107 protein-coding genes, 1 tRNA gene and 1 pseudogene (2 of these 109 cut by a window edge) are annotated in these 115343 nt (G+C 39.4%); 92 read left to right on the forward strand and 17 right to left on the reverse strand.

The window, feature by feature from the left end; all coding sequences use genetic code 11:
* From ltrA to J1899_RS10080, 46 genes and pseudogenes are all read left to right on the forward strand, one after another.
* Nucleotides 1-1488 carry the 3' portion of a group II intron reverse transcriptase/maturase gene (ltrA, locus tag J1899_RS09855; RefSeq protein ID WP_214478526.1) on the forward strand. 339 nt of this gene lie to the left of the window's left edge, so 1488 of the gene's 1827 nt are visible here — the last part of the coding sequence; its start codon lies off the left edge, out of view; the stop codon is at nt 1486-1488.
* Between the two features lie 112 nt (nt 1489-1600).
* Nucleotides 1601-3004, forward strand: a pseudogene (locus tag J1899_RS09860) (PolC-type DNA polymerase III); the annotation flags it as partial.
* A 170-nt stretch (nt 3005-3174) separates the two neighbouring features.
* Nucleotides 3175-3987: a hypothetical protein gene (locus J1899_RS09865; RefSeq protein ID WP_214478527.1), complete on the forward strand. Its 813-nt coding sequence runs from the start codon at nt 3175-3177 to the stop codon at nt 3985-3987.
* Between the two features lie 522 nt (nt 3988-4509).
* Nucleotides 4510-4980, forward strand: a complete 471-nt coding sequence (rimP, locus tag J1899_RS09870) for a ribosome maturation factor RimP (protein WP_151572096.1) — start codon at nt 4510-4512, stop codon at nt 4978-4980.
* A 65-nt stretch (nt 4981-5045) separates the two neighbouring features.
* Nucleotides 5046-6176, forward strand: coding sequence for a transcription termination factor NusA (gene nusA / locus J1899_RS09875; RefSeq protein ID WP_066446513.1), 1131 nt, complete (start codon nt 5046-5048; stop codon nt 6174-6176).
* Between the two features lie 16 nt (nt 6177-6192).
* Nucleotides 6193-6474, forward strand: coding sequence for an RNase P modulator RnpM (rnpM, locus tag J1899_RS09880; protein WP_066446509.1), 282 nt, complete (start codon nt 6193-6195; stop codon nt 6472-6474).
* Nucleotides 6474-6776 (forward strand): YlxQ family RNA-binding protein, encoded by a 303-nt coding sequence (locus tag J1899_RS09885; protein WP_066446506.1) that lies wholly within the window; start codon nt 6474-6476, stop codon nt 6774-6776. Before rnpM ends, J1899_RS09885 begins: the two co-directional genes overlap by 1 nt.
* 19 nt (nt 6777-6795) lie before the next feature.
* Entirely contained in the window at nt 6796-8970 is a 2175-nt protein-coding gene (infB, locus tag J1899_RS09890) for a translation initiation factor IF-2 (RefSeq protein WP_214478528.1), read from the forward strand.
* Complete coding sequence (locus J1899_RS09895; RefSeq protein WP_066446500.1) at nt 8967-9248, forward strand: DUF503 domain-containing protein; 282 nt, start codon at nt 8967-8969, stop codon at nt 9246-9248. The genes infB and J1899_RS09895 overlap by 4 nt, the downstream gene beginning before the upstream one ends.
* Nucleotides 9249-9360: 112 nt before the next feature.
* Nucleotides 9361-9723, forward strand: a complete 363-nt coding sequence (rbfA, locus tag J1899_RS09900; RefSeq protein WP_066446496.1) for a 30S ribosome-binding factor RbfA — start codon at nt 9361-9363, stop codon at nt 9721-9723.
* Between the two features lie 77 nt (nt 9724-9800).
* Nucleotides 9801-10715 carry a tRNA pseudouridine(55) synthase TruB gene (truB, locus tag J1899_RS09905; RefSeq protein ID WP_214478529.1) on the forward strand — a complete coding sequence of 305 codons (915 nt, stop codon included), beginning with the start codon at nt 9801-9803 and terminating at the stop codon, nt 10713-10715.
* A 35-nt stretch (nt 10716-10750) separates the two neighbouring features.
* On the forward strand, nt 10751-11698 hold the full coding sequence (gene ribF, locus J1899_RS09910) for a bifunctional riboflavin kinase/FAD synthetase (protein WP_214478530.1): 948 nt from the start codon (nt 10751-10753) through the stop codon (nt 11696-11698).
* 195 nt (nt 11699-11893) lie between these two features.
* Nucleotides 11894-12163 (forward strand): 30S ribosomal protein S15, encoded by a 270-nt coding sequence (gene rpsO, locus J1899_RS09915; RefSeq protein WP_066446488.1) that lies wholly within the window; start codon nt 11894-11896, stop codon nt 12161-12163.
* Between the two features lie 430 nt (nt 12164-12593).
* A complete protein-coding gene (pnp, locus tag J1899_RS09920) occupies nt 12594-14714 on the forward strand; it encodes a polyribonucleotide nucleotidyltransferase (RefSeq protein WP_214478531.1) in 2121 nt (706 codons plus the stop codon).
* 286 nt (nt 14715-15000) lie between these two features.
* Nucleotides 15001-15966 carry a polysaccharide deacetylase family protein gene (locus J1899_RS09925; protein WP_214478532.1) on the forward strand — a complete coding sequence of 322 codons (966 nt, stop codon included), beginning with the start codon at nt 15001-15003 and terminating at the stop codon, nt 15964-15966.
* 223 nt (nt 15967-16189) lie between these two features.
* Nucleotides 16190-17425, forward strand: a complete 1236-nt coding sequence (locus J1899_RS09930; RefSeq protein WP_066446482.1) for a M16 family metallopeptidase — start codon at nt 16190-16192, stop codon at nt 17423-17425.
* A gap of 910 nt (nt 17426-18335) precedes the next feature.
* Nucleotides 18336-18581, forward strand: a complete 246-nt coding sequence (locus J1899_RS09935; RefSeq protein ID WP_066446474.1) for a YlmC/YmxH family sporulation protein — start codon at nt 18336-18338, stop codon at nt 18579-18581.
* 140 nt (nt 18582-18721) lie between these two features.
* Nucleotides 18722-19624, forward strand: coding sequence for a dipicolinic acid synthetase subunit A (gene dpaA, locus J1899_RS09940; RefSeq protein WP_066446471.1), 903 nt, complete (start codon nt 18722-18724; stop codon nt 19622-19624).
* Complete coding sequence (gene dpaB / locus J1899_RS09945; RefSeq protein WP_214478533.1) at nt 19621-20214, forward strand: dipicolinate synthase subunit B; 594 nt, start codon at nt 19621-19623, stop codon at nt 20212-20214. The genes dpaA and dpaB overlap by 4 nt, the downstream gene beginning before the upstream one ends.
* Before the next feature lie 387 nt (nt 20215-20601).
* Nucleotides 20602-21651, forward strand: coding sequence for an aspartate-semialdehyde dehydrogenase (gene asd / locus J1899_RS09950; RefSeq protein WP_066446463.1), 1050 nt, complete (start codon nt 20602-20604; stop codon nt 21649-21651).
* Nucleotides 21652-21688: 37 nt separating this feature from the next.
* Nucleotides 21689-22933 (forward strand): aspartate kinase, encoded by a 1245-nt coding sequence (gene dapG, locus J1899_RS09955; RefSeq protein ID WP_214478534.1) that lies wholly within the window; start codon nt 21689-21691, stop codon nt 22931-22933.
* A gap of 24 nt (nt 22934-22957) precedes the next feature.
* Nucleotides 22958-23821, forward strand: a complete 864-nt coding sequence (gene dapA / locus J1899_RS09960; RefSeq protein WP_214478535.1) for a 4-hydroxy-tetrahydrodipicolinate synthase — start codon at nt 22958-22960, stop codon at nt 23819-23821.
* A 382-nt stretch (nt 23822-24203) separates the two neighbouring features.
* Nucleotides 24204-25868: a ribonuclease J gene (locus J1899_RS09965; protein WP_214478536.1), complete on the forward strand. Its 1665-nt coding sequence runs from the start codon at nt 24204-24206 to the stop codon at nt 25866-25868.
* Between the two features lie 172 nt (nt 25869-26040).
* A complete protein-coding gene (locus tag J1899_RS09970) occupies nt 26041-26778 on the forward strand; it encodes a ClpP family protease (protein ID WP_151572110.1) in 738 nt (245 codons plus the stop codon).
* On the forward strand, nt 26775-26987 hold the full coding sequence (locus tag J1899_RS09975) for a YlzJ-like family protein (protein WP_066446447.1): 213 nt from the start codon (nt 26775-26777) through the stop codon (nt 26985-26987). Before J1899_RS09970 ends, J1899_RS09975 begins: the two co-directional genes overlap by 4 nt.
* A gap of 175 nt (nt 26988-27162) precedes the next feature.
* Entirely contained in the window at nt 27163-29502 is a 2340-nt protein-coding gene (locus J1899_RS09980) for a DNA translocase FtsK (RefSeq protein ID WP_214478537.1), read from the forward strand.
* A 578-nt stretch (nt 29503-30080) separates the two neighbouring features.
* Nucleotides 30081-30806, forward strand: coding sequence for a GntR family transcriptional regulator (locus J1899_RS09985; protein ID WP_214478538.1), 726 nt, complete (start codon nt 30081-30083; stop codon nt 30804-30806).
* 80 nt (nt 30807-30886) lie between these two features.
* Nucleotides 30887-32002 (forward strand): BMP family lipoprotein, encoded by a 1116-nt coding sequence (locus tag J1899_RS09990; RefSeq protein ID WP_214478539.1) that lies wholly within the window; start codon nt 30887-30889, stop codon nt 32000-32002.
* A 261-nt stretch (nt 32003-32263) separates the two neighbouring features.
* Nucleotides 32264-33802, forward strand: coding sequence for an ABC transporter ATP-binding protein (locus J1899_RS09995; RefSeq protein ID WP_214478540.1), 1539 nt, complete (start codon nt 32264-32266; stop codon nt 33800-33802).
* Entirely contained in the window at nt 33795-34841 is a 1047-nt protein-coding gene (locus tag J1899_RS10000; RefSeq protein WP_214478804.1) for an ABC transporter permease, read from the forward strand. Before J1899_RS09995 ends, J1899_RS10000 begins: the two co-directional genes overlap by 8 nt.
* A 9-nt stretch (nt 34842-34850) precedes the next feature.
* Nucleotides 34851-35801, forward strand: a complete 951-nt coding sequence (locus J1899_RS10005; RefSeq protein ID WP_425515010.1) for an ABC transporter permease — start codon at nt 34851-34853, stop codon at nt 35799-35801.
* Between the two features lie 769 nt (nt 35802-36570).
* Nucleotides 36571-37854, forward strand: a complete 1284-nt coding sequence (gene yfmF / locus J1899_RS10010; protein WP_214478542.1) for an EF-P 5-aminopentanol modification-associated protein YfmF — start codon at nt 36571-36573, stop codon at nt 37852-37854.
* Nucleotides 37854-39143, forward strand: coding sequence for an EF-P 5-aminopentanol modification-associated protein YfmH (yfmH, locus tag J1899_RS10015; RefSeq protein ID WP_214478543.1), 1290 nt, complete (start codon nt 37854-37856; stop codon nt 39141-39143). The genes yfmF and yfmH overlap by 1 nt, the downstream gene beginning before the upstream one ends.
* A 207-nt stretch (nt 39144-39350) precedes the next feature.
* Complete coding sequence (gene ymfI, locus J1899_RS10020) at nt 39351-40073, forward strand: elongation factor P 5-aminopentanone reductase (protein WP_066446421.1); 723 nt, start codon at nt 39351-39353, stop codon at nt 40071-40073.
* 115 nt (nt 40074-40188) lie between these two features.
* Nucleotides 40189-40446, forward strand: a complete 258-nt coding sequence (locus J1899_RS10025; protein ID WP_214478544.1) for a DUF3243 domain-containing protein — start codon at nt 40189-40191, stop codon at nt 40444-40446.
* A 221-nt stretch (nt 40447-40667) separates the two neighbouring features.
* Nucleotides 40668-41459: a DUF3388 domain-containing protein gene (locus tag J1899_RS10030; protein ID WP_066446417.1), complete on the forward strand. Its 792-nt coding sequence runs from the start codon at nt 40668-40670 to the stop codon at nt 41457-41459.
* 20 nt (nt 41460-41479) lie between these two features.
* The gene (locus tag J1899_RS10035; protein WP_214478545.1) at nt 41480-42400 is read left to right on the forward strand and encodes a helix-turn-helix domain-containing protein; all 921 of its coding nucleotides are present in this window, start codon (nt 41480-41482) and stop codon (nt 42398-42400) included.
* Nucleotides 42401-42466: 66 nt separating this feature from the next.
* Nucleotides 42467-43048, forward strand: coding sequence for a CDP-diacylglycerol--glycerol-3-phosphate 3-phosphatidyltransferase (gene pgsA, locus J1899_RS10040; RefSeq protein ID WP_066446413.1), 582 nt, complete (start codon nt 42467-42469; stop codon nt 43046-43048).
* Nucleotides 43049-43069: 21 nt separating this feature from the next.
* Nucleotides 43070-44308, forward strand: coding sequence for a competence/damage-inducible protein A (locus tag J1899_RS10045; protein WP_066446411.1), 1239 nt, complete (start codon nt 43070-43072; stop codon nt 44306-44308).
* A 309-nt stretch (nt 44309-44617) separates the two neighbouring features.
* Nucleotides 44618-45655, forward strand: coding sequence for a recombinase RecA (recA, locus tag J1899_RS10050; protein WP_066446409.1), 1038 nt, complete (start codon nt 44618-44620; stop codon nt 45653-45655).
* A gap of 388 nt (nt 45656-46043) precedes the next feature.
* Nucleotides 46044-47603: a ribonuclease Y gene (gene rny, locus J1899_RS10055; RefSeq protein ID WP_066446406.1), complete on the forward strand. Its 1560-nt coding sequence runs from the start codon at nt 46044-46046 to the stop codon at nt 47601-47603.
* Nucleotides 47604-47799: 196 nt separating this feature from the next.
* The gene (locus tag J1899_RS10060) at nt 47800-48597 is read left to right on the forward strand and encodes a TIGR00282 family metallophosphoesterase (RefSeq protein ID WP_066446404.1); all 798 of its coding nucleotides are present in this window, start codon (nt 47800-47802) and stop codon (nt 48595-48597) included.
* A 234-nt stretch (nt 48598-48831) separates the two neighbouring features.
* Nucleotides 48832-49092 (forward strand): stage V sporulation protein SpoVS, encoded by a 261-nt coding sequence (gene spoVS, locus J1899_RS10065; RefSeq protein WP_066446403.1) that lies wholly within the window; start codon nt 48832-48834, stop codon nt 49090-49092.
* Nucleotides 49093-49257: 165 nt separating this feature from the next.
* Complete coding sequence (locus J1899_RS10070) at nt 49258-50181, forward strand: dipeptidase (RefSeq protein WP_214478546.1); 924 nt, start codon at nt 49258-49260, stop codon at nt 50179-50181.
* A 287-nt stretch (nt 50182-50468) separates the two neighbouring features.
* Entirely contained in the window at nt 50469-52205 is a 1737-nt protein-coding gene (locus tag J1899_RS10075; protein ID WP_214478547.1) for a 2-oxoacid:acceptor oxidoreductase subunit alpha, read from the forward strand.
* Nucleotides 52206-53072 carry a 2-oxoacid:ferredoxin oxidoreductase subunit beta gene (locus J1899_RS10080; RefSeq protein ID WP_066446391.1) on the forward strand — a complete coding sequence of 289 codons (867 nt, stop codon included), beginning with the start codon at nt 52206-52208 and terminating at the stop codon, nt 53070-53072.
* A gap of 37 nt (nt 53073-53109) precedes the next feature.
* On the opposite strand, the gene J1899_RS10085 is transcribed toward J1899_RS10080, so the two are convergent.
* The gene (locus tag J1899_RS10085; RefSeq protein ID WP_066446389.1) at nt 53110-54237 is read right to left on the reverse strand and encodes an MFS transporter; all 1128 of its coding nucleotides are present in this window, start codon (nt 54235-54237) and stop codon (nt 53110-53112) included.
* A 403-nt stretch (nt 54238-54640) separates the two neighbouring features.
* Between J1899_RS10085 and miaB the strand changes: the two genes are divergently transcribed.
* Both miaB and J1899_RS10095 read left to right on the forward strand, forming a co-directional pair.
* Nucleotides 54641-56185, forward strand: a complete 1545-nt coding sequence (miaB, locus tag J1899_RS10090; protein WP_214478548.1) for a tRNA (N6-isopentenyl adenosine(37)-C2)-methylthiotransferase MiaB — start codon at nt 54641-54643, stop codon at nt 56183-56185.
* Nucleotide 56186: 1 nt separating this feature from the next.
* Entirely contained in the window at nt 56187-56615 is a 429-nt protein-coding gene (locus tag J1899_RS10095; RefSeq protein WP_066446379.1) for a YlbF/YmcA family competence regulator, read from the forward strand.
* A 591-nt stretch (nt 56616-57206) separates the two neighbouring features.
* Here the strand turns inward: J1899_RS10095 and J1899_RS10100 are convergent.
* Genes J1899_RS10100 through J1899_RS10110 form a run of 3 tightly spaced genes read right to left on the reverse strand, consistent with a single transcriptional unit; the run spans nt 57207 to nt 58377 of the window.
* Nucleotides 57207-57584 carry a hypothetical protein gene (locus J1899_RS10100; protein ID WP_066446371.1) on the reverse strand — a complete coding sequence of 126 codons (378 nt, stop codon included), beginning with the start codon at nt 57582-57584 and terminating at the stop codon, nt 57207-57209.
* 47 nt (nt 57585-57631) lie between these two features.
* Nucleotides 57632-57940 carry a hypothetical protein gene (locus J1899_RS10105; RefSeq protein WP_066446370.1) on the reverse strand — a complete coding sequence of 103 codons (309 nt, stop codon included), beginning with the start codon at nt 57938-57940 and terminating at the stop codon, nt 57632-57634.
* 23 nt (nt 57941-57963) lie between these two features.
* Nucleotides 57964-58377 carry a hypothetical protein gene (locus J1899_RS10110; RefSeq protein WP_066446364.1) on the reverse strand — a complete coding sequence of 138 codons (414 nt, stop codon included), beginning with the start codon at nt 58375-58377 and terminating at the stop codon, nt 57964-57966.
* Nucleotides 58378-58652: 275 nt separating this feature from the next.
* On the opposite strand from J1899_RS10110, the gene J1899_RS10115 reads away from it, so the two are divergent.
* The 3 genes from J1899_RS10115 to J1899_RS10125 all read left to right on the forward strand — a co-directional run bounded on the left by J1899_RS10115 (nt 58653) and on the right by J1899_RS10125 (nt 61088).
* The gene (locus J1899_RS10115; protein WP_214478805.1) at nt 58653-59198 is read left to right on the forward strand and encodes an outer spore coat protein CotE; all 546 of its coding nucleotides are present in this window, start codon (nt 58653-58655) and stop codon (nt 59196-59198) included.
* A gap of 120 nt (nt 59199-59318) precedes the next feature.
* A complete protein-coding gene (locus J1899_RS22810) occupies nt 59319-60395 on the forward strand; it encodes a VOC family protein (RefSeq protein WP_343216743.1) in 1077 nt (358 codons plus the stop codon).
* Nucleotides 60396-60470: 75 nt separating this feature from the next.
* The gene (locus tag J1899_RS10125; RefSeq protein WP_066446362.1) at nt 60471-61088 is read left to right on the forward strand and encodes a PH domain-containing protein; all 618 of its coding nucleotides are present in this window, start codon (nt 60471-60473) and stop codon (nt 61086-61088) included.
* 181 nt (nt 61089-61269) lie between these two features.
* Here J1899_RS10125 and J1899_RS10130 read toward each other — a convergent pair whose 3' ends face one another.
* The gene (locus J1899_RS10130) at nt 61270-62628 is read right to left on the reverse strand and encodes an IS1182 family transposase (RefSeq protein ID WP_214475360.1); all 1359 of its coding nucleotides are present in this window, start codon (nt 62626-62628) and stop codon (nt 61270-61272) included.
* Between the two features lie 636 nt (nt 62629-63264).
* Here J1899_RS10130 and mutS point away from each other — a divergent pair.
* A complete protein-coding gene (gene mutS / locus J1899_RS10135; protein WP_214478549.1) occupies nt 63265-65883 on the forward strand; it encodes a DNA mismatch repair protein MutS in 2619 nt (872 codons plus the stop codon).
* Nucleotides 65884-65896: 13 nt separating this feature from the next.
* On the forward strand, nt 65897-67786 hold the full coding sequence (gene mutL, locus J1899_RS10140) for a DNA mismatch repair endonuclease MutL (RefSeq protein ID WP_214478550.1): 1890 nt from the start codon (nt 65897-65899) through the stop codon (nt 67784-67786).
* Nucleotides 67787-68286: 500 nt separating this feature from the next.
* Here mutL and mreBH read toward each other — a convergent pair whose 3' ends face one another.
* The gene (gene mreBH, locus J1899_RS10145) at nt 68287-69294 is read right to left on the reverse strand and encodes a rod-share determining protein MreBH (RefSeq protein WP_066446356.1); all 1008 of its coding nucleotides are present in this window, start codon (nt 69292-69294) and stop codon (nt 68287-68289) included.
* Nucleotides 69295-69597: 303 nt separating this feature from the next.
* On the opposite strand from mreBH, the gene miaA reads away from it, so the two are divergent.
* From miaA to spoVK, 3 genes are all read left to right on the forward strand, one after another.
* Nucleotides 69598-70566, forward strand: a complete 969-nt coding sequence (gene miaA / locus J1899_RS10150; protein WP_214478551.1) for a tRNA (adenosine(37)-N6)-dimethylallyltransferase MiaA — start codon at nt 69598-69600, stop codon at nt 70564-70566.
* A 22-nt stretch (nt 70567-70588) separates the two neighbouring features.
* The gene (gene hfq / locus J1899_RS10155; RefSeq protein WP_066446348.1) at nt 70589-70822 is read left to right on the forward strand and encodes an RNA chaperone Hfq; all 234 of its coding nucleotides are present in this window, start codon (nt 70589-70591) and stop codon (nt 70820-70822) included.
* A 352-nt stretch (nt 70823-71174) separates the two neighbouring features.
* Nucleotides 71175-72125: a stage V sporulation protein K gene (gene spoVK / locus J1899_RS10160; RefSeq protein WP_214478552.1), complete on the forward strand. Its 951-nt coding sequence runs from the start codon at nt 71175-71177 to the stop codon at nt 72123-72125.
* Between the two features lie 109 nt (nt 72126-72234).
* Here the strand turns inward: spoVK and J1899_RS10165 are convergent, their stop codons facing one another.
* The gene (locus J1899_RS10165; RefSeq protein WP_066446344.1) at nt 72235-72837 is read right to left on the reverse strand and encodes a trimeric intracellular cation channel family protein; all 603 of its coding nucleotides are present in this window, start codon (nt 72835-72837) and stop codon (nt 72235-72237) included.
* 243 nt (nt 72838-73080) lie between these two features.
* On the opposite strand from J1899_RS10165, the gene hflX reads away from it, so the two are divergent.
* The 6 genes from hflX (at nt 73081) to J1899_RS10195 (ending at nt 79788) form a co-directional block, all read left to right on the forward strand.
* Entirely contained in the window at nt 73081-74337 is a 1257-nt protein-coding gene (gene hflX / locus J1899_RS10170) for a GTPase HflX (RefSeq protein WP_214478553.1), read from the forward strand.
* Between the two features lie 11 nt (nt 74338-74348).
* The gene (locus J1899_RS10175) at nt 74349-75617 is read left to right on the forward strand and encodes a methionine gamma-lyase family protein (RefSeq protein WP_214478554.1); all 1269 of its coding nucleotides are present in this window, start codon (nt 74349-74351) and stop codon (nt 75615-75617) included.
* A gap of 640 nt (nt 75618-76257) precedes the next feature.
* Complete coding sequence (locus tag J1899_RS10180; RefSeq protein WP_066446328.1) at nt 76258-76665, forward strand: MerR family transcriptional regulator; 408 nt, start codon at nt 76258-76260, stop codon at nt 76663-76665.
* 38 nt (nt 76666-76703) lie between these two features.
* Nucleotides 76704-78038, forward strand: a complete 1335-nt coding sequence (gene glnA, locus J1899_RS10185) for a type I glutamate--ammonia ligase (protein WP_066446325.1) — start codon at nt 76704-76706, stop codon at nt 78036-78038.
* Nucleotides 78039-78578: 540 nt separating this feature from the next.
* Complete coding sequence (locus tag J1899_RS10190) at nt 78579-78917, forward strand: hypothetical protein (RefSeq protein WP_156495797.1); 339 nt, start codon at nt 78579-78581, stop codon at nt 78915-78917.
* Nucleotides 78918-79428: 511 nt separating this feature from the next.
* Complete coding sequence (locus J1899_RS10195) at nt 79429-79788, forward strand: DUF3139 domain-containing protein (RefSeq protein WP_214478555.1); 360 nt, start codon at nt 79429-79431, stop codon at nt 79786-79788.
* A gap of 87 nt (nt 79789-79875) precedes the next feature.
* On the opposite strand, the gene J1899_RS10200 is transcribed toward J1899_RS10195, so the two are convergent.
* From J1899_RS10200 to ytvA, 3 genes are all read right to left on the reverse strand, one after another.
* On the reverse strand, nt 79876-80346 hold the full coding sequence (locus J1899_RS10200) for a hypothetical protein (protein ID WP_066446317.1): 471 nt from the start codon (nt 80344-80346) through the stop codon (nt 79876-79878).
* A gap of 131 nt (nt 80347-80477) precedes the next feature.
* Entirely contained in the window at nt 80478-80711 is a 234-nt protein-coding gene (locus J1899_RS10205; protein ID WP_214478556.1) for a DUF378 domain-containing protein, read from the reverse strand.
* A 77-nt stretch (nt 80712-80788) separates the two neighbouring features.
* Nucleotides 80789-81571 carry a YtvA family blue-light photoreceptor gene (gene ytvA / locus J1899_RS10210; RefSeq protein ID WP_214478557.1) on the reverse strand — a complete coding sequence of 261 codons (783 nt, stop codon included), beginning with the start codon at nt 81569-81571 and terminating at the stop codon, nt 80789-80791.
* Nucleotides 81572-81795: 224 nt separating this feature from the next.
* Here ytvA and J1899_RS10215 point away from each other — a divergent pair, with 224 nt between their 5' ends.
* Together J1899_RS10215 and J1899_RS10220 are read left to right on the forward strand one after the other, a co-directional pair.
* Entirely contained in the window at nt 81796-82380 is a 585-nt protein-coding gene (locus J1899_RS10215) for a histidine phosphatase family protein (RefSeq protein WP_214478558.1), read from the forward strand.
* Nucleotides 82380-82691: a hypothetical protein gene (locus J1899_RS10220; RefSeq protein ID WP_066446311.1), complete on the forward strand. Its 312-nt coding sequence runs from the start codon at nt 82380-82382 to the stop codon at nt 82689-82691. Before J1899_RS10215 ends, J1899_RS10220 begins: the two co-directional genes overlap by 1 nt.
* Nucleotides 82692-82742: 51 nt before the next feature.
* Here J1899_RS10220 and J1899_RS10225 read toward each other — a convergent pair whose 3' ends face one another.
* The gene (locus J1899_RS10225; protein ID WP_214478559.1) at nt 82743-83108 is read right to left on the reverse strand and encodes a carboxymuconolactone decarboxylase family protein; all 366 of its coding nucleotides are present in this window, start codon (nt 83106-83108) and stop codon (nt 82743-82745) included.
* 161 nt (nt 83109-83269) lie between these two features.
* Between J1899_RS10225 and J1899_RS10230 the strand changes: the two genes are divergently transcribed.
* The 3 genes from J1899_RS10230 to J1899_RS10240 all read left to right on the forward strand — a co-directional run bounded on the left by J1899_RS10230 (nt 83270) and on the right by J1899_RS10240 (nt 84813).
* A complete protein-coding gene (locus J1899_RS10230; RefSeq protein ID WP_066446301.1) occupies nt 83270-83548 on the forward strand; it encodes a transcriptional regulator SplA domain-containing protein in 279 nt (92 codons plus the stop codon).
* Complete coding sequence (splB, locus tag J1899_RS10235) at nt 83532-84560, forward strand: spore photoproduct lyase (RefSeq protein WP_066446299.1); 1029 nt, start codon at nt 83532-83534, stop codon at nt 84558-84560. Before J1899_RS10230 ends, splB begins: the two co-directional genes overlap by 17 nt.
* A gap of 79 nt (nt 84561-84639) precedes the next feature.
* The gene (locus J1899_RS10240; protein WP_066446296.1) at nt 84640-84813 is read left to right on the forward strand and encodes an asparagine synthase; all 174 of its coding nucleotides are present in this window, start codon (nt 84640-84642) and stop codon (nt 84811-84813) included.
* A 31-nt stretch (nt 84814-84844) separates the two neighbouring features.
* Here the strand turns inward: J1899_RS10240 and J1899_RS10245 are convergent, their stop codons facing one another.
* Entirely contained in the window at nt 84845-85132 is a 288-nt protein-coding gene (locus J1899_RS10245; protein WP_214478560.1) for a DUF4257 domain-containing protein, read from the reverse strand.
* Nucleotides 85133-85457: 325 nt separating this feature from the next.
* Nucleotides 85458-86075: a transcriptional repressor LexA gene (gene lexA / locus J1899_RS10250; RefSeq protein ID WP_066446291.1), complete on the reverse strand. Its 618-nt coding sequence runs from the start codon at nt 86073-86075 to the stop codon at nt 85458-85460.
* 158 nt (nt 86076-86233) lie between these two features.
* Here lexA and yneA point away from each other — a divergent pair, with 158 nt between their 5' ends.
* The 6 genes from yneA (at nt 86234) to J1899_RS10280 (ending at nt 91174) form a co-directional block, all read left to right on the forward strand.
* Complete coding sequence (gene yneA / locus J1899_RS10255) at nt 86234-86554, forward strand: cell division suppressor protein YneA (RefSeq protein ID WP_066446289.1); 321 nt, start codon at nt 86234-86236, stop codon at nt 86552-86554.
* 31 nt (nt 86555-86585) lie between these two features.
* A complete protein-coding gene (locus J1899_RS10260) occupies nt 86586-87239 on the forward strand; it encodes a YneB family resolvase-like protein (RefSeq protein WP_066446285.1) in 654 nt (217 codons plus the stop codon).
* Between the two features lie 199 nt (nt 87240-87438).
* Nucleotides 87439-87672 (forward strand): DUF896 domain-containing protein, encoded by a 234-nt coding sequence (locus tag J1899_RS10265; RefSeq protein ID WP_066446282.1) that lies wholly within the window; start codon nt 87439-87441, stop codon nt 87670-87672.
* Between the two features lie 567 nt (nt 87673-88239).
* A complete protein-coding gene (tkt, locus tag J1899_RS10270) occupies nt 88240-90246 on the forward strand; it encodes a transketolase (protein ID WP_214478561.1) in 2007 nt (668 codons plus the stop codon).
* Nucleotides 90247-90435: 189 nt separating this feature from the next.
* Nucleotides 90436-90873: a sporulation inhibitor of replication protein SirA gene (gene sirA / locus J1899_RS10275; protein ID WP_066446277.1), complete on the forward strand. Its 438-nt coding sequence runs from the start codon at nt 90436-90438 to the stop codon at nt 90871-90873.
* Nucleotides 90874-90958: 85 nt separating this feature from the next.
* Nucleotides 90959-91174, forward strand: coding sequence for a YneF family protein (locus tag J1899_RS10280; protein WP_080846336.1), 216 nt, complete (start codon nt 90959-90961; stop codon nt 91172-91174).
* 630 nt (nt 91175-91804) lie between these two features.
* On the opposite strand, the gene J1899_RS10285 is transcribed toward J1899_RS10280, so the two are convergent.
* Nucleotides 91805-92248, reverse strand: a complete 444-nt coding sequence (locus J1899_RS10285) for a DUF6376 family protein (protein WP_214478562.1) — start codon at nt 92246-92248, stop codon at nt 91805-91807.
* Nucleotides 92249-92420: 172 nt separating this feature from the next.
* On the opposite strand from J1899_RS10285, the gene J1899_RS10290 reads away from it, so the two are divergent.
* A complete protein-coding gene (locus tag J1899_RS10290) occupies nt 92421-94169 on the forward strand; it encodes an ABC transporter transmembrane domain-containing protein (protein ID WP_214478563.1) in 1749 nt (582 codons plus the stop codon).
* 4 nt (nt 94170-94173) lie between these two features.
* A complete protein-coding gene (locus J1899_RS10295) occupies nt 94174-95970 on the forward strand; it encodes an ABC transporter ATP-binding protein (protein WP_214478564.1) in 1797 nt (598 codons plus the stop codon).
* Between the two features lie 54 nt (nt 95971-96024).
* Here the strand turns inward: J1899_RS10295 and J1899_RS10300 are convergent, their stop codons facing one another.
* Complete coding sequence (locus J1899_RS10300) at nt 96025-96186, reverse strand: aspartyl-phosphate phosphatase Spo0E family protein (protein ID WP_066451629.1); 162 nt, start codon at nt 96184-96186, stop codon at nt 96025-96027.
* A gap of 380 nt (nt 96187-96566) precedes the next feature.
* Between J1899_RS10300 and J1899_RS10305 the strand changes: the two genes are divergently transcribed.
* The 3 genes from J1899_RS10305 (at nt 96567) to J1899_RS10315 (ending at nt 98462) form a co-directional block, all read left to right on the forward strand.
* Entirely contained in the window at nt 96567-97274 is a 708-nt protein-coding gene (locus tag J1899_RS10305; protein ID WP_066446253.1) for a cytochrome c biogenesis CcdA family protein, read from the forward strand.
* A 198-nt stretch (nt 97275-97472) separates the two neighbouring features.
* Nucleotides 97473-97832 carry a response regulator gene (locus J1899_RS10310; protein ID WP_066446250.1) on the forward strand — a complete coding sequence of 120 codons (360 nt, stop codon included), beginning with the start codon at nt 97473-97475 and terminating at the stop codon, nt 97830-97832.
* Between the two features lie 147 nt (nt 97833-97979).
* Nucleotides 97980-98462, forward strand: a complete 483-nt coding sequence (locus J1899_RS10315) for a CcdC family protein (RefSeq protein WP_214478565.1) — start codon at nt 97980-97982, stop codon at nt 98460-98462.
* A 104-nt stretch (nt 98463-98566) separates the two neighbouring features.
* Here J1899_RS10315 and J1899_RS10320 read toward each other — a convergent pair whose 3' ends face one another.
* The gene (locus J1899_RS10320) at nt 98567-98992 is read right to left on the reverse strand and encodes a DUF2621 domain-containing protein (protein WP_066446246.1); all 426 of its coding nucleotides are present in this window, start codon (nt 98990-98992) and stop codon (nt 98567-98569) included.
* A gap of 236 nt (nt 98993-99228) precedes the next feature.
* Between J1899_RS10320 and J1899_RS10325 the strand changes: the two genes are divergently transcribed.
* The 7 genes from J1899_RS10325 to J1899_RS10355 all read left to right on the forward strand — a co-directional run bounded on the left by J1899_RS10325 (nt 99229) and on the right by J1899_RS10355 (nt 108867).
* Nucleotides 99229-99325, forward strand: a tRNA-Sec gene (locus J1899_RS10325).
* Between the two features lie 233 nt (nt 99326-99558).
* A complete protein-coding gene (locus tag J1899_RS10330) occupies nt 99559-100650 on the forward strand; it encodes a nitric oxide synthase oxygenase (protein WP_214478566.1) in 1092 nt (363 codons plus the stop codon).
* A 237-nt stretch (nt 100651-100887) separates the two neighbouring features.
* Complete coding sequence (locus J1899_RS10335) at nt 100888-102411, forward strand: DHA2 family efflux MFS transporter permease subunit (RefSeq protein WP_214478567.1); 1524 nt, start codon at nt 100888-100890, stop codon at nt 102409-102411.
* 530 nt (nt 102412-102941) lie between these two features.
* Nucleotides 102942-104969: a lipoteichoic acid synthase gene (ltaS, locus tag J1899_RS10340; RefSeq protein ID WP_214478568.1), complete on the forward strand. Its 2028-nt coding sequence runs from the start codon at nt 102942-102944 to the stop codon at nt 104967-104969.
* A gap of 63 nt (nt 104970-105032) precedes the next feature.
* Complete coding sequence (locus J1899_RS10345) at nt 105033-105644, forward strand: class I SAM-dependent methyltransferase (RefSeq protein ID WP_214478569.1); 612 nt, start codon at nt 105033-105035, stop codon at nt 105642-105644.
* A gap of 100 nt (nt 105645-105744) precedes the next feature.
* A complete protein-coding gene (locus J1899_RS10350; RefSeq protein ID WP_214478570.1) occupies nt 105745-106770 on the forward strand; it encodes a VanW family protein in 1026 nt (341 codons plus the stop codon).
* A 384-nt stretch (nt 106771-107154) separates the two neighbouring features.
* The gene (locus J1899_RS10355) at nt 107155-108867 is read left to right on the forward strand and encodes a methyl-accepting chemotaxis protein (protein ID WP_214478571.1); all 1713 of its coding nucleotides are present in this window, start codon (nt 107155-107157) and stop codon (nt 108865-108867) included.
* Nucleotides 108868-109130: 263 nt separating this feature from the next.
* On the opposite strand, the gene J1899_RS10360 is transcribed toward J1899_RS10355, so the two are convergent.
* Complete coding sequence (locus J1899_RS10360; RefSeq protein WP_066446219.1) at nt 109131-109403, reverse strand: phage holin family protein; 273 nt, start codon at nt 109401-109403, stop codon at nt 109131-109133.
* 158 nt (nt 109404-109561) lie between these two features.
* Between J1899_RS10360 and J1899_RS10365 the strand changes: the two genes are divergently transcribed.
* The 7 genes from J1899_RS10365 to J1899_RS10395 all read left to right on the forward strand — a co-directional run.
* Nucleotides 109562-109780, forward strand: a complete 219-nt coding sequence (locus tag J1899_RS10365) for a DUF1659 domain-containing protein (RefSeq protein WP_066446217.1) — start codon at nt 109562-109564, stop codon at nt 109778-109780.
* A gap of 37 nt (nt 109781-109817) precedes the next feature.
* A complete protein-coding gene (locus tag J1899_RS10370; protein WP_066446214.1) occupies nt 109818-110036 on the forward strand; it encodes a DUF2922 domain-containing protein in 219 nt (72 codons plus the stop codon).
* 165 nt (nt 110037-110201) lie between these two features.
* Nucleotides 110202-110339 carry a YvrJ family protein gene (locus J1899_RS10375; RefSeq protein WP_066446212.1) on the forward strand — a complete coding sequence of 46 codons (138 nt, stop codon included), beginning with the start codon at nt 110202-110204 and terminating at the stop codon, nt 110337-110339.
* A gap of 204 nt (nt 110340-110543) precedes the next feature.
* Nucleotides 110544-110744 carry a cold-shock protein gene (locus J1899_RS10380; RefSeq protein ID WP_066446209.1) on the forward strand — a complete coding sequence of 67 codons (201 nt, stop codon included), beginning with the start codon at nt 110544-110546 and terminating at the stop codon, nt 110742-110744.
* A 256-nt stretch (nt 110745-111000) separates the two neighbouring features.
* Complete coding sequence (locus J1899_RS10385) at nt 111001-111582, forward strand: DUF421 domain-containing protein (RefSeq protein WP_066446206.1); 582 nt, start codon at nt 111001-111003, stop codon at nt 111580-111582.
* An 81-nt stretch (nt 111583-111663) separates the two neighbouring features.
* Nucleotides 111664-112809 carry an exonuclease SbcCD subunit D gene (locus J1899_RS10390; protein WP_214478572.1) on the forward strand — a complete coding sequence of 382 codons (1146 nt, stop codon included), beginning with the start codon at nt 111664-111666 and terminating at the stop codon, nt 112807-112809.
* On the forward strand, nt 112806-115343 hold the 5' portion of the coding sequence (locus tag J1899_RS10395; protein WP_214478573.1) for an SbcC/MukB-like Walker B domain-containing protein. 600 nt of this gene lie beyond the right edge of the window; the window shows 2538 of its 3138 coding nt (coding positions 1-2538); it begins with the start codon at nt 112806-112808; the stop codon falls past the right edge of the window. Before J1899_RS10390 ends, J1899_RS10395 begins: the two co-directional genes overlap by 4 nt.

The raw sequence follows: 115343 nt of genomic DNA on the forward strand, positions 1-115343 counted from the left end.
ATACCAACAATAGAAGATAGACTCATTCAACAGATGATTCTACAAGTTATTGAACCTATTGTGGAGGCAAAATTTCATTCTTCAAGCTATGGATTCAGACCACACCGGAACACGCATGATGCCTTAGCAAGGTGTTACCACATGGTCAATCATAGTCATCAGCATTATGTAGTCGACGTAGATATAAAGGGATTCTTTGATAACGTCAATCATAAAAAGTTGAGCAAACAGCTTTGGGCAATTGGAATAAGGGATAAAAAGGTGCTTTCCATTATAAGCAAAATGTTAAAAGCCGAAATTGAAGGTGAAGGTAAACCTCAAAAAGGGACTCCTCAAGGCGGTATACTATCACCGCTCCTTTCTAACATCGTTTTAAACGAGTTAGATTGGTGGATTTCTAATCAATGGGAAACCAAGCTGACAAGAGTAAAGTATAAGCTGAAAAGGAATCGCACAGATGCTTTAAAGAAAACAAGGTTAAAGCCTTGTTATATCGTTCGCTATGCCGATGATTTTAAAATTTTTACAAACTCTTACGAAAATGCTCGAAAGCTATTTATTGCTGTAACAAAATGGTTGAAAGAACGGTTAGACTTGGATGTGAACCCTAAAAAGAGTAAAATCACAAACCTTCGAAAGAGTGGAACAGATTTTCTCGGCGTACGCTTTCGGGCAGTACGGAAAGGGACAGCAAAGACGGGATATATTGTAAACTCAAAAATGTCACCGAAGGCAAAAACCAAAGTGACAAAAGTTTATCAACATAAACTGAGCCATCTGCGGAAAAGTCCTACACCGAAAAAAATACTGGATCTCAACTCGTTTACTTTAGGGATTCATAATTACTATAAAATTGCAACGAGGGTGTCCATAGATTTCAATGACATAAGGCATACCATACACTTTAAGATTAAAACGCTGCTGAAACGGAATATTTTAATTTCGACGACAGAGAAGAATGCTGTAATTGAGAAATTCTATGGGGACTTCAAATACCAGCGATTTAAAAGTAATGGATTGCTTGTACTTCCAATTGAATCAATTAGACACCAAATAAGAGGTCAAAGGGATCCTGATTTCACGATATACTCAAAAGAAGACCGCCAGAGAATTCATAAAGAGCTTAAACATGTGACCGCAGTTGAAATTGAACTTTTAAGAAGAGGGAACTATTCATCTAAATCAACTTTGTATGAAAACAATCGGATAAGTAAATATGTCGCACAAAAAGGCAGGTGCTACATAACAGGCGAACGCCTTCTGCCGATCAACTGTATATGCCACCATATCAAGCCAACAAAGATGGGCGGTACTGATGAGTACGACAATTTAGTCATTATTAAAAAAGACTATCATATGCTTATCCATACAAAATATCCGATGAATAACCCAATTTATTCACATCATGTCCATACATTAGACGCCAAAGCATTAAAGAAACTTAATACACTGCGCAAGGTTGTAGGATTCCAAGCGTTAGTGGTTTAGATGATCGTAATTATAAAGACGATGGAGCGCCGTATGACACCGAAAGGGTCACGTACGGTGTGGGACAGGGGAAAAGCTGGAGATGATCTCAAAAGCTTACCTATTGTCATATTTTTCCGGTGAATATCAGCCTAAAGCACATAACTATACAAAGGTGCTTTTCGGTGATGAATATGTTTACCGTGCAGGTACAATTGGTACGGTTGCAGATAAGACGGCATTTGGATATGTAAAGGCTTATCAATCTGATAATAACCTTACATTAAGGGGAGCGGAGATCGACAGGCTGGCTTCTGGCTGTACTGGTGTAAAACGGACATCCGGTCAGCACCCTGGCGGAATAATCGTTGTTCCGGATTATATGGACATTTATGATTTTACGCCAATTCAGTTTCCCGCTGATGACCGCAACTCTGAATGGAAAACAACGCACTTTGACTTCCATTCCATCCATGACAACTTGCTTAAGCTAGATATATTAGGACACGATGATCCAACGGTAATTCGTATGCTTCAAGATTTAAGCGGAATCGATCCAAAGACGATTCCTACAGATGATCCTGAAGTCATGAAAATATTCAGCGGCACAGAGTCTCTCGGTGTAACAGAAGAGCAGATAATGTGTAAAACCGGAACACTGGGAATACCTGAGTTTGGTACAAGATTCGTTCGACAAATGCTTGAGGATACGAAGCCGACTACCTTCTCTGAACTCGTACAGATCTCCGGACTTTCCCATGGTACTGATGTTTGGCTCGGCAATGCGCAAGAGCTTATTCACAATGACATCTGTACTCTGAGTGAAGTAATCGGCTGCCGTGATGATATAATGGTTTACTTGATCTATCAAGGCCTTGAGCCTGCTTTCGCTTTCAAAATCATGGAATCCGTCCGTAAAGGAAAAGGGCTCAGTGATGATATGGAAGAAGAAATGCGCAAAAACACTGTGCCTGAATGGTATATAGATTCTTGTAAGAAGATCAAATACATGTTCCCGAAGGCGCATGCTGCTGCCTATGTATTAATGGCAGTGAGAATTGCTTATTTCAAAGTGCATCATCCGCTTTTATATTATGCAGCATATTTTTCTGTGCGTGCCGAAGATTTTGATATCGATGCAATGGTTAAAGGTTCACAGGCAATTCGAGCTAAAATTGATGAAATCAATGCCAAAGGCTTAGATGCTTCAACGAAAGAGAAAAACTTGCTGACTGTTTTAGAGCTGGCTCTTGAAATGAACGAAAGAGGGTTTCATTTTAAGAAAGTAGATTTATACAATTCCAGTGCAAACGAGTTTCTGATCGATGGAAATGCTTTGATTCCGCCGTTTAACTCGATCCCTGGACTTGGAACGAACGCTGCCTTTAATATTGTAAATGCACGCGAGCATGGCGAATTCCTCTCGAAGGAAGACTTACAGCAGCGTGGTAAAGTTTCGAAAACAATTATTGAATATCTAGATAATCATGGCTGCCTGGAAGCTTTGCCTGATCAGAATCAGCTGAGTTTGTTTTAAGGTGATAAATATTATAGAAGAAAGGACCGCTCATCACACTTGGCGGTCCTTTTTGTGTTTTGAAAGGTTATCCGTAATAATCTCAGTTTATAGAAAATGAAACTTACTAAGTATCTTGAACGTATAATTGATAAAAGAAGCAAGAAAGTATAGAAAGGGAGTGTATTGTTTTGATCTCAGATCTATATAAACGCCGTGAAAAGCTGGGATATGTTATTTTGTTTCTTCTATTATTAGTTTTTATCGGCTGGCTCATTTTCCAGACACCAGAAACGCAGCGTGAATGGCTGGAGTTAGCCTTTTTTCTTCTGCCGCTCGGATTCGCTGTTTCTATTATAATGATCAGCCGCTCTCATTATAATAAAGTTAAAGAAGTTAACATTCCTAATTCTCAGCGAAGGATAACAGAATTAAATCATGTGGTGATAAAAAAGGACGCTGGCATCATTCCGAGATTACTTCTTTTCGAAAAGAACGGAGAGTTTATTGGAATGCTGAAGCCGATTAATACACCATGGTGGCTGTATCCGTTATATTTGTTCAGCGAGGAAGCTACTTTAATATTCACGCAAAGCTATGGATTTGAATCTTCAGATGGGAAGACCTTATTTACATTCAATAAAAGAGGGTGGCTGAAGCAGGTTAAGCTGTCCATATATGATCCAAATAATATAAAGCTAGGTACATACATACAGGAAGAATTGAAGGCATTATTCAATATAAAAGGAAAGATTATAAACGAAAAGAATGAGAATGTGCTAGTTATTGAAGCCTCAGGATTTTCTGGGGATTTTAAATGGTATGATGTAGAGGGCAAGCAATGGGCCAGATTCTATAATGGTTTATTTCCGCACGAGTATACGAAAATATTTAGAGACTCACAAAACGATATTGTTGAGCTATCAGATCAGCTTGAAGAGAAAGATAAGATACGACTGCTTTCAGTTATTGGTTATCTGTTTATGACTAGAATTAAACAATAAGCAGGTACAAAACCGTACATAAAAGACTTTTGACCTTGGCTCGCTTTAAGCTTGTCGCCCCTGGGCAAGCCCCCTGCGCTTTTCCGAGATCCAGCTCCGGCGGGTAGCCCCTCGAGGTCATAAGCCAATCTGTCCTAAAGGTCAAAGAACGACCTTTATGCCAGCTCGTCTTATGCTTGACGGGGCTGAGCGACCCGCCTCCGCTTTTCCGAGATCCAGCTCCGGGGGCTAGGGGCTCGAGGTCTTAAGTCAATCCGTCTAGAAGGTTAAAGAACAACCTTCCAGCCGGCTCGCCTTAAGCTTGTCGCCCCTGGGTAAGCCCCCTGCGCTTTTCCAGTCATTTGCATTAATTTTCTGGTTATGGTATAGTTTTATTGGAAATACTACGGATAACTTCGCAAAGGAGAGTGGGGAAACCCACTCTTTCGTGTTGTGTACGCTATTTTTTAGGTAGTATATATTTAATTTCGATTGGGAAATATGACCCGATTTGAGATGTATGTGTTAAAGGAGGGGTAGTGAGTGAGCAAAGTTGCCCAGCAGGTTGAGCAGCTAGTTAATCCTATTTTGGATGAACTTCAATTAGAATTAGTTGATATTGAGTATGTGAAAGAGGGAAAAGATTGGTTTCTCCGTGTTTTCATTGATAAAGAAACAGGTGTTGATATCGAAGAGTGCGGAATGGTCAGTGAGCGACTAAGCGAAAAGCTGGACGAAACAGATCCGATTCCATACAACTATTTTCTTGAAGTTTCTTCACCTGGAGCTGAGCGCCCTCTTAAGAAAGACAAAGATTTTGAAAGAGCGATCGGCAAAAATGTGTACATAAAAACATATGAGCCGATTGACGGAGAAAAAGTTTTTGAAGGCGTTTTAACTCATTATGATGGAAATGTGATAGAAGTAGAAGTAAAAATTAAGACGAGAAAGAAAACGGTACAAATTCCTTTTAATAAGGTAGCAAGTGCACGTTTAGCCGTCGTTTTTTCATAAGACACCAACTTATGATCCATTTAGAAAGTTAGACTGTCATTATATTAAAGGGGGATAAAAATCTCATGAGCAGTGAATTACTAGATGCTCTAACATTGCTGGAAAGAGAGAAAGGTATTTCTCGCGATGTGATTATTGAAGCAATTGAAGCGGCACTTGTGTCAGCATACCGCAGAAATTTTAATCAGGCACAAAATGTTCGGATCGACTTGAATTTGGGTGTTGGCACAATGCGTGTATTTGCCCGAAAAGAAGTGGTAGATGAAGTATTTGACCATAGACTTGAGATCTCTGTTGAAGATGCACAAAAAATCAATCCAAACTACCAGGTTGAAGATATAGTCGAAATGGAAGTAACACCAAAAGACTTTGGCCGAATCGCTGCACAAACAGCGAAACAAGTGGTGACACAGCGTGTCCGTGAAGCAGAGCGTGGCATTATTTACTCTGAATACATCGATCGTGAAGAAGATATCATGACAGGTATTGTCCAGCGACAAGACCCTAAATTTATCTATGTAAGCTTAGGGAAAATTGAAGCAATCCTCCCGGCAAACGAGCAAATGCCGAATGAACATTACAAAGCCCATGACAGAATTAAAGTCTTTCTGACAAAGGTTGAGAAAACGACAAAAGGTCCACAAATCTTCGTTTCAAGAACACATCCTGGTCTTCTAAAGCGTTTATTCGAAATCGAAGTACCTGAAATTTATGATGGCACAGTCGAATTAAAGTCTGTTGCACGTGAAGCGGGAGACCGTTCAAAAATCTCGGTTCATTCTGATAACCCTGAAGTAGATCCAGTTGGTTCATGCGTAGGGCCAAAAGGTACTCGTGTACAGGCTGTTGTGAACGAGTTAAAAGGCGAGAAAATTGATATCGTAAAATGGTCAGCAGATCCAGTTGTATTTGTTGCTAACGCATTAAGCCCTTCTAAAGTGCTGGATGTTATTGTGAACGAGGAAGAAAAAGCAACAACTGTTGTTGTACCTGATTATCAGTTATCCCTTGCGATCGGAAAACGCGGACAGAATGCAAGGTTAGCTGCAAAGCTGACAGGCTGGAAAATTGATATCAAGTCTGAAACGGATGCCAGAGAAGCGGGGATCTTTCCACGTGAAGATACTTTACTGAGCTATGATCATGATGACTTCGAAGATGATGACAACTTCAGCTTTGAAGAAGATCAAGATTAATAGAGGTGAATGACCTTTGAATACTCGCAGAAAAGTTCCAATGCGAAAATGTGTTGCAACGGGTGAAATGAGACCGAAAAAAGAGCTCGTTCGCATTGTTCGCTCCAAGGAGGGTGAGGTTTCCATTGATCTGACGGGAAAAAAATCCGGTCGTGGCGCCTACCTTTCAAAAGAAAAAGAAGCTGTAATGCTTGCTAAAAAGAAGAACTCTTTAGCAAATCACTTAGAAGTAACAATTGATGAAGCGCTCTATGATGAGTTATTAAGCATCATCGAGACAGAAAATAGGCAATCCTGATGAGAGAAAATCAGTGGATGTCATTGCTTGGCTTGGCCAATCGGGCACGTAAAATCACATCAGGTGAAGAGCTTGCCATTAAGGAAATCCGCGGTGGCAAAGCAAAGCTTGTATTGCTTTCGGCAGACGCCTCTAGCAACACAGCAAAAAAGGTAACAGACAAATGCAAGACCTATCATGTTCCTGTGCGAATGGTGGAAAACAGGGAGATACTTGGGCATGCAATTGGCAGGGAAGCAAGAGTTGTCGTTGCTGTGCTTGATGCTGGATTTGCGAAAAAACTGTTAACGTTGCTCGATTAATTCTAGCGGGGGTGAAAACATGAGTAAAATGCGTGTTTATGAATATGCAAAACAACATAATCTTTCCAGTAAAGATGTAATTACAAAACTAAAAGATATGAACATCGAGGTCTCAAACCATATGACAACAATTGAAGACGATGCAGTAAAAAAACTAGACGGTATTTTTAATAATAAGCAAGAAAAACAGGCTAAACCTAGCCAGCCGACCAAACAACAGCCTTCAAATAGTGGCGAAAAAGGCGGCAAACCAGCGGCAAAACCGAATCATGATCAACAAAACCGCGGACCAAAAACGGGTGGGCAAAACAAACCGTTTAACAAAAACAATAATAATAACAACAATAAAAACAATGGCAAAAACAATAAAAATAAGAATCAAAATAAAGGCAAACAGCAGCAGACCCCAGTCGCTCCTGCTCCTAAAAAAGTAAAAGAACTCCCAACGAAAATCACTTACACAGATTCCTTAACTGTAGGAGAACTTGCAAAAAAACTTCACCGGGAACCTTCTGAAATCATTAAAAAATTATTCATGCTTGGAGTTATGGCAACGATTAACCAGGATCTTGATAAAGATTCGATCGAATTGATCGCTGGTGAATTCGGTGTTGAAGTAGAAGAAGAAATTAAAATTGATACAACAGATCTGGAAGTGTATTTCGGAGACGATGAAGCTGCAGAACTAATCGAGCGTCCATCAGTTGTAACAATCATGGGACACGTTGACCATGGTAAAACAACATTGCTTGATTCCATCCGAAACACAAAGGTAACTGCTGGTGAAGCAGGCGGGATCACTCAGCATATTGGTGCTTATCAAGTCGAAGAAAACGGCAAAAAAATTACGTTCCTTGATACACCAGGGCATGCTGCGTTTACAACAATGAGAGCACGCGGTGCGAAAATTACAGACATCACAATCCTAGTAGTAGCAGCTGATGATGGTGTTATGCCGCAAACAGTTGAAGCTATTAACCATGCGAAAGCTGCAGAAGTTCCTATTATTGTTGCTGTCAACAAAATGGACAAAGAAGCAGCAAACCCTGATCGTGTTATGCAAGAATTGACTGAACATGGACTTGTTGCTGAAGCATGGGGCGGAGACACGATCTTTGTACCGATTTCAGCTATCAAGGGTGAAGGTATTGATTCCTTGCTTGAAATGATCTTACTTGTCAGTGAGGTTGAGGAATACAAAGCAAACCCTGACCGCAATGCAGTTGGAACAGTTATTGAAGCACAGCTAGACAAAGGCCGCGGTTCTGTGGCAACATTGCTTGTTCAAAATGGAACACTAAAAGTTGGAGATCCAATTGTTGTTGGAAATACATTTGGCCGTGTTCGTGCAATGGTGAATGATCTTGGCCGCCGTGTAAAAACAGCTGGTCCATCAACACCGGTTGAAATTACAGGTCTAAATGATGTTCCTCAAGCAGGCGATCGCTTTGTTGTTTTTGATGATGAAAAAACAGCCCGCAGTGTCGGGGAATCACGTGCAACACAAGCGTTGCAGGCTCAGCGCAACGAGAAAACACGTGTAAGTCTTGATAACCTGTTTGAACATATGAAACAAGGGGAGATGAAAGATTTAAACATCGTTGTAAAAGCTGATGTTCAAGGTTCTGCTGAAGCATTAGTAGCTGCATTGCAGAAAATTGATGTTGAAGGTGTTAACGTACGCATTCTTCATACAGGTGCCGGTGCGATCAATGAATCAGATATCACACTAGCTGCAGCATTTAATGCGATTGTAATTGGATTTAACGTACGCCCTGACAATAATGCAAAACGTGCTGCTGATGCTGAAAATGTAGATATTCGCTTACACCGCATTATCTATAAAGTAATCGAAGAAATCGAATTGGCAATGAAAGGTCTCCTTGATCCTGAATTTGAAGAGAAGATCATTGGTCAGGCAGAAGTTCGCCAAACATTTAAAGTGTCTAAGGTTGGAACAATTGCTGGTTCATATGTAACTGATGGAAAAATCACTCGTGATTCCGGCATTCGCCTAATCCGTGATGGCGTTGTTATTTTCGAAGGTGAAATTGACGCTTTAAAACGTTTCAAGGATGATGCGAAGGAAGTAGCTCAAGGCTACGAATGTGGTGTGACGATTAAAAACTTTAATGATGTTAAAGACGGGGATGTCATTGAAGCATTTGTTATGGAAGAAATTGAGCGTAAATGATCATTGGCTTAGCAGCCTGTGAATGTATTATTTATGATGCACATTCCCTTAAAGAGAAAAGAGCCGTTCTGCAAAGGATTATTTCAAGATTAAAGCAGAAATATAATATATCCGTATCAGAGGTAGATTATCAGGATGTATGGCAGCGGACAAAAATAGCGATTGTAGCAGTATCCTCTGCAAAGAAATATACTGAACTAGAGCTTGATAACGCCCTGAAATACATTGATTCTTTTCCTGAAATTGAACGGACGATTACGGATATAGAATGGCTCTGAAAATACACCTGCACAACAATGAATTTTTTCTGCAGAGTGTTAAATGCTATAGATAGACAGCATGATCACAACGAGTAACTTGATATGCTGCAGGATAAGAGGTGAAAATACGATGAGCCTTAGATCAAACAGAGTTGGGGAACAGATGAAAAAAGAGCTTGGCGAAATCATCGGCCGAAAGATTAAAGATCCGCGCATTGGATTTGTAACGGTAACAGATGTTCAGGTTACAGGTGATCTTCAACAAGCTACTGTTTATATTTCTGTACTTGGCGATGAGGAACAAAGAGAAAACACATTGCGAGGTTTAGCGAAGGCAAAAGGATTTATTCGTTCAGAAATTGGGCAAAGAATCCGTCTCCGCAAAACACCGGAAATTCTTTTTGAATTCGATGAGTCAATTGACTACGGAAATCGCATCGAATCGCTGCTTCATCAAATTCAAGATGAACAACGTTCAGATGATAAGGAATAACATGAGTTAAAAATGGATAGACACTTTTGTCTATCCATTTTTTATGAATAATTATCCTTTTACTAGGAGGAATTGCAATGGAAGGCATCATTCCCTTATGGAAGCCAAAAGGCATGACATCACATGACTGTGTATTTAAACTGAGAAAAATTCTAAAAATGAAGCGGATAGGTCATACAGGAACACTTGACCCGGATGTAACAGGAGTTTTGCCGATTTGCTTAGGCAGGGCCACAAAAGTGGCAGAATACATAACAGATGCAGGAAAAGCGTATGAGGGTGAAGTGACATTAGGGTTTTCAACCACAACTGAAGATCGTTCAGGTGAAATGGTCGAAACGAAAATAATCACTGAGGAATTTACTCGCAAGCAAATTTTGACAGTATTAGATGAATTGACAGGAACGATTACGCAGACACCGCCAATGTATTCAGCTGTAAAAGTGAATGGCAAACGTTTATATGAATATGCACGCAAAGGAATTGAAGTAGAGCGCCCTTCGAGAAAGGTGAATATTTATAGTATTGAGCTATTGGATGATCGGGAGATTTTCACTGGAGAGACAATTTCCTTTCGCTTCCGTGTGTCTTGCGGAAAGGGGACTTATATTAGAACACTTGCTGTGATGATTGGTGAAAAGCTTGGTCTTCCTGCGCATATGTCAGATCTTTCAAGAATCCAGTCAGCAAGCTTTACAGTATCTGATTGCCTGACACTTGCAGAGATTGAAGAAAAAGCCGAAAACGGTACAATCGAAGAAGCTCTCTATCCTCTTGAGACGGGACTTTCTGATTTGCCGAAATATGAAATAAATGATACATTAGCAATGAAAGTGAAAAATGGCGCTGTTCTTGAGACGCCAGAGGAGTTCTTAACGATTGCCGGCCCTATTCTCGTTTCAGATGAAAATGGCAGAGCGTTGGCAATCTATATGAATCATCCCGAAAAGCACGGTCTAATAAAGCCTGCAAAAGTTTTGCGCAATGAATAGTCATTTCGGCGCTTGAATAGAAAAGGTGAGTTTTTGTGAAAGTTATATACATTCATCATCCACATGAATTAAAGCAAAGCGATTTTCCTGAGCTGTCTATAGCATTAGGCTTTTTTGACGGTGTTCATCTTGGCCATCAAAAAGTGATTCTTGAAGCAAAAAAGACAGCAGAAGAAAAGGGAATTAAGAGTGCTGTCATGACTTTTGATCCCCATCCTTCAGTTGTACTGGGAAAAAGCATACAGCATGTTGAATATATTACCCCGCTGGATGTGAAAATTTCGTTAATTGAACATCTTGGGATTGATTATTTATTTGTTGTGCATTTTACAAAGGAATTTGCAAGTCTCCTGCCCCAGGAATTTGCTGATTCCTATTTAATTGGCTTAAATGTTACCTGCGTAACAGCTGGATTTGATTACTCCTATGGAAAAATGGGCAGAGGAACGATGGAAACACTGCCGTTTCATTCTCGCGGTCAATTTCAGTCAGCGATTGTTCCGAAGCTTGAATGGGAGGAAGGCAAAATCAGCTCCACTAAAATAAGAAGCATGATTGCTGCTGGGAAAACAGCTGAACTGCCTGCTCTGCTTGGCAGGTTCTATACTACATCGGGAACAGTCATTCACGGTGATAAACGCGGCCGGACGATTGGCTTTCCGACAGCAAATGTTGAGCACTCCGAAGATTGCTTAATACCGCCAACTGGTGTATATGCCGTTAATATTCAAATAGAGGGCAAATGGCATGAAGGTGTATGCAATATTGGCTATAAGCCAACCTTTCATAATGAAAAAATGAAAAAGCCTTCTGTTGAAGTTCATATATTTGAGTTTAACGAGGATATATATGGGAAGACTGTTACCATTGAATGGCATAAACATCTGCGCAGCGAAAAGAAATTCGCTGGCATCGACGAACTCGTTAAGCAAATTAATCAGGATAAAGAAGAAGCTGCCGTTTATCTGAAAGAATTAAAATAAAGTCATAATATGATTAAAATCTAACTGGCAGAATTCAGCCTGAACTCTTTTCGTGACAAAAAACGTCGATTATCCTTGCATTTTAAAAGGAAAAGATGTATTCTTAATAACGTATTAAAAAAGAACCTTTGCTTGGCAAGTCGAGTCACCGACGCTTGCTCAGTAACAGGGGATATCTATTAGGAGGTGAACCGGATGGCAATCACAAAAGAACGTAAAAACGAACTTATCGCTGAGTACAAAACTCATGAAAGTGATACTGGATCTCCAGAAGTTCAAATCGCTGTCCTTACAGAAGAAATCAACAACTTGAACGATCATTTACGTACGCACAAGAAAGACCACCACTCTCGTCGCGGTCTTCTTAAAATGGTAGGTAAGCGCCGTAACTTACTAACTTACCTTCGTAACAAAGACGTTCAGCGTTACCGTGTGTTAATCAACAAGCTTGGTTTACGCCGATAATAAGAATGCTTATAAAGCAGACTTATGTCCGGCTTTATATTCTAATGTCTTATTTCAGAGAAGCGGGATTTTTCCCGCTTTTTTATTAGCAAAAAAAGCTGCTTTTTTTATATTCAATACATAACTGATTACATTTTACAGATTAAAAAAAGTGTGCATACTAGTGAATGTATAATTGTTTTATAAAAGCTGATTTGTGGTTGATTTAAATAGTGTTTAGCTTCAGCATTAAGTCCTTTTATAGCCATATGAGGGTTCTGTCAAAAGGTCAAGGAGACGACCTTCTGTCTGCCTCGTCTTAAGCTTCACAGGCTGCGCTAGGTGCTAACGCTTTCTTTAATGAATGTTAAGCTAAGCATATTGCTTTTCGATAAATTATGGGTGGAGTTTTCCTCCCTTTGTAAGTGAAATGGCAGAGAGGGGTACAAATATGGGACAAGATAAACATGTCTACAGCCTTGAATGGGCTGGTCGTAAGCTGACTGTAGAAGTTGGCCAGCTTGCAAAGCAAGCAAATGGTGCTGTATTAGTTCGTTATGGCGATACAGCTGTATTAAGCACAGCAACTGCTTCAAAAGAACCGAAAAACTTAGATTTCTTTCCGTTAACGGTTAATTATGAGGAGCGTTTATACGCTGTTGGTAAAATTCCGGGAGGCTTCATTAAAAGAGAAGGCCGTCCAAGTGAAAGAGCAATTCTTGCAAGCCGTCTAATTGACCGTCCGATCCGTCCTCTTTTCGCTGATGGTTTCCGTAATGATGTACAAGTTGTCAGCATGGTTATGAGTGTGGATCAGGACTGCTCTTCCGAAATGGCTGCGATGTTCGGATCATCTTTAGCATTAAGTGTATCTGATATTCCTTTTGGCGGACCAATTGCTGGAGTAACAGTTGGAAGAATCGATGGTAAATTCATCATCAATCCGTCTGTTGCACAAACTGAGCAAAGTGATATTCATTTAGTTGTTGCCGGTACTAAAGATGCGATTAACATGGTTGAAGCAGGTGCGGATGAAGTACCTGAAGAAACAATGCTTGAAGCAATTATGTATGGACATGAAGAAATCAAACGCTTGATTTCTTTCCAGGAAAAAATTGCTGAAGAAATCGGCAAAGAAAAAATGGAAATCGTTCTATATCAAGTGGATGAAGAGCTTGAAGCGGAAGTACGCGGCATCTGTGAAGAAAAAATGATTAAAGCGATCCAAGTACAAGAAAAACATGCACGCGAAGCTGCTATTAAAGAAGTAAAAGTTGAAGTTGTTTCTCAATACGAGGAAAAAGAAGCTGACGATGATCAGCTTAAGCAAGTAAAACAAATCCTTGATAAGATTGTTAAAGGTGAAGTAAGACGATTAATTACAGAAGACAAAGTCCGTCCAGATGGCCGTGGATTAGAAGTAATCCGACCGCTTTCTTCTGAAATAGGATTACTTCCGCGTACTCACGGCTCTGGTCTGTTTACTCGCGGGCAAACACAGGCACTCAGCATTTGTACACTTGGAGCACTTGGTGATGTGCAAATTTTAGATGGATTAGGCATTGAAGAAGAAAAACGCTTCATGCACCACTATAATTTCCCTAATTTCAGTGTAGGTGAAACTGGACCTATTCGTGGACCTGGCCGCCGTGAAATTGGACATGGAGCACTTGGTGAGAGAGCATTAGAACCGATTATTCCGTCTGAAAAAGATTTTCCATATACAATTCGTCTCGTTTCTGAAGTTTTAGAATCCAATGGTTCAACTTCTCAAGCTAGTATTTGCGCAAGCACTTTAGCTATGATGGATGCAGGTGTGCCAATTAAAGCACCAGTTGCTGGTATTGCGATGGGTCTAATTAAATCAGGTGATCATTATTCCATTTTAACGGATATTCAAGGAATGGAAGACCATCTTGGTGATATGGACTTTAAAGTAGCGGGTACATCAAAAGGTGTTACGGCATTGCAAATGGATATTAAAATTGAAGGGCTATCCCGTGAAATTCTGGAAGAAGCACTTCAGCAAGCAAAAACAGGCCGCATGCAGATTTTAGATTCTATGTTAAGCACGATTGCAGAGCCAAAACAAGAGCTATCTCAATATGCACCTAAAATTCTTATGCTTAACATCAATCCGGATAAAATCCGTGATGTAATTGGGCCAAGCGGAAAACAAATCAATAAAATTATTGAAGAAACTGGCGTTAAAATTGATATCGAACAAGATGGAACAGTCTTTATTTCTTCTATTAATGAAGAAATGAACCAAAAGGCTAAATCCATTATTGAAGATATCGTACGCGAAGTAGAAGTAGGACAAATGTATTTAGGAAAAGTTAAACGAGTTGAAAAATTCGGTGCATTTGTTGAAATCTTCAATGGCAAGGATGGTCTTGTTCATATTTCTGAATTGGCAGAAGAGCGTGTTGGCAAAACGGAAGATGTAGTTTCCATTGGTGATGAGCTTCTTGTTAAAGTAACAGAAATTGATAAGCAAGGCCGTGTGAACTTATCAAGAAAAGCTGTCCTGCGCGAACAGCGTGAACAACAGGAAAAGGCACAGCAATAAGCTATTGAAACTATAATGAATATTGTTTATGAAAGTCAGGGAATTTCCCTGGCTTTTTCCTACATATAATCAAGCAGCACTTTTGATTTCATCTGGCTTTAGTTGGTGTTACCTCCCTTACTGGATGGAAAACTTGTCTGGCTGTTGCACGAGATGAAGAGCTACTTAACACCACTTGGCTATGTAACTGTAAAAAGAGATTATGAGATAAAACTAAATGTATGCACGTATTCTTCGTTCTACCTTGTCCGCTCAAAACATACTTTGTACTGAGGAGGCGTGTGGAATGAAAAAATTAGTAATGCTGATCAGCATTTGTTTTATTTCCTTTCTAATAGTTAATAATTCATTGACGACTACATATGTTGCAAATCTAAAGACAGAAAGCATTGCAGTTACAGGTCAAACAAAACCGCTGCTGGATGAAATTAAAGAGAAAGCAGAGCAATATAATATTGCTCCTGCAGATGCAAAAATTGATCGTGTCTGGAAGGCTTTGCCTGGGTTAAATGGGGTAAAAGTGAATATAGAGGAATCATATAAAAAAATGAAGAAGGATAATGTATTTGACGAGGATAAGCTTGTATATGATCAAATACCGCCTAAAACTCATTTAAGTGATCTTCCTCCTTCACCTGTCTATAAAGGTCATCCTGATAAACCAATGGTGTCGTTTATTATAAATGTTGCATGGGGAAACGAATATCTGCCTGATATGCTTGCAACATTAAAAAAACATCATGTTTCTGCCAGTTTCTTTCTAGAAGGCCGCTGGGCGCAGAATAACCCTGATCTCGCTAAAATGATTGCGGCGGCAGGACATGAGATTGGCAACCATTCTTATACACATCCTGATATGAAAAATGTCTCGGCTGCGAAAGCCCGTGAGGAAATTAAAAAGACAAATGACGTTATTGAGGCCATTTCTGAAAAAAATACAAAAGTTCGCTGGTTTGCTCCCCCTAGCGGAAGTTATCGGGATGAAATCGTATCAATAGCTGCCAAAGAAGGATTAGGAACGGTTATGTGGACAGTTGATACAATTGATTGGCAGAAACCCGCCCCAGAAGTACTGATCAAAAGGGTAATGGACAAGGTGCATAATGGAGCAATGATCTTAATGCATCCAACGAAGTCAACAGCAGACTCTCTCGATCGTCTTATAAAAGGGCTGAATAGCAAAAATCTCGAAATCGGCACAGTGTCTCAGCTCCTGGACGAGCGCAGAATTTTTGCTGAAGAACAAAAATAATAATCAGCAATTTGGAAAAAGTAACTATAATGATATAAACTAATACCGTATGCACTGTAAATGGTTTGAGGGGGTCAGACCTGTGCGGCAGCAAAAGCTCCAGTTGAATACAAAGGACCTTTAAGATCTCCGCACAAATTGCAGCACTGTAATAAAGCGGAAGGTGCCCTCAATTATTTAGCGGTTTGGAGCTAACAGCAAGCAAAGAACAGGAGGAAATATTTTGATAAAAAAATATACTTGTCAAAATGGGGTAAGAGTTGTACTAGAAAATATTCCGACTGTCAGATCCGTCGCAATTGGCGTTTGGATTGGAACAGGTTCAAGAAATGAACATGCTGAAAACAATGGAATCTCGCATTTTTTAGAGCATATGTTTTTTAAAGGTACAAAAACAAGATCAGCCAGAGAAATAGCAGAGTCATTTGACAGCATTGGCGGACAAGTTAATGCCTTTACTTCAAAAGAGTATACTTGCTATTATGCGAAAGTATTAGACACACATGCTAATTTTGCTTTGGACGTATTGTCAGATATGTTCTTCCATTCAACATTCGTTGATGAAGAGTTAAACAAAGAAAAAAATGTAGTTTATGAAGAAATTAAAATGTATGAGGATACGCCGGACGACATTGTACATGATATTTTGAGTCAGGCAATTTATGAAAATCATCCGCTGGGTTATCCTATTTTAGGAACAGAAGGCACACTTGCAACCTTCAATGGAGATACGTTAAAAGAGTATATGTATGAAAACTATACTCCTGAAAATGTGGTTATTTCCGTTGCGGGGAATATAGACGAAAGTTTTATTAATGACGTAGAAAAACTATTTGGTTCCTATGAAGCTTCAAAAAAAGCAAGAACGACGGAGAAGCCTTCCTTCCATCCGAATCGTCTTGCACGGAAAAAAGAAACCGAGCAGGCACATCTATGTCTAGGTTTTGAAGGCTTGCAGGTTGGCCATGAAGATATGTATAGCCTAATCGTATTAAATAATATTTTAGGCGGAAGCATGAGTAGCAGACTTTTCCAGGATGTAAGAGAGCAAAAAGGGTTAGCATACTCCGTTTTCTCTTATCATTCTGCATTCCAAGACAGCGGCATTGTTACATTATATGGAGGTACTGGTGCAAATCAGCTTGATGTTCTCTATGATACAATGCAGGAAACACTGGAAAAATTAAAGGCAGAAGGCATTACCGACAAAGAATTAAGCAATAGCAAGGAACAAATGAAGGGAAGCTTAATGCTGAGCCTAGAGAGCACCAACAGCCGCATGAGCCGAAACGGTAAGAATGAATTAATCTTAGGCCGTCACCGCACATTGGATGAAATCGTGGAAGAAATTGATGCCGTGACAAAATCCTCTGTTGATGAAATGGCTCAAACCATTTTTAATAATCAGTTCTCAGTCGCGCTGATTAGTCCTGCCGGGGAACTGCCTAAGAATTTATAAGCCCGGGCATTAGTTGTAAGATGCAAATTCGATAAATCCACATAACAATAGTATGACTGTATATTCAAAAGCTTAGAGATGAACTTCTCTAAGCTTTTTTCATGCTAAACTCCTGAAAGGGGCTTAGCATGAATAAGCGGAGAAATATAAGCGGAGAAATTCCCCTTATTTATAAAATAACGCTAAAATTAGCTAAAATAGACGGAGAAATTCCGACTATTACCTCAAAATACGAGAAAATCAAGGTTTATATTAGGGATAGTCGGAAAAACTCCCCTTATTTTCCCCGAAAAGAGCTCAATTTTAGATTTAAGCGGAAAATCTCCGCTTATTTTACCCATCGATTTAAGAATAAGGCAGATGCGGATCCTAGCCTGCCGGGGAACTGCCAAATAATGAACCAAACTGAGCCATGCCAGATGCCAGTTTGCAGAATAGTGGATTACAGGCATATCAAATAGCGATCAAACAGGCTTAGAGATGGTCTTCTCTAAGCTTTTTCACTTCTGAAAGGTGCTTAGCATGAAAAAGCGGGCCAAAATATAAGCGGAGAAATTCCCCTTATTTATAAAATAACGCTAAAATTAGCTAAAATAGACGGAGGAATTCCGACTATTACCTCAAAATACGAGAAAATCAAGGGTTTTTATAATGAATAGTCGGAAAAACTCCCCTTATTTTCCCCGAAAAAAGCTCATTTCTAGAAATAAGCGGAAAATGTCCGCTTATTTTATCCATCATTACAACGAAAAAGAGGGCTGCTGATCTATTAAAAGCACATATTCCACCCTCACGTTTTACCATAACCTATATTTTCTACAATGTGGGTCGGCAAATCACTTCTAAATAGAGAACTTGGTCAATAAAATAGTACAAAGAATACGAAGACTTAATAATTGGAGGCTTCCGCATGCGACTGAGTGAACTTAGCGGCAAAGAGATTGTCGATGTAAAAAAAGCTGAACGGCTTGGTGTACTGGGTCAAACAGACTTAGAGATTAATGAAACCACAGGGCAAATACAGGCATTGCTTATTCCGAATGTTAAATGGTTTGGATTTAAGCGGCAAGGCACGGAGGTGCGTGTACCTTGGAGCCATATACAAAAAATCGGCAATGACATGATCATAATTGATATTCCTGATGGAACTGAATAAGAAAAAGAGCGAATAACCGCATGGAGTTATTCGCTCTTTTTATGTTGGAAAACTCACCGAATGATTCTTATGAACATAAGATGTTGAAGTAGTTCAGTAAAAGAGTCTATATGGATTCTTTAAAAGAAGGTGAGTGTTGCATGCTGACAGGATTACAAATCGCAGTTATCGGCGGAGATGCAAGGCAGCTGGAAATTATTCGCAAGCTAACCGAGCTGGATGCAAAGCTATCCTTAATTGGCTTTGAGCAATTGGATCACGCTTTTACCGGAGCGGCAAAGGAAAAACTTGATGAAGTTGATTTTTCGAATATAGATCACATTATTTTGCCTGTTGCAGGAACAAGTCTGGAAGGAAAAGTCGAAACCATCTTTTCAAATGAAAAGGTTTATTTAAATCAAGAAATATTAGACCAGACTCCTTCCCATTGCACGATTTACTCCGGTATTTCGAATGATTATTTAACCGAAATTACGGAAAAGGCAAATCGCAAACTTGTGAAGCTCTTTGAGCGGGATGATGTAGCCATCTATAATTCAATTCCCACTGTTGAAGGAACCATTATGATGGCGATTCAGCATACTGATTTTACCATTCATGGCTCAGAAATTACCGTTTTGGGTCTTGGACGTACAGGTATGAGCACAGCGAGAACATTTCAGGCCTTAGGCGCTAAAGTAAAAGTTGGAGCGAGACAGAGTGCACATATTGCTAGAATTACTGAAATGGGAATGACTCCGTTTCATATGGATGACATTGAAAAAGCTGTTGCAAATACAGATATCTGCATTAATACGATCCCGCATCTTGTCTTAACAGCTTCTGTTATCTCCAAACTGCCTGTTCATACATTAATCATAGATTTGGCTTCAAAGCCGGGCGGTACCGATTTCAGATATGCTGAAAAACGTGGAGTGAAAGCATTGCTGGCTCCAGGTTTACCGGGAATTGTGGCGCCCAAAACAGCAGGTCAGATTTTGGCTAATGTATTAACTCAGTTAATAGGAGAAGAATTACAGACAAGAAAGGAGCAGCAATCATGAGCTTAAAAGGAAAACGCATCGGCTTCGGTCTAACAGGCTCGCATTGTACGTATGATGCAGTCTTTCCTGAAATCGAGAAACTTGTTAATGCTGGCGCGGAAGTTATTCCAGTAGTTACTTTTACGGTGAAAAACACAACAACTAGATTTGGAAAAGGGGAAGACTGGGTAAAGCGTATCGAAGATTTAACAGGCAACAAGGCAATTGACTCGATTGTTGCTGCTGAACCTCTTGGTCCGAAGCTGCCGCTTGATTGTATGGTAGTAGCACCATTAACTGGAAATTCAATGAGCAAATTTGCAAATGCCATGACAGATTCCCCTGTCCTGATGGCGGCTAAAGCGACATTGCGAAATGGCAGCCCTGTCGTTCTTGGCATCTCCACAAATGATGCTTTAGGTTTAAATGGTGTTAATTTAATGAGACTAATGGCAACGAAAAATATTTATTTTATTCCATATGGCCAAGATGATCCAGTGAATAAACCAAATTCTATGGTCGCAAGAATGACTCTAATCTCTGAAACAATTGAATCCGCCATTGAAGGAAAACAGCTTCAGCCTGTGATCGTTGAACGCTATAAAGACTAGTGTAATAAAAAAGGGAGCAAGTCTGCTGCAGAAGGAGCTTGCTCCAGTTCCATTTAAATGTGAAGTACCTCTATAATACAAAAACCCGCAAAACTTTCTCCACATATTCTTATGAAGTTCCGACATTTAAAAGAAGTGGTATAAAAACGTTCAATCCACCATACTGCTGGAGATCCAAAACCACAGAAAACATTGCTAATCCTAACATAATAAAAACTTATTCTTTAATGAGTGAATATGATAAAATGAAGTGGAACTCGATCTCTAGAGTTTAATCAAACCATACAGCTTTTGAATGATGTTTATGCTGTATTGGATTTTCGCGGTTTTTACCCACGATTTATTAAATGAAGATGAAATATATGGAGACGGAAGGGGAAACACGAAGTGAGCGAGAAAAAAGGATTTCATGTAGCTGTTGTTGGTGCCACTGGTGCTGTAGGACAGCAGATGCTGCAAACATTAGAAAAAAGAGATTTTCCAATCAGTAAACTAACACTGTTATCATCTGCACGTTCAGCAGGGAAGACAGTTTCTTTTAAAGGGGTAGAATATAAACTGGAAGAGGCAAAGCCGGAAAGCTTTCAAGGTGTGGATATTGCCTTATTTAGCGCTGGCGGCAGTGTTTCAAAAGAGCTTGCTCCTGCAGCTGTTGAGCATGGTGCAATTGTGGTCGATAATACAAGTGCATTCCGCATGGATGAGAATGTACCTTTAGTTGTGCCAGAGGTAAATGAACAAGATTTATTGAATCACAAAGGCATCATTGCCAATCCAAACTGTTCGACTATTCAAATGGTTGTAGCTCTGCAGCCATTGAAAGAAAAATACGGTCTTAAAAAAGTAATAGTATCAACGTACCAGGCTGTTTCAGGCTCTGGCGCTGCTGCTGTTGAGGAATTAACACAGCAAACACAAGCGATTTTAAATAATGAACCTTTTACACCAGAAATCCTGCCAGTAAAGGGTGACAAGAAGCATTATCAAATAGCTTTTAACGCAATTCCGCAAATTGATAAATTCACAGAGAACGGTTTCACTTTTGAAGAAATGAAAATGATCAATGAAACAAAAAAGATCATGCATAGCGAAGACTTAAAGGTTGCGGCTACATGCGTGCGTTTGCCGGTAGCTACGGGCCATTCTGAGTCCGTTTATGTTGAGCTTGACAGTGCGGATGCTGCTGTTGCTGACATTCAGGCTCTTTTAGAAAAAGCGCCGGGAGTGGTTCTTCAAGATCAGCCGCAGGAACAAATTTATCCTATGCCTGCTAATTGTGTTGGCAGCAATGATGTATTTGTCGGACGTATTCGTCAGGATATAGATGTGCCGGAAGGTTTCCATATGTGGGTTGTATCTGACAACTTATTAAAGGGCGCTGCCTGGAATTCTGTTCAAATAGCAGAAAGCCTGATTAAATTAGGGTTAGTTAAATAAAAACTTCAAAAGCTAAGAGAACATTAGAGGTGTTTAGATGAAAATCGTCGTGCAAAAATTCGGCGGAACATCTGTTAAAGATGAAGAAAGCCGCAGACATGCCTTAAGGCATATAAAAAATGCGATTGCAGATGGCTATAAAACGATAGTTGTTGTATCAGCAATGGGCCGTAAGGGAGACCCATATGCAACGGATACTTTGCTGTCGCTTGTTCAGTCAGGTGAAGCGTTGATTAATAAAAGAGAAACCGATTTATTATTATCATGCGGTGAAGTCATTTCAAGTGTTGTATTTACAAATATGCTTCGTCAGGAAGGGATCTCAGCTACATCTCTTACAGGTGCCCAAGCTGGATTCCGTACTAATAATGATCATACAAATGCTAAAATTATTGATATGAAGTGTGCGCGTCTGCTGAGCGAACTTGAGCATCATGATGCAGTGGTTGTAGCCGGCTTCCAGGGAGCAGCTAAGAATGGCGATGTCACAACCATTGGCAGAGGCGGAAGCGATACATCTGCTGCTGCATTGGGTGCTGCCTTAAATTCTGAATGGATTGATATTTTTACTGACGTGGAAGGAATCATGACTGCCGATCCGCGTATAGCGGAAAAAGCAAGACCATTATCAGTAGTTACCTATACTGAGGTTTGCAACATGGCCTATCAAGGAGCAAAGGTTATACACCCCCGTGCTGTAGAGATTGCCATGCAGTCTAAAATTCCGATACGAATCCGCTCTACCTATAGTGATAGCCCCGGAACACTTGTTACAACTATTAATCGCAACAGCAGGGGAACAGATATTAAAGAGCGTCCGGTAACCGGGATTGCTCACGTTCCAAACGTCACACAAATTAAAGTGGTCGCTAAAAAAGATCAATACAACCTGCAATCAGAAGTATTTAAAGCAATGGCTAATGAAGGAATAAGTGTTGATTTTATTAATATTTATCCTAACGGAGTTACTTACACAGTTACGGAAGAAATGACAGAACGTGCAATTTCGGTTTTAAAGGATCTTGGTCACGAACCAAATTTTGAAAAAGCCTGTGCAAAGGTATCTGTTGTTGGAGCTGGAATGCAGGGTGTACCGGGTGTAGCTTCAAAAATTGTTACAGCTTTATCAGAGCAGGGCATTAGAATCCTTCAGTCTGCAGATAGCCATACAACCATTTGGGTGCTTGTAAAACAAGCAGATCTGGCAAAAGCGGTGAATGCACTGCACGGTGCCTTCCATCTAGAAAAAGACGCAGCAGAATACGAAAAAAAAGATCTATAAGCAACTGTACGAAGGAGTGGAAAAATGATTCAATTTGGAAGAGTTTCTACAGCGATGGTCACACCATTTGACAGCAAAGGCCATGTAGATTTTATAAAAACAACACAGTTAGTCAATCATTTAATAGAGCATGGTACAGATTCTCTTGTTATTGCTGGAACTACTGGGGAATCACCTACATTAACAAAGGAAGAAAAGCTTGCTTTGTTTCAGCATGTTGTCAAGGTTGTTGATAAGCGTGTTCCAGTCATTGCCGGAACAGGCAGCAACAACACGTACGAATCGATTGATTTAACAAAGAAAGCAGAAAAAATCGGCGTTGATGCTGTTATGATCGTTGCGCCATATTATAATAAACCAAATCAGGAAGGCTTATATCAGCATTTTAAAGCTGTTGCTGAAAGCACTGCACTTCCAGTGATGGTTTATAATATTCCAGGCAGATCAGTTGTTAATATGACACCTGAAACGATTATCCGCCTTTCTAAGATCCCAAATATCACAGCTGTTAAGGAAGCGAGCGGAAATTTAAATGCAATGACAGAAATCATTGCCGGCACAGCCGATGATTTTTCTCTATACAGCGGGGATGATGGCATAACACTTCCAGTACTTGCAATTGGCGGAGCTGGGGTTGTTTCAGTTGCATCTCACATTCTTGGAGATGAAATGCAAGAAATGGTTCATGCGTTCTTAAACAATGAAAACGAAAAAGCAGCAAAAATCCATCAAAAGCTGCTTCCTGTCATGGAAGTTCTTTTTGCAGCCCCTAGTCCGGCTCCAGTAAAAACGGCTTTACAAATGCGCGGACTTGATGTTGGCTCCGTTCGTTTGCCAATGGTTCCATTAACTCAGGAAGAAAGAGCAAAATTAGCAGAACTGATCTAAAAACGTGAGAATGAAATGTAAGTCATACTGCCAATGATATACCCGAACAATTAGCAGATATTTTCCAGATAATCTGCTGAATTGTTCGGGTTTTTTATATAATCGAATAATGATTTTATAAGCGATTAGAGTGGATCATCTATTTCTAATATCCTATCTAATAACCACTAAGACTGTGAAACAGTATTATGTTAATCAGTTTAATACCTGTAAAAGTGCATAGTGAAATGTACTAATGATGCGGAAATTCTATTATTTTCATAAAATTCAGATCAGGATTCCTAACTATTTGCATAATTCTGGTTGTCATCATTTTCATTGTTCAAGTATAATATGGATAACTGATTACGGTCGGCTAAAGAAATATAGGAGGAAACATACATTGAACAGACAGAATGAAAGCATCAAGATTACACCACTCGGGGGAGTCGGAGAATTAGGCAAAAACATGTATTTAGTGGAAGTGGACGAGGATATTTATGTTCTCGATGCGGGTCTTATGTATCCTGAAAATGAAATGCTGGGGATCGATATCGTGATACCGGATATTTCGTATTTAGAGCAAAACAAAGATCGCGTGGTCGGAATTTTTCTTACGCACGGACATGAAGATCATATCGGGGCATTATCGTATATTTTAAGAGTTCTGCAAGTGCCTGTATATGGAACGAAATTAACGCTGGCTTTAGCACAGGCAAAATTGAAGGAAAATGAATTTAAAGGCAAAGCACAGCTGATTGAAATTCAGGCTGAAACTCATTTGGAATTTGAATCTGCGCAGGTTTCTTTTTTTCGGACAACCCATAGCATACCCGACAGTGTCGGCATAAGTATACATACATCTGAAGGTGCCATTGTTTATACAGGAGACTTTAAATTTGATCAAGCGGCTTCAAGTTTATACAAAGCTGACATCGGCAAGATGGCCAGAATTGGGGAAGAGGGGGTACTATGCCTGCTCTCTGATAGTACCGAGGCAGAAAAACCAGGCTACACAAAGTCTGAGGCGATCGTATTGAAGGAGCTAATCAGCATCTTTGAACAAGCACAAGGCAGGATTGTAGCAGCAACCTTCGCGTCAGATTTAGTTCGCATGCAGCATATATTTGATGCTGCAGCTGAAACAGGAAGAAAAGTGGCAGTAGCCGGCAAAAGCCTGAAGAAAGTCTATCAAATCGCCATTTCTTTGAATTATCTGCAAGTGGATGAAGATATGATCATTACTTTATCAGAAATCTCAAGTTATGATGATCAGCAGGTTGTTGTAATGACGACAGGTTCTCAAGGTGAACCAATTGAAGTCCTTCAAAAAATGGCCAAGCAATCTCATCGTCATATCAATATAAAAAAAGGTGATACAGTTCTAATTGCTGCATCAGTGGTTCCTGGAACAGAGCTATTTATTTCTAAAACTGTTGATATGCTCTATAGAGCTGGTGCAGATGTTATTTCCGGAAAAGGAACATTTAATACCTCTAGTCATGGCAGTCAAGAAGAATTGAAGTTTATGATTAATATGATGAATCCTAAATTCTTTATGCCTGTACATGGCGAATATAGAATGCTTAAAGCCCATGCTAAGGTTGCGGCAGAATGCGGCGTAGAAAAAAGCAATATCTTTATCCCGGATAAAGGAGAAAGCTTTGAATATAAAAACGGCATGTTCCGTACCGCCGGTAAAATTACTGCAGGGAATGTATTAATCGACGGAAGCGGTGTTGGCGATGTTGGGAACATCGTTTTAAGAGACCGCAAACTGTTATCACAGGATGGTATCCTCCTTGTCGTTGTCACGCTAAACAAAAAGGAAAAAAAGATTGCGGCTGGACCAGAAATCATCACAAGAGGATTTGTTTATGTGCGGGAATCAGAACAGCTGCTTATTGACGCCTCTCAGCTTGTCAAAGAGGTTGTTGAAAAGAAATTGGCTGAATCTTCATTTGACTGGTCATCTATTAAACAGGATATGCGCGATCATCTTTACCAATTCCTATACGATCAGACAAAACGCAGACCTATGATTCTGCCGATCTTAATGGAAGCATAAACGAATAGGAAACCTGGCAGCTCTTTCTGCCGGGTTTTTTTCTCTTCACTGCTGTTTGTCAGACCCAATCAGCGGCAGTCCCTTTCTGCTCCTAAAGGAATGTCATTATATCAGAATGAAATTCCAAGAACCGCTCATACTATCCATATATTGCTTGAAGGGAGAAATATGGATGGATCACCAAATGCAAAACAATGAAGGCCAAGAGCAGCCAAAAGAGGACAGACCATCACCATTAATGGAAAAAATTCAGCAGCTAGGACAAACCAATGTACCGCAGCTGTCTCAAGACTCGAAAATTCACTGCTTAACGATTGTAGGACAAATTGAAGGGCATCTTCAGCTGCCTCCTCAAAATAAAACAACGAAATATGAACACTTAATTCCGCAAATTGTTGCAATTGAGCAAAATCCGAAAATTGAAGGATTACTAGTTATCTTAAACACGGTCGGCGGTGATGTAGAGGCAGGTCTTGCGATATCTGAGATGCTTGCTTCCTTGTCAAAACCTACTGTATCGATTGTATTGGGAGGAGGCCATTCAATTGGGGTTCCGATCGCTGTTTCCTGTGACCATTCATTTATCGCCGAGACGGCAACGATGACAATACATCCTATCCGCCTGACAGGCTTAGTAATTGGAGTACCGCAAACCTTTGAATATCTGGATAAGATGCAGGATCGTGTCATTAATTTCGTAACAAAGCATTCTAATATTGAAGAACAGCAATTTAAAGATTTGATGTTTGCAAAAGGCAATCTGACAAGAGATATTGGAACAAATGTCGTCGGATCTGATGCCGTGCAATATGGGTTAATTGATAGTGTTGGCGGTGTAGGTCCAGCATTGCAAAAATTAAATGAATTAATTGATATGAACAAGGACGAAAGTGAGGGTCTTGTTCAATGATTCTATATACAATGATGCCAGAGGAACTCATTTTCCCATTAGATTCAAGCACATACAATACTCAAAAGGTTGTTACTCATAATGGAATTCCTTTGCTTGTTGAAAAACTTGAGGGACCTGAATGCAGAGTGCTTCGTGTCATGAGCAGCGATCCAAACCATTATATGAACGATGCCTATATGCCTGGTACAAAAATTACGCTAACATAACCTAGCAATTCCTAAATATGCTATAATAGATTGGAAAAACAGAGAGCAGCCTTTATGGCTGCTCTCTCGTTTCATACATAGTGAAATACTTGCTAAGGAAAAAATAATCAAGATTTAGCCTAAAAACTAGCAAAGTGGTTTATCATGGTAATAACTATAAAAATAAGGTGATATGATGGCAAAAAAGAAGAGAAGACGCTCAAAAACAACAGACACGGTAAAAAGAACAATTAAGTTTGAACTGATTGCCCTTGCATTGCTAACGCTTGCTGTCATTTCCATTGCAGGTTTAGGTGCCGTCGGCAAGACCACCGTTCTTTTCTTCCGATTTTTTACGGGAGAATGGTATATGCTTTGCCTATTAGGGTTAGCTGTTTATGCTGCATACTTAATGTGGAAAAGAGAAACACCCTATTTACTGAATAGAAGACTGATTGGAATCTATTTTATAGTAGCATCACTGCTGCTCTTAAGCCATGTGAAGCTATTTCAGCTTCTATCAAACGGAGGGCAATTTGATAATCCGAGTGTGATTTCAAACACATGGCAATTGTTTTGGATGGAAAGTGCAGGCGAAACAAGCACAGATGAGCTTGGCGGCGGGATGGTCGGGGCGATACTATTTGCACTATTTTATTTTTTATTTGATGAAGCCGGATCAAGAATTATCGCCTTTTTACTGATTATTATCGGTTTTATTTTATTAACAGGCAAAACATTCGGCGAAACAGTTGGAAAAATGATGACTTCTATCTTTTCTTTTATAAAAAAACAATGGCTGGCGTTTATTGATGATCTTAAAGAATGGATTGGCGGTCAAAAGCATAAAAGAACGGAAAGAAAGAATCAGAAGCAAGCTGAAAAAAATGAACAGCAGGAAGTTGAAGAAGATCCTGTTATAACGATTAATTCAATGTCTGAGAATATTCAGGAAGACATTAAACCAGAGCCTATGATTTCCAGTTTCGCAGAAAGAGCATATATTCAGGAAGAAGAACCATCTGCAGCTATAACAGAAGAAACTGCTCAAGCAAATGAGGAAGAAGATCCATTGCCACCGCAAATTACTTTTACAGAAGTGGAGAACAAAGATTATCAGCTTCCGCCGATGCGTTTATTAAAGCTGCCGAATCAAACAGATCAAAGCGGCGAATACGAGCTTATTCATGCAAATGCAGCTAAACTTGAACGCACCTTCCAGAGCTTTGGTGTTAAGGCCAGGGTCACACAAGTGCATCTCGGACCAGCTGTAACCAAATATGAAGTACATCCGGACGTGGGTGTAAAGGTAAGTAAAATCGTCAGCTTAAATGATGATTTGGCACTTGCACTTGCTGCAAAGGATATTCGAATTGAAGCTCCAATACCAGGGAAATCGGCGATTGGGATTGAAGTGCCTAACTCGGAGGTGGCTATGGTATCGCTCCGTGAAGTCATCGAGACAAAAGGCAAGGACAAACCAGATGCGAAGCTTTTAATAGGCCTTGGAAGAGATATAACGGGTGAAGCGGTGATGGCTGAACTTAATAAAATGCCCCATTTGCTCGTTGCTGGTGCGACTGGAAGCGGAAAAAGTGTGTGTATTAATGGAATCATCACCAGTATATTAATGCGTGCAAAACCTCATGAAGTAAAACTCATGATGATAGATCCCAAGATGGTTGAATTAAATGTATATAATGGTGTACCCCATTTGCTGGCACCTGTTGTCACAGACGCTAAAAAAGCTTCACAGGCACTGAAAAAAGTGGTAAGTGAAATGGAAAGACGCTATGAGTTATTCTCTCATTCCGGAACTCGAAATATTGAAGGATACAACGAGTATGTAAAACGGCATAATGCACAGGAAGATGGACAGCAGCCGCTGCTGCCATATATTGTTGTAATTGTAGACGAGCTTGCCGATTTAATGATGGTCGCTTCTTCAGATGTAGAGGATGCCATTACTAGGCTTGCTCAGATGGCCAGAGCGGCCGGCATACATTTAATTATTGCGACACAAAGGCCGTCTGTTGATGTTATCACAGGTGTTATTAAAGCAAATATACCTTCTCGAATTGCTTTTGCTGTTTCGTCTATGACTGATTCAAGGACCATACTAGACATGGGTGGCGCAGAGAAGTTGCTTGGCCGCGGTGACATGCTGTTCCTGCCTGTTGGTGCTTCAAAGCCTGTTCGGGTACAAGGTGCATTTTTATCAGATGAAGAGGTCGAAGAAATTGTTGATTTTGTCATTGGACAGCAGAAGGCACAATATCAGCAGGAAATGATCCCTGAGGATGTGCCTGAAAAAACTGAAAAAGTGGACGATGAATTATATGATGAAGCAGTGGAGCTAGTACTTGAAATGCAGACAGCGTCCGTATCGATGCTGCAGCGAAGATTTCGAGTAGGCTATACAAGAGCCGCCCGCCTCATAGATGAAATGGAGGCAAGAGGCATTGTCGGGCCGTACGAAGGAAGCAAGCCACGATCAGTGCTTCTCGGCAAACCGGGAGAAGAAGCAAGTTCATAAAGCTAAAGAAGAGGGAAGTGTTCGATATGAGACACTTCCTTTTTTTTATTGACTAAAATCAATTGTAGTGACTCCTTCTATAAGCGCAAGAGGGCAGCAGAGGAAACAGTTAGTACTATGAAGAACGGTTAGTCTTCCTGTCATGCCTTGCTTTCATTCTACTAAAAAATTCATAGCTCCCCGATATGAGGAATTCTTCTTAATAATAATTGAAAAAGCCATGCGGCTGTAGTGCTCGTCAACATTCGACAAACCCTCTTTACATCTCCTTTACCACATCTAAATGTGACATACTATTAAAAACGCTTACATTTATATTTATTGCTCAATTCTAAAATCATCAGGTGAAATTGGCTGATATGTGAAATGTAAACGATGTCAAAATGGCAGTAGTTCCAGGATATTCCTTTGTAAATGTTAGGCAATTTTAACAATTGAAATCTATTCATCTTTTTTCGACATTTTCATGAAATACTATTCCTTTATTGGGTAAAAAGTGTTATAGTATTTTCGATTAGTAGGAATGATTGAACATCAGAGGTCTGATGTCTTGAGAAAATGGGTTGGAGGAACACTGCATGTCTATTAAGTCAGATAACCGGCATTTATACTTGCAAGTCATCGATCGTTTAAAGCAGGACATTGAGGTAGGGTTATATAAAGAAAGAGAAAAACTCCCATCTGAATTTGACCTTGCGAAACAGCTCGGTGTCAGCAGAGCGACACTGCGTGAGGCGCTAAGAATTCTTGAAGAAGAGAATATCATTATCCGCCGCCATGGAGTGGGAACCTTTGTGAATGCAAAGCCGCTGTTTACATCTGGAATAGAACAGCTGAATAGTGTCACAAACATGATACTGCAAGCTGGCATGAAGCCGGGAACCATTTTTTTAAGCTCAGTCACCCAAGGGCCAACTGAGGAGGATATTCGTCGTTTTTCATGTTCTTTTGAGGAAGAAATTGCTGTGATCGAAAGGGTAAGAACCGCCAATGGTGAGCCGGTCGTCTATTGTATAGACAAAGTGCCTGAAAAAATCCTTCCAGATACCTTCTCACATGAGAAGGAGTCATTTTTGGATGTGCTGGGAACAGATGCTGGCCGGAAGATTACATATGCCATTGCACAGATAGAACCCATTGGTTATCACGACAAAGTTTCCCCGATATTAGAATGTGATCCTGAAACTGCACTGCTTGTCTTAAAGCAAATGCATTATGATGAAATGGACGAGCCAATCCTTTACTCGGTCAACTATTTCAGAGCTGACAAATTTAGCTTTCATGTGCTCAGGAAGCGCATCTGATTTGGGTCTGATTCAATATCATTCATGAGCCTTGGATATACTACTAATATCAAAAACAATTTCTTTAGGGGGTACAAACGTTGAAAAAGCGCAAATTTGGTTTAGCAATGTCGCTAGTCCTAGCAGCAGGTACATTTTTAAGTGCTTGTGGCGGCGGTGAAGGAAACGAAGCAACCGACGGAGATAACGGTGGCGGAGATAGCACTGAAAACAACTTTACAGTTGCAATGGTAACAGATGTCGGTGGTGTTGATGATAAATCATTCAACCAATCAGCTTGGGAAGGTATTCAAGCATTTGGTGAAGAAAACGGCCTTGAAAAAGGAACTGACGGATACAACTACCTGCAATCTCAATCTGATGCAGACTATTCTACAAACCTAAACAACCTTGTTCGCCAAGATTTTGACTTAGTATTCGGTATTGGTTTCATGATGGAAGGTGCAGTTGATGAAATTGCACAGCAGCAAGCAGATGCACACTTCTCAATCATTGATGCTGTTGTGGATCAGCCTAACGTAGCAAGCGTTCTTTTCAAAGAGCAGGAAGCTTCTTTCCTTGCTGGTGTTGCTGCAGCACTAACAACTGAAACAAACAAAATCGGTTTCATCGGCGGTATGGAATCTGAAGTTATCGAGCGTTTCGAAGCTGGTTTCCGTGCTGGTGTACAAGCTGTAGATCCTGCGATCACAGTTGATGTTCAATATGCTGGTGCATTCGATAAAGCAGAACTAGGACAAACAATTGCTTCAACAATGTATTCTTCTGATATTGATGTAATTTTCCACGCAGCTGGCGGAACTGGTAACGGTTTATTCAAAGAAGCGCGTGACTTAAAAGCTAACGATCCTGAAAGAAAAATTTGGGCTATCGGTGTTGACTCTGACCAAACAGCTGAAGGTGTAGTTGAAGCAGGCGGAGAAGAGCATAATATCGTATTGACTTCTGCTATGAAGCGCGTTGACGTAGCTGTTCAAGACGTTGCTAAACATGCAATGGACGGGGACTTCCCTGGCGGCGAAACAACAACTTACGGTTTAGCTCAAGATGGTGTTGGTCTAGCTCCTCTTAACGAAGAACTAGAAAACAAAGCAGACATCGAAACTGCTGTAAATGAGTGGATCGAAAAAATCAAAGCTGGTGATTTAACAATCCCTGGCACACTTGCTGAATTAGAAACTTTCTCAGCAGAGTAATGATACAACAAAGGAATAAGCGGTAGCCTGTTTTCGCCGCTTATTCCTTTTTTAAGGAAAAAAACAAAGTTGTCCCAATATTTAAACAGTAAAAAGTTAATTGAAGGTCAGAATTCGATCTTTACTCTGCCTTTCACTTAGCTGTTTACAACTAAATGAAATAAGGAAGTAAACTTGGCGCAGGCCAGGTTTTTATATGAGGCGGCAAGGTCTGACCTCTAACTACTAAATGTCCCCTTAATAAAGTGAGGAGTGAAAAAGATGGAATACGTGATCGAGATGCTTAACATCCGAAAAGAGTTTCCAGGCATCGTAGCAAATGATAACATTACGCTGCAGCTGAAACAGGGAGAAATACATGCATTATTAGGAGAAAATGGTGCAGGTAAATCAACGTTAATGAACGTTCTATTCGGTCTTTATCAGCCAGAAAAAGGCGAAATTAGAGTGAATGGAAAACCTGTTCAAATCACCAACCCTAACATTGCAAATGAATTGGGAATTGGTATGGTGCATCAGCACTTTATGCTTGTCGATAAATTCACTGTGACGGAAAACATTATCTTAGGCAAAGAAACAACATCACGTGGAAGTATTGATATTAAAAAAGCCGAAAAGGATGTACGCGAAATTTCTGAAAAGTATGGCCTTGCTGTTGATCCACAGGCTACTATTTCTGATATTTCTGTAGGTATGCAGCAAAGGGTAGAGATTTTAAAAACACTTTACCGCGGGGCAGAAATTTTAATTTTTGACGAGCCGACAGCTGTATTAACTCCTCAAGAAATTAAAGAATTAATTCAGATTATGAAAACGCTCATTAAAGAAGGTAAATCTATTATTCTTATTACACACAAACTAAAAGAAATTATGGAAGTTTGTGATCGTGTTACCGTAATCCGAAAGGGTGTAGGGATTGGTACTGTAAATGTAAGTGAAACGAACCCGAATGATCTTGCCAGCTTAATGGTTGGGCGTGAAGTAACCTTTAAAACGGAAAAAACAGAAGCGAAGCCAGAGCAAGGTGTACTTGAAATTAATGGTCTGAATGTAAAAGACTCGCGTGGCCTGCCTGCTGTTAATAACCTGAATTTAGAAGTTAAGGCTGGAGAAATTGTAGGAATTGCCGGAGTAGATGGCAATGGTCAGTCAGAACTGATCGAAGCGATCACAGGATTAAGAAAGTCTGAAAGCGGTTCAATTAAGCTGAACGGCAAAGAAATTATCAATATGCCGCCAAGAAAAGTAACTGAAGCTGGTACAGGCCATATTCCTCAGGACCGTCATAAACACGGACTCGTTTTAGATTATCCGATTGGTGCAAATATTGCGCTGCAAACGTATTATAAGCGTCCATTTTCTAAAGGCGGAGTCTTAAATTACAAAGAAATTTATAAAAAAGCGAAGAGCTTAATTAAAGAATACGATGTTCGTACACCTAGTGAGTATACATTAGCGCGTGCATTATCAGGCGGAAATCAGCAGAAAGCAATCATTGGCCGTGAGATCGACCGTAATCCTGATTTGCTGATCGCTGCTCAGCCAACACGCGGTCTTGATGTTGGAGCAATTGAATTTATTCATAAGCGCCTGATTGAACAGCGCGACAACGGAAAAGCTGTTCTTTTAATCTCCTTTGAACTTGATGAAATAATAAATGTAAGTGATAAAATCGCTGTTATATATGAAGGAGAAATTGTCGCTATCGTGGATCCTAAAACAACTACTGAACAAGAATTAGGATTGCTGATGGCTGGTTCGAACCAGAAGAAAGAAGGTGTGCAGCATGCAGATGTCTAATCGCACAAAGAATATTATTGTTCCAATTATCGCTGTATTACTGGGAATGCTAGTAGGAACAATTATTATGCTCATTACTGGCTATGACCCAGTTGCAGCCTTTGGAGCTTTATGGAATGGTGCTTTTGGTGATTCCTACTTTACAGGGGAGACAATCAGACAAATCACACCATACATTTTAGCCGGTTTAGCCGTTGCATTTGCTTTTAGAACAGGCCTATTTAACATTGGGGTTGAAGGGCAATTAATTGTCGGCTGGCTTGCAGCAGTTTGGGTTGGGGTTGCGTTTGAACTGCCTAAAGTTATTCACTTACCATTGGCAGTCTTAGCTGGTGCAGCGGCAGGGGCATTATGGGCATTTATCCCTGGACTTTTAAAGGCGAGATTTAGAGTTCATGAGGTTATTGTCACAATCATGATGAACTATGTCGCGTTACATGTAACTAACTATATCATTCGTTCTGTACTATCTGAATCAAGTGACAGAACAGAATTAGTTCATCAAAGTGCTTCACTTCGATCGCCGTTTTTTGAAAGTTTAACTGACTACTCCCGTCTTCACTGGGGAATTTTTATCGCACTTATTTGCGTATTTATCATGTGGTTCATTCTTGAGAAAACGTCAAGAGGTTATGAGTTAAAAGCTGTAGGATTTAACCAGCACGCGTCTGAATATGCGGGAATGAACGTAAAATCGAATATCATTATCTCGATGGTCATCTCTGGTGCATTTGCAGGTCTTGCTGGTGCAATGGAAGGGCTTGGAACATTTGGATATGCAGCAACAAAGGGCGGCTTTACCGGGGTTGGATTTGACGGAATTGCTGTTGCCTTGCTTGGTGCAAATGGACCAATCGGAATTATCTTAGCTGCTATTTTATTCGGAAGCTTAAAAGTTGGGGCACTAAACATGCCGCTTGAAGCTGGGGTCCCGAATGAACTCGTAGACATCATTATCGCATTAATTGTGTTCTTCGTCGCAGCAAGCTACATGATTCGCATGTTTATTGATCGTATTAGTAAAAAGGGGGTGAAGTAAGTGAGCTTCATGGATATATTAGTTATCATTATTCCGTCCACATTATTATGGGCAGCTCCACTTATTTTCACTGCATTAGGCGGAACCTTTTCAGAGCGTTCCGGCGTTGTAAACATTGGGTTAGAAGGTTTAATGGTTATCGGCGCCTTTTCAGCGATTGTTTTTAACTTAACCTTTGTTGATGCACTTGGCGCTTGGACTCCTTGGGTATCCCTTTTGGTTGCAATGGCTGTTGGAGCATTATTTTCTCTTATTCATGCTGTGGCTTCCATTACATTCCGTGCCGACCAGACGGTATCTGGTGTTGCGATCAACTTATTGGCCGTCGGAGTTTCCTTATTCCTTGTTAAATTCTTTTATGATAAAGGACAAACCGACATCATTCAAAAAGGATTTAGTAAAATTGATATCCCAGTGCTGAGCGATATACCAGTTATTGGTGAATTATTCTTCTCCAATACCTACTACACATCGTTTGTTGCCATATTCGTTGCGGTGATTGCATGGTATATCATCTATAAAACGCCATTTGGCCTGCGTCTTCGTGCAGTCGGGGAACATCCGATGGCAGCAGATACAATGGGGATTAATGTTACGAAAATCCGCTATATTGCGGTTGTTCTCTCTGGTGCACTTGGAGGAATTGGCGGCGGTGTATACGCTCAGTCTATTTCATCCGATTTTGGACATGCTACCATCAGCGGACAAGGGTTCATGGCTCTTGCAGCGATGATCTTCGGTAAATGGCATCCGCTTGGTGCCATGGGTGCAGCTCTATTCTTTGGATTTGCACAAAGCTTGAGCATCATTGGCAACAGCTTGCCGTTCTTGGAAAACATTCCAAATGTCTACTTATTAATCGCACCATATGTGTTAACAATCTTAGCACTTACAGGATTTATCGGCCGTGCCGATGCACCTAAAGCTTCTGGTGTGCCTTATATTAAAGGAAGCAGATAATAAGTAAGTCAAATAAATTATAGCCGGATGATTATTCTTTAATCATTCGGCTTTTTTGTTTTTAGTAATCAACTACAAATGGGTGGCAATCGGAAGATTTTTTCTTCCTCCTATTTAGATGAAGGAATCTGTGTGGAGTGGAAAATAAGCGGAGATTTTACGCTTATTTTCAAAATTGTGCTATTTTCGGGCCAAATAAGCGGAGAATTTCCGGTTAATGGGGGGGAAATCGCCTATTTGCACGTTTTTCGGTTAGATAGTCGGAATTTCTCCGTCTATTTAAGCCATTTTTAAGTGATTTTAAGAAATAAGCGGAATTCTTCCGCTTATTTATAAGATTTGTAATCCTGGTGTTTTTGAGGGCGAGAATCCTTAACACCGCACATATTTCACCGTAGAAAGCGTGGAACAGCAGTACCACTGCACCGCCTGTTTAAATAGGTTTAATTTAATAATCCGCGTTTTAAAATCATGATTCCCTCCTTTTTGTAAGCCCTAAAAAAACCGCTTCAACCTCCCCTAAAAAACTTCAAAACGCCGTCCAAAACCCTATTCCTTGAACAGTGGAAATGTTTAGCATATGATAAAAAGACAATGCTGAGGTTAGCAGAAAATATCTCTTCGCTTTTGTACATATAATAAGAAAAGATGTGTTCAAAACCTGTGCTTGGTAAACACTGTGTTATGTATAATTGCAATTTATTATCTTTAAGATGATAAATTTTAACTTATTATGGAGAAACTGAGCCTATATAAAGGAGGAAGATACATGAGCGTTATTGATGAAAAGGTACAGCAGCTAAAAGGCTTTAAGCTGCATACGGTGAAGACCGCAAAATTTAAAACCAATACGATTGTCTGGAAAATGAAATCTCCATTAAAAAAAGAGACGGTGACAGCAAGATCGCTTTTGCCTCATGTATTGCAAAGCAATAGTGAGAAATATCCGACAACAGCTAAGCTTCGATCATACTTAGATGAACTTTATGGTGCATCCCTTTTTACAGACCTTTCCAAAAAAGGCGAATACCATGTGATGAGTTTTTCTCTTGAAATCGCCAATGAAAAGTTTCTATCAGATCAAACGCCACTATTAAAACAGGCATTTGATTTTCTGGCTAATATACTTACTTCTCCAAACACAAGCGGGAGCGCTTTTGATGCCAGCACAGTAGAAAATGAGAAAAGATCATTAAAGCAGAGAATTCAGGCTGTAAACGATGATAAAATGCGTTATGCTAACTATCGGCTTGTTCAGGAAATGTGCAAAGAGGAACCTTATGCTCTACATGTGCATGGACAAATTGATGATGTTGATGCGATCACACCTGAAAGTCTATATGCCTATTATGAAACGGCTTTAAAAGAAGATGAATTGGATCTATATGTGATTGGTGATATTGATGAAAATGAAGTGGCAGCATATGCAAATGAACTGCTTCAATTTTCTGATCGTACACCGCAAGTTATGGACGTACGTCAAACTTCAATCAAGAAAGCGGATACGCATACGGTGAAGGAAGAGCAGGATGTAAAGCAAGGAAAGCTGAATATTGGCTATCGCACAAACATCCTTTATGGAGAAAAAGAGTATTATGCTCTGCAGATTTTCAATGGCATTTTTGGCGGATTTTCACATTCGAAGCTGTTTTTAAATGTGCGGGAAAAAGCCAGTTTAGCTTATTATGTAGCAAGCAGGCTGGAAAGTCATAAAGGCTTGATGATGGTAATGTCAGGGATTGATAACGGCAAATATGATCAAGCAGTCGGCATTATTGAAGAACAAATGAAGGCAATGAAAAACGGTGAATTTACAGAAGCTGAAATCGATCAAACCAAAGCGGTCATCAAAAATCAATTGCTTGAAACGGTAGACACCGCTCGGGGGGCAATAGAAGTACTCTATCATAATGTCGTTTCCGAGCATTCCGTTTCGCTGGATGAATGGCTCACAGGCATGGATGCTGTTACAAAAGAGGATATTGTTGCAGCAGCAGAAAAATGTGAATTGGATACCGTTTATTTCTTATATGGAAAGGGGGAGGCAAACTAATGGAAAAACTAACGTTTAATCAGCTGCAAGAAGATCTTTACTATGAAAAACAAAGCAATGGCCTGGATGTATATATTTTACCGAAAAAGGGCTTTAATAAAACGTTTGCTACATTTACAACAAAATATGGTTCAATCGACAATCATTTTCTGCCTCATGGAAAAGATGAATATGTCAAAGTTCCGGATGGAATTGCTCATTTTCTTGAACATAAGCTATTTGAAAAAGAAAAAGAGGATGTATTTCAGCAGTTTAGCCGCCAAGGAGCATCTGCTAATGCGTTTACATCCTTTACAAGAACCGCCTACCTCTTTTCAAGTACATCTAATGTAGAAAAAAACTTAGAAACCTTAATTGATTTTGTGCAGGAGCCCTATTTTACTGAAGCTACGGTTGAGAAGGAAAAGGGGATTATCGGCCAGGAAATTACAATGTATGATGACAATCCGGACTGGCGCCTTTACTTTGGCCTAATTGAAAATATGTTTAGCACACATCCGGTGAAGATTGATATTGCGGGTACGATTGAATCGATCTCACATATTACAAAAGATATGTTATATGAGTGCTACAATACATTCTATCACCCAAGCAATATGCTCTTGTTTATCGTTGGACCAGTTGATCCTGATGAAATCATGAATTTGGTGCGCACCAATCAGAATGCAAAGGATTATAAGGAACAGCCAGCGATTCAGCGCAAATTTGATGAAGAACCTGCAGCTAGTGACACGAAGAAAAGAGTCATGAAGATGAATGTGCAGACTTCAAAATGTCTTGTAGGAATAAAAAGTCATGAAACCGCTCAAAACGGTGAGCAAATGCTAAAGCACGAATTAAGCTTAAATATTCTCCTGGATATCATTTTCGGTAAAAGCTCAGAAAACTACAATGAGCTTTATAGTAAAGGGCTTATCGATGACACATTTTCCTTTGATTACACGCAAGAGCAAGGCTTTGGATTTGCCATGGTGGGCGGAGACACTCCAGATGCAGATCGTTTAGCCGAGACGCTTGAAACCATGCTTTTAAAAGCAAAAGAAAAAGGACAATTGACAGAGGAAAGCCTGCAGCGTACAAAAAAGAAAAAGATTGGTGCATTCTTAAGAGCGATTAACTCGCCAGAATACATTGCAAACCAATTTACAAGATATGCTTTCAATGACATGAAGCTATTTGAAGTCGTGCCAATGCTTGAAAGCATTACTTTAGAGGATGTAGAGCAGGCAGCTTCCAGATTTATTGAAGAAGATCGCTTTACCGTTTTTCAAGTCTTGCCAAAAGCATAAGAGCTGTACTAAAAAGGGAGGAAACTCCCTTTTTTTGTACTTTCAGAAGTGTAAATTGACTGTCTGGAGAATTGCGTATGACAGCTGTTAAATAGTCAATTGTTTGTTTTATACCGCATGCCAAATAAGCATGTTTTCATGCAGTCTCATTTCAATTGAATCTTATGTTAGAATACCTATGATGATGTTTTTTGGAGTGAACTACATATGAAAAAATTTGCATTAGTAACCGGTGCGAGCGGCGGGATTGGTCAAGCAGTCTGCCGGGAGCTTGCCCGAAATGGCTATTCATTGTATTTGCATTATAATCAGAACGCTGCGCCAATTGAAAGCTTATTGCAGGAATTTGCTGCATACGGCGGGGAATATATCCCCATTCAAGCGGATCTTTCTGAAAGCGGAGGCTATAAAAAAATTGCTGCAGACATTTTCTCCCTTGATGAAATTGTTATTACGAGCGGAACTGCGCATTATGGGCTGTTTACAGATATTACAGCTCAGGATGCTGAGAACATGATGTATGTGCATGCAACTGCACCGATGCTATTAACAAAAGAACTTTTGCCTAAGCTTATTACGAAGGGCTCAGGAAGCATTACAATTATTTCTTCGATATGGGGTCAGACAGGCAGTGCTTGTGAAGTTCTTTATTCGGCTGCTAAGGGTGCACAAATAGCTTTTGTGAAAGCGCTGAGCAAGGAGCTGGCTTTAAGCGGGGTCCGTGTAAATACAGTTGCGCCAGGAGCTATTTCAACAAATATGATGTCTGGTTTTTCTGAAGAAGATATAGCAGACATCCAAGAAGATATTCCAATGGGAAGACTTGGGACTGCCCAGAATATAGCAGATGCGGTGCAATTTTTACTATCTGAAAAAGCATCCTATATAACTGGACAAGTGATTGCTGTCAACGGCGGCTGGTATACATAAGACCACCTTGTCAAAAAGTTGTCATTTTATCCGTTATTCCTTATTGTACTTGATGAATATTTTCTCTCCTCTGAATGCAAAATAGTATTGTATTACCATTAAGGAGGGATTTGACATGTCAGTACTTGATAATTGGCAACAATGGAAGGACTTCCTTGCTGATCGTCTTCATCAAGGTGAGCATCAAGGAATGGGCAAAGATACAATAAATAACGTTGCTTTCGAAATCGGTGACTATCTGGCTAAGCAAGTTGAACCTAAAAATGACCAGGAACGCATCTTAGCGGATCTATGGTCTGTGGCTGATCAACAGGAACAACATGCGATTGCCAACATGATGGTTAAGCTTGTTGAAAACAACGGCACAAAGTAATGCATTGCTGAAAAAAAGAGAGGGCATCCTCTCTTTTTTCTTTTATATGTCTTCCGGCAGAAAACCTACAACTATTAATAATCCTTTTATCATTAGCGTTTTTCCTTTCATCTTTATTGGAAATCATATATTATAGAAGCTAGATGAAATAGAGGCATAAAAAGGATCTATTAAAAATCTTATTATTTCAGATGCTTGGCTAGTTTTAGGAGGTTTTTTCTGTGGAAAAGAAAGAATGGTACCTCGAATATGAAATTGTGATAAACAGGCCGGGTCTGCTCGGGGATATTTCCTCGCTCTTGGGGATGCTGTCCATAAATATTGTGACAATTAATGGGGTAGATGAAGGACGAAGAGGGCTGCTAATTTTAGCAGAGGATGACGAGCAAATCGTCAGGCTTGAGTCAATTTTACATACAATGGATACAATAAAAGTAATTAAAATTCGGGAGCCAAAGCTGCGTGATCGCCTTGCGGTTCGTCACGGGCGATACATACAGAGAGATGCTGATGATAAAAAGACGTTCCGCTTTGAAAGAAAGGAACTTGGTCTTTTGGTTGACTTTATGGCAGAATTGTTTAAGCAGGAGGGGCATAAACTGATTGGTATTCGGGGCATGCCGCGTGTTGGAAAAACAGAGTCAATTGTTGCGTCAAGTGTTTGTGCGAATAAACGCTGGCTATTTGTTTCTTCCACCCTTTTAAAGCAAACGATTCGCAATCAGCTGATTGATGATGAGTATAATGCAGATAATTTATTCATCATCGATGGAATAGTCTCAACACGCCGTGCCAATGAGCGTCATTGGCAGCTGGTCAGAGAAATTATGAGGCTTCCATCTATTAAAGTGATTGAGCATCCGGATATTTTTGTGCAAAATACAGAATATACCCTTAATGACTTTGATTATATTATTGAACTGCGTCATGAGCCAAACGAAGAAATTAAATATGATGTAGTGGACAAAAACAGTATGTTCTCTGAATCTGCTTTTGGAGACTTTGATTTTTAGTACGTTGGAAGGTGTTTAAAATGACAGAACTAGGCAATCGATTGAAAGAAGCCCGTCTCGCAAAGGGCATGAGTCTTGATGACCTGCAGACGGCAACCAAGATTCAAAAAAGATATTTAGTTGGCATTGAAGAAGGCAATTATAGTGTCATGCCGGGTAAATTTTATGTTCGAGCATTTATTAAACAGTATGCAGAGGTTGTTGGCCTGCATCCTGAAGAGCTCTTTGAGGAATTTAAAAGTGATATCCCAACTGCTATGAATGAGGATATCCCAGAAAAACTATCAAGAGTTCAGACAAGGAAAGATATTTCAGGAGGCACTTCAAAGTTTTTTGAAATCCTTCCGAAGGTGTTAATCGCCGTATTTGTAGTCGGTGTATTTGCCGTTGTTTATTATTTCTATGAACAGTTTTCCGGAAATAATGCAACAGATCCTGCTGAACCTGAGAATACTCCAAGTGTAAATGTGGAGAATAACCTGCCTGAGGATACCAATGAAAATAATGGTTCAGGCGAAAATGAAGCCGAAGATGGCACTGGGGAAGATGCAGAGCAAGAAGAACCGGTTGAAGAACCGGTTGAAGAACCAGAACCTCCTGCCCAAGAAGTAACGGTTGCAGAAACGAATGGCCAATATACAACATACGAGTTGAAAAATACGGACAAGTTCGAACTGAAGCTTGTTTCCACAGGTGAAACTTGGGTGAATATCAAAAACGGCAAAGATTATTCCTTCTTTCAGGGAATGCTGGTAGCTGGAGATGAAGCAAACTCAACGAAAACCGTCGATCTGACAAAAGAAGAGGCAGCTGTGCTCGTTATTGGAAACTCTTCTAACACAGAAATATACATTAATGATGAGAAAATTGAGTATGCTGTCTCACCAAGTGATTTTGTGCGGCAGGATATTACCATCCGCAACAGTGCGGATACTGAATAGTCATCAATCTGATGGCTATTTTCTCATGCTTTAAAATGGTGAAGTTATTACTACTGGAGGTTTAAGATGAATCTGCCTAATAAAATTACGATATCTAGAATACTGTTAATTCCTTTGTTTTTAATTATTATGGTTTACGATTTTTCATGGGGTGAAATTTCGCTCCTAGGCGTTGATCATTTGCCTGTTACGCATTTAGTTGGTGCACTGCTTTTTATCATCGCATCTACGACAGACTGGATTGATGGCTATATAGCCAGAAAATACAACTTAGTCACCAATCTTGGAAAGTTTTTAGATCCGCTAGCAGATAAACTGCTTGTTTCGGCAGCGTTAATTGTATTGGTTGAGCTGCACCTTGCTCCGTCATGGATTGTGATTATTATTATAAGCCGTGAATTTGCTGTGACAGGACTTCGTCTTATTTTAGCTGGCGGCGGTGAGGTTGTTGCTGCAAACATGCTCGGCAAAATAAAGACATGGGCTCAAATTATTGCTGTTTCAGCATTGCTTCTGCATAATATTATCTTTGAAATGTTTTCGATTCCATTCGATATGATTGCCCTTTGGATTGCCTTAATTTTCACAGTGTGGTCAGGGTGGGATTATTTCGCAAAAAATAAACAGGCATTTGTTAACTCAAAATAAAAGGCAACCGGGGGGAACGGCATGAACGCAGAAATTATTGCGGTTGGATCCGAGCTTTTGCTCGGTCAGATTGTGAATACTAACGCACGGTTTATTTCCAGACAGCTGGCAGACATTGGGGTTAATGTGTATTTTCACACCGCTGTCGGAGACAATCCAGATCGACTGAAGTCAGCGATTGAAATAGCTGAAAACAGAGCTGATCTTATTATTTTTACAGGCGGACTCGGACCTACAAAGGATGATTTAACAAAGGAAACCATTGCCCGTCACCTGAATACAGTTCTGCAAATGGATGATGATGCACTTACGTCGATCGAACAGTATTTTAATAGAACCGGACGTCCAATGACAGAGAATAACAAAAAGCAAGCCCTCATCTTAAAGGGTTCAGAAGTGCTGCCAAATGAGCATGGCATGGCACCGGGAATGATTTATAAAAAAGATGAGTGCTTCTATATGCTGCTTCCAGGGCCTCCAAAGGAAATGGAGCCGATGTTTCTTAAATTTGCTTACCCGTCTCTGCGCTCAAAACTTGGATCTTACGAGGTCATTGCTTCAAGGGTTTTACGCTTTTTCGGCATTGGAGAGGCTATGCTGGAAACTGAAATTGAAGATCTGATTGATGGCCAAAGCAACCCGACCATTGCCCCGCTTGCCGGAGATGGAGAAGTTACACTAAGGATTACAGCAAAACATGCCGACCTGCAAGTAGCACACCAGCTAATTGATGAAACAGAAGAGAAAATCAGAAAACGGGTTGGCGAATTTATCTACGGTTATGACGACAGTTCACTTATGGAAGAGCTGATCAAGCTCCTAAAAGAAAAGGAATTGACCATTGCCGCAGCCGAAAGTTTAACAGGAGGCATGTTTCAGCAGGAGTTCACATCGATCCCTGGTGCTGGCAGCCTGTTAAAAGGCGGAATTGTCTGCTATACAAACGAAGTGAAAGCTAATATTTTACAAGTAAAAGAAGAAACGATTCAAACGTGTGGTGTTGTAAGCAGTGAGTGTGCGCTTGAGATGGCTGAAAATGCAGCAAAGCTGATGAATGCAGATGTCGGCATTAGTTTTACTGGCGTTGCCGGACCAGATGAATTAGAAGGACACCCTGTTGGCACAGTCTATATTGGTCTCTATCAAAAAGGGAAAAAGACCAGAGTGGAAAAGTTAAACTTAGGCGGCTCAAGAGCAGCCAATCGCATAAGAAGCATAAAATATGGCTGTCACTTTTTGCTGAGCTATATTCAGGAGTAATAAGGAGAGAGGAGTGCAAATTTGCATTCCTTTTCTTTTTAATAAACCGGTATTATAGTAGAAACTGCTGCTGTAATGCTTAAATTCAGATAAAAGCAGCTTCTAGCTTTTTTAATCCTTATTATGATAGAAAAACGGCATTCTTCAGCTCGAAAATATGATTTCTGCCTGTAAGACTGGAAATAAAAAAAACGAATGAATGTTCGACTTTTTGCTGTACAAACGGATAAAAAACGTTTATAGTAGAGATAGATTCGAGATGAGATAAATGAACAGTTTCGTTCATTCATATAAAAGGAGGAATTTTGAGTGAGTGATCGTCAGGCAGCACTTGAAATGGCATTAAAGCAAATAGAAAAGCAATTTGGTAAAGGTTCAATTATGAAACTGGGCGAACAGGCAGATCAAAAAGTATCTGCTGTCCCAAGCGGATCCTTGGCGCTTGATGCTGCTCTTGGAATAGGCGGATATCCGCGCGGAAGAATTATTGAAACATACGGCCCTGAAAGCTCAGGTAAAACAACTGTTGCACTTCATGCTATCGCAGAGGTTCAGGCACAAGGCGGACAGGCTGCATTTATTGATGCTGAGCATGCGCTTGATCCGGTATATGCTCAAAAGCTGGGTGTAAACATTGATGAACTGCTATTATCTCAGCCTGATACAGGTGAACAGGCACTTGAGATTGCTGAAGCTCTTGTCCGAAGCGGTGCAGTAGATATTCTAGTAATTGACTCGGTTGCGGCTCTTGTACCAAAAGCTGAGATTGAAGGGGAAATGGGTGACTCCCACGTTGGTTTACAGGCTCGCTTAATGTCCCAGGCACTTCGTAAGCTTTCTGGTGCTATTAATAAATCCAAAACGATTGCTATCTTTATTAACCAGATTCGTGAAAAAGTCGGTGTTATGTTCGGTAACCCTGAAACAACTCCAGGTGGACGTGCTTTAAAGTTCTATTCTACTATTCGTCTGGAAGTGCGCCGTGCTGAAACATTAAAACAAGGCAATGAAATGGTCGGTAACAAGACTAAAATTAAAGTAGTTAAGAATAAAGTTGCTCCTCCATTCCGTGTAGCTGAAGTGGATATCATGTACGGTGAGGGGATTTCTAAAGAAGGAGAAATCATTGATCTTGGCTCTGAAGTTGATATTGTTCAAAAGAGCGGATCATGGTATTCCTACAACGAGGAACGTTTAGGCCAAGGCCGTGAGAACGCGAAGCAGTTCTTAAAAGAAAACCCTGAAATTCGCAAGCAAATTCAGCAGCAAATTCGCGAACACTACGGTTTAGATGCTGAATACACAGTGACAGAGGAAAAAGAACAAGAAGAGTTCGACTTAATTTAAGACGCTAAAGAAGTGGACAAGGTCGATTCGACATTGTCCGCTTTTTCATTTGCTTGAGCTTTTTTATTCCTATTATAAAAGCAATGAACACGATCAAAATTTTTAGGCTAGAAGTGACCCAAAAGGCTGCAGAAAAGTCTATATTTTACTGAAACACGAACAAAGTTTTCAAAAACTGCGAAAATACTTAAATTATCATTCTGTCAAGGACCAGCAGCACTTGACAATAAATTTTCACAGCTTTACAATTAAAATTGTATATTTTACATTTTTTATAAAGTATGAAAAGCGTTTAGAAGCCGCAGTGCTGTACATTTAACTTAACATTATGTACAAGCATCACTTTTAGAAACGTAACAAAAAGTTCATAGCAAGAGGAGGTGAAATGATGGAACCAGTAACAATCATCTCCATTTTGCTTGGCCTAATACTCGGTGCTTTTGTTGGCTATTTTGTTCGTAAATCTATTTCTGAAGCAAAGATCGCAGGTGCTAAAGACGCAGCTGAGCAGATTTTAGAAGACGCTAAGCGTGAAGCTGAAGCGACCAAAAAGGAAGCCCTGCTTGAAGCCAAGGATGATATTCACAAGCTTCGTACAGAGGCTGAACGTGAAGTTCGTGATCGCAGAAATGAACTGCAAAAACAAGAAAATCGTTTACTGCAAAAAGAAGAGAATCTTGACCGTAAGGATGAAACGTTAGATAAACGTGAAGTACAATTAGAAAAGAGGGACGATTCTCTTAGCAAAAGACAACAGCATATAGAAGAGATGGAAAGCAAAGTGGACAAGATGGTACAAGCGCAGCAAACAGAGCTAGAACGCATCTCTGGGTTAACTCGCGAAGAAGCGAAGTCCATCATTTTAGAGCGAACAGAGCAGGAAGTGTCTCACGAAGTCGCTATAATGGTAAAAGAGAGCGAGATTAGAGCAAAAGAAGACGCTGACAAGAAAGCGAAAGAAATTTTGTCACTAGCTATCCAAAGATGTGCAGCTGACCATGTTGCCGAAACAACTGTATCGGTTGTTAATCTGCCAAACGATGAGATGAAGGGCCGAATTATCGGACGTGAAGGACGAAATATCCGCACACTTGAAACATTAACTGGTATTGATTTAATCATTGATGATACACCAGAAGCGGTTATTCTTTCCGGATTTGATCCGATACGCCGTGAGACTGCAAGACTTGCGTTAGACAAGCTTGTACAGGATGGCCGAATTCACCCAGCACGCATCGAAGAAATGGTAGACAAGGCACGCCGTGAAGTAGATGAACATATCCGCGAGATCGGTGAACAAACCACGTTTGAAGTTGGTGTACATGGACTGCATCCAGATTTAATCAAAATCCTTGGACGCTTGAAATTCCGTACAAGCTACGGTCAAAATGTTCTAAAGCATTCAATGGAAGTTGCACAGCTTTCTGGCATGTTAGCAGCAGAGCTTGGGCAGGATGAAACACTGGCACGCCGTGCTGGCTTGCTTCATGATATCGGTAAAGCGATTGACCATGAAGTAGAGGGAAGCCACGTTGAAATCGGTGTTGAGCTTGCTACAAAATATAAAGAACATCCAGTCGTCATCAATAGTATCGCGTCTCACCATGGTGACACAGAACCAACTTCCATCATTGCTGTTCTTGTCGCAGCAGCAGATGCCCTATCAGCTGCACGCCCAGGAGCAAGACGTGAAACACTTGAAAACTATATCCGTCGCCTTGAGAAGCTCGAGGAAATTTCTGAGTCTTATGATGGGGTTGAGAAATCATTTGCCATTCAGGCTGGCCGCGAAATTCGCATAATGGTTAAACCTGAGCAAATAGATGATCTAGAAGCACATAGACTGGCTCGAGATATCCGCAAGAAGATTGAGGAAGAACTGGATTATCCAGGACATATTAAAGTAACAGTGATCCGTGAAACGAGAGCTGTTGAATATGCAAAATAAGCGATGCGTATGCATCGCTTTTTTTGTGCTTACATATAAATGCAAAAGCACCTGAGATTTTAGCTTTAGTATATTCTTTGCAGCGATTTAATATGTTGATTTCTAAACTAATAAAAAGATAGTGAGATGAAATGCATAAAAGCAGGGAGAAGTGTGCTAAACTTAAAGAGCAAGTACATATTAAGAAGGTGTAAAAATGAGAATTTTGTTTGTAGGAGATGTGGTAGGCTCGTTAGGAAGAGATATGATCAGCGAGTATGTACCCAAATTAAAGGAAAAATATCGTCCCCAGCTGACGATTATCAATGGAGAAAATGCTGCAAGCGGCAGAGGCATCACAGAGAAAATCTATCGGAGCTTTTTAGAAACCGGCGCACAAGCAGTTACGCTTGGCAATCATACATGGGACAATAAAGAAATTTTTGAGTTCATAGATAAAGCCAAATATTTAGTAAGGCCAGCTAATTTTCCAGATAACAACCCGGGACAGGGCATGGTGTTTTTAAAATACAATAATGAGGAAATAGCGGTGATTAGTCTTCAAGGCAGAACTTTTATGGCTGCAAATAATTGCCCATTTGAGAAAGCAGATGAGCTGATTGCAATTGCGAAAGAGAGGACCTCAATTATTTTCGTTGATTTTCACGCGGAGGCAACAAGTGAAAAGCAGGCAATGGGCTGGTATTTGGATGGAAGAGTCTCAGCAGTTGTTGGTACTCATACCCATGTGCAAACAGCAGACTGCCGAATTCTGCCTGAAGGAACTGCCTTTATGGCGGATGTAGGCATGACTGGTCCATATGACGCTGTTTTGGGAATGGAAAAAGACGCAGTTCTTAAACGATTCCTTACCGGACTGCCAGTAAGGTTTGAAGTGCCTAAAACAGGACGCTCGCAGCTTAGTGCGGTAATAATCGACTTAGATCAAAAAACAGGTAAAGCGAAAAAAATACAGCCAATCCTTATTAATGATGATCACCCATTTTATTCATAAGCAAAAATCCGTACCTATGAAGGTGCGGTTTTTTTATGGATCCGAATATAGCATTTTCCTTCTTACCTATTTAATCTTCTGCAATCCTTCTAAAAACCAATACTTTTTTTCAATTTTTAGTCCAAGCCGGAATATGTGTTTTCATAAATGAATATAGTAGCAATGGAATGGTTTATATACCTGATGTGTCTTTAAGGGGGCATACAGAGGGGAAAAAATGAGGAGGAGCTAGGAATGGAAATATTAAAAGTTTCAGCAAAATCTAATCCCAATTCTGTAGCTGGTGCGCTTGCTGGAGTGCTGCGTGAAAGAGGAGCAGCAGAAATTCAGGCAATTGGTGCGGGTGCATTGAATCAAGCGGTTAAAGCAGTAGCGATTGCACGCGGATTTGTAGCACCTAGCGGAGTGGATTTAATTTGCATCCCTGCATTTACAGATATTCTCATTGAAGGAGAAGAAAGAACAGCGATCAAACTGATCGTCGAACCGAGATAAAGAAAACTTCATATGGATGTGGCCTGTTTGCCTAACGCAAGCAGGCTTTTTTGACACAAGGGAAGAAAAGAGTTATATAAAACAGACGTTGTTTCCTATTAAAATAGAAGGATTAAATCAACTGTTTGTGAAATAAACAAACTTAAAGGAGAGGGCTATACACATATGACTATATTTGATGCTCACTGTGATGTTCTTTGTAAAATGCTAATGAATCCAAAAATTAATTTTCAAAATGATGCCAGTCTGCAAGTTAACATGCATGAGCTTAAACACTCACCCATTAAAGTGCAATGCTTTGCGATTTATGTCCCTGAAGCAGTACATCCAGAATTGAAATTTATTGCTGCACTGCGAATGATTGAAATGTTTTATGAACGCATTATTCACGATAATCCTCATATGAAACTAGTCAAAAGCAAAGCGGATATTCAAAAGCTAAAAGAAGGTGAAGTCGGTGCACTTCTTACACTCGAAGGCTGTGATGCTATATGCAAAGACATCGTGAAATTACAAACCTTGCTTAGACTTGGTGTCACAAGTGTTGGTTTAACTTGGAATTACAGAAACTGTGCTGCTGATGGAGTATTAGAGGAGAATGCAGGCGGGCTGTCACAGTTTGGCAGACAAGTCCTTGCTGTACTAAATGAAAGAAACGTTTGGTGTGATGTTTCACATTTAGCGGAAAAGGGATTTTGGGATGTCATGGAATATGGACAGTTTCCGGTTGCCTCTCACTCGAATTGTTATGCTCTTTGTCAGCATCCGCGAAACTTAAAGGATGATCAAATCAAGGCGCTCATTCAAAAGGATAGTGTGATTGGGCTTACCTTTGTTGCTGATTTCCTGTCAGGGGCGACAACCGCCACCATCGATGATCTTCTCCGCCATCTTGATTATATATGTTCACTTGGAGGAGAACACCATGTAGGCTTTGGTTCAGACTTTGATGGAACAGAACATATTGTGACTGGTATTGAGCGGGCATCCAAGTACGATTATCTTATCAATGTATTGAGCAAATACTATTCACAAACACAACTAGAACAGTTTTTGTTTCAAAATTTCGTTAGCCGCATGCCGATTTAAGATAAATAATGTGAGAATGATAGAAACCGTCCCGAAAATTCAATTTTAGTTTATTCGCAGAAAATACAGAAAATATACTAATATTCTTTTAGAAAATAAGAGAAAATCAGCTGTTATTTGCATAGAAAGTCTTGCTTTTTTATAAGCTTAAGACTAGAATTGAAAGCGTTTAGTACAGTCTGTGCCGCTAATTTTCATCTGCATATGACGGTAATGAACAAATGCATATTTTTTATATATTGAATAAATATACATACCTATTAATAATATTAAAAGGGGTGCAGGACATGATCAATCAGCTTTCATGGAAAGTTGGGGGACAGCAAGGGGAAGGGATTGAAAGCACAGGTGAAATCTTTTCGATTGCGTTGAATCGCTTAGGCTATTATTTATATGGTTATCGTCACTTTTCATCCAGAATTAAGGGCGGCCATACAAACAACAAAGTTCGCGTTAGCACGTACCAGGTACGGTCAATATCAGATGATTTGGATATCCTGGTTGCTTTTGATCAAGAAACAATTGATTTAAATTATCAGGAATTGCATGATGGCGGAATCATTATTGCTGATGCAAAATTTGATCCGCTGAAACCAGAAGATACAAATGCTTCTCTATATTCGATCCCATTTACGAGTCTTGCAACTGAATTGGGCACTTCATTAATGAAAAATATGATTGCGGTTGGATCAACATGTGCAGTATTAAACATAGATACAGAGCTTTTTAGAGAAGTAGTTCAAGAGATTTTTGGAAGAAAAGGGCAAAGTGTCGTAGATCGAAATATGGAAGCCATTAAAGCTGGCTTTGATGCGATGAGAGAAGCTCTATCCGGCCAAACAGGCATAATGGAGCTGGCAAAGGCAGATGGCCAGAAACGGTTATTTATGATTGGAAATGATGCTATCGCATTAGGCGCACTAAGTGCTGGTGTGCGTTTTATGGCTGCTTATCCAATCACGCCAGCTTCTGAGATTATGGAATATTTGATTAAAAAACTTCCCGCAGTAGGCGGTTCTGTTATTCAAACAGAAGACGAAATCGCGGCTGTTACGATGTGTATTGGAGCGAATTATGCTGGTGTGCGTGCACTAACAGCCTCTGCCGGACCTGGCCTTTCGCTGAAAATGGAAGCCATTGGCTTATCAGGAATTACTGAAACGCCGCTCGTCATTATTGATACTCAGCGCGGCGGTCCATCGACAGGTCTGCCGACAAAGCAGGAGCAATCCGATTTAATGGCAATGCTTTACGGAACACATGGAGAGATTCCAAAGATTGTCATGGCTCCAAGCACAGTGCAGGAAGCATTCTACGATACAGCAGAAGCATTTAATCTGGCAGAAGAATATCAATGTCCAGTTATAATGTTAACCGATTTACAGCTTTCGTTAGGAAAACAGACGGTTGAGCCGCTTGATCTTAGCCAGGTAGAAATACGCCGAGGCAAGCTGTTTAGTGACGAACTCCCTGAAATTGAAAATAAAGAGTATTTTAAAAGATATGAAGTAACAGAGGATGGTGTTTCACCAAGGGTAATTCCTGGCATGAAGCACGGCATCCACCATGTAACAGGTGTAGAGCATGAGGAAACAGGAAAACCATCTGAATCGCCAGCCAACCGAAAAGCACAGATGGATAAAAGGCTGCGCAAGATAAAGAATATCCGCTTCAATACACCAGTTTATAAAAATACACCACATGAAGAAGCTGATTTGCTGCTTGTTGGATTTAATTCCACAAGAGGGGCAATTGAAGAAGCACAGGAACGATTAGAAGCAGACGGTTTTAAGGTGAATCATGCTCATATCCGTCTTATTCATCCATTCCCTGCAGAAGAACTTTTGCCTCTTGTTCAATCTGCGAAAAAAGTGGTTGTAGTTGAAAATAATGCTACAGGGCAATTGGCAAATATCTTGAAAATGAATGTCGGCTATGCGCAAAAGGTTCATAATCATTTAAAATATGACGGAAATCCATTTTTGCCGCATGAAATTCATTCTGCATGTAAGGAGTTGTTCTAAATGGCGACGTTTAAAGACTTTCGCAACAATGTAAAACCAAACTGGTGCCCTGGCTGTGGTGATTTTTCCGTGCAGGCTGCTATTCAGCGTGCAGCTGCAAACGTTGGCCTTGAACCAGAGAATTTAGCTGTAATTTCAGGAATAGGCTGTTCTGGACGTATTTCCGGCTATATTAACTCCTATGGATTTCATGGAATTCACGGCCGCTGCCTGCCAATTGCTCAAGGAGTGAAAATGGCGAACAGAGATTTAACCGTTATTGCTTCTGGCGGTGATGGAGATGGATTCGCGATTGGGATGGGGCATACAATTCATGCGATCCGCCGTAATGTCAATCTGACGTATATTGTCATGGATAACCAAATTTACGGTCTGACTAAGGGGCAGACGTCACCTCGTTCAGCATCAGGTTTTAAAACAAAGTCAACGCCACAAGGCTCCATTGAACCTGCTATTTCTCCTATGGAAATGGCATTAACAGCAGGAGCAACGTTTGTTGCCCAAAGTTTTTCTACCGATTTAAAAGATTTAACAGCGTTAATTGAAGCTGGGATTAAGCATGATGGCTTTTCATTAATCAATGTGTTTAGCCCATGTGTGACATATAACAAAATTAACACCTATGATTGGTTCAAGGAGAATCTGACAAAACTCTCAGGTATTGAAGATTATGATCCTGCTAATCGGGAGCTTGCCATGCAAACACTTATGAAGCATGATGGACTCGTTACAGGGCTTATCTATCAAAACACAGAACAAAAATCCTATCAGGAACTTATAAATGGTTATTCCGAAACGCCGCTTGCACATGCTGATTTAAAGCTTGATCAGGTGCATTTTGACAAACTTGCTGCGGAATTTATGTGACCATCTTTAAACCGCCTTCTTCTGAGGCGGTTTTCTTTTACATTTTTAGTACCAGAAACAAATTACAGCAGAAAAAAGCAAGAAGGACAGTTATAACAAACGTAAACGATAAGTGAGCAGCAAGCACAGGACCCAAACTGGCCCCGATTAAAAGGGAAAACGAATAGAAGGAAGTTGCCAATCCTCTTTGCGCTTTTGCCGCGCTGCCTATAAAAGAAATAACAGAAGGAATCAGCAGGGCTATAGACGCAACAAATGGAATGGATAGCACCGTAATCATAACAGGATATTCGCTGAATAAAATAAACAGCAATAAACTGCTAAGACATAAGAGAATGCCCATAATCATTGTCATCTTTAAGCGTAATTTCTCAATGATTTTCCCTGTAAATACGGCAAGAATGGTTCCGGCTAATCCAATGGTTCGGATGATGATCAGCTCTTCATCCGTAAAACCGTCTGCACTAAGCATTCTGCCCAAACTGTCATAAAAAGCAATAAAAGAAAGCAGCAGGGTAAACGTAATTAGATAGCTGTTAAAAAGCTGTTTATTGGAAAATGGAATGGTCAGCACTTTGAAAATATGAAAACCTTGCCCAGGATAAACGGCTGTTTTAATATGAACTTTATTGCTAAAAGCGAATAAAGCGATATAAAAAACCGCAAAAACATAAAAAACAATTTCCCACCCATAGAAAAGAGTAAGAGCAGAACTGACAATCTGCCCAAAAATCCCCGCAACTAAAAATCCGCAATTGATAAGGGACAGAATTAATGTTCTTTGTTTTTCATCTGAATATAGTTCAAATATATAGGCAAACGCTACCGGTGCAAAGCTTCCGAGAAAGAATCCCTGTACACCGCGAAAGATAAATAAACTTTCGATATTAAAAGATAATCCTACCAGCAAAGTAGAAAGACCAGACATCAAGAGTCCGGAAACAATTACTTTTTTTCGGCCGTATTGTTCCGATAATGGTCCAAATAAAAGCAAACCGAACGCATAACAGACGGTAAAAATACTGCTTCCCCATATAATCTGTTCTTCAGAAGCATGAATTCCCTGAGCAATTTCCGAATAAATCGGAATTAACGTATAAATATTACTCGCCACAAAAACACCGGTCACAATTAGCAGCAGTCCCACTACTTGCAAACGCCCCATCTTCTCACCACCTATAGCATCCTATGTACTTTAGGCATAAAACTTATTTTGTCTATCTAAATTCATTATGATAAGAATGTGAAACTTTGTATCAGAGCATATTTGATGGTTGTTTTATAGAACTTTGTTGCGAAAATGGAATGCACATTGAAAAGGAATAAGCATAATGAAGAAATGGAACAGGACTTGGGGGTATTTTAATGACAACTAAGCACTGTAATCTTCATCACAGCATAATCAATCCTATAACTTTATAATCTAAAGTCATAAACTCCATTCTATTGTGTAAACGCCTTATAGGCTTTATACTATAATAATGTGCATAGAAGTTTAAAAAGCACAATGAACTTATGAGCGAAGGGTTTATTGGACAAGTATTGAGATAGATGAAAGGAGTTCCATAATGAACGAAAAACAAAGGTTAGAAGGACAGCAAATTGCAGCAGCTAATCCAGCGGACAAAAAATCCGAAAAGGATTACAGCAAATATTTTGAAACAGTGTATACTCCGCCTTCCTTAAAGGAAGCGAAAAAACGGGGAAAAGAAGAAGTAAAATACCACAAAGACTTTGATATTCCTGAAGAATTTTATCATATGGGTAAAGGGCGCAAGTTCTATATCCGCACATTTGGATGCCAGATGAACGAGCATGACACAGAAGTCATGGCCGGGATTTTTGAATCTCTTGGCTATGAAGCAACGGACACTGTGGAAGATGCAAATGTTATTTTATTAAACACTTGTGCTATTCGTGAAAACGCTGAAAATAAAGTGTTTGGTGAACTTGGCCATCTGAAGCATTTAAAGAAAAACAATCCAGATCTTTTACTAGGTGTCTGCGGATGTATGTCACAGGAAGAATCTGTAGTAAACAAGATTCTAAAAACATACACACAAGTAGATATGATTTTTGGCACACACAATATTCACCGTTTGCCAAACATTCTTAAAGAAGCATATCTATCAAAAGAATTAGTTGTTGAGGTCTGGTCAAAAGAAGGCGATGTTATTGAAAACTTGCCGAAGGTCCGCCGCGGAAATATTAAAGCCTGGGTTAATATTATGTACGGCTGTGATAAATTCTGTACATATTGCATCGTTCCTTATACACGAGGCAAAGAGCGGAGCCGCCGTCCGGAAGATATTATTCAAGAGGTGCGCCAGCTTGCAGCGCAGGGATACCAGGAAATCACTTTGCTTGGTCAAAATGTAAATGCATATGGTAAGGATTTTGACGATATTCAGTATGGTCTTGGCGAATTAATGGATGAAATCCGCAAGATTGATATCCCGCGTATTCGTTTCACAACAAGCCATCCGCGTGATTTTGATGACCGTTTAATTGAAGTGCTCGCAAAAGGCGGCAACCTCGTTGAACATATTCATTTGCCAGTACAGTCAGGTTCGACAGATGTCCTAAAAATTATGGCTCGCAAATATACAAGAGAGCAATTTTTAGAGCTAGTTCGTAAAATTAAAGCTGCGATTCCAAATGCAACCTTTACAACAGACATTATTGTTGGATACCCAAATGAAACCGACGAGCAATTTGAAGAAACGTTATCTCTATATCGCGAAGTGGGCTTTGAAGCTGCTTATACATTTATTTATTCTCCTCGCGAAGGTACACCTGCTGCAAAAATGGTAGACAATGTGCCAATGGAAGTGAAAAAAGAGCGTCTGCAGCGTTTAAATGCGCTTGTAAACGAATTCTCAGCAGCATCAATGATGAACTACAAAGATGAGATTGTAGAAGTTCTTGTTGAAGGGGAAAGCAAGAATAACCCGGATATTTTAGCAGGCTATACAAGAAAGAATAAATTAGTCAACTTTAGAGGACCAAAAACATCGATCGGCAAGATTGTAAAAGTAAAAATAACCGATGCAAAAACTTGGTCTTTAAATGGGGACATGATTTTAGAACAAGAAACGGTAGAGGTGAACTAAGGTGGCTAAATATACAAAAGATGATATTATAAAGCGTGCTGAAGAGCTGGCAAGAATGATTGCAGATACAGAAGAAGTAGAATTCTTTAAACGTGCTGAAGCACAAATTCATGGCAATGAAAAAGTAAAAACCTTAATGACTTCAATTAAAGGGTTACAAAAGCAAGCAGTAAACCTGCAGCATTTTGGCAAAGAAGAGGCTCACAAAAAAACAGAAGCCAAAATTGCATCCATTGAAGAACAGCTTGATAGCATCCCAGTTGTACAAGAATTCAAACAATCACAGCTGGACGTGAATAACCTTCTGCAGACAGTGGCATCTGCCATCTCAAACAAAGTTACAGATGAAGTCATCTTATCCACTGGGGGCAACCTTCTCAGCGGAGAAACGGGTGCTCAAATCAAAAATACAAACTGCAGCCATCATTAAACGAAATGCGAAAGCGCCTTGCTCAGCCCCGACAAGCTTAAGACAGGTTGGCATGAAGGTTGAACTTTACCTTCAGGACAACATGGCTTAAGACCTCGAGGGGCTAGGCGCTGTAGCTGGACAAACCGAAATGCGAAAGCGCCTTGCTCAGCCCCGACCCCTCGAGGGGCTAGGCGCTGCAGCTGGCAAATCGAAATGCAGTAACCAAAAACCTGGTTCCCATATGGAAACCAGGTTTTTATCTATTTAAAGGAGAAGCAAATATGATTCGCGGGTTGTGGCGGGATCATGATTGGCTTTTCTTCTATTAGCTCAGGCACCTACGCGCCTCCGCTTTTCTTATTGTCTAGCTACAGGCGCTAGGGACTCGAGGTCTTAAGTCAATCCAGTCAAAAGGTCAAAGTACGACCTTTCGTCTGTCTCGCCTTAAGCTTGTCGTCCCTGAGCAAGCGCCTTCCGCATTTCTTATTGTCTAGCTCCAGCGGCTAGCTGCTCGAGGTCATAAGTCAATCTGTCCAAAAGGTTAAAGTACAACCTTCCGGCCAGCTTGCCTTATGCTTGTCGCAGCTGTTCGAGCCGCCTCCGCTTTTCTTATTGTCGAAGCAATTCAACGGCGTTGAGGAATTCTTTACGGTATTCCTGCTGTTCGATCAGGGCGCTATTCAAAGTGGCGAGAAGCGATTCATTTAGTATTTTTGTTCCATTATCATTTTCGCGACTATCCAAAAAATTCAGGAGAAAGGTGTAAACAAGAAGCAAGGTTGAATAATTATCAACATACGTTAAGCTGATGGCTCGGCCGCCTTTTCCGCCCGCTGCATGATTATTAATCGACGGAATCCCAGCTTCAGCTGCAACATCAAGCAGCTCCTGCGGAATTCCCAGCTCCTTGAGTACATCGGGATTAATTTCTACAGATTTTGACTGTCCAACTGCATTTGTATTTGAACTTGAACTAGCATTTAACATTTGTACTCCCCCCCTTCATTTTTGGATAATCTATATTTTTATGCTTCTTAAGCTTCGTTACCTTGAGTTTGGTTGTTTACTTTTACTGCAACTGCTCTGGAATCTCCAGCGTTTGCAATATTGAATTGAGCAGAAAGAATTGGGACATTGATTAAAGAAGCGTTGATTGCAAAACCGCCGACTGAAACAGGTACTTGCGGATTTACATCTGCTTGAACGTTCGCTTGAGCTGCAAATGTGAATGCTTCAAATTCATCTCCAGTGCTTACTGCGCTGTTCTCGTTTGCTGGGCTCACAGCTGGACGGTTGTTATCGTCATGGTCAAATCTGCATCTGTTTGATCCTCTTGTTAACATTTATCATTCACCTCCTTAAATAGTTAGGAATTATTTGAGTTATTATTTCCTGAGTTTTGTAGATTTGTAAGGTCTAAGTCAAATAAAGTGTTTCCGTTCCAGGACATTTTAATTTTGTTGTTATCATCTGATGTTTCAAAAACTGGAAGCATGTTGTTTAAATTTAATCCTGTTAGATTTAATGGATTGGATGGATTGTTTCCAGATTGATCGTCACCTAGGATATTGCTTAAATTAGACAGAGGATTTTCTTGATTAGCTGAACCTGTTCCTTGTCCTTGTCCTCCAGTAATGTTGCCAAACAGTCCTGAGAAGAAATTGCTGAAAGTCCCCGCTAAATTCGTTGCCAAGTTTTGTGCAAACTCCTGAGCATCTGTTCCTGTCATTTCTTCACCATTTACTGAAACTCTGAAATTAGATCTCTCTTGATCTGGCATATCTGCTCACCCCCTTTTCTTTAATATATACTATTGAAGAATAAGCCAAGCTGTCTGTGCATTTTGATCAAGTAAAACGCACATTTTGTGATGAATGCTATATGATTTATGGAAAAGATGACTGCAGAAACGACTTGACCCGGCACATTCGCCCGCTTTCGGCATAGGATAAATCATGCCAATACTTTTACCTAACATTCCTCAATAATTGTCGCACACTAGTCTAATATCCCGCATAGGATGAATTGAAAATGAATGAGGAGGGTTCGCTCGCAATGGGAGACTACAGAGAGATAATTACAAAGGCAGTCGTTGCCAAAGGACGTAAATTTACACAGTCCAATCATACAATCTGCCCTAAACACCAACCGTCAAGTATCCTTGGCTGCTGGATTATAAACCATAAGTATGAAGCAGAAAAGGTTGGGAAAACAGTTGAGATCTGCGGCAGCTATGACATCAACGTTTGGTATTCTTATAGTGATAATACACAGACAGAAGTAGTAACTGAACGTGTGGAGTATACAGATGTCATTAAAGTAAAATACCGTGACCCTGATTGTCTTGATGATTTAGAAGTAATTGCAAAAGTTCTTCAACAGCCAAATTGCATTGAAGCAGCTATTTCACCAAATGGAAACAAAATCATTGTAAATGTAGAAAGAGAATTTCTTGCAGAAGTGATCGGCGAAACTACTGTATGTGTCGCTGTTCACCCAGAATCCTGCGACTGCGATGATGACGAGTGGGGCTTTGATGTAGACGACGAAGAATTTGAAGAATTAAATCCTGATTTCTTAGTAGGAACAGAAGAAGAATAAAAATTAACTAGGAGGTTTTACTTCCTAGTTTTTCTTTTTTGCGGAAGTAAAAAGTTCCCTCCATCTGCCGATCATTTCTACATCTTTTGACTGAGCTTTTAAGGAAGTCATTTTTATATAATGAAAGCAGATAAAGCGGAGGGAATGATACATATGAAAATATTGCAGCTTAAAGTACAATGTTTCCATTTAGAAAAAATGAAGGAATTTTATCATGGTATTCTTGAAATGAAACTTTTAATGGAAAGAGAAAACGCGTTTGCCGTTCAAGCTGGAAGCACAAAACTTATTTTTGAAAAAAATATAAATCTGCCTTTTTATCATATTTGCTTCCGAACTAACGATGAACATTTTGATTATATGTTTGAAAAGCTTGGTCATGTAAGTGCTTTGCTTGCCAATGAAAAAGGGGAATATCGGATGAACTGGGAAGGGCAGCAGGCTTATTTTACCGATCCAGATGGAAATATTATAGAAATGCTTGTCAGATCTCCTTTGCACAATGGAGAAAAAGGAAGATGGCAGGATGTAGGTGAAGTTGGAATGCCTGTTTCAAGTGTAGAAGACATGCAGGCTGAATTAAAACCCTATATTTATGATCAGTTTATGAAGGAAAGTGAAACATTTGCTTTTTTCGGCGATCGTGAAGGAGTGCTCGTGATTGTAAAAGAAGGAAGGCCTTGGTATCCGACTGACAGACATGCTGTTATTTCGTCCTTTAAAATGGTTGTTGAAGGGAAAGAGAATGGGACCTTTAAACATCCTGATTTTCCATATGAAATAGAGACCCGAAAAAAATGGGAAGGATCTATGAAGGCTATGCAATTTCGTATGGCTAGACCGACTAATCAGCTTAATAAGCTCCAGCATTTTTATATTGATGGCTTGGGGTTGAAAAAGCTAGGAGACTTTAACCACGGGGGATACGAAGGTTTAATGATTGGACTGCCAGATAAGACGTACCATCTTGAATTTATTCAAACGGAAGAGAAAATGGAGCTGCCGGAACCGACGAAGGAACATTTGCTTGTTTTTTATATGCCTGATCACCATGAATGGAGAACTGCTATTGCTCGACTGAATGATATGGGGTTTACAGAGGTTTTGCCGGAAAATCCCTATTGGGGACGAGGCGGTATCACAATTGAAGATCCAGATGGCTGGAGAGTGGTTTTAATGAATACCCCTGGGATCTAATGAGGAAAAGGTCCTGTTATCTCTTTCAGAAGAATATGGTAAAATATTTCTATCAAACTTAGGAAGGCTGATAACATGTTCAAAAGAGTAGCTTCAGATGTTTTAGGTTTAAGTGATATTGGTTCCGTTATCGGACCAGCTGATTACGACAAGGTTGACGCCGACGATTATATCCTGCATGAAGATAATGAAAAAATCTACTTTCTCATCAAGTCCAAAACGGATGAGTATTGTTTTACAAATCGTGCGCTAATTCACTTAGATGGCACCAGTGCAATCAGTAAAAAAAGATCTTTAAAGCGCTACAGCTATAGAGAGAATACGATTTCAAATGTCATGCTTGAAACCGCCGGCACCGTCGATTTAGATGTCGAAATTAAATTCGTTATGGCCGGCATTAGTTTCTCAATTGATGTACATAAAAAGCATATTGAAGAATTAAAAGATCTGTATAAAGCATTAATTCGCATTTCAGAAATCTGCACCGAAAACGAAATTTCAATGGGGTATGCTGAGAAAAGCTTAAATATCGCTTCAACAACGATTAGCCGCTATGCATCCAGCGAACAAAGCAACATCAACGATAATTTTAGAGTGCTCAATGAAACAGCCTTTAACTGGCTCATGAACAGCCGTAAAAAATATAATGTTAAAGACTTTGGCTATGTGTTTGAGAAGTATATAAATAATTAAAACACTGTAACAGAAGCTTTGCAAACGGAAAGTTAGGTTTTTCATAAAGAACACTTGGTGCCCCAAGTGTTCAGATTGTAGACAAAAGGGGTTCGGAATGGTCTCATTCCGAACCCCTTTTGAAGTTTTTTTCTATTTTTATTCCTTTAGAGGACAGAATGCAGCTATCCTATCCTCAGATTTATACTGTTTTTGGGTCCTGCCACGTCCAGTTGGCTATTTTCTTTAAATTCATGGACGCGAAAGTAAGCATCGCTTGCATCGACAATTTTTTAAGTCCCCTTAACGTTGTCCAACGCATTCCATGCTTTTCTTTTGCATCAGCGAAAACACGTTCAATCGTTTCCTTTCGCTTTGCGTATATTGGTTTTACATCTTTGTGATGGCGAAGATGTTCCGCTTCCTCCACATATTCCTGCCAAATATGCCGGGTCACCACTTTTTGGTGATTCTTACTCTGTGTACATTGGTGCAATAATGAACAAGTGGCACAAGTCTGTTTCAATGATTTGTATTCACGGTAGCCTTCCTTGGTGGTAGTTGAATAGTTCAAAATTTTGCCCGCTGGGCAAATATAACAATCAAAATGTTCATCATAAACATATTCGTGCTTTCGGAAGAATCCATCCTTTGTACGTGGTCGTGTATAAGGGAGTGCAGGTGTTATTTCATGTTCAATTAAGTACTTCGTGATGGCAGGTGTTTTATAAGCTGCGTCTGCGGCAACGGCTTCAGGTTTTCCAACTCTATCAATCACTCGTTCAACTAAAGGCTCAAGGATTCCACTATCATGAATGTTTCCTGGTGTAACTATATTTCCTAAGATAAATCCGTTGCGATCAGAGGCGGCATGAAACGAATAAGCAAACTGTTTAGTGCGTTCGTCTTTGACGTAGTAGCCACTTTCTGGGTCTGTGGTACTTTCTTTGATCTCTTTTGTTTCCTCTTTTTCAAATTTATCAGGTGGAAATGGCTTCTTCCCATGATCTTCACGGTCATCGTTGATTTCTGTTTGAAGCTGTTCTTGATATGCGCGTGTTTCCTTCCGCACAACTTTCTTCGCAAATTTATGTTTATTCGCGCTTGCTTTTACGTGTGTCGAGTCAATAAAAACATGTTCAGCGCTAATTAATTTCTTTTCCGTGGCCGTTTTTAAGATTCGATAGAAGATCTGTTCAAATAGATCAGTATCTTTAAAACGACGCTCATAGTTTTTACCGAAGGTAGAGAAGTGAGGAACTTTATCATAAAATCCATATCCTAAAAACCAGCGATAAGCCATGTTTGTTTTTAGTTCCTCAATGGTTTGGCGCATGGACCGAATACCGAAGGTATATTGAATAAAAGTAAGCTTTATTAAAATTACCGGGTCAATGCTTGGACGACCTACTTCTGAATATGTATCTTTTACTAAATCATAAATGAAGGAGAAGTCAATTGCAGCCTCCATTTTTCGTACTAAATGGTTTTCAGGTACCAGTTGATCTAACGCAACCATTTCAAGCTGATCACGTTGAATTGAATTATGTTTGGAAAGCATCTTCATCACCTCTAACCTTATTCTCCTTTTATTCTAAAACAAAAAAGACTGTAGGCAAACTCGATTTTCATCGAGTTTGTCTACAGTCTGAACACTTGGTGCCCCAAGTGTTTTTTTTGCGAATTTAATAGTCTTTCGGAAAATAAGCGTAGAAATTCCGTCTATTCTGGGAAATGCCTCCATTTCCCGTAAAATAGACGGAGAATTTCCGCTTATATGAGCAAAATCATTAAATTTTGCCCCATATTTAGGACTTAACCGGAATTTCTCCGTTTATATTTGCTTTTTTAGCCCTATTTTTCATAGTAACCGGAATTTCTCCGCCTAAAAATATCGATCCTCCGCGAAAAATCGACCACGTATGCTATTCCTTTAAACATTCTCTTTTTAATACTGCCATCCAAAAACATAAGCAGCAAAGGCAAAATCTCCAATCAGCCTTTCTGGTTCAACAGCGAAATCATTTTCTCTAACCAGTAATTTGAAGGGGATGGTTTGAACACTTTTCCTAAAGCGCAAAAAAAATTATGTTATAATAAAGAGAATAAAAATTTGAACCAAAGCATAGAACACACATGCTTTCTTATATGAAACATGAACGATATTCTAGCAATCTAACAGACCGTGGAGGATATTATGGCTTTAACGTATACGCCAATGATACAGCAATATTTAAGAGTAAAGGCAGATTATCAGGATGCCTTTTTATTTTTTCGTTTAGGCGATTTTTATGAGATGTTTTTTGATGATGCCATTCGTGCGTCACAAGAACTTGAAATTACACTAACGAGCCGTGAAGGCGGAACAGAAGAGCGAATTCCAATGTGTGGAGTGCCGTATCATTCTGCTCCTGGTTATATTGAACAGCTTGTGGAAAAAGGCTATAAGGTGGCGATTTGTGAGCAGACCGAGGATCCTAAGCAAGCGAAAGGCGTTGTGAAAAGAGAAGTCGTTCAGCTGATTACACCAGGAACCATGATGGAAGGCAAAGGGCTGACAGACAAAGAAAACAATTACATCGCGAGCATCACCGCTTTTGATCACCAAACATTTGCGTTTGTCTGTAATGACCTGTCAACTGGAGAAACGAAAGCAGCTTTCTTAAGCGGCGGTTTTGATACAGTCCTAAATGAACTGTTTCTCTCTGGAGCAAGAGAAGTCGTTGTTGGAAGTGATTTTTCAGAAGAATGGCAAGCAAAAATCAAAGAACGCAGCCAGATTACATTTTCAATAGAAAATGATGATCAGCAGCAGGGTCATTATGTTCCTCTTTTAGAAAAACTGGAGAAAAATGAACTTCGTTTAGCTTCTTCCAGACTGCTGAACTATTTGCACAGAACACAAAAAAGAAGTCTTGATCATCTTCAAGTCGTCGAAGTTTACCATATTGATGAGTATGTGAAAATTGATTATTACTCAAAACGCAATTTAGAATTGACCGAAACGATTCGCTCGAAAGGGAAAAAAGGGTCACTTCTATGGCTGCTTGATGAAACCAAAACAGCAATGGGAGGTAGATTGCTGAAGCAGTGGATCGACCGTCCATTAATGAATAAACAAGAAATCACACGCAGACATGATTTGGTAGACACATTGATTTCTGCTTATTTTGAACGTGAAGAGCTGCGTGAAAAGCTGAAAGAGGTCTATGATCTGGAGAGGCTTGCAGGACGCGTAGCGTTTGGAAATGTAAATGCCCGTGATTTGATTCAGCTCAAAAAATCACTTCAGCAGATTCCACATTTAAAACAAATGGTTCACGACCTCTCAACAGAAGAAGCGGAGAAATTGGCGGAACGTCTTGACTCGTGTGAAGAAGCAACAGATCTGCTTGAACAAGCGATTGTGGATCACCCGCCATTATCCGTTAAAGAAGGCAATATTATTCGCGATGGCTACCATGGTGAATTGGACACATACAGAGATGCGAGCAGAAACGGGAAAAACTGGATTGCACAGCTTGAGCGCCAGGAGCGCGAAAAAACGGGCATCAAATCGCTGAAAATCGGCTATAATCGCGTGTTTGGCTATTATATAGAAGTAACAAGAGCAAACCTTCCGCATTTGCCAGAAGGTTTATATGAACGAAAACAAACATTAACGAACGCAGAACGGTTTGTAACACCAGAACTCAAAGAAACAGAAGCATTGATTCTTCAAGCTGAAGAAAAATCAGTTGAGCTGGAATATGAATTGTTCGCTATGGTTAGAGAGCAAATTAAAACTTATATTCCGAGACTGCAGGCTCTGGCGAAAACGGTAAGCGAATTGGACGTGCTCCAATGCTTTGCTGCCATCAGTGAACAAAGGCATTATGTGCGTCCGTACTTCTCAGCTGAACGAAGAGTTTACATTAAGGAAGGCAGACATCCAGTCGTAGAAAAGGTGATGAAGGCACAGGAGTATGTGCCAAATGACTGTCTTATGGACCAGGAAAGAGAAATTTTATTGATTACCGGTCCCAACATGTCAGGGAAAAGCACTTATATGCGACAAATAGCTTTGACAGCGATCTTAGCGCAAATTGGCTGCTTTGTTCCTGCTGAAAGTGCTGAGCTGCCGATTTTCGATCAGGTATTCACGCGTATTGGAGCGGCAGATGATTTGATTTCAGGCCAAAGTACCTTCATGGTTGAAATGCTTGAAGCAAAAAATGCCATTGTCAATGCAACACAAAATAGTTTAATCTTATTTGATGAAATCGGAAGAGGCACATCCACCTATGATGGCATGGCGCTTGCACAAGCGATGATTGAATACATTCATGAGCATATTGGTGCGAAAACCTTATTTTCTACTCATTATCATGAATTAACAGTTCTCCAGGAAGAACTGCAGCAACTGAAAAATGTTCATGTGAGTGCAGCTGAACAAAATGGCAAAGTTGTTTTTCTTCATAAAATTAAGGAAGGTCCTGCTGATAAAAGCTACGGAATTCATGTTGCACAGCTTGCTGAGCTTCCAGACGAACTAATTGCCAGAGCCAATACCATTTTAGCTGGATTTGAAAAGCAGCATCAGGATCAGCAGAATCAGCCTCAACGAGAAACGAAACAAGAGCCTGTTTTAAAGGCGCATGAGCCATTAGCACAGCTGTCCTTTTTTGATGAAAAAGAGCCAGAACCAAAACAGACCCAGCTGTCTTCAAAAGAAAAGAAAATTCTGCAGCACTTAAAATCAATTGAAATTCTTGAAATGACGCCGATGCAGGCATTTAATGAGCTATATGAGCTCCATAAAAAAATAAAAGGCTGAGGAGGTGCATGAGATGGGAAAAATCATACAGCTGAACGATTCCCTTTCAAATAAAATCGCAGCCGGTGAGGTTGTCGAACGGCCAGCCTCTGTTGTCAAAGAACTGCTGGAGAACGCCATCGATGCAGGAAGCACCATCATTGAAATTGAACTGGAAGAGGCTGGACTTGCCAAAATCAGATTAATTGATAATGGCGAAGGAATTGCTGAGGAAGATGTTTTAAATGCATTCCATCGCCATGCGACGAGTAAAATTAAAGATGAAAATGATCTTTTCCGCATTAAAACGCTTGGTTTCAGAGGAGAGGCTTTGCCAAGTATCGCCTCTGTTTCCAATGTGGAGCTGAAAACAAGCACAGGCGATGCAGGAACACGCCTAGTTTTATCAGGCGGAAAGGTAGAAGTGATGGAAAAGGCTTCTGCCAGAAAAGGAACAGATATTAGTGTAACAGACCTGTTTTTTAATACACCTGCACGTTTAAAATATGTCAAAACCATTCATACAGAGCTTGGCAATATTACAGATGTCGTTAACCGGATTGCTCTTTCACATCCTGAAGTTTCGATTAAATTGATTCATAATGAACGCAAACTGCTTCATACAAACGGGAAAGACGATGTTCGGCAGGTCTTAGCTGGGATCTATGGTCTCAATATCGTCAAAAAAATGGTACCGGTGACGGCACAATCATTGGATTTCACCATTAGTGGCTATGCAGCTTTGCCAGAAGTGACCCGTGCATCCCGAAACTATATCTCGACCATGATTAATGGCCGTTTTATTAAAAACTATTCACTGGCGAAAGCCATTCAGGAAGGGTATCATACGTTGCTTCCGATTGGACGCTATCCAATCGTGCTTCTGAATATCGTTATGGATCCGCAGCTTGTGGATGTCAATGTTCACCCATCGAAAATGGAAGTGCGCCTCAGCAAGGAAAATGAATTGACTGAGCTGGTTAAAACTTCGCTTCAAAATGTATTTAAAAAGCAGGAGCTCATACCAGCAGGATACTCCAGACCGATTGCTGTGCCTAAGCCAAAAGACGAGCAGACTTTTTTAGAGCTTGATCATTTGCCGGAAAAAGCTTCAGCATCACTGGTAAAAGAGAAAGAGCCGGAATCAATTGTTTCTCATTCAGAGTATGAGAATGTACCTGCCATGCTTGAGCAGAGATTACCTGCTGAGGATAGACCTATAGAAAGAGAAGCGGAAGCACTTGAAGAATTTATTCCTGCAGAAGTTCCAGAACTAGCATGGGTTTCAACTGATGTCGTTCAGCAGACTGATGAATCATTCTCTACTGAGAGTGCAGCACCACTTGTGCCGCCTCTGTATCCGATCGGGCAAATGCACGGAACATACATTTTTGCACAAAATGAAAAAGGCTTATATATTATCGATCAGCATGCCGCTCAAGAACGGATAAAATATGAATTTTTTAAAGAAAAAGTTGGACAAGTCGCTAAAGAATTGCAGGAGCTGCTGATCCCGATTACACTTGAGTATTCAACAGACGAAATGCTTAAGATAAATGAGTATCAGCATGAGCTGGAAAAAGTCGGAGTATTTCTTGAGACATTCGGACCAACCAGCTACATCGTTCGTGCGCATCCGCAATGGTTTCCGCCTGGTGATGAACAGGATATCATTGAAGACATGATTGAACAACTGCTTTCCATGAAAAAAGTAGATGTCAAAAAGCTGCGCGAAGAGGCGGCGATTATGATGAGCTGCAAAGGCTCTATCAAAGCAAACCATCACCTGCGTAATGACGAAATTCAAGCTTTACTGGATGAACTTCGCCAAACAAACGATCCTTTTACATGTCCGCATGGCAGACCAATCATTATTAATTATTCGGTTTATGAGCTGGAAAAGATGTTTAAGCGTGTGATGTAACCAGTAATTGATTAAAGAAGTAGCCCTGGTAAGGTGAGTGATCCTTATCTGGCTGCTTTTTTTACTATGGAAAATTTATGAGAGAGTAGTCATTCTGAGGGTTTGATAGGAAAGTCTCGGAATTTGATAGGAAAACCGAAAATTTTGATAGGAAAGCCGCCGAGTTTGATAGGAAAGCAGAAAAGTTTGATAGGAAACGAAAGGATTTTGATAGGAAAACACAAATATCTAATTAGAGAACCTGTGCATTCATAAGGAAAACCCATAGAATAGCTAGAAAGGTCCACAAATCTATCAAAATAACCCCAAAACTTAGTAAAAAGCCTCAAATATTTAAATAGAAACCCAAAAAGCGCGTAAATTCATTAAGCAAAACTATATATTCTTAATAAAAAGCTTCAAAATTGCATCATTACCATATGTAATTTTCACAAAAAAGCAGAAAAATGCCCGAATACCCCCGCTAAAGCAATCTCCGGACATTTTCTTTTTCAAAAAACTTATTTCACTGCAGTCTGCAGTTTATCAATAAACTTTAAAGCTCTTCCAGTGCCAATTGCCACTGATTCAAGCGGACTTGGCGCCAAATGGACAGGCACAAAGATCTCTTTAGAAATCCATTCTTGAATTCCATTTAGAAGGGCACCACCGCCTGTTAAGATGACACCGCGATCGACTATATCGCCGCTTAATTCAGCTGGGCTGCTTTCTAAAGTCGCACGAATTGCTTCTAAAATATGAAGCAATGATTCTTTCATTGCATCGCGAACTTCGTAGGACGTTAATGTAATCGTCTTTGGCAGTCCTGTTACAAGATCCCGCCCGCGTATATCCATCGTCAATTCCTCATGATCGATTAAGGCATGTCCAATTTCAATCTTTATCTGTTCTGCCGTTCTTTCTCCAATCAAAACATTAAATTCTTTGCGGACATGCTGAATGATATCCTCATCAAGACGATCGCCGCCAATTCGGATTGAATGACAAGCCACCACGCCGCCAAAGGAAATAATCGCGACCTCAGTTGAACCGCCGCCAATATCAACAATTACATTGGCAACTGGCTCGTCCACCGGCAAATCCGCACCAATAGCAGCAGCAACAGGCTCCTCTATTAAATGCACCTTTTTAGCGCCGGCATTTTTGACTGCATCATGAATGGCTCTTCTTTCCACGCTCGTAGAACCTGACGGAGTGCAGACAACCACATTTGGTTTGCGGATCGCAAAACCTAGTTTTTTAGACGCTTTGTTCATCACATGCCGAATCATTTCTGTGGTTGTATCATAATCCGCAATTACTCCTTCTTTTAAAGGGCGGATGGCAACAATACGGCCAGGCGTTTTTCCAATCATTTCTTTCGCTTCGTGTCCAACAGCCAACACTTTATTTGTAGATGTGTCTATTGCTACAACAGAAGGCTCATTTAAAGCAATTCCTTTATTTTTACTGTATACAAGTATATTAGCAGTTCCTAAATCAATTCCAATTTCACTTGAAGATAACATCTTTTTCACCCAATTCTGTTTTCTTTTGAAGATCTATGTAGCCTTCACATAAAATAACACGGATAGATGGTAAAACCCGTGTTTGTTATTGAAACGTTAATGAAATGTAATCTATTGTGAAAATTTTTCATGAATTGTAATGAAGCGGCGCATAAACAAGTGCTAAAATGTTTATAATGGTTAGATGTTCAAGGCTCAGCACAAAATAGATACGTTTAACTCTGAAAACCAGCGGCTGATATGGTACGATTAGGATAGACCAATAAATCGGTCATTTAGTTTAAAAAGGCAGTGTGAACGATATTGAATGAAAAACAGAAGCTTCTAGTAATTATTGGGCCAACAGCATCAGGTAAAACAAACTTAAGCATTCAGCTTGCTAAAAAGTATAATGGTGAAATTATTAGCGGCGATTCGATGCAAATTTACAGATCCATGGACATCGGGACGGCAAAGATCAGTCCTGCTGAGATGGAAGGAATCCCTCATTATTTAATTGATATTAAAGAACCTGATGAAGCGTTTTCTGCTGCAGAATTTCAGCAGCTTGTACGTCGGCAGATAGATGAAATTTCATCGCGCGGCAAACTGCCGATCATAGCAGGCGGAACAGGTTTGTACATACAGTCTGTTATTTATGATTATCAATTTTCAGATGCTCCATCTGATGAGGAATTTCGAAAAGAACTTGAAAAAAAAGCAGAGAAACAAGGACATGACGCTCTATATGCAGAGCTTGAGAAGATTGATCCATTGAGTGCGGAAAATATCCATCCCAATAATGTGAGGCGTGTCATTAGAGCGCTGGAGGTATACCACTGTACGGGAATTCCTGTGTCACAGTGGCAGGAAAAACAGCAGCCGGAATTACTATATGATACCTCTATCATTGGTCTTACGATGGAGCGGGATTTGCTTTATAGCCGCATTAACAGCCGCGTAGATCTTATGATGAGAGAAGGGCTTCTGCAGGAAGTACAAGGTCTTTATGAAAAAGGAATCCGCAATTATCCATCTATTCAGGCAATAGGCTATAAAGAAATTTATGATTATATTGAAGGCAGAGCAACACTTGAAACAGCTGTTGATAATTTGAAACAAAATTCAAGAAGATATGCCAAAAGGCAGCTGACTTGGTTTAGAAACAAAATGGATGTGGAATGGTTTGATATGACAAACGCTCTAAAGGAAGAGCAATGGCAAAAAAAATTCGCTGAAATTTGTTTCCATATTGAAGGAAAGCTTGGAGTTAAATCGAATACATATTACTAGAGATAAAAGAGGAGGATACATGATGAAAACATCCATTAATATTCAAGACCAATTTTTAAACCAGCTCCGCAAGGATAATGCGAATGTAACCGTTTTTCTTCTAAATGGTTTTCAAATTAGGGGGCAAGTGAAGGGCTTCGATAATTTTACTGTCTTATTTGAATCAGAAGGCAAGCAGCAGCTTGTATATAAGCATGCTATTTCCACTTTCGCTCCACAGCGAAATGTTCAGCTTGATATGGAAGGCCAAAAATAACAACGAAAAAACTGCCGCAAATCAATTTTCATCTTTTGCGGCAGTCTTTTTTTTATCTTTTAAAAATTCACCCCGCCATTTTTTCTGTACACAACAACTTTTCCTGCATTCAACTTTTCCTTACTTGAACAAATATATTGGCCGAGTTTCAATTTGTACTAATGATTTTACGTTTAACCGAATATACATAAACAAAGTTTATGATAAAACTAGATCAGACATCACACCAAAACCTTTTCGCACGGAGGGAATTCTTTCAGGTTCAAGTGTAATCTGAAATTCCTCTAATTCAGGCAATGGACCTTTACACATACAACTTACATCTGTGCCTAAGAATGAGAGGTGAAGGCATTTGGATCAGCCGATTCGCTTAAAAAATAATGGGCAAATCAGCATCGTTCTAAATTCGCAAAAAAAGAAAACATATACAAAAGAACTGCCGGATGCACCAGCAGCACCAAAGCAGCTCCCTGCAGAGCATAGTGCGCTAAAGGAAATAGAAGAAGAGCTTGGTGCATTGGTTGGCATGGAAGAGATGAAACGATTAATAAAAGAAATTTATGCTTGGATATACATTAATAAAAAGAGAGAAGAAGCAGGCCTGCGAGCTGGAAAACAAGCACTTCATATGATGTTTAAAGGCAATCCAGGCACAGGAAAAACGACAGTAGCAAGACTGATTGGCAAACTGTTTCTTAAAATGAATGTGCTATCGAAAGGGCATCTGATTGAGGCAGAAAGAGCGGATCTTGTAGGAGAATATATTGGCCATACCGCCCAGAAGACAAGGGATCTAGTTAAAAAAGCATTAGGCGGTATTTTGTTCATTGACGAAGCTTATTCACTTGGGCGCGGAGGAGAAAAGGATTTTGGAAAAGAAGCTATTGATACACTTGTAAAACATATGGAAGACAAACAGCATGAATTTATCCTAATTTTAGCAGGTTATTCAAGGGAAATGGATTTCTTCTTAACCTTAAACCCTGGTCTGCATTCCCGTTTCCCGCTTGTTGTAGACTTTCCAGATTACAATATTGATCAGCTGATGGAAATTGCTGATTTAATGCTGAAGGAGAAAGAATACACATTAAGTCATGAAGCAGAAAAGAAATTAAGAGAACATTTGTATGATGTGAAAAACGGATATAGTTCTAATAGTTTTTCGAATGGACGCTATGTGCGGAATGTGATTGAAAAATCCATCCGCACCCAAGCTATGCGTTTATTAATGCAAAATATATATGACCGCCATGAACTGATGACGATCAGGAGTAATGATCTTGTAATCGAGGAAGTAAAGTAGGCAGCAGAAAATATTTGTAATAAAAAAGACATGAGCTGAAATTTTTTTCACTCATGTCTTTTTCTATAGAATGAACTCACTCGGGGCTGGGCAAGCGACTTTCGCTTTTCTATGTTCCCAGCCGTTTTGTCGGCAGTTTCCATTTATAAGTATATGAAAGAACTCGCAGTGCTGTAATAATTGCAAATAATGCATACAGTTCAAAAGAATTGGCTGCTATTTTGAGGCCAATTGCCAATCCGCACAAAATGGCCCAAACAGCATAAATCTCCGAGCGGAGGACGAGAGGTTTTCTTCTCGCCAGCACATCACGGATCATGCCGCCGCCGCTTCCAGTCAAAACAGCTGCAACCAACACAGCGCTGAGCGGATGATTCATTTCTGTTGCATATAACGCTCCTTGAATGGCAAATGCCGATAAGCCAATCGCGTCAGTAAAATTGCCCCACCGCTGCCAGTGTTTTAATAACCGATTCGGAAAAAGCATGACAGCTGTAATGGAAAGCAGGGCAATCTGAAAAAACATTCCTTGTTCCCATAAGGCTGAGACAGGTACACCGATCAGCAAATTTCGAATTGCCCCGCCGCCAAAAGCAGTCACAATTCCTAATATATAAATACCTAAAATATCATATTCTTCTTCCATCGCTACAATGGCACCGCTTACTGCAAATGCAATCGTACCGATCATACTTAAAACATCCCAAGCCATCTTCGTTCTCCTCTATGCTGTAATATCTCTGTGTGCAAACATATAAATTTTACCACGTATAATGTGTTTTACAACTGATTTTTACAGAAAAAAAGTTTTTTATTTTAAAACCAAGCAGATCCAAGATTTATTGCATGTTTGCCTGTGACAAGGGGAATGTAAACATAAATTACAATCTGGATTAGTGAATAGAACAATAATCTGATATGATATTCACAGAATCGAAAGGAAAGAAGGAGACAGATGGAACAAAAGAATGAACGTGAAAAAGTAATCCTCGTAGGCTGCCAGACAGAAGAGGATGATCTGCATTTTACATATTCAATGGAAGAACTAGCTTCTCTGACTTCTACAGCAAAAGGTACAGTGCTTGCTGAATTAACGCAGAAAAGAGAACGGGTGCACCCCTCTACTTATATCGGCAAAGGCAAAGTTGAAGAACTTTCTGTTCTGCAGGAAGAGCTGGAAGCCGATCTGATTATTTTTAATGATGAGCTTTCGCCAAGTCAGGTCCGGAATTTATCTGCCAATGTGTCAGCACGAATTATTGATCGCTCACAGCTTATTTTAGACATTTTTGCAACGCGCGCCCGCTCGCGTGAAGGGAAGCTGCAGGTCGAGCTAGCTCAGCTTCAATATATACTTCCACGCCTTGCTGGACAAGGGACACAGCTTTCAAGACTTGGGGGCGGAATTGGAACTAGAGGACCTGGTGAGACAAAACTGGAATCAGATCGCCGTCATATTCGTCGCAGGCTCGATGATATTAAAGAGCAATTAGATTCGATTGTTAAACACCGGGAGCGGTACAGAGAACGAAGGAAGAAAAATAAAGTTTTTCAAATTGCACTGGCTGGCTACACAAATGCCGGTAAATCAACATTATTTAACAGGCTATCCGAAGCAGACTCTTTTGAAGAAAATCAGCTTTTCGCCACATTAGATCCAATGACAAGAAAAATTGTGCTGCCAAGCGGTTTTGTTGCACTGCTGACAGATACGGTTGGCTTTATACAAGATTTGCCGACTGCGTTAATCGCTGCTTTTCGCTCAACGCTCGAAGAAGTGAAGGAAGCTGATCTGCTGCTTCATGTCGTTGATATGTCAAACCCGGATTACTTTCAGCATGAACAAACAGTGCAAAAGCTGATTGAAGAACTTGAGGATGAAAAAATTCCGCAAATCACGGTTTATAACAAAAGGGATGCTGTCCATCCGGATTTTGTGCCAACTTCAGGCAGAGATATGATTCAAATCAGCGCTTTAGACGGGGAAGACAGACTGCTCTTAAAACAAAAAATCGAACAGCATATGCTGCAGATGATGGAAGAATACCATGTATCTGTTCCTTCAAGTGAGGGCAAGCTTCTGTCGCAGCTGAAAAACGATACCGTCTTGCGCGAGCTTGTTTTTAATGAAGAAACACAAGAATATATGTGTAAAGGGTTTTACATGGCTGACCATCAAATAGCGGGCAGCTTAAAACAATATAAAATCTAGAGGAGAACACCATGTTTCAACATTTATCATTTCAAGAAAAAATTCAGCCGATTGTAAAGGAAGCTGAAGAACAAATTGCACCTATACTAAAGAAAATTGACGAGCGGATCGACGAAAACCAATATCGCGTCTTAAAAAGCTTCCAGGATCATCAAGTCAGTGATTCGCACTTTATCCCTTCAACGGGGTATGGATATGACGATCATGGCAGAGATACACTTGAAGCCATTTATGCGCAAACGTTTGGCGGGGAAGCAGGACTTGTCCGTCCGCAGATCATTTCAGGAACACACGCCATTTCAATCGCGTTATTTGGCGTACTGCGTCCTGGCGATGAACTTTTATATATAACAGGAAAACCATATGACACATTAGAGGAAATCGTCGGAATCCGAGGCGATGGGATCGGCTCATTAAAGGACTTTGGCATTTCATATAATAGTGTTCCACTTACGAATGAAGGAAACATTGACTATCAGGCTGTAGAAACAGCGATTAAGCCTAATACGAAAATGATCGGTATTCAGCGCTCGAAAGGCTACGCAACCAGACCATCCTTTACAATTCAGCAAATCAAAGAAATGATCACTTTTGTAAAAGAGACCAAACCGAATGTTGTCGTTTTTGTTGATAACTGCTATGGAGAATTTGTAGAAGAGCAGGAGCCATGCCATGTTGGAGCCGATTTAATGGCAGGATCATTGATTAAAAATCCGGGCGGCGGTTTGGCAAAAACAGGCGGCTATATTGTCGGCAAGAAAAACTGGGTCGAGGCTTGTTCCTACAGAATGACTTCTCCAGGAATTGGTGCGGAAGCAGGAGCTTCCTTATACAGCCTTCAAGAAATGTATCAAGGCTTCTTTCTTGCTCCGCATGTTGTCGGGCAGGCGCTAAAGGGTGCGGTTTTCACCTCGGCTGTTTTGGAAAAGTTCGGCATGAATGCCACACCAAAATGGGATGAACCAAGAACAGACTTAATTCAGGCCGTCCAATTCGATGATCCTGACAAAATGATTGCCTTTTGCCAGGCCATTCAATTTGCATCACCAATCAATTCGCATGTAACCCCATACGCAAGCTACATGCCCGGGTATGAAAATGATGTTATAATGGCAGCCGGCACATTTATTCAAGGTGCAAGCATCGAACTAACTGCGGACGGTCCTATCAGACCGCCATACGCAGCCTATGTTCAAGGCGGACTAACATACTCTCATGTAAAAATGGCTGTCTGCATTGCATTGAATCGATTGCTCGAGAAAGGTTTAATTTCATTATAAAAGGGAATGTTTGAAGGGCAGCTGCCGTGCAGCTGTCTTTTTTTCATACATAATGTGGGATCTTAAATGATGGGATTAGAAAAGCGTGATGAAAGTGCCTGTCAGCGGATAGAATGGTGGCTGAAGGGAACTATGGCGTGGGGAAAGTGCCTGTTAGCAGGGAAAATAGAGCCTGAAGGGAACTAAGTTGTGGCGAAAGTGCCCGTCAGCAGAGAAAAGGGAGCCTGAAGGGAACAAAGGCATTGCGAAAGAGCCCGTCAGCAAGAAAAAGAGAGCCTGAAGGGAACAAAGACAACGCGAAAGAGCCCGTCAGCAAGAAAAAGAGGTTCTGAAGGGAACTAAGGCAACGCGAAAGAGCCCGTCAGCAGAGAAAACAGAGTCTGAAGGGAACTAACGCGCCCCCAAAGTGCCCGCCAGACAAAAAAAGCTCCGACAGTAAAAAAGAAACCAATCTATCCACACCATCCAAAAGAATAAAAACCAAAGCATAACAGTCCTTGCAGGAAAACATAATAGGTAAAGAGAATGTGTAAATATCATGTGTTAAAATTTTTATGTCATAAAATATAACATTGTGTTGACAGGAAATCTAACATTACATATAATAAACACATGAAATCAAATAAAGGAGGAGAGACGATTGACTGGAAGTGAAATTCGTCGCTCCATGCCGCTCTTTCCAATTGGAATCGTCATGCAGCTGACCGAGCTTACAGCGCGTCAGATCCGCTACTATGAGGAACACCAGTTGATTTCTCCGGCAAGAACTGACACAAACAGAAGATTATATTCTTTAAACGACATTGACAAACTATTAGAAATCAAAGATTTAATTGATCAAGGCATTAATATGGCTGGCATCAAACAGCTGTTTTTAGTGAAAGAAGATCAAACCGTTTCTGGGGAACTAAATAAGCAAGAAGAAAAAGTGAGACAGGAGTTAACGGATACTGAATTGAGAAAGCTGCTTAGGAAAGAATTGATGCAAGCTGGCCGTTTCAACCGGACTTCTACCCGCCAAGGCGATATGTCCCGCTTTTTCCATTAAAATATTAAACTTGTAATTCATTAAGGGAGGAAAAACCAGTGGCAAAATTTACAAAAGAAGATATTACACGTATTGCAGAAGAGGAAAATGTAAAGTTTATCCGCTTGCAGTTCACTGACATTTTAGGAACTATTAAAAACGTTGAGATTCCAATTAGCCAGCTTGAAAAGGCTTTGGATAACAAAATGATGTTTGACGGATCTTCAATCGAAGGATTCGTGCGTATTGAAGAATCTGATATGTACTTATATCCTGATCTTGACACTTGGGTTGTATTCCCTTGGACAGCTGAAAAAGGAAAAGTTGCACGTCTAATCTGTGATATCTATAGCCCAGATGGAACTCCTTTTGATGGAGATCCTCGTAATAACTTAAGAAGAATTCTAAGTGAAATGGAAGAGCTGGGATTCACTGATTTCAATCTTGGACCTGAGCCTGAATTTTTCTTATTCAAATTAGATCAAGCTGGTGAACCAACACTTGAGCTAAACGATAACGGAGGATATTTTGACCTTGCACCAACAGACTTAGGTGAAAACTGCCGCCGTGATATCGTACTTGAGCTTGAAGAAATGGGCTTTGAAATTGAAGCATCTCACCATGAGGTTGCACCTGGACAGCATGAAATTGATTTTAAATATGCTGATGCCCTAACAGCGTGTGACCAAATTCAAACATTCAAGCTAGTTGTTAAAACAATCGCTCGTAAGCACGGATTGCATGCTACATTCATGCCAAAACCATTATTCGGTGTAAACGGTTCTGGTATGCACTGTAACGTTTCTTTATTTAAAGATGGTAAAAACTCTTTCTACGATGAAAATGGCGAATTGCAATTAAGCGAAACAGCTCGCAACTTCATCGCTGGTATTATCAAGCATGCACCTAGTTTCACAGCTGTTACAAACCCAACAGTTAACTCATACAAGCGTTTAGTGCCTGGTTATGAAGCTCCATGTTATGTTGCATGGTCTGCTAGAAACCGTTCACCGCTAATCCGTATCCCGGCTTCACGCGGCGTAAGTACTCGCGTAGAAGTCCGCAGCGTAGACCCTGCTGCTAACCCGTACCTAGCCATGGCTGTTCTATTAAAAGCTGGCTTAGACGGCGTGAAAAACAAATTAACTCCTCCAGCTCCAGTAGACCGCAACATCTACGTTATGAGCAAAGAAGAGCGCGAAGCAGAAGGTATCGTTGATCTTCCATCAACACTTGCAAGCGCACTTGATAACCTTAAAAAGGATGAAATCATGGTTGATGCTCTTGGAGAGCATATCCTTGAACACTTCCTTGAAGCAAAAGAAATTGAATGGGATATGTTCCGCACTCAAGTTCATCCATGGGAGCGCGAGCAATACCTGCAAATGTATTAATAAGTGGAATCCCTTGATGCGTATAGCATCAAGGGGTTTTTATTTTTGAACAATAAGTCAAATTCATATTCGCACAAATTCCCCCCCAACAAACTATGCAATAATCTTTCCGCCTTTTTCCAGAGTGTTTTATTTTAAGGATACTATTACATATTTCTTTAAAGAATTTCTTATATTAGCCTTTTTCTATTTAATCCCCATACACATATCCATTATTCCACTAGACTTTAGTTTGTTTTAATAAATCACTCAAATAGGGTACTCATAAAGAAAAACATCCAATTTTCATAGACTATTATTTTAGTCTAGCTGCCAAACAATGTAAAAATGACTCATTTTATTTTTGAGGCAAAATTCAAGGGGACAAGCACAGACAAAAAACTTTAAATATTAATAGTATAAAACATATTAAGAAAAGGAAGGTGATTTGTATTGAAGATTGAAAACTATATGAAAAAAAGGAGATTATGGAAACAAAGTAAACAACCTATTTTGCGAAATGGGAAAAAGGCTCCTTTTCCTCCAGCTTGGAGAAATCCAATGCTATTTCCAATTACAGATCTGGAACCAGAATCAGAACAAGCAATCGAACTAGAAATGGAATCAGTACAAGAAATAGAGGTTGAATCTGAGCAAATACTAGATCCAGAACTAGATCCTCTTGCATGTATGACCACTGCACAGCTTCGTAACTTTTTTGCAAACAACCCTGCAGGAAGCTTTGTTGAGGTAAATTATCTAGGATACAATGGCACAGTATTAAAAACAGCATGTGGATTTATTAGCCAGTTTGATGGATTTGAGCTAGTGCTTACACCAACTGAAGCTGGTTATCCAATTGTGCGTATACCAGCGAACATCATCTGCAGTATAAATTAAACATGACCAAAAGATAACCCTTAAAAAAGTATAAGCTAGAAAGACACCCCGTAAATGTTAGACATTAACGGGGTGTCTTTAAGAAGAAACGTCGTTTGGAGTAATTAATAGGTGGAAAATTTCGAAAAATAATTATGATGGGTTGAATGGATTTGGGAATTGCTGTAAGATTAAGGTGGTTAGAAGATGAAAAGGGGGATTTCTATGGGATGGTTCTACCTTGTTCTAATTGTTCTAACGACAGGATTTGGTCTTTGGGGATTGGTTTCTAGAGAAAAGTGGCTGAAAAAACAAGCAGATAAGCTTAAAGACCAATAAGATTTCGTGCAAATATTTTTCTAGCCTAGATAGTGTTTTATTCACAGCTCTTTCCAAGATGTAAAAATTTTAAAAGTTGACCCCAATACTATTGCTGTTTGATGGGGTCTTTACTATTGTTTAAAAATTATATAAAGTATCTAAGTTTTTAAAGGATTCAGAAGGGTACAATTTGATTCAAATGGAGGCAGTTATGAATCAAACAAATCAGCTGAGTACAAAAGTCAAAATAGTGTTATTGTTTTTTGCCTTTTTAGCTAGTCTTATCATCATTGTTGCAGCCTTGATATGTTATAACATTTTCCAAGAGCAAAAAGAATTAAATGAATTACAGTTAAGGGTTGAAGAATATGTTACTTCTAAATACAAGGAAGCAAAGATAGAAGAAATGAGTACTGAAACATCGCTTAAAGGCGAACAGCTTGCATATATTGTATTTGAGGATGAACCAAACTCTACTTATATTTATGGAGAAGGCACAAGCAGAATCATGCAGCTTGGACCTAACCCGCCAGAAGGTGAGAAGGAGAATTATAAATATCTTGAGAATTAAGTCCAATTTGTAATAGTGGCTTTATTTTCATTCGGTAGCCACTTTCATGTAAAAATACTTAAAGAGTACTAATGTTAAAAGAATGAATTAGTTTTGGTCATCCTCAGACACCCAAGTGTTAACTGATATCTCTTTTGGAAGGATCTTTTTTATTTCTTCCAATGTGGATGTATCTATTTTATAGCCTATGAATTCAGTTCCATAATGCTCTGCATTAAAGGTAGAATGACCATGTTTGCTAAGAAATACAGAAAACCATTTTAATCTTTTAGAAGGTGTCAGATAGTCTGTTATTATATATTTTTTCACTTGTTTAGTAAGTTTTCCTGAGAAGATTGACATGTTGTGTTCTGCTCTAAATGTTAGTTCGGTACTAAGCTCTGTGTAAAGCTCGTCTAATACATCCTGATCCGAGCTCCAGCAATGTATTTGGATTTCATCGCTAGCGGATAAAAAAACAGACATCAAGGGTTTCCAATAGCTATAATCATAGGATATTCTTTCATCTAAGACAGTATATTCGATGGTATTGACTTCAAAATGTATATTAATAGACATGTTTTAACTCCTTTAATCAGATAATAGGAGTTTAGCAAGAAATATACAATTATGATAGTCCAGGTTCATGTATATGTTCTTTTTTGACTCAGAAAAAAACCGAGCCAGCTATTCCGACTCGGTTCTTTCTATTAGTGATTCGTTCGATATGAACGATTTGTTTCTTCTGCTGTTACCGGCTTAAACAACAGCCCAATGGATACTAAACCAGCTATACCGACTAATCCATATACAATACGTGAAGCAATGGCTTCTTGTCCGCCAAAGATTGTGGCAACAAGGTCAAATTGGAAGAAACCAACGAGCCCCCAATTGACAGCTCCGATGATCACGAGTACTAGTGCGACTTTTTGTAAGACTGACATGGTTTTGCCTCCTTTTATCGTGTGTAGTATATGCTTACTATTTATATACACTTATAAAAGAAAGATAAACATGTTCATTATACGGCAAGATTTCCCAATGCACTTTTGATATCTTTATAGACTTTAATCTTCCTTAACTGTTCGATATATGTTTGGGTGGAAACTGCCATATTAGGTGAAAAACCAGTAAGAACGAGCTCAATACCGAGCAGATTAAGCATTTTATGTATATTTCCAATATTGATTCCGAATTGATCATCAAAAAAGGCGAGTCCTGATAAATCAATAATGACAATTTGATTATGTCTAATGATTTCTGAAGCCGAAATCTCGTTATATAAGACTTCAACTCTCTCAAATGTGAGGGAACCGATTAGAGGGATAACCGAAATGGAGTTTGTAATTGGTACAATAGGGGTGGAAAGTCTTTGCACTTCTTTAAGTGTGTCTTCCAGCTCCAGCTTCGTTTCGTATTGTTCAGTAACATCTTTTTGCACGCCAATAAAAAAAGTGCGATCGGTATTATCTATATATATTGGATCAATAATTAATTCATTACGAAACGGTGTACCATCCTTACGGTAATTGATAAGCTCCACATGAATGGACTTTTTTTCTTTGATGCCCTGCGAAATAGATTGAACAACAGCACGTTCTGTATCTGCTCCCTGGAGAAAACGGCAATTTTTCCCAAGAACATCCTCTTCGGTATAGCCGGTTAGGTTCGTAAAGCCTTTATTAATATAGACGATCGGATTATCATCTTTTTCAGGATCAGTAATTACCACCCCGACATTTGTTGCATCTAAAGCTTGTTTGAGAAATGGTGTAAAGATGTCATTCATATGTTCCCTAATCACTAAAACTCTCTCCCCCTTCATTAATTGTTATATTCTTATTAAAACATACCTTGAAGTAAAATTGTAGCGAAGGCTATTGACTACTTCTTTTACATATTAAGAAATTGAACATATTATTATGCCTCATTTATGCTAAAATTATATGAAGATTTTACTAGTGTGACACAATTCATCATATCTAATAATTTTACATAAAAAAGAAATAAATGAGGAGATGATTACTTTTGACAGTTCTATGTATTGTTAGGCACGGACAGACTGATTGGAATGCAGAAGGAAAATTACAAGGAAGCACAGACATTCCTTTAAATATGAATGGAGTAAAACAGGCTGAGCTGTGTGCTGCCTATTTAAACCAAGATAAGTGGGACATTATTCTAACCAGTCCGCTTTCAAGAGCAAAGAAAACAGCTGAAATCATTCAGAATCAAGTTGGGGTACCATTAAAAGTAATGGAGGATTTCACGGAAAGGCATTTTGGTAAAGCTGAAGGCATGACACCGGAGGAGCGTCAGCAGCATTTTCCGGATAAGAATTACACAGATATGGAAACAGTGGAGGAGTTAACCACCCGGCTGCAGGAAGGATTAATGAGAATCAGCAGGGAATATCCGAATCAGAAAGTTTTGCTTGTGGCCCATGGTGCAGTCATTCATGCAATCCTAGCTGCGAACGCATTAGATGCTGAGCTATTTAATCAAATTCGTTTAGAGAATGCTTGCCTTAATAATATGACTTTTAAAGAAGATAAGTGGTCCATCAAAGATTATAATGTGATCCATCATTTACAGGAAAGTGAGGAAAAGTAATGAAAACCTCTACGATTTTAAAGTGGATAACTGGTGGTTTTGAAGCGGCGCTGGGCATTCCTTTTTTGGGAGGATTATTAATTTTAAGTACGGCATGGACACCGTTATTTGTCATGCTGGTACTACACATCGTGACACTTGTATTCAGTGCAAATGAAGGCGAAAAGAAACATGGCAGCATTTTAGGCATTGTTACCTCTGTTGTTGGGTTTATTCCTGTAATAGGAATGGTGATGCATATCATCACCGCCATCTTGCTTATGATTGATGCAGCAAAGTCGAACAAAAAGGCCGAAATAGAAGATTTTTAAGTGAACGAGCCACCGTCAGCAGTGGCTCGTTTTTCCGTTATGCATCAGTACTTATTGTGTAAGATTATTTAAGTCTTGGATGCAATCTTGAACCAGTGTAACTGCCTGACTCATAGCAGCGCCGCCGCCAAATGCCGCCGTAACGCCAATTGCTTCATAGATTTCCTGTTCACTGCACCCTTGGTCCAGACAGCCTTTTGTATGATAAATGATGCAATATTCATCCTGAGAGTAAAGGCTGATCCCAAGAGCGATTAATTGCTTGTCTTTTTGAGATAGAGTTCCCTCGCGAAAACATTCCTCAGTAAAAGCATAAAAGTGAGAAGCAAGTTCAGGCATCTTTTTTGTAAATGTGCCAAGTCCCTCTTTATAATGCAGCAATGCTGCCTCAGTTTGGTTAGACGCATGTAAATCCATGAGATTCATCTCCATTCCAATTTATTTAGCATCGTTAGTATAAACCATTGGCTTCATCCTTACCCGAAAGCTTTTTAGAAACTATTTCCACTATATAGAAATCATAATTTCCACTGTTGATCGGCAAAATGAGTGTATACATTTCGAAAGTGGTGATCAATTTGGAATACAGCCAATATAGTAATGAATACCAAGCGGGAGACATTGTTTATATTTTTTATCGTAATCCGCACACACAGGATGTGGCAAATATTCAGGAAGCTGCTGTTGTTAATAATCCCGAAGATCCTCAATCTTTAGCTGTCTTTGTATATGAAACGTATTATCCGCTGACAAATGAAATGGCGGTATATTCAACACCTCAAGAAGCAGAGGCTGCTTATCAGGAATACTTCGGGAATATAGATGGAGGAAATGGATTATATGATGAGACCTTTTAAGCCGCAGCTCGTTTATTTTGAGCCTAATGCACTTGATTATCCTTTAGGAGAAACTTTATACGATCGATTTAAGGAAATGGGTCTCGATATCCGTTATACAACCTCTCATAATCAGATCCGCAATTTACCAGGAGAGAATGATTTTCAAAAATACAGAGTGGCGAAATCCACATTAGTGGTTGGTATTAGAAAAACCTTAAAGTTTGATACCTCGAAACCATCTGCGGAATATGCCATTCCATTTGCCACTGGCTGTATGGGTCATTGCCATTATTGCTATCTGCAGACGACGATGGGAAGTAAGCCGTATATTCGTACTTACGTTAATGTGGATGAAATCTTGGATGCAGCTGATAAGTATATGGAAGAAAGATCACCAGAAATTACACGGTTTGAAGCATCCTGTACATCGGATATTGTTGGAATTGATCATCTGACACATAGTTTAAAAAGAGCTATTGAACATTTCGGCAGGTCAGAACATGGAAAACTTCGCTTTGTTACAAAGTTTCATCATGTTGATCATCTGCTGGATGCAGAGCACAACGGAAAAACCCGGTTTCGCTTTAGCGTGAATGCCGATTATGTTATTAAAAATTTTGAGCCTGGCACATCACCGCTGGCAAAGAGAATTGAAGCAGCGGGGAAGGTAGCCAGAGCAGGGTATCCTCTAGGGTTTATCGTTGCGCCAATTTATTTGCACGAAGGATGGCAGGACGGATATTATCATATGTTTGAACGCCTTCATGATGAATTACCCGAGGATGCGAAAAAGGATATTACATTTGAGTTTATCCAGCACCGGTTTACCAAGCCTGCAAAAAAGGTCATTCAGAAAAACTACCCAATGACAAAGCTGGAGTTAGATGAGGAAAAACGCCGCTACAAATGGGGAAAATACGGAATAGGCAAGTATATTTATCAGAAAGACGAACAAGAGGAAATTCAAAAAAGCTTATACGCTTATATGGAGAAATTCTTTCCTAATGCAAAATTGGAGTATTTTACATGAGTGATTAAGGTGAAGAAAGCCGATACTATTTGTGGGTGAAAGAAATAACGCCTACTAACATCGATGTGGAGGGAAATACATGAACATTCGTGAAGGTATGATTCCAACTGCACTAGGTACGGCTGTAACAGCTACTGGATATGCACTTAAGCAAAAGCGTGGCAGCAACAAAATGATGGCTAACACATTATTTGGATTTGGACTTGCACACGTAGTTTTAGGTGTTATTGACCTTGTAGAGCATCGACGTTAGAAAGGATGAGGCGTGCAAAAGACTTGCACGCCTATTCTTTTTTCTCTCGCAGCTTTAATAAGTCCAATCCTTTTAGGATAGCCTCTCCGCCTAATCCAGCGATCATGGCAGTAACAATAACTGCTATGACAGATTTAGGATTTGCAGATAAAACCACTAGTACAGCCGCTAATGACCCCATAATAACATCTTCAAAAAATCCCAGATAGATAAATCGTTTTGTTTTGCGCGGCTTGATCAGCTTGCCGTTTTTTTGAATATGTGCTGCTACACCGACAAATGCACCGATACAGAAAGAAAGTAACATGTTCAATAACATAGCCCTTCACACTCCTAAAGCCGAGATTTTTTGAAGCGACCTTAGTTAGAATCATGTTGTATTACCAGTATATAGGAATTTTCCAAAAATAGCATGGTTAATTATAACGAATTTTCAGATAACTATATAGGTGATGCGGCATGTATATTGAATCCCACGCATAGAACAAAAGTTCGGTTTGGTGATTTTTTATATCGTGGCAATGAAAAAAGGCGATTGTCAGGTCGGAAACAACGATAAAAATAGCTGGATACTATATTTGTATATACCTTTTAGCAGATAAAAGAAAAAGCATGCAGGTATTCTGCATGCTCTGTTTGCCATATTAATGCATTTGACGATAAACACCAGTAACTTTTCCTAAAATTGAAACATGACGAAGGATGATTGGTTCCATAGTTGAATTTTCGGGCTGAAGCCGGAAATAGTCTTTTTCTTTGAAGAAACGTTTAACAGTAGCCTCGTCATCTTCAGTCATTGCGACTACAATATCACCATTATTAGCTGTGCTTTGCTGTTTAACTACAACATAGTCACCATCTAAAATGCCAGCTTCTATCATACTATCACCCATAATCTCCAGCATGAAAACATGTTCATCTGGAGGTGCAAGACGCTCTGGAAGGGGAAAGTACTCTTCAACATTTTCGATTGCAGTAATAGGCTGACCGGCAGTAACTTTTCCGACAATAGGTACGTTAATGGTATTTACCTTCGGGATATGAGTTTCCTCAAGATCCAATATTTCAATTGCCCTAGGCTTTGTAGGATCCCTTCTAATTAATCCCTTGCTTTCAAGTCTGGCTAAATGGCCATGCACTGTAGAACTGGAAGCAAGTCCAACAGCTTCACCGATTTCTCTCACAGAAGGCGGATACCCTTTCTGTCGGACCTCATCTTTAATAAATTCCAAAATATCCTGCTGTCTTTTTGATAGTTTCAAATTGGATCACGCACCCTTTATTAATATCTTGTCCTGATTATACCATTCTTTTAAAACACATACAAACATAAGTTCGAATTTTCTGTTGACCAAAACAAATGTTCGTATTATAATAAACTCAACGAATACGAACATACATTCTTTATGAGGTGAAGGTTATGAAAAAATTGTGGAATTCTTATTGCTATGCTATTATTCTTGTATTTTTAAGTATTGCAGGATCACTTATTCTTTCTTTTCAACTAGAAGATCAGGAAGACGATCAATATATGATTGTAACTGTTAATGAAAATGACTCGTTATGGGGAATTGCTGAACAATTTGCAGAGGAGCATCATTTTTCTACTGCTGAATTTGTTCAATGGATGGAAACTCATAATGGCATTACAAATGGAAAAATTCATCCCGGTGATACCGTTTCTATTCCGGTAAAAGCTGATGAAGATCAATATATAACAGAATTGGCCAGCCGTGAATAGGAATAGGAACTAATAGAAGAAGGTGCAATACATGAATGCAATTATTTACTGCCGTGTCAGTACAAATAAAGATACTCAGGAATCATCTTTGCAGAGGCAGGAAGAGGAATTGCTTCATCTTGCAAGTAAGAACGGATTTCTTCCAGCTAGAATTATAAAAGAAAAGGCAAGCGGATATGACCTTGAGCGAGAAGGAATCCTTGAATTGTTATCGCTAATCAAAGAAGAGAATATTCAGGCAGTCTTAATTCAGGATGAAACAAGGCTTGGCAGGGGAAATGCCAAAATAGCCATTCTTCATTGTATTCTGAAAGAAAACATTAAGTTATTTAGTGTTTCGCATAACGGGGAACTACAGCTTTCAGAATCAGACTCAATGGTATTGAAAATAGTGGGAATGGTTGAGGAATATCAGCGAAAGCTGCATAATGTAAAAATTAAACGCGGAATGCAAAGAGCGATCGAAAAAGGCTATAAGCCCCAAAAAAACTTAGCTAATCAAGGAGAAAACGCAGGAAGAGAACGTATTGAAGTGCCAATCTCTGAAATTGTCCGCTTACGTAAAAATGAGTTAACATTTTCTGAAATCGCAGCAACCTTAAGAGGGTTTGGATATAATATATCAAAAGCTACTGTACATAGGCGTTATCAGGAATATATAGATAAACTTAATAATGAACAATAAATCTTTAGATCTTCATATTGTCCAGCGAAATAGTAAACAATTTCACAGTATGTACTGGACTTATCGGAAAAAACCTTTAATCCGCGTTTTCTCACCTCGGAAGCCTCTTTCTATACGAGTAAGACTTCATCCTTGTCAATTTAACTATTTTCTAATAAAATGACATTTATGCTAAAGAAATAGTAAAGGAGCTGTCCATATGCTGCCAAAGGACAAACTCGCCCGCATAAATGTTCTAGCAAATAAGGCGAAAACAACTGGTTTAACGGAAGCAGAAGCAAAGGAGCAATCAGCTTTGCGCAAAGAATATTTGCAGACATTCCGCTCTTCCATGTTTAATACACTCAAGAGCGTAACAATCATAGATCCAGAAGGAAATGATGTAACACCTGAGAAACTAAAGCAGGAAAAGAACAATAACAAACTGCATTAAATTGCTTAAATGAGACTGGGGAATAAGTATTTAACACTTCCATAGAACCGAATGGTTAGGAAGTCATCTTTCTAATCATTCGGTTTTTTTACGATTATAAAATGTATTTTATTAGCATGAGTGAAATGGAGCGGAGGAACTCGACTCCTGTGGGCAATAGAGGAAAAGGTGAGACCCCGCAGGAGCTTGCTCCGAGGAGGCTCAGCTTCCTCCCCACGGAAAGCGAGGGTCCGCAGCGCAGTGGAACGGACTTGTTTAAATACCCAAACCAAGATATTGAAAGTTCGTGTTTTAGAAAGATTTATTTTGTTTTGTCCCAGCCTCATTTATAAGAAAACCAAGGAATACACCATTATTGGCATGTGTTCCTTCTTTTCTTTCTATTAAATTGGTGGCGTTATCATTTATTAAAGGAATGGATGAACATTTGTCTTTCCTGTTACATAATGCAAGTTTTATTGTGACAAAATAGGAAATATCATGTGTTTTTGGTTTCTATCAGTTGTCTTACCTCTCGAATGTCTATATATTAAAAGAGAAGATATTTTTCTCGAAAGGATGTAATTTATGTTTAATCAAACAGATGCTTTATCAATTAGTTCTATTCGAACATTATCCATTGATGCGATAGAGAAGGCTAATTCCGGACACCCTGGTATGCCAATGGGTGCTGCACCAATGGCTTATACATTATGGACTCGATTTATGAATCATAATCCGAAAAATCCAAAATGGTTTGATCGTGACCGTTTTGTTTTATCTGCTGGACATGGCTCAATGCTTCTATACAGCCTATTGCATTTATCCGGTTATGATGTGTCAATGGAGGATATTAAACAATTCCGCCAATGGGGAAGCAAAACACCAGGCCACCCGGAATTCGGTCATACACCAGGAGTAGATGCAACAACTGGACCTCTTGGACAAGGTGTGGCAATGGCAGTTGGTATGGCAATGGCAGAACGTCATATGGCAGCTGTTTATAATAAAGAAGGTTTTAATGTTGTAGATCATCATACATACAGTATTTGTGGAGATGGAGACTTAATGGAAGGTGTATCTGCTGAAGCAGCATCTCTTGCAGGTCATCTTAAGTTAGGTAAACTTGTTGTTCTTTATGATTCAAATGACATTTCGCTGGATGGAGATTTAGATCGTTCATTCTCTGAAAGTGTTGAGCAGCGTTTTAAATCTTATGGCTGGCAGTACATCCGTGTCAACGATGGCAATGATCTTCATGAGGTTGCTAAGGCACTTGAAGAAGCAAAGAGTGATGAAAACCGTCCAACGATGATTGAAGTAAAAACAGTCATTGGTTTTGGTTCTCCGAATAAATCAGGTAAATCTGATGTACATGGTGCACCACTTGGAGCAGATGAACTGAAATTAACAAAAGAAGCGTATAAATGGACATTTGAAGCAGATTTCCATGTGCCTGAAGAAGTTTATGATCATTTTAAAGCAGCAGTTGCTGAGCATGGCCAGAAAAAAGAGCAGGAATGGAATGACCTATTTGCTGCATACAAAGAGAAGTATCCTGAGCTAGGAAGCCAGCTGCAATTAGCAATCAACGATGAACTTCCAGAAGGCTGGGATAAAGATGTGCCAGTTTATGAAGAAGGAAAAAGCCTTGCAAGCCGTGCTTCTTCAGGAGAAGTATTAAATGCAATTGCTCAGAACCTTCCGACATTCTTTGGAGGATCTGCAGATTTAGCTGGTTCTAATAAGACAATGATTAAAGGAACAGAAGATTTTACACCAGAAAGCTTTGCTGGCCGAAACATTTGGTTTGGTGTCCGTGAGTTTGCCATGGGTGCTGCATTAAACGGAATGGCACTGCATGGCGGAGTAAAAGTTTTTGGAGGAACATTCTTTGTATTCTCTGACTACTTGCGCCCAGCGATTCGCCTTGCTGCACTAATGAACCTGCCTGTTACTTACGTATTCACACATGACAGTATTGCAGTTGGTGAAGATGGTCCTACACATGAGCCAGTAGAACAACTTGCAGCTTTGCGTGCAATGCCAAATCTTTCAGTCATTCGTCCTGCTGATGGCAATGAAACAGCTGCAGCATGGAAGATTGCCGTTGAATCAACAAACAAGCCGACAGCTCTAGTACTGACTCGTCAAAATTTACCGACAATAAAAGATACAGATCAAAACGCCTATGAAGGTGTATCAAAAGGCGGATATGTGATCTCTAAAGCAAATAATGAAAAAACGGACGTTCTTTTATTGGCTGCAGGATCTGAGGTCGGATTAGCTGTAGAAGCTCAAAAATCTCTTGAAAATGAAGGGATTTATGCATCTGTAGTAAGCCTGCCTGCATGGGATCGTTTTGAAGCACAGTCAAAGGAATATAAAGAAAGTGTAATTCCGAAAACTGTAAAGAAACGACTTGCTATTGAAATGGGATCATCACTTGGATGGCATCGCTATACTGGCGATGAAGGCGATGTGCTTGCCATCGATCAATTTGGTGCATCAGCTCCTGGTGAGAAAATTATGGAAGAATACGGATTTACCGTTTCAAATGTTGTTGCTCGTGTGAAAGCATTGCTTCAAAACTAATAACATTTAAATAGTCGAAAGAGCGCTATAGTATTAAAGCGCTCTTTCTTTTGAATACCGAATGAATATATCTCTTCAAGAATAACTCATTCGACAAAAGTAGTGGAATTTTGCGACGTTTTCAGACAGTAAATTTATTGACATAAAGATATAATGACTCAAAAAGGTTTGTCCCATAAGGAGGGCCTTATGAGAGATTATCAAATATATCTAATTGAAGACGAATTTGCCACGCATTATTTTGGTCGTGAACGGATGTTTTATGAGTTATTTGAGGAATATGAAAACACAGCTGGAAAGCTAAACAAAATCATAGCAAAGCAAATTCAATATATTACTAAACCTATCCCAGGTCTGCGATTGCACCAGAATATTCATTTAGAAATGCAGCAAAAAATGAATTTTAAAATGGACAAATCAGGGAATTATATCATTGATGGAAAAAAGAGCAGTGCAGCATTAACCATTCATGATCGTTATCTCTCAATAGAAGCAAGAGGAAACTATGATGCAGAGACTATGTTTTTTGAAGTACTGCGTAAATATGAGGGCTCTTTTCTTGCTATCGATATGGAACATGGCCGCTATGGATGGTTAAAGCCTATAAAAGAAAGAAAATTCGTCTAAATAAGAGAAAAATAACAGCAAATATTGTATAATAGCCTTTGGTCTAGTACACTGTATGATAGACAACACGAAGGAGGAAGAAAGAATGGGTATGTATATTCTAGTTGGCGTACTTGCATTGCTTGCAGGTGTGGCACTAGGGTTTTTCATTGCTCGACGCTATATGATGAGCTACTTAAAGAAAAATCCACCAATTAACGAACAAATGCTAAAAATGATGATGATGCAAATGGGTATGAAACCATCACAGAAGAAAATTAATCAAATGATGAATGCGATGAATAAGCAGCAAGGGAAGTAAACACTAGAGCTTTAGAATTAGATGTGTTTATCTAATCCTTTTCTAAAAATGAAACGATGGCGAAGAAGACTTATTCCTGCTATAGATATGATAGATCATTCTTTATCGTTAATCTTTCATTGGCTTGACTTTCAAAATTTGCACAAAAAGACTACTTATCCTGCTGAGATAAAATTCAGGATAAGTGGTCTTTTTTGCGTTTACTAGTGCATGGGCAAGCTGCGCAGGAAATCCGAAACTTAGTTCCTAGAAACCAAGTTCCACACCGTTAAGTTCTGAAAGTCTCGCAAGCAAGCTCCGAAACGTTACTTCTGAAAGCATCGAAGCCAAGTTTCGAAGCGATAACTTCTAAAAGTCTCGCAACCAAGTTCCGAAACGTTGCTTCTGAAAGTTTCGCAACCAAGTTCCGAAACGTTGCTTCTGAAAGTCTCGCAACCAAGTTCCGAAACGTTGCTTCTAAAAGTCTCGCAACCAAGTTCCGAAACGTTGCTTCTAAAAGTCTCGCAACCAAGTTCCGAAACGTTGCTTCTGAAAGTCTCGCAACCAAGTTCCGAACCGAAAACTTCTGAAAGCCTCGCAACCAAGCTCAATAATTATCGATGGCTCTATTGGTGCATATTGGAGAAAACCTTAAAGACCTAAGTCCTCAATTCTTGTAAAAAGTTCGTTCGCTTCTTGAATGGTTGTAAATAGTTCAGAGTTTTCAATATTGGTAATCACAAGGTTCCCGTTGTCCAAAAGGGTATTGATTTCTGCCAATAAAGCCTCATTTTTCTGAACAAAGTCTGCATGCAGATCTTCTGCTAGGGAGGGAATGTCTGTAAGCTGAATAAATTCTTCAATTTCTGTTTTAACATGGAGAAGCTGTTCTTCAAGTTCAGCTTGAACAGCAGAATCCGTTACTGCCTCCTGAAGCAATTCTGGTGCTTCTTCGGCAAAGGAATTTAGTGTCTCTATATGTGCAGTTGCTTCATTTATATAGTCTAACGAATTGTTTACTTCCCCTAAAAATGAACATCCGCTTAAAACTGCTGCTAGGATACTGATGAACAAAAGTTGTACGAGTCGTTTCATTTTACCCGCATCCTTTCAATGAATTTCTTGCTATCTTATCTTACGGTTGAGCAGGGAAAAGGTTTCAGGTTGTTACCGACAAACAGCTTTTGGATTTAAATTTAATCTTTCTTATTTTTTAAATATTTGATAAACTAAGTTGGTTATTATGGAAGAACGTGGGGGACAACATATGAGGGTTTTTACGGATTTAATGTGGTTTTTTAAACAAGAAAAAAAGGCGTATATTACAGGTATTATCTTACTATTATTTGTGGCGGTTCTTCAGCTGGTTCCGCCGAGAATTGTTGGTATTTTCGTTGATCATATCATTGGCAATACGCTCACTGCTGAGACTATTCTTTTTTGGATCGGTGTTTTGGCAGTTTGTGCACTTGCCATGTATGTGCTGCGGTATTTTTGGCGGATCATGATTTTTGGTTCATCTGTTAAGCTTGCCAGGCTGCTGCGGAACAATCTTTATCACCATTTTACTAAGATGTCCCAAGCTTTCTATCAGAAGAAACGCGTTGGTGATTTAATGGCACATGCCACCAATGATTTATCGGCCATTCAGCAGACAGCCGGTGCTGGAGTATTAACATTAGTTGATTCTTTGGCTACAGGAGGAGCTGTAATCATTGCTATGGCAGCAACAATCAGCTGGAAGCTCACTCTCATTGCGCTGATTCCAATGCCGTTAATGGCGATTTTAACCAGCTGGTATGGAACCTTGCTTCATAAACGTTTCCACAAAGCACAGGGAGCTTTTTCAGATTTAAATGATAAAACACAGGAAAGTATTTCTGGTATTAAGGTCATTAAAACATTTGGTCAGGAAAAAGAAGATATAGAAGATTTTCGCAAACAATCTGAGGATGTTGTAAATAAGAATATATCAGTTGCAAAGGTGGACGCTTTATTTGATCCGACCATCAGCATTATTGTCGGTGTGTCTTTTTTTCTATCCATCGCTTTTGGAACACGATTTGTTCTTGCAGGGGAAATCACAATTGGAGAACTTGTTTCTTTTACAACGTATTTGAGTCTTTTGGTATGGCCAATGCTTGCGTTCGGATGGCTGTTTAATATTGTAGAGCGTGGAAGAGCATCATATGACCGTGTTAGAGCATTATTGGCAGAGAAAGTAGACATTCAAGAAGATGCAGATGCCAGCTCAGAGGTACCGAGCGGAAACCTTCTTTATCAGATTGATTCTTTTACATATCCGGGAGCCAATGTTCCCGTCCTTAAAGATATTCACTTTGAACTTAAAAAGGGGCAGACTTTAGGAATCGTAGGGAAAACAGGTGCAGGCAAAACAACTTTATTAAAACTGCTTACACGGGAATTTGAAGGGGAAAAGAGTGAGATTCTTTTTAATAACCTTTCAATTAAGAAATATAAACTCGACAGCTTGAGGGCAGCGATTGGATATGTTCCGCAAGAGCATTTTCTATTTTCCACTACTGTTGCCCAGAACATTGCTTTTACAAGTCCAAAGATAGATACGGAACGAATCTATGATGCTGCAAGGCTATCTCATATTCATGAGGATATCCTGCAATTTACAGACGGATATGAGACGGTCGTAGGGGAACGTGGCGTTTCGCTTTCAGGAGGACAAAAGCAGCGGATTTCAATCGCCAGGGCTCTGTTGATGAATCATGAAGTTCTAGTGCTGGATGATTCGTTATCAGCAGTTGATGCTAAGACCGAAGAAGCAATCTTAAGTTCATTAAAGGAAGAAAGAGAAAATAAAACAACGATCATAACGGCTCATCGTTTAAGTGCAATTCAGCATGCTGATCTAATTATTGTATTGGATGGAGGAACCATCATTCAGCGCGGAACACATGAAGAGCTGATGGAAATAGAAGGCTGGTATAAAACAATGTTTTTACGTCAGCAATTAGAAGAACTTGTGGAGTACGGAGGGTAGCGAGATGGAAAAAATACCAGTTTTAACAGGGAAAGAACAGAGAAATATTTTATTTCGTTTACTATCCTATACAAAACCGCATAAAAAAACAATTATCCTTGCCTTTCTCCTTCTGCTGGCAACTACGGCAGGAGATATTTTAGGCCCAATTCTAGTGAGTATCTTCATCGATGATTATTTGCGTCCTCAGAATCTGGTTGCGGAACCATTAATTATACTTGGGACTGCATATTTAGGTCTTCAAGTCATGAACTTAATTGTTTCTTATTTTCAGCTGCTGAAATTCCAGGAAATCGCTTTGAAAATCATACAGCAGCTGAGAATTGATGTCTTTAGTAAGGTACAGGCTCTTGGGTTAAAATATTTTGATAAAACACCTGCGGGCAGTATTGTCTCGCGTGTTACAAATGATACTGAAGCGATAAAGGATATGTTTGTCAGTGTTCTAGTGACCTTTGTTCAAGGCGGATTTTTGCTGGTTGGGATTTTTATTGCTATGTTTATCCTGAATGTGAAGCTTGCTCTATTCTGCCTTATTATATTGCCGCTTATTTTTATGATAATGGCAGCATATCGGAAATACAGCTCCGTTTTTTACCAGGATTTGCGTGAACGGCTCAGTCAGCTGAATGCCAAGTTAAGTGAATCATTGCAGGGAATGGCTATTATTCAAGTTTTTAAGCAGGAAAAAAGAATGCGGGACGAATTTGAGGAAATCAACGAAGCGCATTATAAAGCAGGAATACGCAATATAAAGATTGATGGATTGCTGCTTCGTCCAGCCATCGATCTTGTTTACGCACTTGCTTTAATCATCGTGTTAAGCTTTTTTGGTTTTGATTCGTTAAATAGTCATGTTGAAATTGGCGTTATTTATGCGTTTGTTAGTTATTTAGATCGTTTTTTTGAGCCTGTTAATAATATCATGCAGCGCCTGTCTATGTATCAGCAAGCGATTATTGCGGCATCACGCGCTTTTAAACTGCTTGATGAAGATGAGCTTGCTCCTGATCAGCCTGATAACAGCAGTTTGCAAGTTACAGATGGTGAAATAGAATTCCGCAATGTCTCATTTTCATATGATGGCAAACGGGATGTTCTAAAAAATATTAGCTTCAAAGCCAAACCTGGAGAAACGGTGGCACTTGTTGGTCATACAGGAAGCGGAAAAAGTTCAATCATTAATATGATGATGAGATTTTATGAATTTGAGCGCGGAGATATTTTGATAGACGGACAATCCATTAAGCATTACGGGAAAGAAGAGATCCGCAAAAAGCTCGGCCTTGTCCTGCAGGATCCATTCCTTTTTTATGGAACTATTAAAGATAATATTAGTCTATATAATGATGGACTATCAGATGAAGAAATTAAAAAGGCAGCTGAATTTGTCCAAGCGCATCACTTTATTCAGCAATTAGAGGACAAATATGATCATAAGGTAGTAGAGAGAGGGTCAACATTTTCCAGCGGTCAGCGTCAGCTAATTGCTTTTGCCAGAACCATTGCATCTAATCCAAAGGTTTTGGTTCTAGATGAAGCGACGGCTAATATTGATACTGAAACAGAAGAAGCCATCCAGTTTGCGCTAAACAAAATGCGAAAGGGCAGAACAACAATTGCAATTGCCCATCGATTATCAACGATCCAAGATGCCGAACAGATTCTGGTTCTCCACCAGGGGGAAATAGTTGAAAGGGGCAATCACCAGGAGCTGCTTTCCCAAAGAGGGCTTTATCACAAAATGTATTTATTGCAGAATGGGTCAGCGGAAATTGTGGAAGATGCAGTAGGAACTTAATAAGGTAATTAAAATTAAAAAGAATGCAGGGTGCCATGAGAGGTGACCTGCATTCTACGCTTTTTTTAGAAAGGTTCGATTGTATTCATTTAATAAGGCATCCAGCTCTTGACTAAATTTAATAGCATCCGTAGAATTTAACCCGTTTGACATGGCTACTTGAATTAATTCTGAACGTTTTTTTTCGATTAATGCAAGCAATTCATTTTTATTCACGGCTGGAAATCCCTTCATATCAATTTCACCTTTAGCAAATAGTACAGACATCACAAACCACCCATGTAAAACTCAAGAAATTGTCACAAAAATTGTTAGCTCCTATCTAGTATAACGAATGTTGGTAATTAATTCAAAAGAAACTTTTGTAAAACTTTAGGATGTCTAAACAAAATAACATTAGTTACATACTTGAAACATAGAAATATATGGACATCTATTTAGAGAATGGGTTAGAATTACGGGTAGCTTACATGCTGAAATTCTGTGTTTTTTTGAGCAATGGTGTTATGACATAAATTGTTCACATTTAAACCTTACTATTCTTGGTGCTTTTGCTAGAATAGAACATGATCACTATATGATCGGGAGTTGTTACGATGACAGATATTAATTTATTTCTTGCATTGGGTGCAGGTTTTTTAAGTTTTATTTCACCGTGCTGTTTGCCCTTATATCCTGCTTTTTTGTCCTACATAACCGGGATGTCTGTAGGGGAATTGAAAAATGATAATGCTATGCTGCAGAAGAGAAGCCTTTTTCATACTATAGCCTTTTTAATTGGTTTTTCTATCATTTTTATTGCACTCGGATTTAGTTCTACTTTTATTGGTGAGTTTTTCAGAGAGTATAATAACCTGATCAGGCAGATTGGCGCAATATTTATTGTTGTGTTTGGATTAATGATTGTCGGTATTATCAGTCCAGAAATTTTAATGAAGGAAAGGCGTTTTGAATTTAAGAACAGACCAGCGGGATATTTCGGTTCTGTCTTAATTGGTCTTGCTTTCGCAGCTGGCTGGACACCATGCATGGGGCCAATCCTTGTATCAGTTATTGCGTTAGCGGCAACAAATCCTGGTTCCGGTATATTTTATATGATTGCATATACATTAGGTTTCGCTGTTCCATTTTTTGTTATGTCGTTTTTTATTGGCAAATTGCAATGGATTAAAAAACATAATGTGAAATTGATGAAAATCGGCGGATATATTATGATTGTTATGGGGATCATTTTATTTTTTGATTGGATGACAATGATTATTTCCTATTTCACTGCTTTAACAGGCGGATTTAAAGGGTTTTAATAGGGCTTAAAAGTGAGTGAAAAACCACTGACAATAGTAAAATTGAACATTCAGCTTATCTATCCGCAAAAATTGTCGGTTACTTTGAATTGATATTTTTGATTAAATTAGGTATATTGGATTATGTAATTCTCAAGTAGACAGCTGTATTTTACATATAATTGAACTTACCGTCGCCGTATCGAGGGGGAAACACCAATGGCAAAGATTTTAATAGTGGATGATGCGAAATTTATGAGACTTACGCTTTCAAACATATTAAAAAAGGCGCAGCATGAAATTGTAGGCGAAGCGGAAACGGGATTAGAAGCAATCAATCTTTACCGTAAACTGCAGCCGGATCTTGTAACCTTAGACATCACAATGCCTGAGATGAGCGGTCTTGAAGCAATGAGAGAAATTAAGAAGGAATTTCCTGCAGCTAAAATCATTATGTGCTCAGCAATGGGGCAGCAGAAAATGATCGTGGAAGCAATTGAATCAGGCGCAAAAGATTTTATCGTTAAGCCATTTGACGAATCACGCGTTTTGGATGCGGTAGAAAGAGTTTTAAATTGAATGAACACTGAATCGGCATCTTTTGAAGGTGCCGTTTTTTTCATTTTCAACTCTAAATTCGTAATTAATTCTCATAATAGATGACTCATTCTATTAACATGAGATATAATAAGATAGTCAAAATTATAGAAAAAAGGATGTCTCTGTATGAACATGGTAGTTGTTTCTTCTATAGGTGCAGTGCTCATGGCCATTTTTGCTATGTTTATCCGAATGAAGTCTGCTGAAAAACCTGCTTCAGCTAGAAAAATTATTTTGCCGCCATTATTTATGAGTACTGGTGCGCTGATGTTTATATTTCCTGTCTTCCGTGTTACTCCAATTGAAATGCTGGAAGCCATCTTAGTAGGTATGTTATTTTCAATCTTATTGATTAAAACATCTAAATTTGAAATTAAGGAAAACGATATATATTTAATCCGCTCTAAAGCATTTATATTCATTTTAATTGGATTACTTGTCATACGAATTGCGGCAAAGTCCATTTTAAGCGCATCAATTGATGTTGGTCAGCTTGGAGGTATGTTTTGGATTTTAGCTTTTGCTATGATTGTACCTTGGCGTATTGCGATGTATATCAATTTTAAGAAGCTGCAGAACACTCTTTTATTAGGGAAAAATGCGGTCTGATAAGAAGAACGGCTTATTCTCATCCGGTAATAGATTGTCCTTCTTCCAAATTAAACAAAAAATGCTCCAGCATGTGCCGGAGCATTTTTTGTTTATACATTTGATTAGAATAAATGTTCATAAGGGACTGTACTAATTCGGCTTTCATCCAGTTTTTTGCGGAGAAATTTATGATCCCTTTTTGGTGTTGCTAAAATATATCCTCGGATAACCAAATCCTGATTAATCACTTTTGCTTTCTCTTTTACAGCAAGCTCTCCTATTTTTCCAGCGATTTTCTGGCGTGCTACATCCCTAAATAACTCTGGAACGGGACTGACAAGATCCTCTAGCAGCTCTTTTTCATCTTGTTTCCATAAATGCTTTGTTTCCATTACAAAATGTTCTTCCCAATCCATATCGGACTTGCCGTCTTCTTTTGGCAAGCGCTTTAAAAATTTTCGGAACATAAAAAAGCCGCCAATCGCAAATGACCCGAGTAAAACGATAATCCAAAATAAAATAAACCATAAAAACCAGCCTTCAAGCATTGCATTCACCTACACTGAAATATTCTGATCCTATTATAAACCTTGTTTTACTATCAGACAAGAAGCCATTCCAGCACATTCATTATATTCAGTCATTTGAGTGTTCATAAGAATGTAACAATTAAATAGAAACAACAAGGTATTTACTATTGAAAGATAACGAAAAACATAGTACCATGTTACAGTATATCGACGAAATATAATTTAAGAGCTTACATATTCTCAACTTTAGAAATGGGGCTGAATGGGGTACTGGTGTCCCCCGTGGTCTTCAAAACCATCTGTGACCGCCGTGAGCGGTCAGCTGGGTTCGATTCCCAGGCGGTCCCGCCAGCAAAGCTAATAATACTATATAAAATAAGGTAAACTGCTGACTATAGCAGTTTTTTTTGTAGAAAATTGAATTTATGAATAGCAACGCAGATTATGTTTGAAAAAGCGTTTTATTTGAGAGATTCAAATTGAGACATTAGCTGTCCTTTTATTTTTGCCATGCATCAAGATTTCTTAATATCAGTAAATTCTATGAGTATATATATGAAGTATCATTAAAAGGAGGTTCACTCTTGAGTAATGAACTAAAAACAGAGGCAAAAGAGTTTATTCACCTCTGTTATCAGGAACTTGGCAAAAGCAGAGAAGAAATTGAACTTCGTCACCAGGAAATCGAAAAGAGTATTGATCATACAGGTACATACAAACACACTGCTGAAGAGTTAACTTATGGAGCAAAACTGGCATGGCGAAACAGCAATCGCTGTATTGGCAGGTTATTTTGGGAACAGCTCACGGTCATTGATAAAAGAAACATTGAAAATGAAGAGGAAATGTTAGCTGCTCTCATAGACCATATTACTTACGCAACAAATGAGGGAAGAATTCGTCCTACCATTACGATTTTTCCTCAAAAGGAGAAAAACCAGGCTTTCCGCATATGGAATCATCAGCTGATTCGATATGCTGGATATGATTTAGAGAAAGGTATAACCGGCGATCCTCATTCCGCTGCATTTACAAAGGAATGTATTCAGCTTGGCTGGAAGCCTAAATATGGTATGTATGATGTCCTGCCAATTGTCGTTCAAATCAATAATCAGACGCCAAGATGGAGAGAAGTCCCTCTTGAGCTTGTTAAAGAAATAGAGATAGAGCATCCAGAGTATCCGGAATTTCGAGATTTAAACTTAAAATGGTATGGAGTACCGATTATTTCTGAAATGAAGCTGGAGGTTGGCGGCATTGAGTACAGTGCAGCTCCTTTTAACGGCTGGTATATGGGCACTGAAATTGGTGCAAGAAACTTAGCTGATATTGAACGGTACAATGTGCTGCCACAAGTTGCTGAGTTGCTTGAATTGAATACTAAAACAAATGCAACTCTATGGAAGGATCGAGCACTAGTCGAGTTAAATGCAGCTGTACTCTACTCTTACAAGAAAAATGGTGTCAGCATTGTGGACCATCATACGGCCGCTAAGCAATTTAAGCGGTTTGAAGAAATAGAAGCCGATCAGAAAAGAGAGGTTACAGGAGACTGGACATGGCTTATACCGCCAATTTCCCCGGCTTCTACCCATATCTTTCATTCTTCCTATGATAATAAAATTAAGAAGCCAAATTACTTCTATCAGAAGGCACCTTATGCTAATCATTCATGAAAGACCTAATAAAAACTCACCTTTTTTTAAAATGGTGAGTTTTTTGCTTTTCACACTATTAAAAGGAGAATTCCAGGGAAAATGGTTAATAATATCTCTATAAAGTCAGAAAAAATAAATTTAGGAAATCGAAGAAATTTTGATTGCATAAAGTGATTGAGTGTTATATGATATTGCCTATGATGTAGAACAAAGGTACAAATTAATGTACCAACAGTACAATAAGAGGTGAAAACAATGGAAGAAAAACACAATTCAAACACACGGCCTCCGTACGGCATTATTGCAGTTTTAATGATTGGTGCATTTATTGCTTTTTTAAATAATACACTGCTAAATATCGCCTTGCCGTCTATTATGAAAGATTTAGAAATTGGACCAACAACTGTACAGTGGCTAACGACTGGCTTTATGCTCGTCAATGGAGTATTAATTCCGATGACTGCGTTTTTAATTCAAAAATATTCAGTGCGCAGATTATTCTTAGTTGCCATGAGTTTATTTACAATTGGTACTTTAATATGCGGAATCGCCGATGTATTCCCAATTTTGCTTTCAGGAAGAATGCTGCAGGCATCAGGTTCGGCTATCATGATGCCGTTATTAATGAATGTAATGCTGGTTAGCTTTCCAATTGAAAAAAGGGGAGCGGCTATGGGGATTTTCGGTCTGATCTTAATGGCTGCACCTGCAATTGGGCCAACACTATCTGGCTGGATTGTTGAAAATTATGATTGGAGAATGCTTTTCCACTTTGTAACCCCAATCGCAGTGATTGTATTGCTAATTGGTTTCTTCTTATTAAAAGATAAGAAAGAAAAAGTGCATCTTCGTTTGGATATTGTATCTGTTATCCTATCGAGCGCAGGATTTGGCGGGATTTTATATGGATTCAGCTCTGCAGGAAGTAAAGGCTGGGATAGTCTGCATGTTATTATTCCACTGGCTGTCGGAGTGGTTTCACTCGTTACATTTATTATCCGTCAGCACAAACAGACTGTTCCAATGCTGAACTTTGGCGTTTTTAAATTCCCGATGTTTGCATTATCTTCTGTTATAACAATGACAATGAATATGGCTATGTTCTCAGGAATGCTATTAATACCGATTTATGTTCAAACCATCCGTGGTATTACGCCATTAGATGCAGGCTTAATGATGCTGCCAGGTGCATTGGTTATGGCGTTAATGTCACCTATAACTGGGCGTTTATTCGATAAATTTGGCGGTCGTGTATTAGCGATTATTGGATTAGCAATTACCGTAGTAACAACATATTTCTTCAGTAATTTAACGATGGATATCACGTACACGCAGCTTGTCATCATGAACTCTGTTCGTATGTTCGGGATGTCAATGGTGATGATGCCAGTTTCAACAAACGGGCTTAATCAGCTGCCAACGAAGTTTTATCCGCATGGTACTGCGATGAACAATACCTTAAACCAAGTTTCAGGTGCGATTGGGACTGCTTTGCTTGTCACAATTATGACAACACAAAGTGAGAATTATGCAAAAGATCTTGCAGCGGATGCTATGCAGCAAAGCGGCGATGCTCAACCGACAGCTGAAGCAGCAGCTCAATTGCAGCAGCAAATTACGATGCAAGCTACACTAGAAGGCATTAATGATGCATTCCTAGTGGCGACTGGAATTGCGGCAGTGGCTTTCATTTTAGCTTTCTTCATTAAACGTTCTAAACAGGCAGAAGAACCAGCTGAAGAACCGCAGAAGTTTTCGCCAAAATTAGCTAAAAACTGATAGTAAATCAGGTTGAAAAGTAAGTAATTCAGACTATGTTTAACCCGAACAGTTTAGACGATTTATTGATTATCTGTCTATTTGTTCGGGTTTTTTATATGTGAGCCAGCAGACTTGCAAAAGCAGAAAACCGTCCTTGTGTGTGATGAGAGCAAACTCAGCCTGATGAAACCACCAGCATCTCAGGACGCCGATTTTGTCGAATGGAAATGATTGGACAATCCAATAATGCTGTTTTATACTAAATATCTCCAGTTCCTTATCCATTGTATCGTCTAAGCTAGAGTTTGGGCACAATACAAGTATCGATCAAGCGTGTGGAAATTGTTCATCTGTTATTGCAATATTATTGATAAATTTCTGTCTAATTGGAGATACTTGACTTAATAAAAAATCGGAGTATAGTTATATAACTGTGGTCATTGTTTTGACACAGGATAAAATAACCATTTATTGGTTAGGGAAGTTAATCATATATAAAATAGAATGCTAATATGCTATAATAGTGTGCTAGAAGGTAGGTGCAAGAAATGAACAACATGTTAAGTAAAGGTCAAAGTATTTTCAGCAAATATATTGGCTTTTTCTTTTTAGCTGTGTTCTTCCTTTGGATGAAAACATATTTTGTACAATTAACACAATTTGAACTTGGTATAGAAAATACACTGCAAAAGATTTTGTTATTTTTAAACCCGTTAGGATCTTCCATTTTGTTCTTGGGGATTGCTTCTTTTTTTAAAGGGCGCAAAAAGTATATAACCTTAATGGTGCTGTACTTCTTTATGTCGTTTTTACTTTATGCGAATACTGTTTATTACAGATTCTTCAACGACTTTATTACACTGCCGACTTTAACGCAGACTCAAAACTTTGGAGATGTCAGCAGCAGTGTATTATCATTGCTTAGACCATATGACCTGTTATTCTTTGCAGATTTTGCATTTTTATTATTAATGCTTGTGTTTAAATTTGCGAAGATTGAAATGAAGGATATGAGCCGCCGCAAAGCTGCAGCAGTATTTTCACTGGCACTGGCGATTTCATGTGCAAATCTTGGCTTAGCAGAAACAGATCGTCCGCAGTTATTAACAAGAGGATTTGACCGTAACTATATAGTTAAGTATTTAGGTATGTACAACTATACAATTTACGATGCAGTTCAAAGCACAAAAGCTTCGGCACAGCGTGTAATGGCCGACAGCAACGATACGACAGAAGTTGTAAACTTTACGTCATCGAATTATGCAGAACCTAATCCAGAGTACTTTGGCATTGCTGAAGGCAAGAATGTCATTTATATTCACCTTGAATCTATTCAGACGTTCCTTATGAATTATGAACTGCATGGTGAAGAAGTAACACCATTTTTAAATTCATTAACTGAGGATAAAAATACTCTTTACTTTGATAACTTCTTTCATCAGACAGCACAAGGAAAAACAGCTGATGCAGAATTTATCCTTGAGAACTCTTTATACGGACTTCCGCAAGGATCTGCATTTACAACAAAAGGCATGAACACTTATCAATCAGCTCCAGGGATCTTAGGTCAGAAAGGATACACATCTGCTGTATTCCACGGTAATTCTGGCACATTCTGGAACCGTAATGAGATTTATAAATCTTTTGGATATAATCACTTTTTTGACAGCAGCTACTATGACCTGAATGAAGAAGATATGGCTGATTATGGACTTATGGACAAGCCGTTTTTTGAGCAGTCTGAACAGCTGCTTGAATCATTGCCACAGCCTTTCTATACAAAATTTATTACTGTTTCACACCATTATCCATATCCATTAGCTGAGGATAAAGCAACCATTGCTCCTCACACCACTGGAGATAAGTCAGTGGATAATTACTTCCGTACAGCTCGTTATGCGGATGAAGCTTTAGAAGAGTTTTTCAATTATCTTAAAGAATCAGGGCTGTATGAGAACTCTGTGATCGTTATGTATGGCGACCACTATGGAATCTCTAGCAACCATACAAAGGCAATGGAAGAAGTGTTAGGTCATGAAGTTGGCGCATTTGAACAAACTGGCCTGCAGCGTGTGCCGTTATTCATTCGTGTTCCAGGAATGGAAGGCGGAATAAATCACGAGTATGGCGGTCAGATTGACTTGATGCCTACACTGATGCATTTACTTGGTGTCGATACAAAAGATTATCTGCAATTTGGAACAGACTTATTGTCAGAGGGACATGACGATGTCATACCATTCAGAAATGGTGATTTTGTCAGCTCAACCATTACGTCGATTTCAGGTAAATACTATGATTCCAAAACAGGTGAATTGATTGAAGATGAAGCTCGCCTAAAAGAAGCTGAAGAAATGCAGGCAGTTGTTGAGAATAAGCTTGCGTTATCTGACAAGGTCGTTAACGGAGACCTCCTTCGTTTTTATGAACCAGAGGGCTTCGAAGCAATTGACCGTTCTCAATATAACTATACTGCTCCTGAGGATGACTCCGAGCCTTCTAATGATAATGAAGAGCAGACAAATGAAACATCCACAGATCAAGAAGAATCAAGTACTGAAGAAGATACAGAATAAGCAAAAGGCTGCCCTACATAATGGGCAGCCTTTTCCATATGATAAAGATAGGTGAATACAAATATGTTAAAGGAAGAACAGTATGAAGCAAAACTAAATATTTCAACATCAGATCAGCAGCTTAGTGTTATTTCTTCATTTCATTATCACCGCTATGAGCCGACGCCTTATCGTGCTCTAGATGAATTGTTTAAGCATTATCAGCTTTCTCCTTCTGATCATTTAGTTGATTATGGCTGTGGGAAGGGCAGATTAAATTTTTATACTCATTTCCATTTTCAAAATGCAGCGACAGGAATTGAAATGAATAAACAATTTTATCAGCAGGCACTTTTGAATGCCGATAGCTACAAAATGAAGAAAGCTAAATCGAGTGGTAAAATACACTTTGAATGTACATTAGCAGAGGATTACAAAATCCTTCCTTCTCAAAATCGTTTTTACTTTTTTAATCCTTTTACTGTGCAGATCTTTATAAAGGTGGTCAATAATATCTTACTTTCAGCAGAAGAAAGCTGGCGAGATATCGAATTGATTTTTTATTATATCGACAGTGATTATGTGGATTTTCTAGAAAAACATCCATGTTTTGAGCTAAAGCAGGAAATAGATTTATCTGCCTTGTTTAAGAAAAATCAATATGAACGGTTCCTAGTTTATAAACTGGTTCTTTAACTTTTTAGAATGAAAAAATCTTTATAAACTCTTACATATCTTTCCTTTTCGGCCCATACATATAAATGAATCTAAATTTTACATGTATGCAGGGGGAAACATGAAGCAAAAATGGAGTTTTTACAGCTTATTTGCAGTTCTCGGATTAGTCATTCTCAGCGGGTGTTCAGGACAGGAAACCAGGGAAGAGGAATTAAAAAAGGAAATTGTTCAGCTTGAGGAAAAAATTGAAGATTTAGAACGTGCCGCACAGCCAAAAGCAGAGCAAAAGGAGGAGTTAGAAACGGAGGCTGAAAAACCTCTTCATATTTCAATCATTGATCCAAATACAGAAAAAGAAATTAGAGTAATAGATCCTGAAGAATTAGGCTATAGTGATAATCAGGAAGCCTATGTAAAAGAATTAAAAAAGTGGGCGAAAGAGCTGGCTCGAGGCACTGATGAAAAGAGTGGTTATGATCAGCGCATATATCCTGATAAAATAGGTGCTAATGGGCAAATCATTAAAGGAACACCAAGAGTTATTCTTGAAGAAGAAGAACTTGTCGAACGGATATTAGCTGCCTCAGAAAAAGGCGGTGAGGTAGAGCTTCCTTTATATACGACAGCAAGCGGCTATGCTGAGGAAGACGCCAGCAAATTAAATGAGGTTGTCATTGCTTCCTATACAACACATTTTAATCCTAATGTGGCAGGAAGAACAAAAAATATTGAACTCTCAACAGAAGCAATTCACCAGGTTATTGTCGGTAAGGATGATATTTTTTCATTCAATTCAACAGTAGGTCCAAGTGACGAAGCACATGGTTATCAGCCGGCTGAAGAAGCTGTAAATGGCAAACTTGTTATGGGTATTGGCGGAGGGATCTGCCAAACTTCTTCAACCTTATTTAATGCAGTTGATCAATTGGCTGTTGAATATGTTGAAAAGCATAATCATTCAGTTACGGTTGGATATGTGCCAGTCGGAAGAGATGCAACTGTTTCTTATGGAGGTCTTGATTTCCGCTTTCAAAATACAGCAGGTGCCCCTTTTCTAATTCATACTGTCATGGCGGAAGGGCAATTAACAGTAGAAATCCGTACAGCAAAACAATATGAAAGCATCCTGAAAAAACAAGTGTAAGTCCAATGTTAAAAAAATAAAGAAATGATGATTCTACCTAGGGATGTTTGTCCAAGCCAGTAAAAGGATCATGCATACAATAACATTGTAAGATCTCCTCCCTAATAGATCTTTGGTCTGCATAGTGGCCGCTGAACTCTAAGAGTTTGGCGGCATTTTTTTTACATAAAAATAGGTTTACACCCCATGCAGAGAAAACAGCAATTATTTTTTACAGCTTTAACCCTGTTAGGCTCTTCTTCATTAACTATTTCCTTTTTCAAGACAAACATTTTAGCCATTCTATGAAATAGGCTAAAAGTAGCTGACGTTTAGCCCTATTCTATGGTAACTTATAAGTATAATATCCTATTTACACCTACTATTCGACACGAGAGGAAGAGGATGATGAAAAAAGGAAAGAAAATGAAAATGACTGTAGCGAAGAAGCTGCTGTTAGGATTTTTCATCGTATTTCTGCTATTTGGTATTGTAGCGGGATTATCCAATTATGAGCTTGAACATGTAAATAAACAGTACGAAGAAATTATTGATAATCGAGTGCCGGTTGCACTGACTGTAAAAGATTTAAAAATAGACTTATATAATCAGGCGAATGGTATTAATGGCTATTTGCTCACAGGGGATTCTTCTTACCTGGAAGACTTTGAAAGTGCCCGCAAGAGACTAATTCATTACATAGACGTTTTAAAAGAGAGTGCTCACCATCAGGAATCACAGCAGCTGGTTGAAGAAATCGATAGACTGCATACACAATTTTACGAGATTGCTGAAGAGCAAATCACATTAAAAATTCAGCAAAATGAAGCTGCTTATATGGAATTGGCAGAAACTTCTGCAAAGGAAGCTGGAGAAGAATTTATCACTACAGCAGACAGCTTGGTAAAAGTTGAAGAGAATCTGCTATCTGAACAGACGGAGGAAACTGCTGCAGCTGTCAGTACAATACAGATGATTGTGCTTTTTAGCAGTATTGGTGCAATTATTCTTGGTGTTATTGTTGCTTATTTCATTGGCGCATCCATATCTAAACCGATAAAACTTGCCGCAAAAACGATTGATTTGGTTGCTGAGGGAGACTTAAGCCAAGGGAAAATAAAGGTTAAAAACCGCGATGAAATTGGAAGCTTTATTACATCTTTAAATAAAATGGTACATGAACTAAGATTGCTAGTTGGACAAGTTAGGGATACTTCCAGTCAAGTAGCTGCCAGCAGTGAAGAAATGGCAGCAAGCTCAGAACAAAGCACACTTGCTTCGGAGCAGGTTGCGCACATTTCGCAGTCAAATGTAGCAGAAACAGAACTTCAGCTGAATCAATTTCAAGAAATTTCCCTATCTGTTGGTGAAATGTCATCAGGTATAAAAGAAATATCACAAAGCAGTGAAAAGATGTTATCTGCGACAGAGAAAGCAACTGAATTGACGGATAAAGGTACAGATGCTGTAAAAAACGTGGTACAGCAAATGAAGGATATCAACACATCTGTTGGAAATGCTACTCAATATATAACGGCCCTAAAAACTCGTTCTGAAGAAATCAGCAATTTCGTTGGAATGATTACGTCCATTGCCGATCAAACGAACTTATTAGCGTTAAATGCAGCAATTGAGGCAGCAAGAGCTGGTGAACATGGCAAAGGTTTTGCTGTTGTTGCAGATGAAGTAAGAAAGCTGGCTGAAGAATCAAAGAAATCTGCAGATCAGATTCAGCAGATGGTAGATCTCATTCAAGGAGAAACAGAGCAGGCTGTTATTGCGATGGAAGAAGGAAATGCCCAAGTTCATGAAGGGCTGACAGATACAGAGAATGCCAATGCTGCCTTTTTGGAAATATTTACGTCCATTGGAGATGTCATTGAAAGAGTGGCAGAAGTCAATATATCAATTGAAACGTTATCGGAAATTAGTGATAAGATTAACGAGCAAATCATTACAATCAAAGATATATCTGAACGCAATGTTTCTTCTGCTCAAGAAACGTCCGCAGCAACTGAAGAACAGCTGGCAACAATGGAAGAAGTTGCAACTTCAGCAGAGTCATTAGCGAAATTGTCTGAAGATCTGCAGACCGTTGTTTCACGTTTTAAACTATAACTGCTTTTGTTTAAACAATAATATAGAAGCTGGAAAAAGCATCTCTGGAGGGGTGCTTTTTCCTTTCTGCAATGTTTTTCTCTATATTTACATTGGTTAAGGTGAAATTATCTCTTTAAACAATTCATCCTCTTATATATCCTTCTCTCTTTAGTATCGATAACCATGTCAGATCCACAATTAATTATTCTTTTCTATATGTAGCCAATATGCCAGCAGCAGCTGGCATGATCAATTGGCAGAAAGCTGATTTTGTTCCTTCCTTACTTCTTTTGTTTTCTTATCAGGCCTCCTTCCAAAGTCTGTTTCAACATTTGATGCCCAAAAACAGCTATACCAGCAGCTATAATCCCATTTACCACTGACTCGTACGTAAAGCCATGAGCTAGACTTCCAATCGTGATTGAACATAGAAATAAAATCCAAATAATCGTCCAATCCGGGATAATAGGGGTATTTTTTAAAGCAGCTCCAATAACCCAAAGAGCCGGTATTAGCATAACGTATTTCTGGTTCAGGAATGTTAATAAGTCCATCAAACCACCTCCTTTGTCCGGCTTCTATATATCTTATGAAAATGTGATAGAATGGCTTGTTTTATTAACCTGAGCGAAATGAATTAAAAAACTTTTGCCTGCTACCTGTCCTTTCTACTGCTTTTTATTTATATAGAAAGTGAAAGGAGGTGATGGCAATGGCACAAGCACTTATGGTTGATACCAAGTTAAAGCTTGCGTTTGAAACAGGTTTGAATGAAAAAGGAGAACCGATCCTTAAATCCAAAACCTTTTCAAACATCAAAAAAGAAGCAACAGCAGATGGTTTACTATCCGCAGCACAAGCTGTAGGCACTCTTACCGACACTCCAATCGTTTCAATAACAAGAAACGACAGCTACACAATCGTAGAATAATGATCAACTTTAAACAAAAGAAGGGAGGGAAAAAGGCATGGAAAAGACATTGGAGCTTACCTTTCTGACAAACCTAGACAAGCAGGCCAGAATTTCAATTGATCAGCCGAAAGAGCCGATCGATCCAGATGCAGTAAGAGCAGCGATGGAGCAAATGATTTCATCAGATGTATTTCAAGGCAGCAATGGCAGCTATGTGGCAGTAAAAGAAGCTAGATTAGTAGAACGCACCGTAACATCCTATGAATTTGTCTAATTGCAGAAGAGGCCGGCAGGAAGTCTGCTGGCCTTGTTTTAATATGAACTATTTTTTAGCATGAGAATGAAATTTCGTAAAAAAGAGTCTAGCTTCTCCAATGCTTCTCTATTGATGAAATGAACGCTCACAAATTTCTAATAAAAAGGAAGGGAGGGTAATAAGATGGATGAGATTTCCCAAATTATTAGCGATGTTGGTTTTCCAATTGTAGTAACCTTATTCTTACTAAATCGGATCGAAGCAAAGCTTGATGTTGTCGTCAACTCAATCCAGAGCTTGCCTGAGAAAATGAAACAATAGAGGAAAATAGAGGGAACGGAAATTGTTGACATATTTTAAGTATAATGCTAAGTTAAGAATAGCCGTTCTGCATCGTGTTATACTTTTTTAGCAACTTTTCCGTCTCTTTAAACAAGGTTAGGAACAGTAGTATAGGTAAAGCATAATCGTTGTAAATGGTGATTAAAGATGGCTAATGGTTTAGTCAATAGGAGGATTTTTTTTATGAAAAACGGTAAAGTAAAATGGTTTAATGCTGAAAAAGGATTCGGCTTCATCGAAGGCGAAGACGGAAACGATGTATTCGTACACTACTCTGCTATTCAAACTGAAGGCTTCAAGTCTTTAGATGAAGGTCAAGAAGTATCTTTCGAAGTTGTTGAAGGTGCTCGCGGACCTCAAGCTGCAAACGTAAACAAACTATAATCGCTAACTAACCAAGCAGCCCTGGCTTTTGCCTCGGCTGCTTTTATCATTTCACTTATAATCCTCAAAGAAACTCTTCCCATTTCTGTATAATTTCCTTTATCAATCCAAAAAATAGAATACTCAGCAATGAATTTTTAAAAGTAATAGGCTATGTCTTGTCTAGAAGCAATCTTTTTCACACTAAATCACATAACAGATGCCACTCTCAGTCTATAGGGGAGTCTGCGTCAATTTTTAAGAAAGGTGATTATTCATGAACTTTGCTCTTGCAGCCCTCATAATGGTTTTTGCTGGTGTACTTCTTTTAAGACTGGCTGGCAGAAAATCGATTTCGCAGATGACCCTTGCAGAAACGGTTGTCATGATCTCCATCGGATCGATCATTGTTAAACCTATTGTAGAACAAAGCGTCTGGAAAACAGTCGTTGCCGCAGGGATTTTTGTGGCAGCCCTTGTCTTCATGGAAATTGTACAGTTAAAATTTAATGCAGTTGAAAAATTTATTACAGGCAAGTCAAAAGTGATCATTCAAGATGGCATCATTGATATTCATCAGTTGAAAAAATTGCGCATTTCTGTTGATGAGCTGGAGATGCGCATTCGAATATCGGGTATAAATAAGATAGAGAATATAAAAACAGCAACACTGGAACCTAATGGACAAATTGGTTATGAGTTAACTGATGAAGCCAAGCCTCTTACTGTTGGCGAATTCAAAAGGTTAATGGGACTTACAGCTCAAAACCCTATTGCCGATCAGACACCTCCAGGGGAATTATTTGCAGAATTAGTAAATGGTGAACATAAAAATCCTCATCCTTCGAAATTAAAATAATTAAAATAGAACAAATATTCCTATCCCCATTTTTGATTTGTTATAATAGATTCTAATAATAGGGAATGGGGAGGAAAGGCAATGAAGTTTATACATACTGCTGATTGGCATTTAGGGAAGCTTGTGCACGGTGTATATATGACAGAGGATCAGCGCTACTTTTTAGAGAGATTTATTGAAGTTGTCGAAGAAGAAAAGCCGGATGCAGTTGTCATAGCAGGTGATTTATATGATCGCTCTGTTCCTCCAACTGAAGCGGTTGAATTGCTGAATGAAGTATTATTTAAGATTAATGTAGAGCTAAACACTCCGATTGTTGCTATAGGAGGCAACCATGACAGTGCTGAACGCCTTTCTTTTGGTAGCTCTTGGTATAAAAAAAGCCACTTTTATTTGGAAGGGAAGCTGCAATCAGACTTTCAGCCGGTCACTATTAACGGTGTGAACTTTTATTTAGTTCCATTTGCAGAACCTGGTATGGTGCGGCACTTATTTGATGATTCAAGCATTCACTCCCATGATGATGCAATGAAACGAGTGGTAGGAGAGATTGAAAAAAACATCAATCATGATGAACCAAATGTATTGATTGGACATGCCTTTGTGTTAGGCGGAAAAACAAGCGATTCGGAGCGTACATTATCTGTTGGCGGCTCAGGCTGTGTGCATGCTGATGTATTTTCACCTTTCAGCTATACGGCTTTAGGGCATTTGCATAGCCCAGACGCAATCAAGCATGATACAGTCCGCTATTCTGGATCTCTCTTAAAATATTCTTTTTCTGAAGCAAAGCAAAATAAATCTATATCCATTATTGAAATGAAAGAAAATGGAGAATTTGAGCTTCGCACACGCTCGATTCAGCCTAAAAAAGATATGAGAGAAATCGAAGGACACCTAGAAGAATTACTAGATCCTTCTTTCTATGAAAAAGAAAACATAGAAGATTATTTTAAAATTAATCTATTAGATGAGGGAGCTTTAATTGATCCGATTAACAAGCTCCGACAAGTTTTCCCAAATGTTCTTCATTTAGAGCGAAAAATATCTATAACTGATATGAAAAAGAAATCATCTTTTACATCTATTAAGGACGGGAAAAAATCTGAGCTCGATTTATTTCAGCAATTTTATGAGGAAATGACAACATCTCCTTTTACAGAAGAAAGAAAAGCAGCGATCGCTGATGTTATTGAAAAAGTACGGAAGGAGGAAGCATTGAAATGAGACCGCTAAAATTGACTATGCAAGCCTTTGGGCCGTACGCAGGAAAAGAAGAGATCGACTTTACACAACTCGGATTGAGAACAATGTTTGTTATATCAGGTAAAACAGGAGCTGGCAAAACAACCATTTTTGATGGAATCAGCTTCGCGATATATGGTAAAGCGAGCGGCGAAGATCGTAATGGCAGTGATCTGCGGAGCCAATTTGCACTTAACAGTATAGCAACAGAAGTGTCACTTGAGTTTTCACTCAGAAATAAAACGTATTTTATCTCGAGATCTCCTCAGCAAATCAAGAAAAAAGAACGGGGCGATGGAACAACTACGGTTGGAGCAAAAGCTGAACTTTATATCTATGACAAGGACGGTAAATTGCAGCTCCTCGCATCAAATGTAAGAGATGTAGATGAAAAAATTAAAGAAATTATGATCATTGACAGCAATCAATTTAGGCAAATTTTAATGATTCCACAGGGAGAGTTCCGTAAACTTCTTACGTCGGACAGTAAGGACAAAGAATTGATTCTGCAGCGCCTCTTTCATACAGAACTTTATAAAAGAATGGAAGAAGTTTTAAAAGAAGAAGCATCTCAATTGAAAAAGGCAGTGGAAAAAAGACTTGATGATCGATCACATGCAATTCAGCAAATACATGCATCTTTTTCTGATGAACTTAAGAATTACCTCGACGCAGGAAGCACAAATGATGTTGTAATCCTTCCGCTCCTGGAGGAAGAAATATCCTTCATGGAAGCTGCTCTAGAGCAGCTCATAAAAGCAGGCAAGACAGAGCAGGAGAAACGAAACAAACTACAGCAAAAGATTTATGAAGCAGAAAATATCGTCAAGCAGCTGGAAACAAAAGAAAACCTGCAGAAGCGTAAGATCGAGTTGGATGGTTTAAAAACATCTGTTGAAGAAAAGGAAGCCGAGATTGCGCTTGCGCATAAAGCGGCTATTTTGGAACAGCAGGAAGAAATATGTCATATGCTAAAGCGCGATTTAGATGTGGCCGAGCAGGAGCACAAACAAGCCGAAACCCGTTTTACAGATTTATCCCAATTGCTTCAAAAACATCAGGAATTATGGACAGCGGAACAGAATAAGGAAGAGGAAAGAAAAATTGCTCAGGAAAACGTCAATCGCTTAAAGAATATTCAAGAGGATATCTATTCTTTTGCAGCTGTAGAGGCTGATGCAATGGAAGCAAATAAAAATCTCCAGCAGTTAAAAGAGAAGCGTTCCGAGCTTGAGGAACGCCAAAAACAAATAGAAGCCAAACTTGAAGAATTAACTGCAGAAAAAGGTAAATTGGAACAAAATCAGCTTCAGTTTATACAAAATGAGCATATCATCGAAAAGCTTAACAATGAGCTGCATAAGCTGCAGCAGCTTAAAAATCAATCTGATCGCTATCATGAAGCAGAGCGGATCCACAAAGTAAAAGAAGAATTTTATACTCAAACAAAACGACAGTTAGAGGATGCAAAAGCAACTCAAGAAGCTTTAGAAAACACGTGGCTTAAAGGCCAGGCTGCTGTGCTGGCTGGGAAACTTGCTGATGGAGAGGCTTGTCCTGTTTGTGGTTCAAACCATCATCCGGTGCCTGCACATGCAAGCGGCGAAGTTCCAACTGATGAAGATTTAAAAGCTGCCAAGGAAAGGCTGGTCAAAGCGGAACAGCAAAAAGGGCAGGCTGAGTCTGCATTTTATCAGGCACAATCGTCCAAGCAAGCGATCTTTGATACGTTAAATGATTTAGAAGAGGACATACGAAAGCATTCTCCTGACTATCAGATGGAGCAGCTGCCATCTCTTTTTCAAACAGCTAAAGATAAGCTACAGGAATTAACACTTACACAAAAAGAATTCAGCAACGAAAAAGAAAGACTTTCTCTATGTGAAAAACAGTTGAAAAATGGTGAAGAAGCGAAGAAAAATCTTCAACACGAACTTCAATCCACCGGAGAAAAAGTCAATGAAGCAACTATTCTGTATACCGAAAAACAAACAGAGCTGACTCGTATGACAGGGAAAATCCCAGCTGAACTGCGATCCGTACAGCTTTATCAGAAACAATTTCAGCAAGCCGAGAATGAACTGCAGCAGATGCTCAAACAGCTTGAAGCAGCACAAAAGATGCATCAGGAGACACAGTCAAAGCACGCTGCAGAAAAAGCCAGATTAGAGCTGCAGGAGAAAAACGCTGGTCAAATCCAGGAAAAGCTAAAAATTGAGCGCAATCTATTTGTTGAAAAAATGCAAAAACAGGGCTTTAAAGTATATGGAGAATATAAACAGGCAAAGCGTACGGAACAGCAGCTTCAGAATCTTGACAGCTTCATCCGCAATTATAGAGAAGAGCTGCGTTCTGTCACAGACAGAATATCTGAGCTGTCAGAGCTCCTTCACAATGTTGAAGCACCTGATCTAGAGGCAATGAGAAATCAGCTGAAGGAATTGGACGAGCAAATCTCCATTCTGCAGGAGCAATATACCGCATTAACGATCAAAAAGAGAGATAACACAGCAACA

This window comes from Cytobacillus gottheilii (assembly GCF_018582665.1).
Classification (GTDB): Bacteria; Bacillota; Bacilli; order Bacillales; family Cytobacillaceae; genus Cytobacillus; species Cytobacillus gottheilii.

Bases quoted from the DNA above. Each gene is read 5' to 3' on its own strand.
- J1899_RS10360 (WP_066446219.1), bottom strand. From the start codon at position 109,403: ATGGACTTATTAACATTCCTGAACCAGAAATACGTTATGCTAATACCG.
- J1899_RS10285 (WP_214478562.1), bottom strand. From the start codon at position 92,248: ATGAAACGACTCGTACAACTTTTGTTCATCAGTATCCTAGCAGCAGTT.
- J1899_RS09925 (WP_214478532.1), top strand. From the start codon at position 15,001: ATGAAAAAATTAGTAATGCTGATCAGCATTTGTTTTATTTCCTTTCTA.
- J1899_RS10355 (WP_214478571.1), top strand. From the start codon at position 107,155: ATGATGAAAAAAGGAAAGAAAATGAAAATGACTGTAGCGAAGAAGCTG.
- spoVS (WP_066446403.1), top strand. From the start codon at position 48,832: ATGGAAATATTAAAAGTTTCAGCAAAATCTAATCCCAATTCTGTAGCT.
- J1899_RS10075 (WP_214478547.1), top strand. From the start codon at position 50,469: ATGATCAATCAGCTTTCATGGAAAGTTGGGGGACAGCAAGGGGAAGGG.
- J1899_RS10280 (WP_080846336.1), top strand. From the start codon at position 90,959: ATGGGTATGTATATTCTAGTTGGCGTACTTGCATTGCTTGCAGGTGTG.
- J1899_RS10070 (WP_214478546.1), top strand. From the start codon at position 49,258: ATGACTATATTTGATGCTCACTGTGATGTTCTTTGTAAAATGCTAATG.
- J1899_RS10105 (WP_066446370.1), bottom strand. From the start codon at position 57,940: ATGTTAACAAGAGGATCAAACAGATGCAGATTTGACCATGACGATAAC.
- yneA (WP_066446289.1), top strand. From the start codon at position 86,234: ATGAAAAAATTGTGGAATTCTTATTGCTATGCTATTATTCTTGTATTT.
- J1899_RS10200 (WP_066446317.1), bottom strand. From the start codon at position 80,346: ATGTCTATTAATATACATTTTGAAGTCAATACCATCGAATATACTGTC.
- dapA (WP_214478535.1), top strand. From the start codon at position 22,958: ATGATTCAATTTGGAAGAGTTTCTACAGCGATGGTCACACCATTTGAC.
- J1899_RS10260 (WP_066446285.1), top strand. From the start codon at position 86,586: ATGAATGCAATTATTTACTGCCGTGTCAGTACAAATAAAGATACTCAG.
- J1899_RS09980 (WP_214478537.1), top strand. From the start codon at position 27,163: ATGGCAAAAAAGAAGAGAAGACGCTCAAAAACAACAGACACGGTAAAA.
- sirA (WP_066446277.1), top strand. From the start codon at position 90,436: ATGAGAGATTATCAAATATATCTAATTGAAGACGAATTTGCCACGCAT.
- infB (WP_214478528.1), top strand. From the start codon at position 6,796: ATGAGTAAAATGCGTGTTTATGAATATGCAAAACAACATAATCTTTCC.
- J1899_RS10315 (WP_214478565.1), top strand. From the start codon at position 97,980: ATGAACATGGTAGTTGTTTCTTCTATAGGTGCAGTGCTCATGGCCATT.
- J1899_RS09970 (WP_151572110.1), top strand. From the start codon at position 26,041: ATGGATCACCAAATGCAAAACAATGAAGGCCAAGAGCAGCCAAAAGAG.
- J1899_RS10175 (WP_214478554.1), top strand. From the start codon at position 74,349: ATGTTTCAACATTTATCATTTCAAGAAAAAATTCAGCCGATTGTAAAG.
- hfq (WP_066446348.1), top strand. From the start codon at position 70,589: ATGAAAACATCCATTAATATTCAAGACCAATTTTTAAACCAGCTCCGC.
- J1899_RS09935 (WP_066446474.1), top strand. From the start codon at position 18,336: ATGCGACTGAGTGAACTTAGCGGCAAAGAGATTGTCGATGTAAAAAAA.
- truB (WP_214478529.1), top strand. From the start codon at position 9,801: ATGGAAGGCATCATTCCCTTATGGAAGCCAAAAGGCATGACATCACAT.
- yfmF (WP_214478542.1), top strand. From the start codon at position 36,571: ATGAGCGTTATTGATGAAAAGGTACAGCAGCTAAAAGGCTTTAAGCTG.
- pgsA (WP_066446413.1), top strand. From the start codon at position 42,467: ATGAATCTGCCTAATAAAATTACGATATCTAGAATACTGTTAATTCCT.
- mutL (WP_214478550.1), top strand. From the start codon at position 65,897: ATGGGAAAAATCATACAGCTGAACGATTCCCTTTCAAATAAAATCGCA.
- J1899_RS10390 (WP_214478572.1), top strand. From the start codon at position 111,664: ATGAAGTTTATACATACTGCTGATTGGCATTTAGGGAAGCTTGTGCAC.
- J1899_RS10370 (WP_066446214.1), top strand. From the start codon at position 109,818: ATGGAAAAGACATTGGAGCTTACCTTTCTGACAAACCTAGACAAGCAG.
- J1899_RS09975 (WP_066446447.1), top strand. From the start codon at position 26,775: ATGATTCTATATACAATGATGCCAGAGGAACTCATTTTCCCATTAGAT.
- yfmH (WP_214478543.1), top strand. From the start codon at position 37,854: ATGGAAAAACTAACGTTTAATCAGCTGCAAGAAGATCTTTACTATGAA.
- J1899_RS10165 (WP_066446344.1), bottom strand. From the start codon at position 72,837: ATGGCTTGGGATGTTTTAAGTATGATCGGTACGATTGCATTTGCAGTA.
- J1899_RS10225 (WP_214478559.1), bottom strand. From the start codon at position 83,108: ATGGATTTACATGCGTCTAACCAAACTGAGGCAGCATTGCTGCATTAT.
- J1899_RS10045 (WP_066446411.1), top strand. From the start codon at position 43,070: ATGAACGCAGAAATTATTGCGGTTGGATCCGAGCTTTTGCTCGGTCAG.
- J1899_RS10380 (WP_066446209.1), top strand. From the start codon at position 110,544: ATGAAAAACGGTAAAGTAAAATGGTTTAATGCTGAAAAAGGATTCGGC.
- J1899_RS10265 (WP_066446282.1), top strand. From the start codon at position 87,439: ATGCTGCCAAAGGACAAACTCGCCCGCATAAATGTTCTAGCAAATAAG.
- hflX (WP_214478553.1), top strand. From the start codon at position 73,081: ATGGAACAAAAGAATGAACGTGAAAAAGTAATCCTCGTAGGCTGCCAG.
- J1899_RS10375 (WP_066446212.1), top strand. From the start codon at position 110,202: ATGGATGAGATTTCCCAAATTATTAGCGATGTTGGTTTTCCAATTGTA.
- J1899_RS10245 (WP_214478560.1), bottom strand. From the start codon at position 85,132: ATGTTATTGAACATGTTACTTTCTTTCTGTATCGGTGCATTTGTCGGT.
- mutS (WP_214478549.1), top strand. From the start codon at position 63,265: ATGGCTTTAACGTATACGCCAATGATACAGCAATATTTAAGAGTAAAG.
- J1899_RS10350 (WP_214478570.1), top strand. From the start codon at position 105,745: ATGAAGCAAAAATGGAGTTTTTACAGCTTATTTGCAGTTCTCGGATTA.
- J1899_RS22810 (WP_343216743.1), top strand. From the start codon at position 59,319: ATGAAAGCAGATAAAGCGGAGGGAATGATACATATGAAAATATTGCAG.
- tkt (WP_214478561.1), top strand. From the start codon at position 88,240: ATGTTTAATCAAACAGATGCTTTATCAATTAGTTCTATTCGAACATTA.
- J1899_RS09995 (WP_214478540.1), top strand. From the start codon at position 32,264: ATGGAATACGTGATCGAGATGCTTAACATCCGAAAAGAGTTTCCAGGC.
- J1899_RS10290 (WP_214478563.1), top strand. From the start codon at position 92,421: ATGAGGGTTTTTACGGATTTAATGTGGTTTTTTAAACAAGAAAAAAAG.
- J1899_RS10130 (WP_214475360.1), bottom strand. From the start codon at position 62,628: ATGCTTTCCAAACATAATTCAATTCAACGTGATCAGCTTGAAATGGTT.
- J1899_RS10195 (WP_214478555.1), top strand. From the start codon at position 79,429: ATGAATCAAACAAATCAGCTGAGTACAAAAGTCAAAATAGTGTTATTG.
- J1899_RS10005 (WP_425515010.1), top strand. From the start codon at position 34,851: ATGGATATATTAGTTATCATTATTCCGTCCACATTATTATGGGCAGCT.
- J1899_RS10205 (WP_214478556.1), bottom strand. From the start codon at position 80,711: ATGTCAGTCTTACAAAAAGTCGCACTAGTACTCGTGATCATCGGAGCT.
- J1899_RS09885 (WP_066446506.1), top strand. From the start codon at position 6,474: ATGAGAGAAAATCAGTGGATGTCATTGCTTGGCTTGGCCAATCGGGCA.
- J1899_RS10345 (WP_214478569.1), top strand. From the start codon at position 105,033: ATGTTAAAGGAAGAACAGTATGAAGCAAAACTAAATATTTCAACATCA.
- J1899_RS10295 (WP_214478564.1), top strand. From the start codon at position 94,174: ATGGAAAAAATACCAGTTTTAACAGGGAAAGAACAGAGAAATATTTTA.
- ltaS (WP_214478568.1), top strand. From the start codon at position 102,942: ATGAACAACATGTTAAGTAAAGGTCAAAGTATTTTCAGCAAATATATT.
- ymfI (WP_066446421.1), top strand. From the start codon at position 39,351: ATGAAAAAATTTGCATTAGTAACCGGTGCGAGCGGCGGGATTGGTCAA.
- rny (WP_066446406.1), top strand. From the start codon at position 46,044: ATGGAACCAGTAACAATCATCTCCATTTTGCTTGGCCTAATACTCGGT.
- mreBH (WP_066446356.1), bottom strand. From the start codon at position 69,294: ATGTTATCTTCAAGTGAAATTGGAATTGATTTAGGAACTGCTAATATA.
- pnp (WP_214478531.1), top strand. From the start codon at position 12,594: ATGGGACAAGATAAACATGTCTACAGCCTTGAATGGGCTGGTCGTAAG.
- J1899_RS10025 (WP_214478544.1), top strand. From the start codon at position 40,189: ATGTCAGTACTTGATAATTGGCAACAATGGAAGGACTTCCTTGCTGAT.
- nusA (WP_066446513.1), top strand. From the start codon at position 5,046: ATGAGCAGTGAATTACTAGATGCTCTAACATTGCTGGAAAGAGAGAAA.
- dapG (WP_214478534.1), top strand. From the start codon at position 21,689: ATGAAAATCGTCGTGCAAAAATTCGGCGGAACATCTGTTAAAGATGAA.
- rbfA (WP_066446496.1), top strand. From the start codon at position 9,361: ATGAGCCTTAGATCAAACAGAGTTGGGGAACAGATGAAAAAAGAGCTT.
- J1899_RS10085 (WP_066446389.1), bottom strand. From the start codon at position 54,237: ATGGGGCGTTTGCAAGTAGTGGGACTGCTGCTAATTGTGACCGGTGTT.
- dpaB (WP_214478533.1), top strand. From the start codon at position 19,621: ATGAGCTTAAAAGGAAAACGCATCGGCTTCGGTCTAACAGGCTCGCAT.
- J1899_RS10190 (WP_156495797.1), top strand. From the start codon at position 78,579: ATGCTATTTCCAATTACAGATCTGGAACCAGAATCAGAACAAGCAATC.
- dpaA (WP_066446471.1), top strand. From the start codon at position 18,722: ATGCTGACAGGATTACAAATCGCAGTTATCGGCGGAGATGCAAGGCAG.
- J1899_RS10115 (WP_214478805.1), top strand. From the start codon at position 58,653: ATGGGAGACTACAGAGAGATAATTACAAAGGCAGTCGTTGCCAAAGGA.
- J1899_RS09985 (WP_214478538.1), top strand. From the start codon at position 30,081: ATGTCTATTAAGTCAGATAACCGGCATTTATACTTGCAAGTCATCGAT.
- J1899_RS10000 (WP_214478804.1), top strand. From the start codon at position 33,795: ATGTCTAATCGCACAAAGAATATTATTGTTCCAATTATCGCTGTATTA.
- J1899_RS10220 (WP_066446311.1), top strand. From the start codon at position 82,380: ATGAAAACCTCTACGATTTTAAAGTGGATAACTGGTGGTTTTGAAGCG.
- J1899_RS10080 (WP_066446391.1), top strand. From the start codon at position 52,206: ATGGCGACGTTTAAAGACTTTCGCAACAATGTAAAACCAAACTGGTGC.
- J1899_RS10335 (WP_214478567.1), top strand. From the start codon at position 100,888: ATGGAAGAAAAACACAATTCAAACACACGGCCTCCGTACGGCATTATT.
- J1899_RS10240 (WP_066446296.1), top strand. From the start codon at position 84,640: ATGAACATTCGTGAAGGTATGATTCCAACTGCACTAGGTACGGCTGTA.
- J1899_RS10125 (WP_066446362.1), top strand. From the start codon at position 60,471: ATGTTCAAAAGAGTAGCTTCAGATGTTTTAGGTTTAAGTGATATTGGT.
- J1899_RS10385 (WP_066446206.1), top strand. From the start codon at position 111,001: ATGAACTTTGCTCTTGCAGCCCTCATAATGGTTTTTGCTGGTGTACTT.
- J1899_RS10100 (WP_066446371.1), bottom strand. From the start codon at position 57,584: ATGTTAAATGCTAGTTCAAGTTCAAATACAAATGCAGTTGGACAGTCA.
- splB (WP_066446299.1), top strand. From the start codon at position 83,532: ATGATGAGACCTTTTAAGCCGCAGCTCGTTTATTTTGAGCCTAATGCA.
- J1899_RS10305 (WP_066446253.1), top strand. From the start codon at position 96,567: ATGACAGATATTAATTTATTTCTTGCATTGGGTGCAGGTTTTTTAAGT.
- miaB (WP_214478548.1), top strand. From the start codon at position 54,641: ATGAACGAAAAACAAAGGTTAGAAGGACAGCAAATTGCAGCAGCTAAT.
- J1899_RS10110 (WP_066446364.1), bottom strand. From the start codon at position 58,377: ATGCCAGATCAAGAGAGATCTAATTTCAGAGTTTCAGTAAATGGTGAA.
- J1899_RS10035 (WP_214478545.1), top strand. From the start codon at position 41,480: ATGACAGAACTAGGCAATCGATTGAAAGAAGCCCGTCTCGCAAAGGGC.
- J1899_RS10060 (WP_066446404.1), top strand. From the start codon at position 47,800: ATGAGAATTTTGTTTGTAGGAGATGTGGTAGGCTCGTTAGGAAGAGAT.
- rpsO (WP_066446488.1), top strand. From the start codon at position 11,894: ATGGCAATCACAAAAGAACGTAAAAACGAACTTATCGCTGAGTACAAA.
- J1899_RS10310 (WP_066446250.1), top strand. From the start codon at position 97,473: ATGGCAAAGATTTTAATAGTGGATGATGCGAAATTTATGAGACTTACG.
- J1899_RS09895 (WP_066446500.1), top strand. From the start codon at position 8,967: ATGATCATTGGCTTAGCAGCCTGTGAATGTATTATTTATGATGCACAT.
- J1899_RS10320 (WP_066446246.1), bottom strand. From the start codon at position 98,992: ATGCTTGAAGGCTGGTTTTTATGGTTTATTTTATTTTGGATTATCGTT.
- J1899_RS10365 (WP_066446217.1), top strand. From the start codon at position 109,562: ATGGCACAAGCACTTATGGTTGATACCAAGTTAAAGCTTGCGTTTGAA.